This window comes from Bifidobacterium sp. N4G05 (assembly GCF_002742445.1).
Classification (GTDB): domain Bacteria; phylum Actinomycetota; class Actinomycetes; order Actinomycetales; family Bifidobacteriaceae; genus Bifidobacterium; species Bifidobacterium hominis.
In genome coordinates this window covers 1-95,710 of the sequence record NZ_NJNQ01000007.1, presented here as the reverse complement: position 1 = coordinate 95,710, position 95,710 = coordinate 1, and the positions used below count along the sequence as shown (strand labels likewise).

Genomic DNA, 95,710 nt, shown 5'->3' with positions numbered 1-95,710 from the left:
AAATTCAAGTTTATGGAGAGTCACCGCTATGATTAGAGAATTTAAAAGGGATGATATAAATAAAGTTGTAGATATATGGTTGGATACAAATATAAAGGCACATAATTTTATCCCCGCCGAATACTGGAAAAGCAATTTCAAATCAGTAAAAGAAGCGCTGTTACTAGCAGAGGTTTATGTGTATGAGTGTGATACAGAAATACAGGGTTTTATAGGGTTAAATGATGAATATGTTGAGGGCATTTTTGTTTCTGGTGAAATGCAATCGCAGGGTATAGGTAAAATTCTGCTGAATTATGCAAAGGATAAAAGGAATAAGTTGCACTTGAACGTATACCAAAAGAACGCACGGGCAATATCTTTTTATAAGAGAGAAGGATTTGAGATTCAGCATAGTGGCTTAGATGAGGCTACCGGAGAAAAAGATTATGTAATGACATGGCAACACAAATAGAAATTCCAGTTTATCGAACTAAAACATAAGACCGCTTACATCGTGTAGGCGGTCTTATGTCGTGGCAAGATTATTTGATTTTGAGCTTTCTTTTCTTGGCAGAAAGCACTTTGCAGAGAACATCATCGACGGCGTCGGTGTATCTGCCTTGTTCAATCAATTTGTTTTTTAGATTTATAAGGAAAGCAACAATTTCGTTTCTTTCTTTTGTACTTAAATATATATGGTATTTTTCTGTTTTTATACTATCCACCTCGCTGTTTTTATCTGATTTGATGATATATTAAAGAGAAAATTTTATCAAATATGCAAAAAAGGCTTCTGCCCAAAACAGGGCAAAAGCCTTAAAAAATATGCGATTTTTAGGTTTAATTGCAAGCCAAGGGGGGACTATTTTATCTGTTGCAAAAACGGTTACCCGAAAAGTACCAAGTCCCGAAACCCGCATAAATACTGGGTTTTTCGGCACATCTAAACCAAGGGGAACTACTCCCACTCGATGGTTGCCGGCGGCTTGGAAGTGCAGTCGAGCACCACACGGTTGATCTGACGGCATTCGTTGGTGATACGCGTCGAAATCGTGGCAAGCACATCGTACGGAATGCGAGACCAGTCCGCGGTCATGGCATCTTCGGAGGAAACCGGACGCAACACGATCGGCGAACCATACGTGCGCTCATCGCCCTGTACGCCCACGGAATGCACGTCGGCCAGCAGCACCACCGGGCACTGCCAGATATCGCGGTCAAGACCAGCCTTGGAAAGCTCCTCGCGAGCGATGGCATCGGCCTCACGAAGCAGATCCAGACGTTCCTTGGTGATCTCGCCGATGATGCGAATGCCGAGGCCCGGGCCAGGGAACGGCTGACGCCATACGATTTCGTCCGGCAATCCAAGCTCGGTACCGATGGCACGAACCTCATCCTTGAACAGGGTGCGCAGTGGCTCGACGAGCTGGAACTTGATGTCGTCAGGCAGACCGCCCACATTGTGGTGCGACTTGATGTTGGCCGCGCCGTCGCCGCCGCCGGATTCCACGACATCCGGGTAGAGGGTGCCCTGAACGAGGAACTTGACTTCCTTGCCGGAAGCGCCCGCCTCTTCGATGACCTGACGCTGGGCCTTCTCGAACGTGCGAATGAACTTTTCGCCGATGATCTTGCGCTTCTTCTCCGGTTCGCTCACACCCTTCAGAGCGGTGAGGAAGTCTTCGGAGGCGTCCACGGCGATGAGCTTGATGCCGGTCGCCTCAACGAAATCATGCTTGACCTGCTCGGCCTCGCCCTTGCGCAGCAGACCGTGGTCCACGAACACGCAGGTGAGCTGGTCGCCGATGGCCTTGTGCACGAGAGCTGCCGCTACTGCGGAATCAACGCCGCCGGACAGGCCGCAGATCACCTGTGCGTCACCGACCTTCTCGCGGATCTTCGCAACCTGATCCTCGATGATGCTGGAGGCATCCCAGTTGTTGCCAAGACCTGCACACTTGTGCAGGAACGTCTCGATAAGCTGCTGGCCCATCGGGGTGTGCTTGACTTCAGGATGCCACTGCACGCCATACAGCTTGCGGGATTCATCCTGCATGGCGGCAACGGGGGCGCCCTCGGTGTGTGCCAGCACTTCGAAGCCTTCCGGCGCGGTCTTAACGGCCACGCCATGGCTCATCCACGTGTTCTGATCGGCGGGGGAGCCTTCGAGCAGACCCTTCGACTCGTCGATGAAGGTCTCGGTCTTGCCGTACTCGCCAAGAGCGGCCTTGTCGACATCCGCACCCAAGGCATAGGCCATGGCCTGGAAGCCGTAGCAGATGCCCAACACGGGAACTCCGGCCTCGAACAGTTTCTTATCCACGCGCGGCGCGCCCGGTTCAAACACCGAAGCCGGACCACCGGAAAGGATGATGGCCTGCGGATCCTTGGCCAGCATCTCGTCGACCGGCATGGAATGCGGCACAAGCTCCGAATAAACATTGGCTTCACGCACGCGACGTGCGATCAGCTGGGCGTACTGGGCTCCGAAATCAACAACGAGCACAGGACCTGCGGCCATAACACTCTCCCTTTTGATATGAGGTATGAAGAAGCAACAATATTAACTGTTCTATTGTGGCGACGCTAGCAGACATTGGAAACGCTGTGAACAGGAAGTGAACAAACCTCACAATTGCTTACTACGCATGGTTCAACACGCCGCATGCAAGTATTGCAAAACGAACGTGAAAAAGGTGCGAGGATGGCTTGAAATCGTTGATATTGAGCCGTTTATCAATCTTTTTGATAGCATGTGAAGTATTCACAAATCTCCCGATAAAAGCTCTCATTTTCTAACAGAAACGACACACTTACGCACACAGTCGCAAAAAAACAGCAAAAAGTCGCACCTCGCTCGTAATATGCTCAAGTGATTGGGAATGAATCGTTCCGCGGAACCGCAAGGTTTTGCAAGATTCAGGACCGAATGAAAATAAACAATCGCACAACACAGTGCAGGAGTACAGGAGTACACATGACGAGTCCTGTTATTGGCACCCCTTGGAAGAAGCTGAACGCTCCGGTTTCCGAGGAAGCTATCGAAGGCGTGGATAAGTACTGGCGTGCAGCCAACTACCTCTCCATCGGCCAGATCTATCTGCGTAGCAACCCGCTGATGAAGGAGCCTTTCACCCGCGAAGACGTCAAGCACCGTCTGGTCGGTCACTGGGGCACCACCCCGGGCCTGAACTTCCTCATCGGCCACATCAACCGTCTCATCGCTGATCACAAGCAGAACACTGTGATCATCATGGGCCCGGGCCACGGCGGCCCGGCTGGTACCGCTCAGTCCTACTTGGACGGCACCTACACTGAGACCTTCCCGAAGATCACCAAGGACGAAGCTGGTCTGCAGAAGTTCTTCCGCCAGTTCTCCTACCCGGGCGGCATCCCGTCTCACTACGCTCCGGAGACTCCGGGCTCCATCCACGAAGGTGGTGAGCTGGGTTACGCCCTGTCCCACGCCTACGGCGCTGTGATGAACAACCCGAGCCTGTTCGTTCCGGCCATCGTCGGCGACGGCGAAGCTGAGACCGGCCCGCTGGCTACCGGCTGGCAGTCCAACAAGCTCATCAACCCGCGCACCGACGGTATCGTGCTGCCGATCCTGCACCTCAACGGCTACAAGATCGCCAACCCGACCATCCTGTCCCGCATCTCCGACGAAGAGCTCCACGAGTTCTTCCACGGCATGGGCTATGAGCCGTACGAGTTCGTCGCTGGCTTCGACAACGAGGATCACCTGTCGATCCATCGTCGTTTCGCCGAGCTGTTCGAGACCGTCTTCGACGAGATCTGCGACATCAAGGCCGCAGCTCAGACCGACGACATGACTCGTCCGTTCTACCCGATGATCATCTTCCGCACCCCGAAGGGCTGGACCTGCCCGAAGTTCATCGACGGCAAGAAGACCGAAGGCTCCTGGCGTTCTCACCAGGTCCCGCTGGCTTCCGCCCGCGATACCGAGGCTCACTTCGAAGTCCTCAAGAACTGGCTCGAGTCCTACAACCCGGAAGAGCTGTTCGACGAGAACGGTGCTGTGAAGCCGGAAGTCACCGCCTTCATGCCGACTGGCGAACTGCGCATCGGTGCTAACCCGAACGCTAACGGTGGTGTGATCCGCGAAGAGCTGAACCTGCCGGCCCTCGAAGACTACGAGGTCAAGGAAGTCGCCGAGTACGGCCACGGCTGGGGCCAGCTCGAGGCAACCCGTCGTCTGGGCGTCTACACCCGCGACATCATCAAGAACAACCCGGACTCCTTCCGCATCTTCGGACCGGACGAGACCGCTTCCAACCGTCTGCAGGCCGCTTACGACGTCACCAACAAGCAGTGGGATGCCGGCTACCTGTCCTCCCAGGTTGACGAGCACATGGCTGTCACCGGCCAGGTCACCGAGCAGCTCTCCGAGCACCAGATGGAAGGCTTCCTCGAGGCCTACCTGCTCACCGGCCGTCACGGCATCTGGAGCTCCTACGAGTCCTTCGTGCACGTGATCGACTCCATGCTGAACCAGCACGCCAAGTGGCTCGAGGCTACCGTCCGCGAGATCCCGTGGCGCAAGCCGATCTCCTCCATGAACCTGCTCGTCTCCTCCCACGTGTGGCGTCAGGATCACAACGGCTTCTCCCACCAGGATCCGGGTGTCACCTCCGTCCTGCTGAACAAGTGCTTCAACAACGATCACGTGATCGGCATCTACTTCCCGGTGGATTCCAACATGCTGCTCGCTGTGGCTGAGAAGTGCTACAAGTCCACCAACATGATCAACGCGATCATCGCTGGTAAGCAGCCGGCCGCTACCTGGCTGACTCTGGACGAAGCTCGCGCTGAGCTCGAAAAGGGTGCTGCTGAGTGGGAGTGGGCTTCCACCGCCAAGTCCAACGACGAAGCCCAGATCGTTCTCGCCTCCGCTGGCGACGTTCCGGCTCAGGAGATCATGGCTGCTGCCGACAAGCTCAACGAGCTCGGCATCAAGTTCAAGGTCGTCAACGTTGTGGATCTGGTCAAGCTGCAGTCCACCAAGGAGAACGATCAGGCTATCTCCGACGCTGACTTCGCTGACCTGTTCACCGAAGACAAGCCGGTCCTGTTCGCTTACCACTCCTACGCCCGCGACGTGCGTGGTCTGATCTACGATCGCCCGAACCACGACAACTTCAACGTCCACGGCTACGAGGAGCAGGGCTCCACCACCACCCCGTACGACATGGTTCGCGTGAACAACATCGACCGCTACGAGCTCGTTGCCGAAGCTCTGCGCATGATCGATGCTGACAAGTACGCCGACAAGATCAACGAGCTGGAAGCCTTCCGTCAGGAAGCCTTCCAGTTCGCAGTCGACAACGGCTACGATCACCCGGATTACACCGACTGGGTCTACTCCGGCGTCAACACCACCAAGCAGGGTGCTGTCTCCGCTACCGCCGCAACCGCTGGCGATAACGAGTGAGTCTAGCCTTTATAGGCTGATTGCTTGAAGAAAACCCCAGAGGATTCGTCCTCTGGGGTTTTTCTGTCTTCTCTTCACCGTCTGTCCGCAACACCGTTTCTGAAATGCGTGTCTGTTACTGCTTACGCATTAGAATTGCACGTGGTGCGAAACAACGCAGTCACACACCTGAACAACGAATAGGAGCAGACATCGTGAGTCTAACCAGCGTCACCATCATCAGCCCTGAAGCCGCAAACGGCCGCAACGTCGTGGCCCTTGGCGTCACCAAGGCATTCTCGGCTGTCAAGAAAACGGCCGTGTTCCGCCCGGCGGTTTGCCGAAAGGAAACCTTCACCGACGTTCTTCTTGAAGCAAGCAACGCGGGGCTGGGGCGTGAACAATCCGTAGGTGTTTGCCCGAAGCGCGCACGCACCGACAAGGAAGGTGCCCGGGCCGATATCGTGGCCGCCTACACAGAAGCCATCGAAACCGCCCAGCCCGAAGCCGTGGTTATTGTCGGAACGGACAAATCCGCCATCAACGACCCGTCCATCTTTGCGTTCAACGCTGACGTAGCTGCAGATCTTAAGTCCGTCGTGCTTCTTGCCGTATGCACCATCAACCGCACTCCGGAACAGGTCCTGGGCACCGTCGAGGCGTCGAAGGCCATCATTGAGAATGCAGGAAGCACGGTCGCCGGCGTGTTCGTCACCGGATGCAAAGATGAGCAGGTGGAACCCCTCAAGGAGGAGTTCGCAAGTTACGAGGTGCCGGTGTGGACACTACCCGCCGTTGATTTCGACGAGGAAGACGCCGTGGCCAAGGCCACGAAAGCATTCGAGGCGAATGTCAACGCAGAAGAGCTTACTTCCGCTGTCGAGGCTCCGTTCGAGGCTCCGACCACGCCATACGCATTCCAGTACAGCCTGCTGGGCAAGGCCAAGGCAGACAAGAGAACCATCGTGCTTCCGGAAGGAACCGAAGACCGCATCATCAAGGCAGCCGACTATCTGCTCGAGCGTGATATCGTCGATCTGATCATCGTCGGAGACAAGGAAAGCATTCTCGCCCGCGGTGAGGAGCTTGGACTCAAATCCCTTGAAAAGGCGCAGTTCCAGGCCAAGGACGACGAGGAAGTACTCGCTCCGATGGTCGCCAAACTGTGCGAGCTGCGTGCCAAGAAGGGCATGACCGAGGAACAGGCGCGCAAGCAGCTCACCGATGACAGCTACTTTGGCACCATGCTCGTGGTGCTCGGTAAAGCAGACGGTCTCGTTTCCGGATCCATCAACTCCACGGCCAACACCGTACGTCCGGCATTGCAGGTCATCAAGACCAAGCCGGGATCTTCCCTCGTGTCCGGCGCGTTCCTCATGTGCTTCAAGGATCATGTCGCCGTGTTCTCGGATTGCGCCATCAATCTGAACCCGTCCGCGGAACAGCTGGCGGAAATCGCCATCCAGTCCGCCGAAACGGCGAAGGCGTTCGGCCTCGATCCGAAGGTCGGCATGTTGTCGTATTCCACGCTGGGATCCGGCAAGGGACCGGATGTCGACCTCGTGGAAGCAGCAACCGCACTCGTGAAGGAGAAGGCTCCGGATCTCGCGGTTGTCGGCTCCATCCAGTTCGACGCGGCTTGGTCGCCGACCGTCGCAGCCACCAAGGCCAAGGGCAACGATGTGGCGGGCCACGTCAACGTGTTCGTGTTCCCGGATCTGTGCGCGGGCAACATCGGGTACAAGGCCGTCCAGCGTTCCTCCGGCGCAGTGGCCGTCGGACCGGTGCTGCAGGGCTTGAACCGACCGGTCAACGACCTGAGCCGTGGCGCGACCGTGCAAGACATCATCAACACTGTTGCCCTGACCGCCATCGAAGCCCAGTAAAACGCTATTTTGTAGCAAGCAAAGAGTAATCTAAAGTTTGGAAAGTCGCGCAAGCGGCACATCGATTAACACATGGAGGATGCACACAATGGCGAAAACCGTCCTTGTCATCAATTCCGGTTCCAGCTCTATCAAGTATCAGCTGGTTGATCTTGAAACCGGTGAAGGTATTGCTTCCGGTCTGGTCGAGAAGATCGGCGAGCCGGTTGACGGCCACTACAAGCATGAGTTCAACGGCGAAAAGCATGAGCTTGAAGAGCCGATTCACGACCACGAGCAGGGTCTGAAGCGCGTGCTCGGCTTCTTCAACGAGTTCGGCCCGAAGCTGGACGAAGCCGGCATCGTGGCAGTCGGCCACCGCGTGGTGCAGGGCGGTTCCATCTTCCCGAACCCGGCTCTGGTCACCGACAAGACCATCAACCAGGTCAAGGATCTCGCCGTGCTCGCCCCGCTGCACAACGGTCCGGAAGCCAAGGGCGCCGAAGTCATGCGTGCGCTCCTGTCGGATGTTCCGCAGATCTTCGTGTTCGATTCCTCCTTCTTCTTCCAGCTGCCGAAGGCCGCCAGCACCTACGCGCTGAACAAGGAAATCGCCGACCAGTACCACATCCGCCGTTACGGCGCCCACGGCACCTCCCACGAGTTCATCTCCTCCGTGGTGCCGAGCGTCATCGGCAAGCCGGCCGAAGGTCTCAAGCAGATCGTGCTGCACATCGGTAACGGCGCTTCCGCTTCCGCCGAGGTTTCCGGCAAGCCGGTCGAGACCTCCATGGGTCTGACCCCGCTCGAAGGCCTCATGATGGGTGGTCGTACCGGCGATATCGATCCGGCAGTCGTCTTCCACCTGATTCGCAACGCCCACATGAACGTGGACGAGCTCGACGCTCTGTTCAACAAGCGTTCCGGCATGATGGGCATGACCGGCTTCGGCGATCTCCGTGAGGTTCACCGTCTGGTCGCCGAAGGCAACGAGGACGCCAAGCTGGCTCTCGACGTCTACGTGCACCGTATCGTCGGCTACATCGGCAACTACACCGCTCAGATGGGTGGCGTAGACGTGATTACCTTCACCGCAGGTGTTGGCGAGAACGATGACGTGGTCCGCAAGATGGTTTGCGACAAGCTCGCACCGTTCGGCGTCAAGCTGGATGAAGAGAAGAACGCGACCCGTTCCAAGGAACCGCGCATCATCTCCACTCCGGACTCGAAGATCACCATCTGCGTCATTCCGACCAACGAGGAGCTGGCAATCGCCCGCAAGTCCGCGGCAATCGCAGAAGCAGGCGAAGACACCTACGGCAACGTCTTCTCCAAGTGATGCTGAGGTCTCGCAGTCATGCTGACTGACGGGACAGCGTAAAAGGGACCGCATGTCCATTGGTATCGGCATTGATACCGATGGACATGCGGTCTTTTTCGTCTGAATATTTCTTTCGCCGTTTTCCGAGGTTTCGTCGTCCATCAAACGGATTCCACTCATTCCAGACAACAGCGTTCCATGCCTGTTCATAATCCGCATAATGGGGGAGGGGCTGGTAGTACGATACGAGACGTTGTGACTATTACGCGCATACGTCGCATGTTAAGAGAAGCGGTTGGTTGTTGTGGTAAGACGTCGTTTTGTCGGTCTGAACGGTCTCAAAGGCATTGCCTTGATCGCAATAGTGTTGTATCACTGCGACCAGGGCGCATTGCGGGGCGGATTCCTAGGTGTTGACATATTCTTCACCATTTCCGGTTTCCTGATTTTCTCGTCGTTGCTGAACCATATTGATTCCGGTAAGGGAATAGGTTTCAAGGAATACTGCCTCAAGCGTCTGCGCAGAATATATCCGGCGTTGATTCTGATGGTTCCCGTCACCGTATCGTTGGCATGGTTCATCAACCAAGACATGTTGGTGGGCATTAAAAACCAGATAGTGACGGCCATGTTGGGCTGTTACAACTGGTATGCCATCGGCAGCGGCGACAGCTATTTCTCGCAGATGAATCCAGACATGTTCCGTCATCTGTGGTTCATGTCAGTGCTGATGCAGTTCTATCTGCTGGCTCCTCTGCTGATCTACCTGCTTCGGAAAATTCTGGTACGTTGGGTGCCGGTGGCGGTACTTGCTGGACTTGCCTTGTGCAGTGCGCTTTCCATGGGATTGCAGTATCACCTGGGAACAGATCCAACCAGAGTGTATTTCGGTTCGGATACGCATGCCATGGGACTTTGGCTAGGTGCCATGCTGGCATGGCTGCTGATGATCATACGGCGTAGCAACGGTCGTTCGGAAGAAACTGCGATCATGGAATGCGTTCGTCTGGTCTGGAGAAAGATTGGCCCTACGGCGGCTTTTGTGGCATTGCTGATTCTGTTATGGATGATGCAGCACGTTGAGCAGGGGCCTGTTGCCTTCCGTGGAGGGATTTTCGCGGCTTCGCTGCTTTCAGTGGTTCTGGTCGCCGGTTCCATTCCTTTCGGATCTTGGATGCAGGATCTGCTGGTGTTCAAACCATTTGATGTGGTCGGCCGGCATTCATACGGCATTTATCTGTGGCATTGGCCTTTGTGGTTGTTCACCAAGGCGATGTTTCCACAGTGGGGTGCGCGGCATTTGGGATGGATGCTGCTAATCACATTCGCCCTTACCGCATGTTGTACCGCCATGTCGTGGAAGTTGATGGAACAGCCTGTTGCGCGAGGCGGATTCATCGCCATGATTCGTCCTCTTCCGGAAAACGGCATGTGGGATGCTGCCAGATGCTGGATAACGATCATAGTGGTGCTGAGCACATGCACGATGTCTGGGTACGCTGTGGCTCATGCCCCGCAGCAGACCAGTGTGGAACGCGCATTGTCTGAAAACGCCCGAATACTGAAAGAACAGCAGAAACAGCAGAAACAGCAAGTGCGGCAGGAGAGCCATGCCGATATCAGCAGAAACGAGGCGCCCAAGCCCAGAAAGCCAATTCATACCATGCCTGATGGCGGGCAGATGGTCGCGTTCGGTGATTCGGTGATGTTGGCTTCCAGCCAAGGTCTGCAGTCGGTGTTTCCCGGAATCACCGTCGATGCGGAGACCTCACGTTCGATGGTCAAGGCTTTGGGCTTGGTGAATCAGGCCAAAACCCAGCGGGGTGGATTGCGCCAGTGGGTGCTGGTCGGTCTTGCCACAAACTCCACGGTGACCGATGAACAGCTGAATGATTTGCTGAACAGTGTGGGACCGAATCATGTGCTGGTGCTGGTTAACGCGCATGCACCGGTATCGTGGGTTCCGGGAACGAACGACGCGTTGCAAAGGTTTGCGGACGCTCATGCCGACAATGTGGTGCTGGTAGATTGGGATACGGTGATTTCCGCACATCCTGACGAACTTGCAGGTGACGGTATTCATCCGGGAATGACGAATACCCTATATGCACAGGCCGTCAAAGACGCTATCGCCAATTGGATCAAGCGGGGGCACTGAAAAAACAGTCCTTCCCGCAAGACATCGATTATGAAAAATCCCCCTGACTCGTTTGAGCAGGGGGATTTCTCATGTCACTTTAAGACTGAATAGTCTCAGTTTTCCTGATGCTGCGGAGCCGACAGGAAATGCTCTTCACTCGGCAGCAACGCATTCAACAGCACAGCCACAACGAACGACACAGCGATGCAGTTGGATGCGAAGATGGACTGGAACAGCGACGGGAAGTTGACGAAAATGTCACCGACCTGCGTGAAACCGATGCCGATGGTGAGGCTCAACGCTGCAATGGTGATGTTGCGCTGCGTGTAGCCGGCCTCGGAAATCATCTGGAAGCCAGACAGGATGATGTTACCGAACATCATGATGGTGCAACCGCCAAGCACGGCCTGCGGCAGGGAATTGAACACTTCCGCCACGGCAGGAACGAAGCTTGCGATCACCAGAATCAGACCACCGGAAAGAATCACCTTACGGTTGACGACCTTGGTCATGGCGACCAAGCCGATATTCTGTGCGAATGACGTCAACGGAAGACAGCCGAACAGACCAGAGACGGAGGAGATGAGACCGTCGCCTGCAATGGCGCCCGCAGTCTCCTTATCGGTAGGCTGACGGTCGAGACCAACCTTGGTGAGCGCTGCGGTATCGCCGAGCACCTCTACGGAAGACACGACGTACAGCAAGGCGAAGGAGATAATCGCACCCGGATCGAATTCAAGCTGGAAAGGCATGAAATGCGGCACGGACACGACCTGCAGATTCGAGAATCCAGAGAAATCAACCTTGCCCATGAAAATCGCGACAATATAGCCGACAACCAAGCCGAACAGCACGGAAAGCTGCTTGGCGGTACCCTTCATCAGCAGCTGGAAAGCCAGGCAGGCGACCAGCGAAATCAGACCGAGCGTGAGATTCTGCCAGCTGCCGAAATCCTTAGCGCCGGAACCGCCGCCGAAACTGGTGGCACCAACGGAAAGCAGCGAAAAACCAATCGACGTAACCACGATTGCGGATACGATCGGCGGCACGAAGCGACGCCAATACTTGGCGGTCAAACCAAGCACTACCTCCAACAGACCGCCAAGCACGACCGCGCCGGCAACAGCGCCATAGCCTTGATTCTGGGAGATCGACATGGCGGCGGCCACATATGTGAAGGAAATGCCCGTGACCATTGGCAGTCGGGAGCCGATCAGCCACACGCCGTACAGCTGCAGGCAGGTGCCCAGACCTGCCACCAGCAGACCGGCCTGAATGATCGTGGCAGACTGTTCGGCACTCATGTTGGCGGCGGAAGCCACTAGGAAAATCGGAGCCAGATTGGCCACGAACATCGCCATGACATGCTGCAGACCGAACGGGATGCCCTTCCAGAACGAAACAGGTGCGTCCAAGCTGCTTAGCGCTTCAAAGGAAACGCCCTTCTTTTCGTTTGTGTTGTCTTTCTTCTCTTCGCTCACAATGAATCCTCTCTTATTCATACTGTGATGAGCAACAGGTTGTAATGGTTTCTGATGTGCGTCCGTGAGATGCAACAATCAGGAGCGGAACTCGATGGTACCGGTTTCCGGATCCATCGACTCCACGATTGCCAAGGAATCAACGTCGTAGCCCGCTGCACGCAGCTCATCGCCGCCGCCCTGGAAACCCTTTTCCACCGCGATGCCGATGCCTTCGACCGTCGCTCCGGCATCATGGCACAGATCAATCAGGCCCTTCAGAGCCTTGCCGTTGGCCAGGAAGTCATCAAGCAGCAGCACATGGTCGCCTTCGTTGAGATACCTCTTGGACACGATGACGGGGAATTCTTTCTGCTTGGTGAAGGAGTAGACGGTGGTGGTGTACTGGTCGCCATCGAGATTGATGGACTGCGCCTTCTTGGCGAACACCACAGGTGCATTGCCGAAATGACGCGCGGCAACACAGGCGATACCAATGCCGGAAGCTTCAATGGTCAGGATCTTATTGATGGTCTTACCGGCAAAATGCTCCGCCCAAGCGGCACCCATGTGGTCGAACAATTCGACATCGCACTGATGGTTAAGGAAAGCGTCCACTTTCAGCACATTACCCGGCTTGACGGTACCCTGCAGGCGAATGCGCTCTTCGAGCTCCTTCATGAATCCCCTTAGATTGTTGGCCGCATAAGGCGGCGTTGATGTTGACATACGGCGAACCGCATATAAACGTTTAGCATACGCGCGTCAATTGACCATGCGAGTGTTGCGCTGACCTGCATGTGTGATAGACATGAACTTCGCAATAATCGACTTCGAATCTTCATGGAAAGAGGAACCGTTGGAGCAGAATATGGAGCCAGGCCTGTGCGATCCGCAAAATCTGATCAAGGACCTCAATCCGCAACAGATGGAAGCGGTGAAGTACTACGGCCAGGCCCTGCTCATCGGCGCCGGCGCCGGGTCCGGCAAGACCCGCGTACTCACCAGACGCATCGCATGGCTGCTGGCACACGGTTTTTGGGCGAGCAGCATTCTCGCCATCACCTTCACCAACAAGGCCGCAGCGGAAATGCGTGAACGCCTTACAGCCCTCGTAGGGCCCGAAGCCGAACATATGTGGATCTCCACCTTCCATTCCGCATGCGTGCGTATCCTCCGACGCGACGGCAAGGAAATCGGTCTTACCCCAGGATTCTCCATTTACGACACGGCTGATTGCGAACGTTTGATTAAGCTCATCAGCGGCGATCTGAACATCGATACGAAGCGGTATACGCCGCGCATGCTGCTCGGCAAAATCTCCGACTGCAAGAACTCATTGACTTCATGGCAAGACCAGTTGAAAAGCGTGAACTGCGACTACAAGCCAGGCCAGCGCGGATATCAGGTCTCAGCCGGCGACGTCGACGAGCTGGTCGCCGTGGTGTATGCGGAATACCAGCATCGTCTGGACATGGCGAATGCCGTGGATTTTGACGATCTGATCATGCGCACTGTCGAATTGTTCCAGCATTGCCCACAAGTAAGCGAATACTACCGGCATAAGTTCCGTTATATTTTCGTGGACGAGTATCAGGACACCAACCATGCGCAATATGTGCTCGTACGCGAGCTTTCCGGCATTGACTCGGGAGAAGAGCCCGATCAACATATGCGTGGCGCGGGCCGTGTCGGACCATCTTGGATTACGGTGGTAGGCGATTCCGACCAGTCGATTTACGCGTTCCGAGGTGCGGACATTCGCAATATTCAGGATTTCGAGCAAGATTTCCCTAACGCGAAAACCATCATGCTCGAACAGAATTATCGTTCGACACAGACCATTCTCGACGCCGCCAATGCGGTGATTGCAAGAAATGAAAATCGCAAGCCGAAAAAACTGTGGACGGCACTTGGCGAAGGCGACAAGATCGTCGGATACGCGGCCGACAACGCACAACAGGAAGCAGGATGGATCGCCAACGAAATCGCGCAAATCCACGAAGAGGAAGGCGTTGCATACCGCGACATCGCCATCATGTACCGTGCCAACGCGCAATCACGTTCGCTTGAAGAGGCCATGATCAACGCCAATCTTCCATATCAGCTGGTCGGTGGCACCAAATTCTACGAGCGTAGGGAAATCAAGGATGCGCTCGCATATCTGCAGGCCATTGTGAATCCCGCGGACAATGTGAACGTCCGCCGTATTCTCAACGTGCCGAAGCGTGGATTGGGCGTTCGTGCCGAAGGCCTCATTGCCTCGTATGCGGATGCTCACGACACTACGTTCTTTGGTGCGATTGAGCATATGGAGCAGATTGAAGGCATGTCCGCGCGTACGTCGAAGCCGTTGGGTGTGTTCCGCGACATGATGCATGGGCTTGCGGATTTCGCGAAGGAACATGATACGAAACCATCCGAAGTGGTTGCCGAAGTGCTTTCCAAGAGTGGGATTTTGGAGGAGTTGCAGCGTTCCGAGGACCCGCAGGACGCTTCCCGCGTCGACAATCTTTCCCAGCTGCAGTCGGTGGCTGCGGAATTCGAGCAGAACATGCCTGATGCCACGTTGGCGGGATTCTTGGAAACCACGGCTTTGGTGGCCGATTCCGACCAGTTGCCGGGGGAGAACGAGGACTCCGGCAAAGTGACGATGATGACCCTGCACACGGCTAAGGGTCTGGAATATCCGTACGTGTTCCTGACCGGCATGGAGCAGGGAACATTCCCGCACCAGCGGGCCATGGAGGATACCAGCGAGCTTGCAGAGGAGCGTCGCCTTGCCTATGTGGGAATCACCCGCGCGAAGCGTCGCCTGTATGTGACGCGTGCGGCCGTGCGCGCGCAATGGGGGCAAGCCAACGATATGATGCCCAGCCAGTTCCTTGACGAGATTCCCGACGAGCTGATTGATTGGAAAAGACGTGAGGCCGGAGTCGAACGCATGCGTGCCAGCTGGCGGAATGATGACGACGAGTTCGGCGGCTGGGACGATGACGACGATTTCGGATCAGTGACGTTCGGTGGTTCCTCATATGGAAAGACGAGTTACGGTGGTTCCCCATATGGTTCCAGCACGTATGGATCGCGGTCCTCGTACGGGTCGTCTTCGTACGGGTCGTCTTCGTATGGGTCGGGGCGTGCGCAATACGGTGGCTCGTCCACGCGCGGCGCATCATCCTCACACGGCTCCAGCTCGCGGCGTTCGTATGCAGGATCGGGATCGAGCTCCTCATACGGTTCTTCATACGGCTCATACGGCTCCGGCAAGTCCAGCGGAAAATCCGGCAAGGTCACTACTAGGCGTGTCAAGCCGAAAACCAAACCCGTGGATCTGACTAAATCCTCACAGGCAAGCCAAACCGACAATCGGAGCGGCCTGAGCATCTCGGACGTGCATGTCGGAGACAGGATCACGCATGACCATTTCGGCATGGGCACGGTCATCGAAACACAGGACAAAGGCGCGAATTCGGTCATTACCGTTGATTTCGGCAACGGTGAGGTCAAACGTCTGCTGCTGCGTATTGCACCCATTGAAATGCTGTGATGAAGCCGGAAAGCGGACGGAGCCTTTCCTCATAGCACGAAGTTGAAGAAAAAACAAGGCTTTCTTTTTCAAAAGGACCCTGCGATAATCGGCGATGTTGTCTTTTTTGAGAGGAAGATCATGAATAAGAAACTGTATGCCGGTATTTCGCAGATTCTGCTTGGTGCTTTGGTGGCCGTCGCGCCACAGACCTTCGCCCACGTGTGCGCGGTCAAAGAAATGCCGATGGCATGCCATTACACGGCTCAGGCTGCGCTCGGCATCGGCATTGTGATTGCGGTGCTTGGCATCGTAGGGCTGTTCGTTTCCGATCAGACCCGCGCTGGTCTTGACATTGCCAATGCCGTGCTTGGTGTGCTGACCATCACTGTGCCGACCGTGCTTATCGGCGTGTGCAAGGGCGCCATGATGCACTGCCATATGGTCACCTTGCCGACGTTGATCGTGCTTGGCGTGCTGTTGACCGTGCTCGCGGTAATCGCTGCGTATCTTGATCTCAAGCCGGCAAAGCGCGCCTGATCCTACGATGGCGAATCACATCACCCTCGCCGGTTTGCCGCTGGTCAACCTCAAGCGCAAACCGTTCCGCACGGCAGCGCTTGCCATCGTCGTCACCATGCTTACCGTGGCCTTTTATGGAGGTTCGCTGCTGTCCATGAACCTCGAAGCTGGTTTGAACAGCATGCAGGAACGTATGGGCGCCGATCTTATGGTCACGCCGCAAAACACCAAAAACGAGGCCGAGGCGTTGCTGACCAATGGATCAGCAAGCACGTTCTACTTCACCAAAGACATCGTCGATGCAGTGGCGAAAGCCGACGGCATCGACGAAATCACGGAACAAACCTATATCTCATCGCTGGCCGCCGCATGCTGCGACGAAAAAGTGCAGATCATCGGATTCAATCCCGATACCGACTTCGTGATCACCCCTTGGATCGCATCGCAGTTCGACGGCACGCTCCAGCGCGGTCAGATCGTTGCCGGAGCCAGCATCAGCGTGTCGGGCGATAACACGGTCAAACTGTACGGTCACGAATTCCCAGTGGCGGCGCAACTTGCCAACACGGGTACGTCACTCGACAATTCCGTATTCGTGAACATGCAGACCGTTCCCGACGTGGTCGGCTATTCCGCCAAGGTGGGTCATGCCGTCATTCCGGAAGAATACGCCGACAAAGCCGTTTCCGCGGTGCTCATCAAGGTCAAAGACGGTTATTCCGCTCAGCAGGTCGCTTCGAACATCACCAAAACGACCGGAATCAAAAGCCTCGGATACGTGTATCCGGGCGGTATTACGGCTACCACGAAATCCAATCTGAACGTGATTATTCGCTACGTGACCCTTTTCGTCGCGGTGTTCTGGATTATGGGTCTGATTGTGCTGCTTGCGGTGTTCTCGTCCGCCATGAACGAACGTAAGCGTGAATTCGCCGCGTATCGCATTCTTGGCGCTAATCGTTCCACTTTGGTCGGCATCATTGTGAAGGAATCGGCCATGATTGGAGCTTTGGGCGGAGTCGTTGGCATTGCGGTCGCATCGCTTGCGATTTTCCCGTTCAGCACGCTTATCGGACAGCAGTTGCAGTTGCCGTATCTGCAAACCAACATATGGAATGTGTTGGCATTGATCGCAGTGAGTTTCGTGTTCGCAGTGCTTACCGGACTACTCGCCTCCGCGGCGACGGCGGTGAAACTCTCCGCTCCCGAAACCTATCTGACTTTGAGAGAAGGTGAATGATGACGGAAAACACGGTTCTCGAAGTAAAAGAGCTCACTCGCGAGTTCACACGTCGCGGCAAACCGTTCGCGGCTGTGGATCATGTCGATTTCACCTTAAATCAAGGCGAATTTGTAGCGATCGTCGGACGTTCCGGTAATGGTAAAAGCACGTTGCTGAATCTTATAACCGGTCTGCTCAAACCCACGTCCGGATCCATCGATTTGGACGGTAACGACGTGACGCGGCTGAATGACAGGCAAATGTCGATCGTGCGCAATCGCACCATCGGTTTCGTCACGCAAAGCCAGACGCTGCTGCAGAATCTTACGGCACTTGACAATGTGATTCTTCCTTCCGTACTGCAGAACGGCAAAACAGAGCAGTGCGATACCCAGATGCTTGCAGATCCTCACTATTTACGAGCGACGGAAGAGAACGCTTCTGATTCGTCTTCCGAGCAGACGGTCGATGACGGACTCCCGGATGTCATTGCGGCAGTTCCGGCGGCAAAAGCGCAAAACAATCTCGTTCAGGATCATGCCGTGGAACGTGCGCACGCGTTGTTGCGCCGGCTACAGGTCGATGACTTGGCGGAATGCTATCCGAAAGAACTTTCCGGTGGCGAAATGAGACGTGTCAGCATAGCACGAGCTTTGATGAACGGTCCGAAATTACTGATTGCCGATGAGCCCACCGGCGATTTGGACGCCGAAAGCACCGCTATCGTTATGAGGCTACTGCAGGAAGTCGCCAAAGACGGTACGGCCGTACTCATGGTTACCCATGATCCGGACGCACTCGCATATGTGGATCGAACTTACCGCATGGACAGGGGCGTACTGGTTGAAGCATAGCGTTGAAATGGCGGTGTGACATGCCGAAGAGGGTGGAACGGCAATCTCGTCCCGCCCTCATGTGTATTATTAACGATTGGTGTGCGCCCGCAAGGGAACATGCCGTCTGGAGTCTTAGCCCATCAGTGGGTCGGCGGCCGATACGAGCTGTACTACGGCACGTGTTCAAGCCGTTCGTGTTCTGCACGAAGAAGCACTGGAGAGGCTGGCTCAGCGCATATCGGGAAACCGGTTTGCGTTCCGTTCAGACAACGACAGAACAAACAAAGGATTAAACCAATGACGAACGTTCAGCGTTCTCGCCGCCAGGTGCGTCTTTCCCGCGCCCTCGGCATCGCACTGACCCCTAAGGCTCAGCGCATTTTCGAAAAGCGTCCGTATGCTCCGGGTGAGCACGGTCGCACCCGCCGTCGCACTGAGTCCGATTACGCAGTGCGTCTGCGCGAAAAGCAGCGTCTTCGCGCTCAGTATGGCATCTCCGAGAAGCAGCTTCGCGCCGCTTACGAGAAGGGCACCCACACCGCCGGCCAGACCGGTAACGCCATGCTGACCGACCTCGAGACCCGTCTTGACGCTCTGGTTCTGCGTGCAGGCTTCGCCCGCACCACCGCCCAGGCCCGTCAGTTCGTGGTCCACCGCCACATCCTCGTTGACGGCAACATCGTCGACCGCCCGTCCTACCGCGTCAAGCCTGGCCAGACCATTCAGGTCAAGGCCAAGAGCCAGACCATGGTTCCGTTCCAGACCGCTGCCGAAGGCGTGCACCGCGATGTGCTGCCGGCGGTTCCGGGCTACCTGGACGTCAACCTGCCTTCTCTGAAGGCCACCCTGACTCGCAAGCCTGAAGCCGAGGAGATCCCGGTGCAGGTCAACATCCAGTACGTGGTCGAATTCTACGCCCGCTGATCTGGATCTACATACTGTAAGAACATACAGTATAAGGACATACAGCAAGAGCCTCGCAATCCTGACGATTGCGAGGCTCTTCGCTATCTAGTGAACGTAACTGTCAACACCTAGTCGATGATGCCGCCTACAATGCCACTGACAATCGTCATGACAAGAGAGCCGAGTACAGACCATACGAATCCGTCAATAGTGACGCCCACAGAGAAGAACGACAGCGCCAACCATGATGCGAGCTGCATGAACAGCCAGTTGATCACCAATGCGACCAATCCGAACGAAACGATCGACAACGGCAATGCGATGATATGGATGATCGGCTTGATGGAAGCGTTGATCAGCGCCATGAACAAAGCGAACGCAGCAATGCCAAGCACAGGAGGCTCTCCGATGGCATGCATGCCGGGGAGAACCGCGACCATAACGCCTGCCGCGACGGTAAGAATTAGCCAACGAGAAATAAAACGACCCATAACAACATCGTATAGCACGAATTTGCTCAAACCGTGAGGGTAACATGGAGCCTATGTTGCTTCATCTTCATCTCGTCCGACATGGGCAGACGTTTTTCAACCGATATAACAGGCTGCAGGGTTGGTCGAATTCTCCATTGACGAAATCCGGCATCGCCGACGCAGACAAAGCCGCAAACAAATTGAAGGATTTCGATTTTGCCGCGGCATATTGTTCCGACACCACGCGTGCGCAGATGACTGCCCAGCGTATTCTCGATGTGAACGAGGCATCTGGCCACGTTCGCCCTCAATTGATGAGCGACATGCATTTCCGTGAACAGTTCTACGGCTATTTCGAAGGGCAGGATATGGGCGTGGCGTGGACCGCCGCTGGAGGCCCTCACGGTGCGAAGAACTACAATGACATCGTTGAAAAGTACGGCCTTGGTGCGACGCGTGACTTCCTTAAAGAGGCTGATCCGTTCCACGACGCCGAATCCGATGCCGAGTATTGGGCGAGGGTCGAAGATGGTTTTGCTTTGATCGCCTCCAATCCCATGCTGAAGGACGGCAATGATGTGCTGCAGATTTCCCACGGCAATACGCTGCTGAGCCTTATGCACCGTTTTGCTCCGGAAGGATACGATTTGAGTGAACGTCCGGCCAATGGATCGGTGACCGTTCTTGACTTCGACACGACGAAACCCATCGAAGAAGCGGTAAGCGTCGTTTCATACAACCAGTGAACATAACTTGCCTTAGGTCGGGGCTTTTTACTACTGTTATGCGGGTATTGTGTTCGCGGGCAACCGTGGGACTGAAAAGAGGTTCAAGATGGGTGTTGGAGAAATAGCCGGTCTGATTGCGGCAATCGCTTTTGCGATTCTTGCCGGTTTCATGATCTACCCGTTGATTCGTCTCGGTAAGCTGTTCGACCAGATCGCCGAGACCGTCAAAGATACGGGGGATCATGCGATTCCTGCGCTTGACGAAAGTGTGACCACCGTCCAACAAGTCAACAAATCGTTGGAAGACGTCAACAAAATCTCCGCCGCGGCTTCCACGACGGCCAATAATGTCGGTGCGCTGACCGATCTGTATGGATCGTTCCTCGGCAAGCCGGTCATCAAGGTCGCTTCTGCGGTATATGCCCTGAAAACCACTGTGCAGTCCTTCGTGAACAAGAAGAACATCAACAGTGCAGCAAGCAACAAGGGGGAGTGATGTTCAAGCGTCTCTTCTGGATTTCCATCGGTGTGGGCATTGGTGCTGTGGCCGTGACCAAGGCACAGGCATACGTCAAGGCCAACACTCCTGACGCGGCCCGGCAGTTCCTCTTTGGGCCAGACCAAGATCATGTGGCCGTACGTACCCTTGAAGCCTTGTTCAATGAGTTCGACGAAGCACGACGAGCCCGCGAAACTGAACTTAACACCAAATATGCGAGCAAGATCAGCTGATTCTTCAGCGTGATACAAGTTCAGACAACAATCACGAATTCTTTGGAAGGCATTAGGCCTTCCAGCAAAAAAGGAGCTCAATCTCAAATGCGCACTTCTGAAATCGCGAAGCGCTATCTTGATTATTTCGAAAAGCACGGTCATCTTATCGTGCCTTCGGCGTCGCTGATCTCTCCGAACCCGACCACCCTGTTCACCATTGCAGGCATGGTCCCGTTCATTCCTTACCTCATGGGCGAGCAGACTCCGCCGAAGAGCCGCATGGCTTCCAATCAGAAGTGCGTGCGTACTTTGGATATCGACGAGGTCGGCAAAACCACCCGCCACGGTACCTTCTTCCAGATGCTGGGCAATTTCTCCTTTGGCGATTATTTCAAGGAAGAAGCCATCCACTATGCGTATGAGCTGCTGACCACCCCGCAAGACAAGGGCGGTTACGGTTTCGATCCGGAGAAACTGTGGATGACCACCTTCACCGACGATGAGGAAGCCCGCTCGATGTGGAAGAACGAGGGTGTTGACCCCGAACACATCCAGATCATGGGCATGGAAGACAACTTCTGGACGACCGGTGGCCCTGGCCCCGGCGGCCCGTGCTCCGAAATCTACGTGGACCGTGGACCGGAATACGGTGTGGAAGGCGGCCCGATCGCCGACGAGAACCGCTACATTGAAATTTGGGATCTCGTGTTCGAAAACTACGAGGTCGATAATGTCAAGTCCAAGACTGACCTGCATATCGTGGGCGAACTTGAGAACAAGAACATCGATACCGGCGCTGGTCTGGAACGTCTTGCCTATCTGATGCAGGGCAAGCAGAACATTTATGAGACCGACGAGGTCTTCCCGGTCATCGAAGCAGCCCAGAAGCTGTCTGGCCGTACGTATGGCGATGACGAAGCCATGGACGTGCGTTTCCGCATCGTGGCCGACCACGTGCGCTCCGCCTTGATGATCATGTCTGACGGCGTGCGCCCATCCAACAACGGTCGTGGCTATGTGCTGCGCCGACTGCTGCGCCGTACCGTCAAGGCCATGCGCGAACTCGGTGTGACCGGTCCGGTCATGCCGACCCTGCTGCCGACTTCCAAGGCGGCTATGGAGCCGAGCTATCCGGAACTCAATAACACTTTCCACGATGTGTCCGAGGCGGCTTACGGTGAGGAAGATGCTTTCCGCCGCACGTTGGAATCCGGTACCGAAATCTTTGATCTCGCTGTGGCAAAGGCCAAGGAATCCGGATCCGACGCCGTTTCCGGCGAAGATGCGTTCAAGCTGCACGACACCTATGGCTTCCCGATCGAGATCACCCTCGAAATGGCCGCAGATCAGGGCGTCAAGGTCGATGAGGCCAAGTTCCGCGAGCTTATGGCCGAGCAGAAGAGCCGCGCACGTGCCGATGCTCTTAAGAAGCGCCACAACGTGGATCTTTCCGTCTACGACGATTTCAAGAAGACGCTGGTTCAGCCCATCGACTTCCTCGGTTACACCGACATGTCCGCGCGCGCCAAGGTGCTGGGCATCATGCAGGAAGGCAAGGGCTCCGTTCCCGCAGTCACCGGTCCGGCCAATGTCGAAGTCATTCTCGACCGTACCCCGTTCTACGCGCAGGCCGGTGGCCAGCTCGCCGATCAGGGTGAGATTCTCTCCGATGATGGTGCTGTGCTCGAGGTCGACGACGTGCAGAAGCCGATCAAGGATCTCATCGTGCACCAGTGCCGTCTGACCGAAGGCACGCTGGTTGTCGGTGCCGAGGTCAACGCCAACATCGATCTTGATCGCCGTGGTGCCATCGCCCGCTCGCATACCGCCACCCACATGGTGCACAAGGCGCTGCGTGAAGAGCTTGGCCCTCAGGCCACTCAGCGCGGTTCCGAAGATGCGCCGAACCGTCTGCGCTTCGACTTCCAGTGGTCCAGCGCTCCGAGCAAGGATGCGATGAACTCCGTGGAAGCTCGTGTCAACGAGAAGCTGCGCGAAAACCTCGCCGTCACCACTCAGGAAATGAAGTTCGATGATGCCATCGCCCTGGGTGCCATGCATCTGTTCGGAGAGAAGTATGGCGACGTCGTGCGTGTGGTTTCCATTGGCGAAGACGGCTGGAGCCGTGAGCTCTGCGGCGGTACCCACGTTGATCATGTAGGTAAGATCGGCGCGGTCAACATCATGTCCGAAGCTTCCATCGGTTCCGGAGTGCGCCGTGTCGATGCGGTCGTGGGCGAAAGCGCTTACGAGTTCAACGCTCGCGAGCATGCGTTGGTATCACAGCTTTCCGACATGGTTAACGCCCGTCCGGATGAGCTGGCAGACCGCGTGAACGCGTTGCTCGCCAAGCTCAAGGAATCCGATCGTCGTCTTGCAGCTATGTATGAATCCCAGCTTTCGGCTTCCGTTCCGGCTCTGGTTGCTGAGGCCAAGACTTCTCAGGCTCCGGTCAAGGTGGCCGCGAAGAACGTCGAGCATTTCGGTTCCTTCGACGCGCTACGCAAGACCGTGCTTGACGTCCGTGGCCAGCTCGGTGAGGAAACCCCGGTCGTGGTGGCCCTCGCCGGCGTGAATGAGGAAGGCAAGCCTATGGTTGCCGTGGCCACCAATGAGGCCGCACGCAAGCAGGGTATCAAGGCGGGAGATCTCGTTCGAGGCGCATCCAAGATTCTCGGCGGCGGTGGCGGCGGCAAGCCGGACTTCGCTCAGGGTGGCGGCGCGGACGCCACCAAGATTGACGAGGCTCTCGAAGCTTTGGCCCACCAGGCCATGAAGGGCTGAGCCACCAAGCATGGTTTGGCTTGGCATTGATTTGGGTGATGCTAGGGTCGGACTCGCACTGTCTGACCCCGGCATCACCCTCGCACACCCTGCAGGCAACATTCAAGTCTACGGGGATTCATTTCGCGCATTGGATGAGGTCGTTGACGTCATCGAAGACGAATCAGTCGACCATGTGGTAGTCGGGTTGCCGTTGCTGCTAAGCGGAGAAGAAGGCAGAAGCGCGAAGAAGGCACGTCGGTGGACTGTTAACCTTGAGAGAAGACTGCGCGCCGCGGTGGAGGATGATGAATACTCGTTGACGCAAGTTCCAACCATCGAATTGGTTGACGAGCGACTGACCACGGTGACTGCGCATCATCAGCTGTTCGATGCGCAAATCGGTGGACGTGAGCATCGTCCGATGGTCGATCAACAGTCAGCGGTGGTGATACTGCAGACAGCAATCGACAGAAGAGAGAGGCAAGAGGAGAGAGACCTGTGACCGATAATCTCGATGATTTTTTCTCCGATAACGCGCAATGGGTGGATTCGTCGGATAGCACATCCTTCAACTCGGCAATGCCTCCGCAGCCGCCGAAATCGCGTAGAGACATGCGTCGTCGCAGAAAACAAAAGCGTCGTCGTCTGTACCTCACGATTATTGCCTCACTTGTGGTAGTTGTTCTGATCGGTGTCGGCGTATTCTTCGGAGTACGTGCATTGAAACATTGGAAGGCCGCGAACGAAGCGAATTCGCAGAGCCAAATCGAGGATTACACGGGATCAGGCGATAAGGAAGTGACCTTTACCGTAGAATCCGGCCAAGGCCCCGCCGAAATCGCTGAGAACCTTGTCAAAGCGAAGATCGTCAAGTCCGCTGCCGCGTTTACTTCTGCGGTAAGCGGGGCCTCGGCCACGTTGTATCCGGGATCGTACGCTTTGAAGACGCATATGAAGGCATCCGACGTGGTCAAGATTTTGTCTGACCAAAGCAAGGCCGGAGGCTTCGCCGAAGTCAAGGCCGGTGAGCGCGTGTCTGATGTCATCGCGAATGCGGCACAGGCATCGGGCATAGATGTTTCGGAATTCCAAGCCATCATAGATGGTGGGGGATCGGGAATCCTTCCTGAAGAAGCCGGTGGCAAATTCGAAGGCTGGCTTGAGCCTGGCGCCTACAATGCGCAGAACAAGTCCGCTAAGGATATTATCAAGAGCATGGTCGATGCGCGCATCGCCAAGTTGGATGATTTGGGTGTGCCAACCGGCAGCGAACGTGAAAGCATTTTGATCATCGCGTCCATTGCTGAATCTGAAGTGGGCAGTGACAGATACTACGGGCAGGTCGCAAGGGTTATTCTCAACCGTATCGACAGTGACATGGCACTCGGTATGGACACGACTGTCGCCTATGGTCTAGGCATTTCCGCGAGCCGTCTTACCGATGACCAGCTGAACGATGACAGCAATCCGTACAATACCCGCATTCACAAGGGGCTGACGCCTACGCCAATCAGCAATCCGGGAGACGACGCCATCAAGGCATCCATCAATCCTCCGGAAGGCAAGTGGATGTATTTCGTCACCACCAATCTGCAAACCGGCGAAACAAAATTCGTTGAAACGGAAGACGAGTTCTGGAAGATTCGCGACGAGTATAAGAACAACAACGAAAACGCGAACTGATCAGAACATAACGCCAACTGCAATGCCTATCGCCCCGGTCGCCACAATCGCCGGGGCGAATGGCGTTCTACCGGCGTAAGAAGTATGCTTTTGCGGATCAAAACGTGTCCATAGGGCAATCCAGCACAAGCCGACCACGCCGACGGCAAGCCACCAAGACACTACGGCGAACAGACCGAACATGCCGACGGCCAAACCCATAAGCAACGTGGTCGTGACGTCGCCAAATCCCAACGATCCGGGTTTCACTAAAGCAAGAGCGCATTGCAGCGCCGCCGACAGCGCGGCGAAGAGCAGTGCCTGCAGCGCCAAGAATAGTGCGTTGGCATAGAGCGCGTATATGAGGTTTACGATAATCTGCACTACGCATCCTGCGGCGACCCATGTGCGCGGGATGCGACGTGAACGGATGTCTTCAACGCTGACGGCTAGTCCACAGAGCAGACTCGGCAGGCAAATCATGTACCACATACCGTTAAGATAGTCCACTAGTTGCATTCGGAAGAAAAGGAGTTGGCATGTTGCGCTGGCAGACAGCAGGTGAATCGCACGGCGAGGCGCTTGTCGCCATGATCGAGGGGCTGCCTGCGGGCGTCCACGTCACTACGGAGGATATTGTCGGCGCGTTGGCGCGTCGTCGTCTTGGATATGGCCGTGGCGCACGTATGAAGTTCGAGCAGGACAAGGTTCGTATGCTTACCGGCGTGCGTTTCGGTGAGACCATCGGCTCTCCGGTGGCCATTGAGATCGCCAACACCGAGTGGCCGAAGTGGACCGAAGTGATGAGCGCCGATCCGCTTGATCATGAGATTGCTCGTGAGGGGCGCAATGCCCCGCTGTCCCGCCCGCGCCCGGGGCATGCTGACCTGACTGGCATGCGCAAATACGGTTTTGATGACGCTCGTCCGGTGCTGGAACGTTCTTCCGCACGCGAGACGGCTTCTCGTGTGGCGCTGGGCGAGGTTGCCAAGCAGTTCCTGGAGCAGACATTCGGCATCCGCACCGTTTCACATGTGCTCTCCATCGGCGGCGCGGGCATTACCGATCCGCAGCAGGCCACGCTTCCTAAGCCGGAGGACCTTGAAGCATTGGATGCCTCTCCGGTGCGTACGCTTGACAAGGAAGCGGAAAAGCAGATGATCGCCCGCATCGATGAGGCGAAAGAGAACGCTGACACGTTGGGCGGTGTGATTGAGGTCGTGGTGTACGGCGTTCCTGCGGGCGTCGGTACCTATGTCGAGTCGGATCGCCGTCTTGATGCGGCTTTGGCAAGCGCCTTGATGGGCATTCAGGCCATCAAGGGTGTGGAAATCGGTGACGGTTTCCTTGAAGCCATGCGTCCTGGTTCTCAGGCCCATGATGAGATGGTGGTGGGCGAGGACGGTCGTATCTCCCGTCTGAGCAACCGTGCCGGTGGTATCGAGGGTGGCATGTCGAACGGCCAGCCGATCGTGGTGCGTGCGGCCATGAAGCCAATTCCGTCCATTCCGAAGGCGTTGCGAACCGTTGATGTGACCACAGGCGAACCGGCGCAGGCCATCAACCAACGTTCCGACAGCACCGCGGTTCCGGCGGCCGCGGTTGTGGCCGAGGCAATGGTGCGTCTGACCATCGCGCAGTATGTGCTTGAGAAGTTCGGCGGCGACTGCGTTGCCGAGACTAAGCGTAATGCCGAACAGTACATTGCCTCCTGGCCTGAGCATATGAGGTGATTCGTTTCATGGCTGGTATGCGCAGGCCTGTCGCCGTGATCATCGGCATGATGGGCGCGGGCAAAACACGTGTCGGCAAGGAAGTGGCGCGGATGATGAATCTGCCGTTTGCCGATGCCGATAATGAGATCGAACATGATGTGGGAATGCGAATCCCCGAATATTTCGAAAAGTACGGCGAGCCGGAATTTCGTGAGCTGGAAAGCGATGTTGTGCTTGACATGCTTGAGGATTTCGATGGCATCTTTTCCTTGGGCGGGGGCGCGCCGATGACACCTTCCATCCAGGAGGGATTGGCGAGATACGTTGCGTCTGGTGGCAAGGTCGTGTATTTGATGGCTGATCCGGAAGAGGCCATGGAGCGCGCGAATCGTGGTGGAGGTCGTCCGATGCTCAACGGCGATGCCAATATGCGTTGGAAGAAACTTTATAAGGAACGTGACCCGGTGTTCAGGTGCGTGGCGAACGTGCATGTGGGCACACGCGGCCAGTCTCCGCAGGCGGCAGCGAGAAAGCTGATGGAAATGATTGATCAACGTATAGTACATGTCACCGGTTCCACCATCGAACCGTACGATGTTCGTATCGGCGAGGGTGTGATGGGACAGCTTCCACAGGTTTTGGGCAGCAAGCCCGTCAAGGTGGCGCTTATCCACACACAGCCGGTGCAGCGTCATTCGGATCGTGCGCGCACGCTGCTTCGGCAGGCGGGCTATGATGCGTACGACATTATCATTCCCGATGCGGAGGCTGGAAAGACCATCGAGGTAGCCAACGGTATTTGGCAGCGTTTGGGCGATGAGGGTTTCACCCGTTCCGATGCGATCGTCGGCCTTGGCGGTGGAGCGGCAACCGATTTGGCTGGTTTTGTGGCAGCCACATGGATGCGTGGCATTCGCTATGTGAACTGCCCGACATCGCTGCTTGCCATGGTTGACGCTTCGACCGGTGGCAAAACTGGCATCAATACGCCGCAGGGAAAGAATCTGGTCGGTTCGTTCTACACTCCGGCAGGAGTGCTCGCCGACCTAAAGTCGCTCACATCGTTGCCGAACGACATTTTCATCGAGGGCTTGGGTGAGGTCGTCAAGTCCGGTTTCATCATGGATCCGGAAATTCTGCAGATTCTTGAGGATTATGCCGATGAACTGCGTGCCTTCGACGGGTCGACGTTCCTGGATTCCGATTTGAAGGATGTGGTCGCAGAGCTGATCGAACATACCGTGAGCGTGAAGGCCTACCATGTGTCCGCCGATCTTAAGGAGGCGGGACTGCGCGAATTCCTGAACTATGGGCATACTCTCGGCCATGCCATCGAAAAGCTTGAGCATTTCCGTTGGCGTCATGGCAATGCGGTGGCGGTCGGATGCGTGTATGCGGCTGAACTGTCGCATCTTCTGGGATACATCGATCAGGATCTTGTGGACTACCATCGTTCGCTGCTGGGCTCGCTGGGCTTGCCCACGTCTTGGAACAACGGTACGTGGGACGATGTGCTCGCTTTAATGCATCGAGACAAGAAGGCCCGCGGCAACAAACTTCGTTTTGTGGTGCTTGACAGGATTGGGCATCCGATTCATCTTGAGGATCCACCCGCGGATGCCGTCGAAGAGGCGTTCCGCCGCATTCAGCAGTAATAACAGGGGAGTTTGAACATGACTAAAGTAGTAGTCGTCAATGGACCGAATCTCGGTCGTCTTGGCGTGCGACAGCCCGACGTGTACGGCAAGCAGGATCTTGAGACCCTGCGCGAGTTGTGCACGCAGTGGGGTGCGGAACTCGGGCTTGACGTGGAGGTCCGCCAGAGCGATGACGAGGCCGAGATGATCGGCTGGATGCATCAGGCCGCCGATGAGAAGACGCCCATCGTGATGAACCCCGCCGCATTCACCCATTACTCCTACGGTCTTGCGGACGCCGCCCACATGGTGATTGACGAGGGTCTGCCGCTGATGGAGGTGCATATATCCAATCCGTCCGCGCGCGACGAGTTCCGCAAACGCTCCGTGATTTCACCGGTCGCCACCGGCACTATCACTGGCATGGGCTTCTACGGATACAAGCTCGCTTTGGACGCCGTCGCGCACCTGCTGGAAGCTAAGTAACGTTTTTCGAGTTCTGATTGGGACTGCCAAGCAACGCAATACATGCCGGATGCTTTCCGGTAGGCATCCGGCATCCACCGGGGCCGCCGATCCGTCCGATCCTGATGCGAACCAGAAAGATGACGAGACACTACCGGATGATAGAAGCGTCACTATCTACTGCAAGCCTGCCGACTCCAGCTGGAAGAGCCCGAAGACAGGTTCCGCCATCACGTGATTCGTATTGGCCACGGTGACTTTTGACATAGCATTCGCATTCGCGACTTCCCACAGAAAGAAGAACTGAATCTGATTGACTGACTGTATTTCCTACTTTTGCTAGGCGGGATCATCGAAGAGACGATGGCCCCGCATTTTCGCATTGAAGAAACACGCCGCGTCTTATGCCGCTGATAGACTGGAGTTCCATGGTTAGAAGAACACATGGCAATTCTCAAGAGCACGTTACCAAGCATATTTTTGTCACCGGTGGCGTTGTTTCCTCTCTCGGCAAAGGCCTGACCGCCTCCTCCCTTGGTCGCCTACTTCGTAGCCGTGGCATCAAGGTTTTGCAGCAGAAGCTCGATCCGTACATCAACGTTGATCCGGGCACTATGAATCCGTTCCAGCATGGTGAAGTCTATGTCACCGAGGACGGCGCCGAAACCGATCTCGACATCGGCCACTATGAGCGTTTCCTTGACGTGTATCTGAGCCAAAAGGCGAACGTTACCACCGGTCAGATCTACCAGGAAGTGCTGCGCAAGGAACGCGCCGGCGAATACCTTGGACAGTGCGTGCAGGTCATCCCGCACATCACCAACGAAATCAAGTCCCGCATGCGTGCGCAGGCGTCCGATGACGTCGACGTGATCATCACCGAAATCGGTGGCACCGTCGGCGACATCGAATCCCAGCCGTTCTTGGAGGCCGCGCGTGAGGTCCGCCGCGATCTGGGCGCCGAAAACTGCATGTTCGTGCACGTCTCCTTGGTGCCGTACATTGCTGCCGCCCATGAGCTCAAGACCAAGCCGACCCAGCACTCCGTCATGATGCTGCGTCAGCTCGGCATCTCCCCGGATGCCCTGGTGTTGCGTTCCGACCGTCCGTTGAACCAGTCCATCAAGGACAAGATCTCCCTGATGTGCGACGTGGATTCCGAAGGCGTGGTCAACTGTGTGGACGCCCCGAGCATCTACGACGTGCCGAAGACCCTGTTCGACGAAGGCCTCGATGCCTATGTCGTGCGCGAACTCGGCCTGCCGTTCCACGATGTCGATTGGGACGAGTGGGAGGACCTGCTGGAGCGTGTGCACCACCCGAAGCATGAGGTGAACATCGCCATCGTCGGCAAGTACATCGATCTGCCGGATGCCTACCTGTCTGTCACCGAAGCCATCAAGGCCGGTGGTTTCGCCAACTATGCCAAGGTGAACGTCAAGTGGGTCGCCGCCGATAAGTGCGAGACCGAGGAGGGTGCGGCCGCCGCGCTCGACCAAGTCGACGGCATTGTCGTTCCCGGAGGCTTCGGTATCCGCGGCATCGACGGCAAGATCGGCGCCCTGAAGTTCGCCCGTGAGAACAAGCTGCCGGCTCTCGGCCTGTGCCTCGGCCTGCAGTCCATGGTCATCGAATACGCCCGCCACGTCCTCGGCTTGGAGGACGCGAACTCCACCGAGTTCGAGCCCGATTGTGCGACCCCGGTCATCGCAACCATGGAGGAGCAGAAAGACATCGTCGCTGGCAATGGTGACATGGGACACACCATGCGTCTTGGCTCCTATCCTGCTGAGCTTGAAGAAGGTTCCATCGTTGCGGAACTGTACGGCACCACGCATGTCACTGAGCGCCATCGTCACCGTTACGAAGTGAACGTGGCATATAAGGACCGTCTGCGTGAAGCGGGTCTGCGCATTTCCGGCCAGAGCCCGGACGGCGAACTCACCGAGTTCGTCGAACTTCCTCGCGAAGTGCACCCGTTCTATGTGGCCACTCAGGCTCATCCTGAGTTCAAGTCCCGCCCGACCAAGCCGCACCCGCTGTTCGCAGGTCTAGTCAAGGCTGCTCTGGACCACCAGCAGGAGCGCTAAATCGACGAATTGTGATTAACGTCGGATAACCCGATATGCAACATGGTCATGAGTCCAAAGGAGTTCATGACCATGTTGCATAATAGGGGCCTGGCCTTGAATTACCAACAAGACGTATTCGTAATGAAAAACCTTTACGAGGGAGCATGAGCTTGAACGATATGGATTCTCCGGAAAGCGGCAATGGTAAGTTCGCCTTCCCAAACATGGGCGATGACCCAAAAGTCATCTCGCAGGTGAGCTTGGATTCGTTTGCCGAAACGGCCGATCCCATTGATGATGGCGCAGCGTTGACTGTGAATGCCAGCAAGAAGCGCCACCTGTTGTGGCTGTGGATTGTTCTCGCGGTGATGCTTCTTCTCGGTGTCGTGTCCGGCGGCGGATACTGGTTCTTCCAGTCACATGCGTTGCCAGGTGTCACGCTCTGGGGCAAGTCCATGACAGGACAATCCCGAGATCATATCATCCAAGAGATTTCCGATACGGCGGAATCATTGACGGTTCCCGTTTCCTATGAGGGAACGAGTAAGAAAGTCACGTTGAAGGATCTTGGCGTCGCCATTGACGCGGAGTCCATCGCCGAAAATGTGATGAACGCGAAACGTAACGATTCCTTTTTCCAGAAGTATGCATTCTGGACCCGTGAGGATGTCGACGTCGAGTCTTTCGACGATTCTCGAGTCAGTGCCCAGACGGTAGGTGACATGTTGGGAGTGCAGTCCGTGTCCGCCACCAACCCGTCGCTACAGCTCAACGCGGATGGTACCGCCTTCGATGTGACGCCAGGCCAACAGGGGACTGGTATCGATGTGACGGATATCGTCAAAGAAGCCAAGAACGTGCTTGAGTCCTTCGGCAAGCAGACCGCTCAAATGGTGACTCTTAAAAATAAGGTTACTGATCCCGTCATCACGGATGACCAAGCCAACGAGGCCAAGGCTTCTGCTGACGCGTGGATAGCGAAGCCGGTGGCTATCAAAATCGGCGACCATAAAGTTGCGGAATTCGGCGCGCAGTCCATCGCATCGGCCATCACGCTTGGACCGGATAGTGAGAAGCTCGGCAATAATCAAACCCGAAATGGCTCTTTGATCATCGACGGGGACAAATTGCAGCAATACTATAATGATTCCATCAAATCGAATTTCCATGCGGATCGAGTTGATGGTGATGTCATCGTTAATAGTGTCGGTGATGTGCTGCAAACCAATGTAGCTGGGCATGATGGCATAACCGTTTCTGATGGTGGTGACACCAATGTTGGCCGTGATGCCGCTGAGGCGTTTGCCAAAGGCTCTGATTCAGTAAATATCCAAGGCACTTGCGACCCACAGAATGAGAAAAAAACCACACGTACCGTGGTGGTCAGCTTGTCTTCGCATACCGTTACAGCCATTGAAAATGGGCAGACCGTCCGTGTCATGCATATGTCTGCCGGTCAGGGCAACGATTATCAGACGGGCCAGTGCCAGCCGAGCGGCGACTTGTGTACGCCAACCTACTGCGATCCGAACTCCTACGACAACTGTACGCCTGACGGCGACTTCAAAGTGTGGCTCAAATACCAATCTCAGAACATGAGTGGCTCGCTTACCCTATCGAACGGAAGCACCGAGAAGTGGGATGTTAAGGATGTTGGATTCGTCAACTACTTCTCAAAGACCGGATGTGCGATTCACCGCATCGCTACCCAGAGCGCGTTCAACGACAGCAGCATTCAAGCTATGGGGAAGAACACATCCCATGGTTGCGTCGGCGTCGGCTGGGATCAGGCCGAATGGTTCTACAATTGGTGCCTAATGGGAACGACGGTTCACGTTCAGGCCTGATTCGCGGGCTATCGACAGAAAGACGCACAGGCGGAAGACTGATGTTCGGCTTCCGCCTTTGCGCTATGTAAGATAAATCACGACAAATCATTGCCGAATGGCGAAAGGGGTGCTAGTGTTTCACCCCACGTTCTGTTAGGTTGTCATAAGTACAAACGAGTGATTGGAGGCAGCGTACGGTGGCAGAGAACCAAGCGCCCAATGCCGCAGCTGACGTGGAGATGAGCCAATATGTGGCTGATCGCACGCGAGTGAACGAAGATAAAATCAAGCAGGATGACGAAATCATCCAGCAGTTCGGCGACTATACGTACGGATGGCATGACACGGATTTCGCCGGAGAAGCGGCAAAAAAAGGCATTGACGAGAACGTCGTGCGCGCCATTTCCGCAGATAAGAACGAGCCGGAATGGATGCTGGAAAAGCGATTGGAAGGCTATCGCGATTTCATCAACCGTCCGATGCCTCAATGGGGTGTCGATCTGAAGGATTTTGACGCCGACGATTTCAAGTATTACGTCAAGCCGATCGACAAGCAGGCCACGACCTGGGAGGAATTGCCTGATGAGATCCGCACGACGTATGACAAGCTTGGCATTCCGGAAGCGGAAAAAAGCCGTCTTGTCTCCGGCGTCGCGGCACAGTATGAATCCGAAGTCATCTACAACTCGATCCAGAAGGATCTCGAAGACCAAGGCGTGATTTTCGTCGACACCGACACTGCGGTGCAGAAATATCCGGAAATCGTCAAGAAGTATTTCGGCAAGTGCATTCCAAGCAACGACAACAAATTCTCGGCATTGAACACCGCCGCATGGTCCGGTGGATCGTTCGTCTACGTGCCGAAAGGTGTGCATGTCGATATTCCGCTGCAGGCATACTTCCGTATCAACACGCCGAACATGGGTCAGTTCGAACGCACGTTGATTATTGCCGATGAGGGATCGTACGTGCATTATGTGGAAGGCTGCACCGCGCCGATCTACTCGACCGATTCGCTGCATTCCGGCGTAGTGGAGATTTTCGTTGAGCCACATGCCCGCGTGCGCTACACCACCGTGCAGAACTGGTCGAACAACGTCTACAATCTGGTGACGCAGCGTGCCTACGTGCGTGAAGGCGGCACTATGGAATGGGTCGATGGCAACATTGGTTCTAAGGCAACCATGAAGTATCCGGCCTGCATTCTTGCCGAGCCGTATGCGAAGGCCAGCACCATGTCGCTTGGCTTCGCAGGTAAGGGCCAGTATCAGGATACCGGTGCGAAGATGATCCACCTTGCACCGCACACCAGCTCCACCATTGTGGCGAAGTCGATTTCCCGCGGCGGTGGACGTTCCGCGTATCGTGGTCTCGTCAAAATCGTCAAGGGTGCCGAAGGATCGTCCAACTCGACGGTATGCGATGCACTGCTTGTCGATGAGTTCAGTCGCTCCGACACCTACCCGCATGTGGACGTGCGCGAAGACGATGTTTCCATGGCACATGAGGCTACGGTTTCCAAGGTTTCCGAAGACCAGCTGTTCTACCTGATGAGCCGCGGTCTTTCCGAAGACGAGGCCATGGGCATGATCGTGCGAGGCTTCGTGGAGCCTATCAGCCGTGAGCTGCCGATGGAATACGCGCTTGAACTGAACCGACTGGTTGAACTGCAGATGGAAGGATCGGTGGGCTGATTACCATGGCACAAACTCAGGAAATCAACATTCCCGTCGCGGATCCGAACGATCCGTATGCGAATCCGGCGGCCATGCCATCTTCGGCGGATCGCTCGCCGCGTTCATTCGATGTGGACGCATTCGAAGTGCCCGACCGCAAGCAGGATGATTGGCGTTATACCCCTGTGGAACGCGTCGAAGAGTTCTTTGAACCGTTTACGCCGTCGAACGAAACCCAGATTGCCGTCACTATGATCGACGGCACGGCTCTCACTGAAGGCGTGACCTATAGCGAAGGCAAGCCGGGAGACGCCGATACAGGCATTGTTTCCAAGCCTTGCGATCGCGTGTCCGCGGTGCAATGGAATTCCACATCCCGTGCTGGAATTCTGCGCATTGAGGGTGAAATCGAGCAACCAGTACTTGTCAAGGTGCATGGTGCCGGAACCGACTTGGATGCTTTCCATTTGGTGATCATCGCAGCTGACCGCGCCCACGCTGATGTTGTTGTGGAGCATGACGGCGATGCACGTATCGCCGAAGGCGTGGAGATCCTCACAGGTAAGGACTCCCATGTGTCCACCACATTCATTCAGGAGTGGAACAAGGGATCCAAGCATGTGGGCAACCAGCGCATCCACATGGGAGAGGGCGCGTCCCTGCGTCATTCCGTGGTCACGCTTGGCGGCGACGTTGTTCGAATCCGTATGGATCAGGATTTCGGCGGCGGCCAAGGCGATCTCAATATGCTTGGTATCTACTTCGTGGATCCGGGCGAGCATATCGAACATCGCACCATGGTTGTGCACAACTATCCCGAATGTAAGAGTCGTGTGGTATATAAAGGCGCTCTTGACGGCAAGGACGCGCACTCCACATGGGTCGGCAACGCGCTGATCGCCCCGACCGCGCCGGGTACTGACTCGTATGAGCTCAACCGCAATCTGGTACTTACTCCGGGCGCGATCGCCGATTCCGAACCGAATCTGGAAATCGAAAACGGCAACATCATCGGAGCTGGACATGCCTCTTCCGTCGGTCGTTTCGACGATGAGGAGCTGTTCTATCTGCAGTCCCGTGGCATTCCGGAAACCGAAGCCCGCAAACTTGTGGTGCGAGGCTTCTTCGGCGAACTCGTCGAGGAAATCGGCATTCCCGCAATCAGCGAACATCTCATGAACGTTATCGATATGCGCCTGGCACGCGGCGAGAATGACGCAATCGCCCAGGTGTTGGAAGAGAAGTAGAACGTAGGAGCGAAAACCATGTCAACTCTTGAAATCAAAGATCTGTACGCCCACGTCGAAACCAAGGACGGCATCAAGCCGATCCTCAAAGGCGTGAACCTGACCGTCAACTCCGGCGAAACCCATGCCATCATGGGACCGAACGGATCCGGCAAATCCACGCTGGCATACACGCTGGCGGGCCATCCCAAGTACGTGGTCGATTCCGGACAGGTGCTGCTCGACGGCGAAGACATCCTCAAGATGACTCCGGACGAGCGAGCCAAGGCGGGTATCTTCTTGGCCATGCAGTATCCGGTCGAAGTGCCGGGTGTGTCGATGACCAACTTCCTGCGCACCGCAAAAACCGAAGTCGACGGCAAGGCTCCAGCCATCCGTACCTGGACCAAGGAACTGTCTGAAGCGATGAAACGCCTGAAGATGGATCCGAAGTTCGCCACCCGTTCCGTGAACGAGGGTTTCTCCGGCGGTGAAAAGAAGCGTGCCGAAGTGCTGCAGCTCGAGCTTCTCAAGCCGAAGTTCGCCATCCTTGACGAAACCGACTCCGGTCTGGATGTCGACGCGTTGCGTATCGTCTCCGAGGGTGTGAACCGCGCCAAGGAAGCCAGCCAGTTCGGCATCCTCATGGTCACGCATTACACCCGAATCCTCAAGTACATCAAGCCGGATATCGTGCATGTGTTTGCGGCCGGCCACTTCGTCAAGACTGGTGGTCCTGAACTGGCCGACGAGCTTGAGGAATCCGGCTATGACGCATACCTGCCGGAAGGTGCTGATTCCGAAAGCGCGCTGGCATGACCGGTTTCGCAGCGATCCGTAGGGAATTTCCGATTCTCAATCAGAAGATTCATGGCCATCAGCTCGTTTATTTGGATTCCGCGGCGACTTCTCAGAAGCCGCAATGCGTGATCGACGCCGAAAGCGATTTCTATCGCACCATCAACGCCGGTGTGCATCGTGGAGCGCATGAACTTGCCGCACGCAGCACCATGGCGTTCGAGGAGGCGCGTGCCAAGGTGGCGCGTCTTGTCGGAGCCAATGCGGTTGAAGGCGAGGAAGAAATCGTCGTCACTTCCGGCGCCACGGCAGGATTGAATCTGTTGGCGACCGCCTTCGGTAACGCATCCCAAGGGCGTGGGGGAGAAGTGGCACGACGTTTCGCTGTGAAGCCGGGAGACGAGATCGTCGTATCCAAAGCTGAACATCATTCTGTGTTGCTGCCATTCCAGGAACTTGCCGCACGTACCGGAGCGACATTGAAATGGTTTGATCTGGACGATGAAGGACGAATCCTTGCCAACACCGCAGATGAGGTAATCACCGAGCGTACGAAGATCGTGGCCGTCACCCATGTAGGCAACACCACTGGTGCCATCACCGATATTGCGCCGATTGTGAAGCGTGCGCACGAGGTGGGCGCAGTAGTTGTGCTTGACGCATGTCAGTCCGTGCCGCACCTGAAGATCGATTTTCACGCATTGGACGTGGATTTCGCCGCATGGAGCGCGCATAAGATGTACGGTCCAACGGGCGTCGGCTTCCTATATGGCAAGCGTGAGATGCTCGAAGCGTTGCCTCCGGCGAATTTCGGCGGATCCATGGTGGAACTTGCCTGGATGGATCAGGAAGCGCAATACATGGCACCCCCGGCACGTTTCGAGGCGGGCACACAGCCAGTTGCCCAAGTCGTCGCAGCAGGCGTTGCAGCCGAGTGGCTAATGAACATTGGCATGGAAAACCTTGAAGCCCACGAACGCGTTATCGCAGGAGAACTGCTCAAGATGGGGCAGATCGAGGGTGTACGCATTCTTGGACCGCATGCCAACGAGCAACGTATCGGCACGGTTGCTTTCGAAATCGAAGGCGTTCACCCGCATGACGTCGGCCAGTTCATCGATGCGCAAGGCATCGCCATCCGTGTCGGTCACCATTGTGCGCAGCCGGTGCACCGCCATTTCGGTGTATATGCGTCCAACCGTGCATCCAGTGGCATCTACAACTGCGTCGAAGACGCACAGGCGTTGGTTGAGGCGTTGAAGAAGGTCCGTCCGTTCTTTGGAGTTAAGTAGCACATATGAGTGATTTTGCATTGTCTGGCGACGATCTCGAGCAGATGTATCAGGAGGTCATTCTCGAAGCCTCAAAGAATCCGCATGGCAGGGAGCATTTCGCTCCGGATCTGGCTTCTGAACATGCTTCCCAATCGGGAAACGCTACGGTTCAGGCGGTTCACGAGTATTGCACTCCTGGCGAGTCCCATCAGTTCAATCCGACCTGTGGAGACGAGGCCACCGTGCACGTGGAGGTTTCCGACCAGGAGCCGCATGTTATCGAACGATTGGTGTGGGACGGTCATGGTTGTTCCATTTCACAAGCCAGCCTTTCGGTGATGGTCGACCTTGTGGAAGGCAAAACCGTGGATGAGGCCATGAACTTGGCTAATACCTTCCATAAGCTCATGGAATCACGTGGCAAGGGACTGGATGATGAATCCGCGGAAGAATCCCTTGAGGACGGCATCGTTTTCCAAGGAGTTTCTAAGTATCCGATGCGTATCAAATGCGCATTGCTTGGTTGGGAAGGCATGAAGGATTCCGTGGCTAAGGCGTTGTCTGCGAAGGCGTGACAAGCATCTTTCCGCAAGTGGACCGGTGTTTCGTGCATTGTGCCTACAGTGAACGAAACACCGTCGACAAACTCCAGCCAACACGATAGGCTACTCAACAGGATATACTCAAATCAAATATGGAGCGACAATGAGCGATACCTTGGTCCCAGAACCGCAGGCCTCGATTTTCGATTCCGTTGCCAAGGCATTGGGCAATGATGAAGCCGCTGCGCGTCGCGTCATGCTTAACCCTAATCTCGCCAAAGGATTCAAGGACGGCAAACCAGTGGAAATCGAACACGAGAACATCAAGCAGGATGCTTGTGGCTGTGGCAATCAGGCCGGAGCATGCGGCTGTTCCGAGGAGCAGGATGACGGCATCGCATTGAAGGCCGTCGATGATATCGGACATGCGACCGCCGCTGATGTGAAGGAAGCACTACATCAGGTCATTGATCCGGAACTCGGCATTGACGTGATTGATTTGGGCTTAGTATACGGCATTGAAATCGATGAGCTTGGCCGTGCCATCATTACGATGACGCTGACCACTCCGGCATGCCCGCTGACCGATTTGATTGAAGACGAGTGCGCAAGCACCCTTGCAGGCCTCGTTGAGGAATTCCGTATCGATTGGACATGGCAGCCGCGTTGGAGCATGGAAAAGATCACTCCGGAAGGACGCGAACAGTTGGCTGCACTTGGCTTCAACTTCGATAATCTTCCGAAATACTGACAGTATAGCGACATAAAAACGACATAAAAAAGCGTGCTCCCGACGCTGGGAAGCACGCTTTTGTTCTGTGTGCGGCAGAACGTCAGTCGTCGACCACAGTACCCTTCGGCACCACAGTGATGCCTTCCGGCGTGACGGTGAAGCCACGAGCCAGATCATGTTCGGTATCAATACCGACGGTCGAATTCTCGGTAAGCACAACATTCTTGTCGAGAATCGCCTTGTAGACGCGTGCTCGACGATTGATGGTCACGCCGTCGAACAGAATCGAATCGACGACCTGCGACCACGAGTGGATACGTACGTTCGGTGAAAGCACGGAATGGTGCACTTCGCCACCCGACACGATGACGCCGGGGGAGACGATCGAATCGGTGGCGTGTCCAAGACGGTCACGCCCGGCATGCACGAACTTTGCAGGCGGCAGATTGCCGGACAGCGTGTAGATCGGCCATTCGGTATTGTACAGGTTGAACTCCGGCACATAGGAGATCAGATCCATATGTGCATCGTAGAACTGCTTCAGAGTACCCACGTCGCGCCAGTAGGCATGATCGGTTGGCGTCGCTCCCGGAATCTCGTTGGAATTGAAGTCGTAGACGCCGGCCTCATTGCGAGCCGCGAAGTACGGAGCGATGTCGCCACCCATATCATGCTTGGTGTCTTCGGCCTTTTCATCGAGCGCCAGAGCCTCAAACAGAGCGTCCGTGTTGGCAACGTAATTACCCATGGAAGCGAGGATGGAGTTCGGATCATCCGGCAGACCAGTCGTGGTCTGCGGCTTCTCCTGGAAGCTTTTGATCATGCTCGGGTGTTCCGGATCAACCTCGATCACGCCAAACTGGTTGGACTGGCTGATCGGCTGGCGAATACCCGCCACCGTGAACTCCGCGCCGGATTCGATGTGCTGCTGCACCATCTGCTGGAAGTCCATACGGTAAACGTGGTCGGCGCCGACGATCACCACAATATCCGGCTGCACGTCTTCGATGATGTTGATGGTCTGATAGACGGCGTCGGCGGAACCGAGATACCAGTGCTTGCCGAGACGCTGCTGGGCGGGAACAGGGGAGACATAGTTGCCGAGCAACGGCGAGAAACGCCACACTGTGGAAATATGGCGATCAAGCGAATGGGACTTGTACTGGGTGAGCACCACGGTCTGCATGTAGCCGGAATTGACCAGATTGCTCAACGGGAAGTCAATCAGTCGGAACACGCCGCCGAATGGAACAGCCGGCTTTGCTCGGTCCCTAGTCAAAGGCATCAGACGGGTGCCTTCACCACCTGCAAGCACGATGGAAAGAATTTTCGGATTCTTCGCCATGAGAACTCCTCTCCTAGAGCGTCGTTATGACACCGCACACATTGGTGGTCTGCATCATCGCAAACCGCTTACGCACTCAATAATTGCATATTTTTTGCAACATGCAAGGAGTTTGCACCGCGAGTCTTGAAAATTTGCGGATTGTTTTAGCGAACAGCAGTTGAATAGAAGGCTACGGCGCTCGAAGCGGCAACGTTAAGACTGTCCACTCCGTGGCTCATGGGAATCTTCACCGTCAGGTCGGCACGGGAGATGGTGTGATGCGACAGGCCATCGCCTTCAGTGCCGAAAATCAGCGCCAACTTATCGATATGGTCTTTTTCGTCGTCGGCATTGTTCAAGCGGCGAACGAGTTCTTCCAACGAAATGGAGTCGTCCTCAAGAGCCATCGCAACGGTCGTGAATCCAAGATCGCGCAATTCCTGCATGCCGGCGAACGGCCAGTAATGCTTATCATCTCCGCCGATGCGTGTCCACGGAATCTGAAACACCGTGCCCATCGACACGCGGGCGGCGCGCCGATACAGCGGATCGCCGCAAGAAGGCGTTACCAACACGGCATCGACATCCAACGCGGCCGCGGAGCGCATAAGCGCGCCGACATTGGTGTGGTCAACGATATTCTCCATGACCGCGACGCGGCGTGCCCCTTGGCAAACTTCTTCGACGCTGGGCAAAGGCCAACGTTTCATCGCAGCCAACGCGCCTCGGTGCAGACGATAGCCGGTCAGCTGCTTGAGCTGTTCGGGGGAGGCCACGTACACGGGAATGTCGGTGCCCCATCGGTTGTCGATGAGCGCGAAGGTTCCGGCCATGCCTTCAATCCACGGTTCTTCGACCAGCAGCGATATCGGCTCTCGGTTGGCGGCAAGCGCCCTGTCGATGACTTTCGGCGATTCCGCGATGAACAGGCCTTTGTTGGGTTCAAGCTTGTTGCGAAGCTGGATTTCCGTGAGATTTGTGTATGCCGCCACGCGCTCGTCGTCAATGGAATCAAGATGGATGAACTGCATGTGACCGATCTTTCGCCGAATAGCTTTTCAGATACAAGAAAACCCCTTGTTTCCAAGGGGTTTTGCTGGTGTCCGGAGCGGGACTTGAACCCGCACGCCTGTATAAATAGGCACTAGCACCTCAAGCTAGCGCGTCTACCATTCCGCCACCCGGACAGGTGCGTTGCTCAGCGGCAACGAAAGAAAACTATAGCAGATGCTTGGCGTGATGCAAGTCTCGGCGTGTCGCGCGGAGTTCCGCCATTGGTATCCGAGGTGCTGGTAGTCTCTGAAACTATGACTGATGCCCTTTTCCTGCTTGATACGGAACATGATGATGTGCCTGTGAACAGCGATGAGCTGAACGCCGGATGGAAATTGACGTTGCCTCAATCGGTGCGTCGCCACGCCATTCAGGCCATGCGCCTGAAAGACGGTGATGAGCTGCAACTTTCCGATGGTAGGGGATTGCGCATCCATGCAGTGCTGTGCGACGCGCAGCAGGGAATCGCGCAAGTGTCGAGCTTCGGCAAGGAACCGCAGCCCATCACCAAACTCGCTTTGATTCAGGCGTTGGCCAAAACAGGGCATGATGAACAGGCCATCGACACGGCAACGCAGATCGGTGTGGACGAGGTAATTCCATGGCAGGCCGATCGTTCCATCGCCAAATGGAAGGTGGGGCGTACCGACAAGAAGTGGAGGCAAGTGCTTGAGGCGGCCACCGAACAATCGCGACGTTCCTGGACGCCTGAATTGGGTGAGTGCGTGACCAGCAAGCAGCTGGTCGCAATATGCAAACGTGCCTGTGTGCACGGCGATATGGTAATCGTGCTGCACCAGGATGCCACCAAAACCTGGAGCCAGTTGGAGGAGTCGATCGCGGCGCTTTCCGACAAGTGTCTGCAAGACGGGCGCCAGCGTACCGTGTACGTGGTGGTCGGGCCGGAAGGCGGTATCGGCGATGCGGAAATCGAGTCTTTCACCAACGCCGGAGTCGAAGTATGCGTGCTCGGAAGCAACATTCTGCGGGCGTCCACGGCCGGTCCGGTCGCATTATCGTTGCTCGCACGGGCGTTGGGACGTTTCGTTTGATGCCACACGTCGGTGATTTGCCGTGGATTATCCCGGTTGCGCAATAGCATGGTCATGGAGGTTTCCCAGCATTAAGGAGCATTATGAGCGACAAGGATTGCCTGTTCTGCAAGATCATCACAGGAGAGATTCCAAGCGAAAAGGTGTATGAGGACGATACCACCTACGCGTTCAAGGACATCAATCCGAAGGCCAAAGTCCACGTGCTTGTGGTGCCTCGCGAGCATTATGCGAACGTGGCCGAGCTTGCGGCGGCCGATCCGCAGCAGCTTGCCCACATGGCTCAAGTTGCGCAGAACATCGCCGATAAGGAATTCCATGGCGCCTTCCGGCTGATCTTCAACACCGGGATTGATGCGGGGCAAACCGTATTCCATGTGCATGCTCATGTGCTGACCGGTGAAAAACTCGACGAGTAACTTTCTTTTCCCCATATATCAACGTTAGAAGAGGTTTTGTGGCCACCACTACACGTACCATCGCGATTCCCCAACAGCTTGATCCGGTAACCGTGCTTGGGCCGGTCGACGAGGTTCTCCGGGAAGTGGAACGAGCGTTCCCTGACCTGACCATCATCGTCAGAGGCAACCGTATCGCGATCATGTCACATTCCAACAAATCCGAATCCCAAGCCGCGCAGGCCGAACATGTGATTGAAAACATCATTCAAGCCGCATATACGGCTCCGATGGATGCCGACACGGTGCGACGCATGCTCGACCAGAATGTGTTGAAAAACCCCGTTCGCGCCGCGCGCCCGGGGCATGGGCGTGTAGTGGAGGGACTACGTTTGGCTGATAGGCAGCAGGGGCGTGCCGCACAACGTGAGCATGCCGCAGACCGCCGCAAGCCGCATGTGCCGGGAGTGATCACCTTTGCGCTTGGCAAGCCGGTCCGCGCGAAAACCGCTGGTCAGGTCGCCTATGTCAATGCCATCGAGTCACATACCATCACGTTTGCCATCGGTCCCGCCGGTACAGGCAAGACGTATCTTGCAGTAGCCAAGGCGGTTCGCGCCTTCCAAGATCGGCAGGTGCGCCGCATCATTCTGACCAGACCTGCAGTGGAGGCCGGAGAGAACCTCGGTTTCCTGCCGGGCACACTGAACGAAAAAGTCGATCCGTATCTTCGCCCGCTGTACGATGCGCTTTCCGACATGCTCGGAGCGGACCAGCTCAAACGTTACATGGACGACGGCACCATTGAAGTCGCGCCGCTCGCGTACATGCGTGGACGCACGCTCAACGACGCGTTCGTGATTCTCGACGAAGCGCAGAATACCACCGAACAGCAGATGAAGATGTTCCTGACGCGACTGGGTTTCAACACGAAAATGATCATCACGGGTGACGTGACGCAGGTCGATCTGACAGTGCCGAAATCCGGCCTTGCCACCATCGAACGCATCCTTGACGGCATCGACGACATAGCATTCGCCCACCTCAAGCCGGAAGACGTGGTGCGACACGCGCTGGTCGGCAAAATCGTCGCGGCCTATGATCGACACGCGGCCATCGCCGGCGACCATAGCCGGCGCGTCGCAAGCAGAATCACATCCAGGAAAACGGACGAGCAAATCGAAAGGAACGCTGAATGAGCGTCGAGGTAACCAACGAAACCGTCTGGCAGATCGACGGCAAGGTGTTCTCCGATCTCGGCATATGGGTGATGGACCAGATGCGCGTCAGCACGCAATCCGACCTGACCATCATGTTTGTCGACCCCGATCCGATCGCCCAATTGCACATGCGTTGGATGAATCTTGAAGGACCGACTGACGTAATGAGCTTCCCCATGGACGAGTTACGCCCAGGAGACGGCAGAACCGTGATGGAAGGCGTGCTTGGGGACATCGTGATCTGCCCATGGGTGGCCGCCCAGCAGGCGCTTGCGGCCGGACACAGCACCATGGAGGAAATGATGCTTCTGACAATCCACGGCATTCTCCACCTGCTTGGATACGATCATGCGACACCGGAACAGGAGCGCCAGATGTTCGGTCTGCAGCGTCAACTGCTGCTCACTTTCTTTGCTCTCCGCCAAGGATCGGGAGCGCAGGCGATTCTTCCGTCAGGAGCGCCGGATGCGCTTGCCGAATGGGATCGGGAGCATGGTACCGGGCGACAGATCGCCAAATAGTGATTACGTTGCCGGCAACATATCGTCCGGCATGATGGGGGCTGAATTATGGTGCAGGAGACAATGATTGCGGTGGTCGCGGTACTTGCCGTGGTAGCGTTGCTGCTGGTCTGGCTGTCTCTTTCGATGGCTGCCACCGAAGGCGCTGTGGGACGTGTGACCCGGGCGAGCCTGAACAACCTGATTCTTGAAGTTCAGACGGATGCGGAACTTTCGCAGTTCATTCGCGACAAGAAGATCAAGCGTATCCATAAGGTCCAGCGGCTGGTGGCCGACCGGTATGCCACCGCAGGATCGTGCGCGTTCTTCCGTATTTGCTGCAATGTGCTTGACGGTGTGCTTGTAACTGTGATCGCAGGCATGCTGGACGCTCCACTATGGGCCGAATTGCTTGCCGGATTTGTTTTTGCCATCGTCGTGGCGGTGATTTCGCTGCTGGTGCGTCCGCGTAGTGCTGGAGCATCCAAGCCCGTCGACATCATGCTGCAGCATGCGGATACCGTCTCCATTGCGGTGCTGTTGACCCCATTCGCGAAAATCGGCGGACAAAAGGGCACGAAGCGTCGTGGCAACGATCTTTCCGACGACGAGGAACTCGAGAAGATCCAGATCGAGCAGGGGCGCGCGACCATCGACCGTTTGGTTGAGGCCAACGATTTCGACCCCGAAGTTTCCGAAATGCTACGAAATGTACTCACGCTTTCCGAAACACTGACCCGTGAGATCATGGTGCCGCGCACCGACATGATCTGCATCGAGCGAGGCGAGACGTTGGAAAACATGTTGAAGCTTTGCTCCCGTTCCGGATTCTCGCGTGTGCCGGTCATTGGCGACGATGTGGACGATCTGGTCGGCGTGGCCTATCTGAAGGACGCCGTGCGCGCGACGGCTTTCAACCATGCGGCGATGACGCGCGAAGTCGAATCGATAGTCCGTGATCCGATGCTGGTACCCGAATCCAAACCGGTTGACGACCTGTTCCATCAAATGCAACGCACACGCCAACATGTCGCCATCGTCGTGGACGAATACGGCGGCATCGCAGGCATGGTCACCATTGAAGACGCCATAGAACAAATCGTGGGCGAGCTGGAAGACGAACATGATCGCACGCAACATGCCGATCCAGAACAAATCGGCGACAAAAAATGGAGCATGCCAGCCCGCACGCCGATCGCCGATCTGGAAGAGATTTTCGAAATCGACATTGACGAGGATGACGTCGACACCGTTTACGGATTGTTGACCAAATTGTTGGGACGCGTGCCGATCGTCGGTTCTTCCGCAGTCACCCGAGGATTGCGTATGACCGCAGTCGATTCCGCGGGACGACGCAAGAAGGTGTCGACCATTGTGGTGGAACCGGTCCACGTCGAGGGCGTGGACGAAACTGAAACACGTAACGAAGAACATGCGGATGATACCGAAGAGGCATCCGACAACGATAAGGATTCCAAAGACGAGCATGACTGACGCAGCAATGACTGAGACGCCCTCCAACCATTCCGATTCCACCACGCCCGTTCCATATCGTTCCGGTTTCGTTGCCGTGGTAGGACGTCCGAACGTAGGCAAGTCGACGTTGATCAACGCGTTGATCGGCACGCAGATCGCCATCGCATCATCTCGACCGGAAACCACACGTAAGGCCATTCGTGGCATACTTACCACAGATAATGCGCAGATCGTTTTGGTTGACACGCCCGGTATCCATCGCCCGCGCACATTGTTGGGGCAGCGCCTGAATGATGTTGTGGATGAGTCTCTTGCCGACGTGGACGCCATTGCTTTCCTGCTGCCCGGTGATCAGGAGATCGGTCCAGGCGACAAGCGCATTTTGAGTCGTCTGCGTTCCGATTTCGCAGTGAAGCGCGATGACGGCACGTTCAAATGGAAAGTGCCGCTGATTGCCATCGTCACTAAAATCGACGAATTGAGCCGTGAAGGACTGATCAGCAAGCTTATCGAAATCAACGAGTTCGCCGATTTCACCGATATCGTGCCAGTCAGCGCACTCAAGCACGACAATCTTGCCGAGGTCAAGAACGTGCTTATCGAAAACATGCCTGAAGGTCCGCAAATGTATCCGGCCGAACAGATCACCGAAGAACGTCCGGAAGAAACCATTGCGGAACTGGTACGCGGTGCCTTCCTGGAAGAGTTGGATGATGAGCTGCCGCACTCGCTGGCCGTGGTCGTGGACTCCATTGAATATCCAGAAGACAACGATAGCGGAGAATCATACGATGGCAAAGCTCAAGTGATTGTATCGATTTATGTGGAGCGAGATTCCCAAAAGCCGATCATCATCGGCAGGGGAGCGGAACATCTTGTGCGCGTCAAAAAGAAGCTGCGCACGCCGGTCAACCGCATCGTCGGTCAGAAAGCGAAACTCGATTTGCATGTCAAGGTTGCCAAGGGATGGCAGTCGGATCCTAAACAGCTCGAGAAGCTAGGCTTCTGATCTGCTTAGGATCCGCTTCGCAGCGGGTTTATTACAATGAAATGAGGTCTGACTCCTGTGGGAGTCAGACCTCATTTCATTGCTGTTCGAAGGTTACTTCTTCTTGGTGTACATCTGTGTGTTCAGCAAAGTGGCATAACGCTGAATGACCTTCGGACGAATCACCTTCATGGAGGAGGTCATTAAACCATTCTCCTGGGTGAACTCCTCCGGCAGAATGATGAACTTGCGTACGGATTCCGCACGGGAAACGCCTTCGTTGGCCTGATCGACCCACTTCTGCACTTCGGCGCGGACCGCTGCATTATTGGCGGCATCCTCCATTGGCATATCGCGGTCAAGTCCCTTGCTTTCCAACCATGGACGCAAGGATTCCTCATCAAGCGTGACCAGAGCGGAAATGAACGGTCGCTTGTCGCCGAGCACCAGCGCCTGGGAAACGAATTCGCAGCGTTTGATAACCTCTTCAATCGGGCCGGGAGAAACGTTCTTGCCGCCCGCGGTGATGATCAGATCCTTCTTACGTCCGATAATGTACAGGAAGCCATCATCATCGATACGTCCCAAATCGCCGGTACGATACCAGCCATCCTCGGTGAACGAATCTTCAGTAGCCTCTTCGTTCTTGTGATACTTCGGGAACACCGCCGTACCCTTGACCTGAATCTCCTCGTCCTCGGCAATACGAAGCTCGAAACCGGGGAAGGCGACACCAACGGAACCTTGATGATATGGCACACCAAGCGGGTTGAACGCGCACGGAGCGGTGGTTTCGGTCAAACCATAGCCCTCATACACGGGCACGCCGGCGCCACGGAAGAACGCCATCAGTTCCGGATCGAGAGGAGCGCCGCCCGCCACAATCCACTGGGCACGTCCGCCGAGTACCTCACGCAGCGAAGCGTAGACCATCGGATCGAACGCCATACGGCGAGCCTTGGCCAGAGCGCTAGCCTTGCCCTTTGCGCTGATTTCCTTCATATAATTCTGAGCTGCCACAACCGCCGCGGCGAAAGCCATGCCCTTGGCGCCATGTCCGGCCTTTTGCGAAGCCGCGTTGTATACCTTCTCGAGCACACGCGGAACAACGATCATAACGGACGGTTTGGCGACCTGCAGATCGGCGATCAGCGTCTTGATGCCTTGCGCGATGTAAATATGCAGCTCGCTGGCCACGCAGATGTAGTTGATGGCGCGCGCGAAGGAGTGAGCCTGAGGAAGGAACAACAGCACGCTGTTCTTCTTCTCGTGCAGCAGCTGCGGCATGTATGCCGGAAGATTCAACGCGGTGGTGCAGTAATGCTCATGAGTCATCTCCACGCCCTTCGGTGCGGCGGTGGAACCGGACGTGTATACGATGGAGCACGGGTCGGTTTTCTTGATGGAATCAATGCGTGCGTCGAGCTCTTCGTCGCTCACGCCCGAACCATAGGCCATGATTTCGTCAAGACCGCCGTTTTCGAAGCAAATGATATGTTCCAGCGTCGGGCATTCCTTTTCGGCGCCGTCGGCCTTGGTGCGCATATCGGTGGTTTCGACCACCAGCAGACGCGAATCGGAATTATTGACGATGTTGCGAATCTGTTCCGCAGAATCCGTGTCATAGATCGTGGCAAGCACGCCGCCGCACGCCATAACGGCCGCGTCGAACACATCCCACTCGTAAGAGGTGCGGCACATGAACGCCACGCCATCGCCCTTCTTCAGGCCGTAATGCATCAGGCCCTTGGCGATCTGGCGAATATCGGCAAGCACCTCATTGCCGGTTTTGGTTACCCATTCGCTATCCGATTTATAGGTGTAGAGCGGTTCGTCACCCATACGTTCGGCACGATTGGCGTAGATGTCGTAAATTGTGGTGCCCTCGTCCAGCGGCGGCTGTCCCTCGGTTTTGGTGGTCAGTAAACCGGTTTCCGGGTCAAGGAACGTGGTGGATGGGAATCCTTCGCCCCACTCGACGGTGTGCGGAAGATCGATATGACCGTCGGGGGAGATGATGTTGTTCGGATCGTTGTAGTCCGGATTGTTACCGGAATCGTCGCTGACGGGGTGAACGAAGTCACCGCCCAGACGCAGTGCCTTCTGCGCGAGATTTGCAGCTCGCTTGTTCAAAGAGGTGATGACGGACACGTGACTCTCCTACACATCTAAATCCAATATCTGTAGGAATGATAGACCCTTGAACGCGACACGTCACCTTACGGTAGCGTAGGGAAAGCGCACGCCTGATGGAGCGTTGCATGAAGAAATCGTCATGCAACGCCATTCGATAGGTGAACTTTTCTTCATGCAAAGGTGTGACCTACGTTACACTGGTGCGCTGTATCTGTTCATTTTGATTTCTTTAACGAGGAAGAAAGGGCACCTATGGCTGACAAAGCTGAAGCCACCGTGGTCTTCGGGGTTCTCAATGAGACTTCCGAACATGAGTCTCGCGTTGCTCTGACACCGGACATCGTAACGAGGTTGCGTAAATCGGGTGTTAACTGCCTGATTGAATCCGGTGCGGGAGTCGCGTCGCATTATGTTGATGAGGATTATATTAAGGCCGGGGCGCAGGTCGTCTCCGCTGATGAAGTGATTGCGCGTGCTGACGCGCTTGGTTTTGTCGATCGTCCGAGCGATGCGCTGCTCGCTCGTGTCAAGCAGGGCACTTGGATTATCGGTATGCTTGGCTCGTTCACCGATGCCGATTATGTCGCTACGATTGAGCAGGCCGGCTTGGTCGGTGTTGCCATGGAAAAGCTGCCACGTCAGTTGAGCTCCGCTCAGTCCATGGATGAGATGACCTCCCAGAACTCCGTGATGGGCTACAAGGCCGCCATTGTGGCAGCCGACGCTTATGGTTCGTTCCTGCCGATGATGACCACCGCCGCCGGCACGATCCGCCCGGCCAAGGTGCTCATTCTTGGCGCCGGCATCGCCGGCCTGCAGGCCATCGGTACCGCCAAGCGTCTCGGTGCGGTTGTCACCGCATACGACGTGCGCCCGGCTTCCAAGGGTGAAGTCGAATCCTTGGGCGCCAAGTTCCTGGATTTGGGTCTTGACTTCTCCAAAGGTCAGGGCGAGGGCGGCTATGCCCGCGCGCTGAGCGCCGAAGAACAGGCCCAGCAACAGGCTGCCGTCGACCAGAAGGCCGCCGGTTTCGACATCGTCATCACCACCGCCAAGGTTCCCGGCCGCAAGCCTCCGGTTCTGCTGACCAAGGCTGGCGTGGCCGGACTGCACCGTGGCGCTGTGATCGTCGACTGCGCGGCAAGCGACCTCGGCGGCAACGTCGAAGGTTCCACCGTCGGTACTCAGGTTACCGAGAACGGTGTGACCATCATTGGCGCTCCGTACCTGTCAAGCGGCGTTTCCACTACCGCATCCAACCTGCTGAGCCGCAATGTGGCTGACGTGCTCGCGCATTTCGTGCGTGACGGCAAGCTGGCCATCGATCTGAACGAAGAGCTTGACAACGCCATGGTCGTGGCCGGCCGCGGCGAGGAAGCCAAGAAGGAAGGGGAGTAAGCAATGGATATCGTTGTTGCGATCACTCTGTTCGTCCTCGCGCTGCTCATCGGCGTTGAGGTTATCGGCAAGGTGCCGGCCACCTTGCACACTCCGTTGATGTCGGGCGCGAACTCGATCCACGGCATCGTCATCGCCGGTGTCGTCATCGTCGCCGCGCATGCCACCAGCCCGCTCGCCTGGGTGTTCATCTTCCTGGCCGCAGTGCTGGGCACGATGAACGTGGTCGGCGGTTACGTTGTCACCGACCGCATGCTGGAAATGTTCAAGTCCGACAAGGGCAAGAAGAAGGAAGAGGAGGCCAAGTAAATGGGTACCATGGCTGAAATGCTGAGCACGCCGCTCGGCGTCATCGAATGGTTCGTCTATCTGCTGGCCGCCGTGATGTTCGTTATCGGCCTGCACTTGATGAACTCTCCGAAGACCGCCCGCAAGGGCAATATGGTCTCCGCTGTCGGCATGATTCTCGCCGTGGTCATGGCGTTCATCGTGCTGTTCGCAGGTGAGATCTCCAACGGATTCCAGCATGGCGTTGCCGTTGTGCTGCTGATCGCCGGCATCATCATCGGTGCCATCGCCGGTGTGGTTTCCGCCAAGAAGGTCAAGATGACCGACATGCCGCAGCTCGTTTCCGTATTCAACACCGTGGGTGGCGGCGCCGCCGCGCTTGTGGCTTTGAACGACATTCTGACCTCCGAAGGCACTCCGTCCATCGTGGTGCTGATCACCGCTGGTTTGGGCATCATGATCGGTTCCGTCACGTTCTCCGGCTCTCTGATCGCAGCCGGCAAGCTGCAGGGCATCAAGTGGGTGAAGAAGCTGAACTTGCCGGGCAAGGGCTTCTGGAACATTCTGTTCGCCGTACTGACCGTCGCATCCTTTATCATGCTGTGCGTGCAGCCGGGCCAGCGTCTGCTGTGGTCCGTACTCACCACCGTGTTCGCGCTGTGCTACGGTCTCGTGTTCGTCATCCCGATCGGCGGCGCCGATATGCCGGTAGTCATTTCCGTACTCAACGCCTGCACTGGCACTGCAGTGGCCATGTCTGGCTTGGCCATCAACAACATCGCTCTGATCGTGGCCGGCGCACTGGTTGGTGCAGCCGGTGTGACCCTGTCCATCGCCATGTCCAAGGCCATGAACCGTCCGCTGCTGTCCGTGCTCGCAGGCGGTTTCGGTGGTGCCAATGCCGCCGCTGGCGCCGGTGAAGGTCCGGAAGGCACAATGAAGGAAACTTCCGCAGACGATTTGGCCGTGCAGCTCGTGTATGCCGAGAAGGTCATCTTTGTACCGGGCTTCGGCTTGGCCCAGGCCCAGGCCCAGCGCGAGCTCGCCGATCTTGGTGTGCTTCTTAAGGACCATGGCGTCGAAGTCTCCTACGCCATCCACCCGGTGGCAGGCCGTATGCCTGGCCACATGAACGTGCTGCTCGCCGAAGCCAACGTGCCGTACGAGGAGCTCGTCGACCTGGACGACATCAACCCGCAGTTCCCGCAGGCCAACGTGGCTCTTGTAGTCGGCGCCAACGACGTGACCAACCCGGCCGCACGCAAGCCGGGCACCCCGGTCTCCGGCATGCCGATCCTCGACGTCGACAAGGCCCAGAACGTGGTGGTCATGAAGCGCGGTCGCGGTACCGGTTATGCCGGTATCCAGAACGAACTATACTTCGAAGACAACACGCAGATGCTTTTCGGCGACGCCAAGGCAAGCCTGCAGGCCGTTATCGCGGCAGTCAAGGAGCTCATCAACTAACAGCTGAAACGTTGCGTTGATGTGTTCTGAAAGGTCCCTTCCAGTGATGGAAGGGACCTTTTTGCATATGGTGATTTTCGTAAGATCAGGTCTGTTGCATGCGAATTGTGAGTTATCCACAGTCGTTATTCGCCTGTGGATATGGGCGGAGTTTTCCACATATCCACAGATTTTCAAGGTCCGGTGGCGCAGGATGATTTGAATATGAGACAGTAGGTGCACCCTACAACAAAGGAGTTGCACATGGCGGAAATAATCACTGGCCCGTTCCATATGGATGAACAGGGATTTTTGGCAACGATCGAAGAACTTATCGAGCGGTTTGATGGATACAGTTCTGGCAAATATCTTGCGGAATTGGGAAAAATCCACGATGAATACGGTGAGATCGGATCTCTTTCGCTTTTTGACGAAAAAGTCTGTGAACTGGGAAAGGAATTATTCTGCAGCACATCATGGGTGGCGAATCTGGCGTGGGCCATGATTTCGTTCGATTATGATCTGGTTGAGCATGATGCGAATTTTCTTGATGGATGCCGTAACATCGTGCGTAAGTACGGTATGAGCGTTTGGCTCTATGAAATGATCAATGACGCTTCGATAGCGGTGGCTTTGCAAAGGCCCAGCAGCAGAATGCCATTCCAGATTGGATTGACCTACACCAAGGATGTGTTTCGGAGAAGCAAGAAAAAGGGTGGAAAATACGCTACCGGCAAAAAGAAGAGACTGGCCTGCATGGCTGAATATTTGCAGGAAGTATATTGGCTGGCCGCGTACAGTCTGCTGCGTTGGGGCGAGGAAGAGCCGCGTGCGGCCGATGTTGCGTTGATGGTGCTTGGATATGGCGGTATCGGCATGTGCATGCTGAGGGACGATCCGAAAGTGGTGGATTCCGGATGCGATGAAGACTTCTCTTATCGCAATCTGTGCGACCATCTGCGCGATCTTAGAATTCAAGCCGATCTGGACTATGCCTGCAATGCCGACCTGGCCGAATCCATGTTGCTTGAATATCCCGCGTGTATGGATGCGCGATATCTGTACGATGCCGAGAAAATCGTGGAAGCGTATCGTGCTTTGTGGAACAAGCAGACTGAGTCAGCTTCGCAAATCATGGAACGCGTTTACCAGAAGGGCGCATATCAGGTGGCGAGCATTTGGGAGGATCCGCTGTACCTGCATGATCTTGCCCTGTCGTTATTGGGGGCGGTGGGCTCGCGGCCACTTACTGAAGGGTTCCGGACCCGAGATGACAAGATGTTCCAGCAGGGAATGGAAAGTCTGAAACGAACGACTGAATCCGTTAAAGGGATGGGGTTGGTGATGACATTGGGAGGGTATATCTGCTTCCCGGAGCCGGAAAGTAGGGATGATGCGCTTTTCGCACCGCGAAAGGAGAAGAAACAATTAATGGACACTTGTAACGGGCTTAGGGATCTGTCGACAATGGTTGCGCTGTACCGTTTTCCAAGAGATATCGAATCCCTACGTGCCACGCGTGCGCTTCTCGCTCATGACGCGAAGGAATATATCGATCTGATGGGTCCATACATGGGAAGCGTGGATGAGACGGGAGGCAACGAGGGGAGGCCGGTTTCAGTCGGCGACTGATCGACCTCTTAGATCGCGAACGTCTAAGCGTGTGTATCGTGGTTGTGCCGAGATTGAATGGCGGAACGTTCAGATGAACTCTGTCTCTTCGATCTCGGTGCATGCTATGCCTCGTTGCTCCAACAATTCGCGAAATGCTTTTACGTATCTATCTGTGGTGAACTTCTGCGTGAATGTCAGACAGAAGTTCTCGTTTACGCAATTCACTTCCACCAGCGTGGACGTCCAATCCGCATAGGCGCAACAATTTTGGACATGCCGTGCCAAAGAACCCCGATCGAACATTCCTATATAACTGATGTCAGCCGTTGAACGTCACATGCTGATAACTTGTCTGTACATCTGTTTCTGGGCTTCCAGATTCGGCAGGCTCTCAAGATAGTGATTCAGCCAAGTGGTTCCGGCTAGCTTGGGAATCAGTGTTTCAATATCGCACTCGTCTACCTGTTCATGGGGTATCTTCAGCTTGGTCCGGCAGATGCGGCTCTTGGCGCAATCCCTGCACAGGCCATCAGTGTGATCGTCGCGCTGGTGATGATTCGTTGTAAGCGGAAAGACATTCGTTTAAGAAAAGCTGATTTCAAGCCGAATCGCAATATGTTGGGCGACATTCTCAGCATACGGACATTCGTATATTGGCTTCATTCCCCTGCCTTACTTGGAAATCGTATCGTCAAGGTGCATAAACAGTGGGTGAGCCAGCCATGCCAAGGGCAGTGATGCCAGTGCTGAAATCAGCAGAATAAGCCAAACCGTGCAATGTGCGTGCAGCCATCCGTAAAGCATTTGCCCGAGTGGCTGGGCGCATATCGTCAACGATGAAATAATGGCCATGACCTTGCCTGTAATCGCGGTTGGCGTCCTCATCTGAATAGATGGCACGAGAATGAGGTTCAAGAAATCAACGGCGATTATGACTACCGCAGTGCAGAGCACCAGCATGATGAGCTTGGTTTGCGTTGAACATGGAAGCAGGAAGGCGATGGTCGGCGGAAGCAGCATAAGACTTTCCACAAACAACAACGAAGGGGCGTTTCGTGATTTCAAACAGTTGGCGAAACACCCAGCGATGAATGTTCCCGCTATGCCGGCAATGCCGATAATGCCATCGCATAGACCATATGTCGCCGCATCGTAGCCTAACGTAGTTCGAATAATGTAAGGAAAGCTTACTGAACTGAATCCAGTCAGTATCAGATTAATCCATGTGCAAACACCGGCTAATCGTGCTACGGTCGGCTCCTTGCGAAGCAGGAAAGCGGTCGCCGAATGCATATCGCCGATAATGACGCCGAGTAGGCAGATGCCGGCATCATCTTGATTCGATAGGGGCTTCGCGAGTCTGATGAAGCATTCAACCATGGCTGCCGACATAAGACATGCTGCGGTGATGAGCATCATCAGTCGAATGCCAATCAGCCCGTACATCACGCCACCTAGGAAACTCGGGAGTAATTGGCTGAGCTGCTGCACTTGGTTGATGATGGCCGTGCCTCGGCGAAGGTCAGTGGAGGACTCTCTTCCGATGATTTGTGGCAGTGCGGATTGTACGACGGGAGTTTCCATGGCATCGAGTACTGCCAATACTACCTGCATGATGGCGATGGCGAGAATGTTGAATCCGGATAGTGCGAAAAACACAGTCGCAAGCAGTGTGACGATTCCTGAGATGATATCGAGCGCCACCATCATGGCACGTTTGCTTACTCGGTCGGCCATAACACCTCCGAATGGGCTGATAAGTATGGTCGGAATGACGGATATGGCCAGCACGGTGGCGAAGATCGTGGATGATGCGGTTTCGTCCAGTACCCACATGGACATGGCAAATCGGAGCATGGTATTGCCGAACAAGGAAATGCCTTGACCGAGTACAAGAAGGATGAAGTTTGCGGAGCGCAAGCTGGATTGGAGCGTCGGTTCTGACGAGTTTTTTATGACTATTCCTTTCGATACCGACTGACGGTATGTAAAAAAGGTACAAATAAAAATAGATTGACATTGCCGAGCTTTTATTGCGGATTGCTGGCGAGTAGGAAGAAGCCTTCCGCAAGCCGATCTTCCATATCACTGTCGTGATCGATAAGTGGAACTCCGAGCGAGTCCATAATCAATCCAAGGCAGTGGATGCGATGCTTGAATTCACGAAGGGTAGTGATGGGGTAGAAGTTTGGGGCTAGCCAGTAATTGAACAGCAGTGAAAAAAGTTCCGCGGCTTCTTGAGGGTATTCGGTTGTGATCGAACCGTCCTTTAACCCCTCCTGGATGAAGTCGTATGCGATTTTGGTGCTGTCGGTTCGCCAGATGCGAAGATTTTCGGCGAGGATTTTCGGGTCGTTCAGCAGGGGAAATGCATCGCGCATGAGGGTCATATGTTCAGTGTCGGTAATCTGCATCATGAGCGAATTGCGTAGTTTTTGCAATCCGTTTCGCGAGCCATCCTCTTGATTTGCTTGGGGAAGAAGTCGTTCGTTGTCGGAATCTACCAGCGCATGCAGCATCGCTTCTTTGTTTTTGAAATGATGGTAGATAGCGCCTTTGCTGAGGTCTTCGAGCTCGTCGAGAATATCTTGAATCGTGGTGTGCTCATACCTCTTTTGCGCGAACAGCTTTTTCGCGGCGTCAAGGATTCGCTGTCGCGTCACCTCAGGGTGTGCATTGCGCGCCATATGCCTCTCCTTCAAAGGTGGAGTCGAATACACCAACATTATACATACCGTTGGTCGGTATGGTATGTCGGATGCCTCCCAGCTCGGTCGAAAAGTGTACCGAAAGAATCTCTGCAGATTTCTGCAAAGAAACCTGAATCCGCGTTGCCGGGGGTGCGGGATGTCTGTCTTTTCTGCGGTTAGTGCATGATTGGGCGTCCAAGGTCAACTTGAGTGAGTGACGGCTGGGTTCCCGAAGGGGAATAAGACCCTGGCTCCTATATGCCTTTTATGGCATGGGGCTTTCGGCGAAGAACGATTGCATCCGATGTGAAAAATCCCACAAATCCGGTCCACGTCCTGCTTGAGGACTCCGAAACTGTTGCCAATGCTGGAAACACGCCGTATATAGTGTTTGAGAAGACAGCGAGACACTGTATGTTGTGGTCTTGATTTTTATTTTCGTTCGGATAATGTGTGCCACGTACCAACGACGTACGGTCGTGAAAGGACGTGGAACATGAACATTACGTTATACACCAAAGCAAACTGCCCGCAATGCACGGCGACGAAACGCCAATTGGACAAACGAGGCCTTCCATATACGACTGTCGACATTACGGCCAACGCACGTATTTCCGACAGATTGCGGAACGAAGGATGGCGGCAGATGCCAGTCATCATCGCAGACGACGAATCCTGGTCCGGGTATCGTCCCGACAAAATCCACGAGCTGGAGGCTCGCTGCAGGTGAGCGCGCTGGTGTACTTCTCGTCGGCATCGGGCAATACGACACGCTTCGTTGAGGGATGCCGATTGGATGAATTCGGCATCCATGCAATGCGCATCCCGCTGCGGCCAGACGAGCCTGAACTGCATGTGAATGAGCCCTACGTCTTGCTGACACCTACATACGGCGGAGGAACAATCGACAAAGCAGTGCCCGTGCAAGTCAAACGATTCCTCAATGATGAACGCAACCGCAGTGGCATCATCGGAGTCATCGCATCGGGTAACACCAACTTCGGCGAAGCCTACGGCATCGCAGGCGACATCATCGCGGCTAAATGCCACGTACCGCTACTCTACCGGTTCGAACTGATGGGCACTCCAGAAGACACCGAGACCGTGCGCGAAGGACTGCGCAGATTTTTCGACGAATATACACAACAGGAACAACGATAACCATGCCAGAAGATTCAACGACACCACACGCAGCAACCGACGTCATAGCCTCCTACGATCGCGTCCATGACTGGCACTCGCTCAACGCGATGCTGAATCTCTACGACAAGCAGGGGCGCATCCAATTTGATAAAGACATCCAAGCCGTACGTGAGTACGTCGAAAAGCACGTGCTGCCGAACACCGTCCGCTTCAACTCCACGCAAGACAGACTCAGCCGGCTCATCGCAGACGGCTATTACGACGAATCCGTATTTGCCCAATATGATGCCGAATTCCTTGACAGGTTCTACCGCAACGTGGATGACTGCGGATTCGAATTCGATACATTCCTCGGAGCATTCAAGTTCTACCGCTCATACGCATTGAAAACCTTCGACGGCAAACAATACCTGGAGAACTTCCCTCAACGCGCGGCCGCCGTTGCGCTCGCGCTTGCCGCCGGCGACCATGCGGCCGCCGAATCGTATTTTGAAGAACTTATATCAGGGCGTTTCCAACCGGCGACGCCCACTTTCCTCAACCTCGGCAAAGCGCAGCGCGGAGAGGCAGTCAGCTGTTTTCTCATACGTATCGAAGACAACATGGAGTCCATATCGCGTGGCATCAACGCCGCATTGCAGTTGAGCAAACGAGGTGGAGGCGTCGCGCTGTTGCTTAGCAATCTGCGCGAGGCCGGCGCGCCCATCAAGCGCATCAAACACCAGTCCAGCGGCGTTGTGCCTGTGATGAAACTGCTTGAGGACTCTTTCAGCTATGCCAACCAGTTGGGCGCTAGACAGGGTGCCGGTGCGGTGTACCTCAACGCTCATCATCCGGACATCATGCATTTCCTCGATACCAAACGCGAGAATGCGGATGAGAAGATTCGCATCAAATCTTTGGCTCTTGGAGTAGTGATCCCCGATATCACATTCGAGCTGGCGAAGAGACACGAACCTATGGCCCTGTTCAGCCCATATGACGTCGAACGCGTCATGGGCAGGCCCTTTGCCGATGTTTCCATCAGCGAAAACTACCGGAATATGGTGGACGATGAACGCATCGGGAAAACCTACATCGACGCACGAGAGTTCTTCATGACTTTGGCCGAATTGCAATTCGAATCCGGATACCCGTACATGGTGTTCGAAGATACTGTGAACCGAGCCAACCCGATCGACGGACGAATCGCCATGAGCAACCTGTGCTCGGAGATCCTCCAAGTGCAGGAGCCAAGCACCTATCATGAGGATCTGTCCTACGATCACGTGGGACGTGACGTGTCCTGCAATCTTGGATCGCTCAACATCGCCAAAGCGATGGACGGTGATTTGGGACGAACTGTGGAACGTGCGATTCGCGCACTGACCTCGGTGTCGGAACATACGGACATCGCATGTGTGCCATCCATCCGACGCGCCAACGACGAAGGCCATGCCATCGGATTGGGACAGATGAACCTCCATGGATTCCTTGCCAGAGAATCGATCATGTACGGTTCGCCGGAAGCCCTCGACTTCACCGACATGTACTTCATGACCGTTGCCTACCATGCCTACCGTGCCTCGCATGATCTCGCAGTCGAACGCGGGACACGGTTTAGAGGCTTCGAACGGTCTGCCTATGCGAAGCCTGCCGGCGCGGGCAACTATTTCGACAAATACACGGACGGCGAGCGATCGCTGGTGCCGAAGACCGGAAAAGTCGCGTCGCTGTTCGCACAACGTGGCATCCATATCCCCGACGAGGATGATTGGCGGCGTCTGCGTGACGACATCATGCGTGACGGTATCTTCAACCAATATCTACAGGCCGTGCCGCCCACGGGGTCAATTTCGTACATCAATCATTCCACGAGTTCCATCCATCCTATCGCCTCGAAGATTGAGATTCGTAAGGAAGGCAAGATTGGACGGATCTACTATCCGGCTCCCTATATGACCAACGACAATCTCCAGTATTTCGCGGATGCGTACGAAATCGGATGGAAGGCCATTGTCGATACGTATGCCGAGGCAACACGGCATGTCGATCAGGGTCTGTCGTTGACCTTGTTCTTTCCCGATACGGCGACTACCCGAGATTTGAACAAGGCGCAGATTTATGCGTGGCGCAAAGGCATCAAAACGCTGTATTACATCCGCATTCGTCAGCAGGCGTTGTCTGGCACCGAAGTGCAAGGCTGCGTCAGCTGCATGTTGTGAAACTCTTGGCTTGAAAGGAAAAGGCATGTCTCGTTTGGTTTACCGCGCGATGCTTCGTCTGACGGCTCCGGACGAATACAGGCGGCTATACGGCCGCGACAATAAGACGACGATCAGAAAGGACGACCATCATGGCACCGATATCCGTACCTCGGCAGAGAATTAAGCTCATTGACCGCGTGAGCGCCATTAACTGGAACAAACTCGAGGATGATAAGGACCTTGAAGTATGGGACAGGCTGACCGGCAATTTTTGGCTGCCGGAGAAAGTGCCAGTCTCCAATGATCTGCCCGTTTGGCGCGGAATGAGCGAGGCTGAACATACGTTGACCATGCGCGTATTCACCGGCCTCACCTTGCTTGACACTATCCAGGGAACCGTTGGCGCGGTCAGCCTCATACCTGATGCGCTTACCCCGCATGAGGAAGCCGTTTATACGAACATCGCGTTCATGGAATCAGTGCACGCCAAAAGCTATTCCTCGATTTTTTCCACCTTGTGTTCCACCCGACAGATCGACGAAGCGTTCTCTTGGAGCGAAGAGAACGAGTATCTGCAAAGAAAAGCGCGCATCGTGCTCGACTATTACGAGGGGGACAGTCCACTCAAACGCAAAGTGGCCTCCACGCTGCTGGAATCGTTCCTGTTCTACTCAGGCTTCTATCTACCGATGTATTTCTCCGCGCACGCCAAACTCACCAACACCGCCGACGTGATCCGTTTGATCATCCGCGATGAAGCCGTGCATGGTTATTACATCGGATACAAATATCAAAAAGGGCTCGAGCGGGTCGGCGAGGACAAACGCAGTGAACTGCGCGACTACACCTACGACCTGCTCAACGAGTTGTATGATAACGAGGTGGAGTATACGCGCAGCCTCTACGAGCCTGTCGGATTGACGCAGGATGTCGAAAAGTTCCTGCGATACAACGGCAACAAGGCGTTGATGAATCTCGGATATCCAGCGCTTTTTCCACAAGAGATCTGCGACGTGAACCCGTCGATCCTTGCCGCGTTAAGTCCGAACGCCGATGAGAACCATGACTTCTTCTCCGGTTCGGGAAGCTCGTACGTAATGGGCAAATCAGTCGAGACCGACGACGATGACTGGGATTTCTGACTGTATCCCAGACAACCCCGAGGAAAGCAGCTACGGGAAACCGTCACGGGCGAGTTCGCGTCGGATCATCCACGCAGATATCTGCCCGTGACGCTGTCAGGACAGGCACGGACCGTTTCCGGTGTTCCCTCGCATACGATGCGACCGCCGGCCATGCCTCCGCCCGGACCCATGTCGATGAGATAATCCGCATTCGCGATTACATCAAGATCATGTTCGATTACTACAACTGTCGCCCCAGAAGCCACCAGCGAGTCGAACACGCGTAGTAATACCAGCACATCCAACGGGTGTAGCCCGATCGTCGGCTCGTCGAACACGAATACCGAACCGGACTGTCCGCGTCCCATTTCGCTGGCCAGCTTCAGCCGTTGCGCTTCGCCGCCTGATAACGCAGGAGTCGGCTCGCCAAGTGTCAGATACCCCAGGCCAAGCTCATGCAGTGTGGCCAGTTTCGATCGAACGGGGCGTAGGAAATCCAATAGAGGCATCATCTCGTCGACGCTTAGCAGCATCAATTCCGGCAGTGAACGGGCGACGCTGTCCGCGCAAACCAATCGGATGTCATCGGCGGTCTGTGCATACCGTGTCCCATGGCAATCGGGACACGTGACGTCAACATCGGGCAGGAACTGCACGTCCAACGAAATGGTACCGGTTCCATCGCAAGTGGAGCAGCGCAACTTGCCCGTATTGTATGAGAATGCGCCAGGTTTGAGATTCTTCTTATGGGCGTCGGAAGTCTTCGCAAACGCACGACGCAGATCATCGTGAACACCGCAATATGTCGCCACGGTCGAACGGATGTTTGCTCCAATGGGCGTGGCATCGATCAGTTCCACTTTCGAAATGTCATCCGCGTCAATCAGACGAATCGAGCTCGGGAAAACGGTACCATCAGCGGCCGAGCGCAACGCAGGGACCAGTGCCTCCAACACCATCGTCGTCTTACCGGAACCCGACACGCCAGACACCACAGTGAGACGTCCTCGCGGAATGTCCACCAATAACGGATGCACCGTATGCACGGTATTCGTCTCCAAATGAATCCGACCCTTGGCGAACATCGCATCTAAGTCAATCTGCGGCCGCGACCGCTCATGTATTTTGCCACCATCACGCAGAAAAGACGCTATCTGAGAACCAGATGCCGTCATGACATCCGCCACCGCACCCTGAGCGATCACATGACCACCTTCGGCACCGGCCGTTGGACCCATCTCCACCAAATGATCCATCGCGGCAAGCACACGGGTATCATGATCGACCACAACCACCGAATTGCCGTCAGCCACCAAATCGCGCATCACGCCCAACAGTCCATCCACATTCGCCGGATGCAATCCGATAGAAGGTTCATCCAGCACATACAGCACGCCTGTAGTGCGGTTACGCACCGAACGGGCCAACTGCACACGTTGGCGCTCGCCGGTGGACAGTGTCGCACCTGCGCGGTCAAGCGACAAATAGCATAATCCGAGTTCCACGAGCCGCTCGGCCGTATCCTCGAACGATTCGCAGATGGCTGTGGCCATCGCACGCATCTCCTGCGGCAATGACTTAGGTACTGAACGCACCCAACGTATCGTTTCGTCAAGTGTCATCGCCGTGGCTTGTGCCAGATCAATACCGAGAATCTGCGGTTGACGAGCCTGCTGTGAAAGCCTCGTACCGAAACAATCCGGACATGGTTGCTCGCTGAGGAATCTCGACACGCGTTTGATACCCTTCTCATCCTTGGCTTTGGCGAGCGCGTTCTCCACGGTATACACGGCGTTGAAGTACGTGAAGTCAAGTTCGGCGAAATCATTGCCTTTCTTCGGTTTGTATAGAATATGCTTCTTGACGGCCGGGCCGTTGAACACGATGTCCCGCTCGGCGTCGGTCAGCTGGTTGAATGGAATGTTCGTGCGCACTCCCATCGCGCCGCACACCTGCTTCATCAGATCCCACATCAACGATCCCCATGGTAATACTGCGCCGTCGTCGATGCTTTTGGTCTCGTCTGGCACCAGGGAAGCACGGTCGACGATTCGCACGATGCCTGTTCCGGAGCAGGTCGGGCATGCGCCGGCGGAATTGAACGACAGCTGTTCGGCGGATGGTGGGTGCATGAGTTGGTTGCAGGATGCGCATCGTATAGGTAACTCGGCCGCCACGTTCATTGTGGGATGGTTGCGTACGCCACAATGCTCGCAGACATGCGAGGCGCAACGGGAGAACAACAGACGCAGACTGTTGAGTAACTCCGTCATCGTACCGAACGTGGATCGCACGCCGGGCACTGAAGGTCTTTGATGGAGGGCGAGAGCCGCGGGCACATGACGTATGTCGACTACCTGCGCTCGACTCGCTTGGGTGAGACGTCGCCTGGTATACGTCGACAAAGCCTCCAGATAACGTCGGGATCCTTCAGCGTATAGCACACCTAAAGCGAGAGAGCTCTTTCCGGACCCGGAGATACCGGCGATGCCGACTAATTTGTTCAACGGAATGTCGACGTCGACGTTCTTGAGATTATGTACGCAGGCACCGCGCACTTCGATGCGGGACGGCGGGAAAGCTCCAGATGATTGTTCCATACCCACTACAGTACCTGTGTGGCGGAAAACACGCGGGCAGGGGAACCTTGTTCGTCATGGTATTGCTGCAATTGTGGTATCTGATCCATATATTCGACCGCAACGGAGGGGATGCCATTGTTTTTCACGGCTACCGTCAGCGTACATGAATCGGAGGGCGATGCGGTGGAATACGGGGAAATGGATTGGAAAAGGAAGGAATCATATACATATCAATGGGAAGAAGTTCGCCGGGGAACAGGACCGAAGTCTGTTCCCCGGCGCAGGGCGGCTAACAAGCGAATGCTCAGAACATCCGCATAAGGCGTTGATGGGCTCATCCGCCGTGTCAGCGTGTTGAACGATGTATCATGTCGCTCAACACGCTGATAAGGCGTTGGCGCTCTTGCCTTTCGTGGCGAGCGTCACGGCGATGATGGACGCGAGAGCGACGGCGTACAGTACGGTGATGATCGGAATCAGCGCGCTGTATCGGTGGGCCGCATCCGCCGTATGAGAGACAACGAAGGACGCCAGCTGGTTGCCGGACAATCCGGCGAACGCCCACGCGCTCAAAGCCAGTCCGTGCACGGTGGACACCGACTTCATGCCGAAGTGCTGCTCAAGCAGCACCGGCAGCGTGGAGAAGCCGCCGCCATAGCCGGCGTTGACGAGGAACAGCATCGCCACAATCAGCCATAGGGTGCCGTTGTCAATCGAATGCGTGAAGATCTGCAACGCGCACACCGCGATGGACATGATGAAAATCACCAGATATGCGGTCTCACGGCGCTTGCAGTGGTCGGACAGCGTGGAGAACCCGATACGTCCGGCAGCATTGAACACGGCATCGACGGCTAGGACGACGCTGATGCTTCCCGCGATGGCCGTGGCCAGCTGGGCCGCGTTCAGCGACGCGTACTTTGGAAGAATGGACAGCGCATCATGCAGGATGTCCTTCTCCTGGGAGATCAGTGCCAGACCGCAGGTGATGTTGAGGTAGAAGGCCAGCCAGATCGCCCAGAACACCGGCTTCTTCATGATGTCGCGACGACGGATGCGGGTCTCAGCGGAGTACACGTATCCGGCGGGGCGCTTGATCAGCGCGAATCCCAGCAGCATCATCAACGCATAGACGGCTGCGAGGATGTAGAACATGGGCGCCAGTCCGACGGTGGAGATCAGCCACTGCATGACCGGGCTTGCGATGGCCTTGGCCAGACCGAATCCCGCGACGGCGATGCCGGTGGCGAGACCCTTGTTGTCGGCGAACCACAGCATCAGGTTCTTCACCGGCGTCAGATAGCCGACGCCCAACCCGATACCCATGATTACGCCATAGAAGATGAACACGCCGGGGAGCCATCCCGCCGCGATACTGGCTCCAGTACCGGCGAACCCACAGACGAAGCAGACCGTCGAGATCAAAGCCGATTTCTTGATGTCCTTTTCGACGAAGGGTCCAAGGAAGGCGGCTGACATGCCAAGGAAGAAGATGGCAAGCGAGAAGCCCCATTCCACAATGCCTGGGGCCACATGCATCTGATCGGCGATCAGCTGTTTGAACACGCTCCAGCAGTACACGGTGCCGATTGAGATATGAATGAGCAACGCCGGAATGACGGCGCGCACCCAACGGTTTTCCCCATGTTGTTGATTGGCCATGTAATATTCGTTCCTCTCTGTTGTTTGTTCGCTCTGCGACGAACAAACAACAAGATAATGGTGGAGTATTCCATGGCCTTGAGCGTGCCGGGAGGTGACAGGAGTGGGTAAGCCGTTGATTTCATTGGATTTTCCAACAAGTGAACATTGCGTATGTTCACTTTGGGAATAAACATGAGGAAAATCTCATGTGAGTCTTGACACAGTTTTCATGGTTCACAATTCGAATGTGCGTTTGATGAAGGTGTTGACGGTGTTCCAATACAGTTCGGGATCCACGACGGATGCTTCCATATGGCGTGCGTCGGGAACCATGAGCTTTTCCCGATCGATGCTCGAGCACGCTTCGTAATTGATCTTGAGGAAACGTGAGCTCACGATGTCGTCCTGTTCGCCATGGATGAACAGCACCGGAATGACGGTATGTCTGAGCGACTGCAGACAGGTGGCTTCCGAAAAATCGTACCCTGCATAATGTTTGCAGAACAATCCCGTGGCATCCACGCATGCCGCGGCAAGCGGTTTCGGCAGATGCGACGAATGCCGAAGGTTGTCGATGAACACCATGCGTGCAGACGTGTAGCCGCTATCGACGATCGCGGACACCACATTGCGCGGCAGACGCGGGTCTCCCGTCGTCATCATTACCGTTGCCGCGCCCATCGAACCGCCATACAGCAGGATACGGGCGTCGGCGTCACTCGACACGATAAGGTCGATCCAATTCAGTAGATCATTGCGTTCAAGCCAGCCCATGCCGACGTATCGTCCCTCGCTCAGGTCTTGGGCGCGCTGCGACGGAACCAATACGGTGAATCCCATGCGGGCGTAACGATGTGCCCATTTCGCGGTTTCCTCCGGCACGCCGGTATAGCCATGCATGCAGATCGCGTACAGGTGTGGTTTCGGCGCAGTGCAATCCGGATCGAACAGCCATCCGTGCAGTCGAAGTCCATCATCGCTGGTAATCGTCACCGGCTGTTTGGCTTGCGAGAACCATTCTCCTGCTTCCTTTGCCTCACCCTGCTGAAGTTTTTCGATACGTTCCGGAGCAATCAGCGATTGATGGAAAACGGAACGTTTCCATTGCGTATCGATGCAGAAATGGAACAGATATTTCGCAGTCGCGGACAACGATGCGATACAGGCAGCCGCCACGGCTCCCGTGGCGATGCAAATATCACGAACGATCGGGTCATTGTTATGCTTCATTGCTGTCTCGATTCCTTGCGATTGACGGATTGTTCACAATTACTATCGATTGTACGTGCGTACGGCGTTTTCGTGGGCTTTGACGGATTTTTCCATTTTTGATTTGTGACGTTTTCCGATGATGTCCGTCCCTGCCGTATACTGGTTGAATGTTGTCTTGGCGAGGGAAGCGTATGGCTTCCGTTATCGACTCGGCGTGTGATTCACAACTCCTTGCAGGAGCTCTTTCCACGGCTCGTTGATGCGCCGAAACAGAATGAACGAATACAACAAGGAGAAATAGCCCATGGCTACCACCATTACCCTCGAAGGTGCTGCCCGTACCGAGTTCGGCAAGGGCGCTGCCCGCCGCATGCGCGTTGCTAACCTCATTCCGGCCACTGTGTACGCAGGCGGCGAAGAGCCGGTCTTCGTGCAGCTGCCGATGAAGGAGACCACCCTGTCCCTGCGCCACACCAACGCTCTGTTCACCATCAAGTACGGTGAAGAGACCAAGATGGCCGTCGTCAAGGACGTTCAGCGCAACCCGGTGAAGCGCATCGTCGAGCACGTTGACTTCTATGAGGTCAAGGCCGGCGAGAAGATCGACGTCGAGGTGCCGGTGTTCGTTGAGGGCACCCCGAAGGGCGCTGCCGTCGCATTCGTCGACATTCAGGAGCTCAAGGTTCGCGCTGATGTCGCTAACCTGCCGGAGAAGATCGTGGTCAACGTTGACGGCCTGACCGACGGTTCCAAGGTCTTCGCCAAGGACGTCGTGCTGCCGGAAGGCGTTGTGCTCGACGTTGAGGATCCGGAAGAGTCCGTCGTCACCGTCGAGGTGCCGGAAGACGCTGCCGGTGAGGCTGCTCCGGTCGAAGCCGCTCCGGCTGCCGACGCTGAGTGAGCTCAGCTAGCTTAAGGAAGCAAACTTCCATCTTACGGTTTTGAAAAACCGTAAAAGATGATGAAAAGCCCATGTGCTCAGACGCACATGGGCTTTTTCGTACCCCGGCAACATCCGTTCTATGAGCTGGAAGGCATACGAAACTGACGGCGAATCCTGCATTTCTTACGCAATATTGGTACAACGGGTGGATACGGGCTATACTCGCCTATACGTTCAGTGAACCCGTATGGCACTGTCGGGTGCGAGGGGAACGTTTGCGTACTGCCGGAGACGGACTGCGTGACGATCCGTTTTCCCGGCAGCCATCCTGATGCCGCACATTAATGGACTATATCGAGAATCATCATTTGACGGTGGTAGGCTTCCCACGTGAGATCACACTGATCGACAATGGTCTGACGCAGGATTCCGGCAAATACGTGACGTGCATCAGCATTCCAATCGAATAACGACTAGTATGACTGACGGTGCACGGAAACAATGCACGAGAGAGAAAGTGAGACGGTGCGGAAGAGAGAAACATTTGAATAAGCGTATTATTCGGCTTGATGTGGTGATGGTGGTATTCCTTGGCGGATGCGTCGGCACGGGACTGCGGTATGCGAGCTCGTTCATTGCGGACGTGGGCAGCTTTCACGTCGGCACATTCGCAGCCAATATGGTGGCCTGCTTCGTATATGCGGCGCTTTCCGCATGGCTGGGATCTTCCAGTCTGTTGAAAGGCTGTGCAAAAGAATACGTGAATCGTGGATTCGGCATGGGCATGTGCGGAGGCCTTTCCACCATGTCCACGCTCGCATTGGAAGAATTCATGATGATTGACGATCACGCGATTCCCAGCGTCCTCACCTATTGCTGCGCAACGTTCATTGTCGGTTTTGCGCTCGCCGACACCGGTGCCTTATGCGGTTCGTGGATGGCGGAACGAAACAAAGACGAACATGCTGACAAGGAGGCGATCCGATGAGCGCAATGCTTGCGATCGGCGTATGCGCATGCGGTGGCGCCGGCGCGGCCGCACGCTATATCTGCGATTCGTATATCAAGGCATTGTGGCGCAAAACGTTCCCGCTTTCGACGTTTGCCATCAATGTTGTGGCCGGTCTGCTTGCCGGCTTGGTGGCGGGATTGTTCGCGGCGAACATCATAAGCCCCGACTGCCGCCTACTGCTTGCAACAGGATTTCTCGGCGGTTTCTCAACGTTCTCAACTATGATGAACGAGACGGTTACGCTCCTGCGCAATGGGAAAATCGCTTGTTTCATCGGTTATGCTCTGGCTTCGATCGTCGTGCCTGTCATGGCCGTTGCGTGCGGTTACTGGCTGGCCTGAGCCAACGTAAACGTGATTCCAAAATCATGTCCCAATGCAGAGACTGGCTTAAGTCCGCGCGTAACATGCAGCTACGCTCGGGGCTATGGAAATCACGTATACCGATGAAAAGGGGTTCGCCAAAGAGCAGGTGCAGCAACTGTTCCGATCCGTCGGATGGGTGTCGGGTGAATATCCGGAACGTCTGCACAGGGCTCTGATGGGATCGTCCACCGTGTTCAGCGCATGGGACGGCGACCGCTTGGTGGGCTTGGTGCGCGTGCTTGATGACACTGAGATGGTGGCTTACACGCATTACGTGCTGGTCGATCCGGAGTATCAGGGTCATGGCATCGCAGGCCATCTGGTGGGCATGGTCAAAGAGAAATACTGCGACTACCTTTTTATATTGAAGTCATGCCGGAAGAAAGCAAGAACGCCACCTTCTATCAGAAGCACGGCTTCTCAATCATGGAAGACGGCGTGGCCATGCAGATCCGCAATCCGGGAGAACGCCGTTGAAATAGGCAACGTGCCGCCGCTTGCCGAAATTTCGATTGCCTCAAATAATTTTTCGAGATTCTTATTCTGCTTCTTGTCCAGCGTCAGATTTTTCTTAAACTGGCTGGTGCACTTTACGTCGTGTCTCTCTCATACTTCGAGGACGGATCTGAGGGTGTCTATGCTGGAATAGCTGGGAGAGGAGCGAGCGGGCTGTATCTCGCTTATATATGGCAGGTCGTGCCATTGTGCTGTTTCCGGAGTAAAGGAAGTTGATGTACCATGGCAGTTAACAGCAGTTCCCTAGGCCTCCTGACAGTGTCCAACCCTGGGAGCTCTTTTAGTCGAACGAAGCTGTGGCGGGTGCCGACAGTCGTGAGGGCAGCAACTTTTTCGCAGGATGTTTCTTCCTATCTCATATCGCGAACGCTTGTAATCGAAAGAGATTATGATGTGGGAGAGTTACTAACCAGAACCGGTGCCACAAGCGCTGGAATACCAACAACCGCGGGCCGCTTTCGGGCGGCTGCAACAAGAAGAAGTAAAGAATGACTGAACAGAATCATCACGATCCGGCAGAGCTCGACAAGCTCACCGAGAAGTTCACTGTGCTCCCGAACGAAAACCCGGCCTCCGACGCCAAGCGTGCCGAACTCATCGACAAGCCGGCATTCGGTCAGGTCTTCTCCGACAATATGGCCCACATGACTTGGACCAAGGGCGAAGGCTGGGGAGACCGTCGCATCGAGCCGTATGCGCCGCTGAAGATGGACCCGGGCGCATCCGTTCTGCACTACGCTCAGGAATGCTTCGAAGGCCTGAAGGCCTACCGTCATGCCGACGGCTCCACTTGGCTGTTCCGCCCGGATGCGAACGCCGAGCGTTTCCAGAACTCCGCCAAGCGTCTGTACCTGCCGGAACTGCCGATCGACGATTTCATCGGTTCCGTGGCCGCCCTCGTCAAGCGTGACGTGAACTGGGTTCCGACCCGCCGCGAGTACACCCTGTACATGCGTCCGTTCATGTTCGCTTCCGAGCCGTTCCTCGGCGTGCGTGCTCCGCAGGAAGTGGACTACTGCGTGATCGCATCCCCGTCCGGCCCGTACTTCCCGGGCGGCGTGAAGCCGGTCAGCATCTGGGTTGAAGACAAGTGGTTCCGCACTGGTCCTGGCGGTACTGGCTTCGCCAAGTGCGGTGGCAACTATGCCGCATCTCTGCTGGGCGAATACACCGGCATCGACCACGGCTGCGAGCAGGTCTGCTTCGTCGACGCCGCCACCAAGACCTACCTTGAGGAGCTTGGCGGCATGAACATGATGGTCGTGCACAAGGACGGCCACGTGGAGACCCCGTCTCTGACCGGCAACATTCTGCCGGGCGTGACCCGTCGCTCCCTGATTCAGCTCATCCAGGACAACGGCCACGACGTGGTCGAAACCATGATCGCTCTGGACCAGTTGCTCGAAGACATCAAGTCCGGCGAAGTCACCGAGGTGTTCGCTTGCGGTACCGCAGCCATCATCACCCCGATCGGTCGTTTCAAGTCCGAGAAGTTCGACGTGACCGTTGCCGACGGCAACTCCGGCGAATTCACCGTGAACCTGCGCAACCAGCTGCTGGGCATCCAGCTTGGCGAGATCGAGGATCCGCACAACTGGATGTGGAAGGTCTGCTGATTTTTAGCGACTGACTTATAGTTCAAAGTCCGCCGAGGGGCGGGAAACATGGTGTTCGACACACTCAAGGCCGTTCGGCCAAACCTACGGTCGAACACCATGTTTCCCGCCCCTCGGCTTATTGTGTACGATGGGAAGTCGCGAAATCCGAGAGTGAGGGAAGGGAAAAGGATGGGAAAGCATGTCGGTGGCGTTGGAGAGTAATGCCTTCTTTTGGGGGATTGAATATTTGGCGACGTTCTGCTGCGGCATGTGCGGCGGAATTGCCGCCGTGCGCAAAGGCTACGATATCTTCGCGATTCTCGTCACCACATGGCTCACCGCATTGGGCGGAGGAATCATCCGTGACGTGCTGCTGGGCATCGCGCCACCGGTAGGCGTGTCGGATAAAGGACTGGTGGTCGTTGCTCTGCTGGCTTCGGTGGCCGTCGCGGTGTGCCATCCCGAAATCAACGAGCTCAAATGGTCCATGCTGTCGTTGGACGCTCTGGCATTGGGATTGTATGCGGTCAACGGTACCAGCAAAGCCATGATGTACCACACGTCAGGCATGACCGCGGTTTTTCTCGGCATGTTCACCGCGCTTGGAGGTGGCCTGATTCGAGACATGCTCATCAACGAAGTGCCGATGGTGATTCGTGACAAACATTGGTATGCGGTTCCATCTGCCGTGGGGTGCGTACTGACGGTGCTTGTCTGCAAAGGCGTGGACGCTGGAATCGTCAGTTTTCCAGCCGAAGTGGTGCTTGATCTGCTGATCGTCGCATTGATGGTCAGCATGCGATTGGTATCGGTGATTTTCGACATTCAGCTTCCGGGAGCGTTGGTGCGTCATAATACATATCTGCCAAGTGAAGCGAAATATTTGAAACGACCGGTCATTCATTCTGATAAGGATTCCGACAAACGCAAGTGTGACAAGCGTAGGTAGCGACAGTGAGATGGTAATTAAACGGAAGACATTTGCGTAACAAAAAATCCCGCAGGAAAAACCTGCGGGATTTTCGTTAGCTGTGAGCTTCTAAAACTCAGAGAGCGTTGATGGCCACGGCAAGACCGGACTTGCGGTTAGCAGCCTGGTTCTTGTGGATCACGCCAGCGCCAGCAGCCTTGTCGAGCTTCTGAGCTGCGACCTTGTAGGCGGCTTCTGCTGCGGACTTATCGCCGGCGGCGATAGCTTCACGGGTGGCGCGAACGGCAGTCTTCAGGCTGGACTTCACGGCCACGTTGCGCTTGTGGGCCTTCTCGTTGGTGAGAACGCGCTTCTTCTGCGACTTAATGTTTGCCACTATTTCTCCAAACGACGTTTTCTATAAGGACATACAAACGATGATGATAACATGGCGCGCGGATAAATTGCCAACGGGCTTAGGAGTGTCGCGACTCACCATGCCGATACTAGCAGTTAGAATCGTTTGCGTCGAATATTTCAAGAGGAGGATGGCGTGGGCCAGCAGCATAACCAGCCCGGTTTCACCGATCAGTCGTTGATTCGCAATTTCTGCATCATCGCGCATATCGATCACGGCAAGTCCACGGTGGCAGACCGTATTCTGCAGCTCAGCGGCATCGTGCCCGAACGTGAGATGCGTGATCGTTTCCTGGATCGTATGGATATTGAGCAGGAGCGTGGCATCACCATCAAATCGCAGGCTGTGCGCGTGCCGTGGACGTTCGACGGCACCGAATATACCCTCGGCATGATCGACACTCCAGGCCACGTCGATTTCACTTATGAGGTTTCCCGCGCTCTCGCCGCATGCGAAGGCGCAGTGCTGCTTGTCGACGCGACGCAGGGCATCGAAGCGCAGACCCTGTCGAACCTGTATATGGCCATTGACCATGATCTGGCCATCATTCCTGTACTGAACAAAATCGATCTTCCCAGCGCGGAACCAGACAAACATGCCGAGGAAATCGCAGGCCTGATCGGCTGCGATCCTTCCGAAGTGCTGCGCGTGTCCGGTAAAACCGGTGAAGGCGTGACCGAACTGCTCGACCGCATTGTTGCCGACGTTCCTGCACCAACCGGCGATCCGGAAGCTCCCGCGCGTGCGCTGATCTTCGACTCCGTCTACGACTCCTATCGCGGCATCGTCACCTACATTCGTATGGTCGATGGCGAGTTGCGTTCCCGTGAGAAACTGCACATGATGGGTATTGGCATGACCCATGATCCGATTGAAATCGGCGTGATCAGCCCAGACATGATGCCTACAAAGGCGCTTGGTGCGGGTGAGGTCGGTTATGTTATCACCGGCGCGAAAGACGTCAGTCAGTCCAAGGTGGGCGACACCATCACTTCCGCGCTCAAGCCTGCGGCCGATCCGCTCGAAGGCTATCGTGACCCGCAGCCCATGGTCTACGCTGGCCTGTTCCCAATCGACAACGCGCAGTATCCGGAACTTCGTGAGGCGCTCGATAAGCTCAAGCTCAACGACGCGGCTTTGATCTACGAGCCGGAAACGTCCGTGGCGTTGGGCTTCGGTTTCCGCTGCGGCTTCCTTGGCCTGCTGCATATGGAAATCGTGACTGAACGACTGAGCCGCGAATTCGATCTCGACTTGATCTCCACCGCACCGAACGTGCCATACGAGGTCACCGCGGAAGACAATTCCGTGCATCGTGTGACCAATCCGAGCGAATTCCCCGACGGCAAGATCAAGCAGATCGTCGAACCGATGGTTGCCGCCGACATCATCACGCCGAAGGAATTCATCGGCGCTGTCATGGACCTGTGCCAGGACCATCGTGGCCAAATGGGCACCATGGAATACATTTCCGCCGACCGTGTGGAAATGCATTATCGAATTCCGCTGGCCGAAATCGTATTCGACTTCTTCGACCAGTTGAAGAGCCGCACCAAGGGTTACGCGTCGCTGGACTACCATGAGGACGGCGAACAGTCCGCCGATCTGGTGAAGGTTGACATTCTCATCCAGGGCGAGAAGGTCGATGCGTTCAGCGCCATCGTGCATAAGGATAAGGCGTATTCCTACGGTGTGATGATGACGAAGAAGCTGCGTGAGCTCATCCCTCGCCAGCAGTTCGAAATCCCGATTCAGGCCGCCATCGGCTCCCGCATCATCGCGCGCGAGAACATTCGCGCCTTGCGTAAGGACGTGCTTGCCAAGTGCTATGGCGGCGACATTTCCCGTAAGCGCAAGCTGCTCGAAAAGCAGAAGGCCGGCAAGAAACGCATGAAGATGCTCGGCCATGTCGAGGTGCCGCAGGAGGCGTTCATCGCCGCATTGTCGACCGGAGATGCCGGCAATGACCGTGATACCAAAGACAAGATTCGTGCAGCCCAGAAGACCGAAGGCTGATGTTCGAAGTCTACATTCACGTACCGTTCTGCATGCGTCGCTGTGGGTACTGTGATTTCAACACGTATACCGCCGTCGATATGGGAGCGGGCGCATCGCGCGGCAACTACGCCAACATGGTGATTCGAGAAATGTCGATCGTTCGCGATTGGCAGAGCTCGCACGGCATTGACGAACCGGAAGCGGCCACCGTCTTCTTCGGCGGTGGCACGCCCACGATTCTGAAAGCCTCGGATCTGGTGGCTATGTTGAATGCAGTGCGCGATACGTGGAGCATTGCCGAGAATGCGGAAATCACCACCGAAGCGAATCCGGACACGGTGAACGCCGATTATGTGAAGGAACTCGCGGACGGCGGCTTCAACCGTATTTCCTTCGGTATGCAGTCGGCCGTGCCAAGCGTGCTGAAAACTTTGGACCGTACCCATACCCCAGCCAATGTTGCGGCAGGGGTTGCGGCCGCGAATGCCGCAGGCATGCGATCCAGCGTCGATTTGATCTACGGCGCACCGGGGGAGAGCCTTGACGATTGGAGGACTTCCGTACGCACGGCGATTGATTTAGGCGTCAACCATATTTCGGCATATGCGTTGACAGTTGCTCCGAATACGAAAATGGGCCGTCAGATCGCTGCGGGAACATTGCCCACACCCGATGACGACGATGAGGCAACCAAATATGAGATCGCCGACGATCTGTTGGGCGCGGCCGGTCTTGAATGGTACGAGATCAGCAATTGGGCACGCCCCGGCTATGAATCGCAACATAATCTTGGCTACTGGCGCAATGTCGACTGGGCCGGACTCGGACCGGGTGCGCACAGCCATTATGGCAATGTGCTGGGTGCCGAACAGTCTGCGCCGGAGGAAAAAACCGAAACAGTCAAAACTTCGGATTTGCGCAGCTGGGATATCGCACATCCACGCATGTGGGGGCAGGCTATCAACGCCGGCGATGTGCCATGGTCGGGAAGTGAACGAATCTCCAAAGAGGAGAACCTCGAAGAAATCATCATGCTTGGTCTGCGCATGCGTGAAGGCCTTGATTTGAGCCGCCTTGGAAACACGGCTGATATGGCTCGCATCCAACCCATGGAAGACGAAGGTCTTATCGTGATCCGTGACGGACGTGTGATTCCAACCCGAACCGGACGCCTGCTCAACGACACCATCATCGAGCGTTTCTTCGACGCCTGCTCGTTGTAATGCCGATAATCCTCTGACGAATTGGTTTTAGATGGCCCATCTTGGTATGGGCGGATACAGTGTGCAGATTGAAACGGGCCTCGGATGCAGGTTGTTGCATTCGAGGCCCGATGGCATAGCGCCTCGAACGAGACTGTCGCCGGATGTTCACAATCAGCGCATCGTGAGTCCGCCATCGACATGCAATGTCTGTCCGGTGATGAAACGCGCATCCTCACCCACCAGCATCGCTACGCCCCCTGCGATGTCGTCGGCGGTGGCGAGCCGTCCCAAAGGCGTCTGTTCGATGATATGTTCGCGAATATCTTCAGTAGTGGCGCGGCTTGAATCCGTGCCTACGGTCAGACCTGCGGCGATGGCATTCACCGTGATGCCCCACGCGCCGGCTTCCTGCGCCAGCGAGCGTGTGAGCCCGATGAGTGCGCCTTTGGCGGCTATGTAGTCGTGGTAGGGGACGATGGGGCTGTCGACGAGGTTGCTGGAGATGTTGACGATACGTCCCCATGATTGGCGTCGCATGTATGGCAGTGTGGCTGTGCAGGTGTTGTAGGTGCCTTTGAGGCATCCTTCGAGTTGGATTGCATAGTCGTTCCAGTCGGTGTTGTCGAAGGTACTGCGGTTGCGCGGGTCGAACGAGTAGTGACTGAGTGCGTTGTTGATGAGGATGTCGATGCTGCCGAAAGTGTTGGCTGTGGTTTGCGTGAGTTCGTTGACTTGGTCTAGGTCGGTCACGTCTGCCTTGCATACGATGATGCGTCCTAGCGCTGTGGCGTCGTGTTCGATATGTTGCGCGGTCTGTTGCGCGCGTCCGTTGTTGCTTAGGTAGTCGATGGTCACGTTGGCGCCGAGTTGCGCGAGTCTTAGTGCGATTGCGGCGCCGATGCCTCGGCTTGCTCCGGTGACGATGGCTGTTTTGCCGGTGAGCGGTCGACTTGTGGGTTGCTGGTTCATGGGGTTTCCTTGGGATTATTCGTAGTCGATGTCGAAGGTGTCGGAATAACGGTCGGTGTTGCGTTCGATATCGACGGCTCTGACAAGATCGAGGATGTTGAATCCGCCATCGTGGTGCCATCCGGATTTCGCACGGTTCATTTCGCCGATGGGACAGATGCGATCGATGCCGTATTCGCCCACGTGCTGCGCAAGCGTGAACAGTCTGGATGAGCTGGCGGCGATCGCGCAGGTCTGCAGCCAAACGCGATATGGTTTCAACGTTGGCAGCGCGTTTTCGAGCTGGTCCACGGCGACGAGGTTGATGGTGCGGTTGAGTGGGGTCGCCAATGAGGTGAGACTGTCGGTATTGGGGAAGTAGAGTACGGTCCAGTTGGTGCCTTGCGGCGATTCGATGACGAACGGCGCCTGTAGGTTGCTTTGGGCCACGGAACCGTCTGATGCCGGTGCCGCCATGAACAGCGCCTTCATTTCGGTTTCTGAACGCGCTCTGCGTATGGCGAGCGATTCTTCATCGGAGGGGGTGGATCTTGGATATTTGTGCTGCTGCGAGTCGAGTTCGCGGGCAAGCAGTTCGGCGGTTTGCGCGGGGGAGATGGCTCCGCCTCGTTCCACGAAGATGGTTTGCGGCGCCAAACAGCTTTGTTGGTCGTAGGTGGCCACGTCCACGGCCATGCGGTGCACGGTCTGCACATGCGTGTCCGCGCGCAATGCTTCGCGGCCAATCAGTGAGAAGCCAATGCGAGCACCATAGCTGAGGAACGGTTTGCCGGCGCCGACACGTGGACGGATGGCTTCGGTGGTGTGCGAAGAACCGTAGGCGATCACGGCGTTCGCTTCGCCGATCGCCATGTCTTCAAGTTCCACAGTGCCGCCGCGCCATGGCACCACGGCCAAAGCGTCAGCAAGATCCGGATCGATTTGCGCCAAGGAGCGCGCGAAGAGCACGGGCATCAGCGGCTCGTCGAACGAGGATTTGCCGATGATCGCGCTTTTCGTCAGCAAACTCATGGTCATGCTCCACACAGGAATGCCGGGAACATTGCTGGAGAACACGTGGAACGTCAGATCCGGTCCGTACAGACGTGTGTATCCGCCGGACTTGTTCGGACGGTATTCATCCAGCATGCGCGGGCTCGACAGCTCATCGTCGAGAAAACGCAACAGCTCGCGTCTACGGAACATGCGCATGTAACGTTTCAACTCGATGCGCGTCATCGTCGGATCATAGCCGGTAATGGAGGGAATCAACGATTCGGCAAGGAGACGTCCCTCATAATCGGGATCCGTCCACAATGCCACGGCCTTACCGATAACATCCACAATGCGTTCGACGGAATATGCCGACAGTGCCTGCAGCCGATTACGACGTATCGTCCCGCACAAATCACGGATTATCTCCGCAGTGAGCACCGGATATCGTAACGTGACCTCACCATGATCGGTGATGATGTCGCGCGTTTCGAAATCCTGAAACACGAAACCGCGCGGCGCATGGAAAACATCGATGACGCTCATGCGTTCGCCGCCATCACCTCATCGACGGCGATGGAGCAGCCACGTGCCTCCGCACCCTTCGCACGACCATTGAGTTCGTAACCGGAAGCGGTGCGCACGCCAAGATCCTCCGTCAAAATCGCCAGGCAGGAATTCCAATTCGCCAAATCGTAATGCGCGATCACACCCTGCTTGCCGTTGGGAACAGGCATGAGGGTCGCCGGATCGAGAAACACGGAACGAACCCACGACGGCGTGGCCTTCAAATAATTCGACGAGCCATCCGTATAGTACGACAGCAGATTCTGATCGTAAATCTGTGAACTCAACTCCGTCATACCATACATGTTCACACAGTGCGTGCGCGCGACGCCGAACACTTCAGAAAACCTCGCATACAGGTCATCGACCGTCATATCGGTTTTTGTGCTCTTGAATCCACCGGTATCGAACACACGCGAATCCTTCGCCAACGCATAGGTCTTGCCCTGCTTGGCAAGATAGTCAAGCAGATACAGGTATGCGGACGAGGCACCCATCAGCATCACCGGCTCGCCATCGGCCACCGCCTGATTGAGGAATCTCTCCACGCCCGCGAAGTCCAAGCCATCCTCATGGAAGAAGAAGCCGCTGCCCTCACTACCGCACCGCTCCACCGCACGCGTCAGATAACGGGCCAACGAACCATTATGATTCATCTCCCAAGCGGGGGAGAGCACTGCGATGCGTATACGCTCGCGGTCCGGCATGATGAAATGACGGAACGGTCCGATCATCGAAGCGTCCCACACCTCAAGATCAGGATGATAGTTGCGTCCACGCTGGCCAGGATGCGTGGTGCCGCTGGTCATAAACACGGCCTCGCACTCCGTCTCGGGAACCGAAGTGAGCGTCAGCATCTTGAACCCATCCACCGGCATCGGTGGAATATCCATCCAGCTGGACAACGTCTGCGGAGTCACCCTGCGAGACATGCAATACGCGCGATACTGCATGTTATGAGCGTACTGAAAAGCGAAAATCTGTTGTGCGAGTGCGTCGAACGCCTCATCCGGCGCGGTTTCGCATCCGTATTTTTCGATGAACTCAAGCACATCTGCCTTGACCTGCTGCGCTTCAGTGTTTATCGGCATCGATGTCATGATGCAATGTTCCTTTCCTGTGTTGAATTTCGGTAACGGTTGGCATGAATCAAGCTTGTGCCTGATCCCCGTTGTTGCCCACGCCTGTTTTGCGACGATTGATTAGATTCGGCAAATCGATCAGCAACGCTTTGAGAATCACTACGCAGAACGCGCCGACCAGAATCGAATTGGAGAAGAACACGTGAGCGCCGCCCGCAAGATCGCTCAATGCGTTCGGCAACGCGATACCCAACAGCAGTGACAAGCCGATGACTACTTGGGATCGGTCGTCCGGTTCTGCCTTGCGCAGTGTATTGAAGCCCGTACTGATCAGGCTCGCCGCAGCCGGAAGGAAAATGCCGCCGATTACAGGGGAGGGAATCAGCGACAACATCGCGCCGGCTTTCGGCACGAAACCAAGTGCCACAAACATCACACCGGCGATGATCACCGGCACGCGGGTGTGGGACTTGCCCTCATCCGTAACCTTCAGTAAAGCGACATTCTGTGGATATGCGGTAGTGGTGAAGCCACCGATCAGCGAAGAAATAGCGGAACCAGCCGCTTCGCCGGACAAACCATAACGAACCTGGCGATCCTCAAGCTTGACGCCTTGAATCTCGCTGGCCGCCTGATACACGCCAAGCGCTTCCATAATCGCAACCATATATGCGATGAAGAACGGTACAAAAACCGCAGCATCAAAATCAAAACCGCCATATGGCATGATCTGAGGAAGACCGAACCAAGGCTTGGACGCAACCCCGGAAAAATCCGCCATGCCAAACACTATGGAGAGCGAAGTGCCGACAACCAGCGCAATCAAATAGGAAAGCGCCCTGACCATGCCTTTGCCGAACTGGGAAAGCACCACCACCAACACGCAAGTCACCACAGACACGGCCAGCGTCTTCGGATCAGCGAACCCGTCATCGCCGGGAGCGCCGCCAAGAAACTCACTCAATGTGAAACTCGACAGCGAAACGCCCACCAGAAAAATAATCACGCCGGAAACCATCGGCGCAAATAGAAAACGCATCTTCTCAATCACACGAGTCAGACACAACACCAGAAAAATCAGCGAACTAACAAAAATCGACGTGCCAGCCGCAGCCAACGAACCGGCGGTACCAGCGGCAATCATCAACGCGTCAAACGCGGCAGACGGACCTTGTACAATCGGCAGACGCACCAACTTCGTGGCCTGAATCAACGTGACCAAACCGGACACGATGAAAATGGCGTTCACCATATTCGAAGACAAGGCCAGCGGCAACCCAATGGCACCGGCTACAAATACCGGATCAAGCCACACATTAGACACCAACACATGCTGCAAGCCCAGCAAAACGTTCTTTGGAGTGAGCTTCTTCGAATCGGATCCGCTCTGAACGGACGGTTGCGACATGGCAGACATGCCAATTCCCTCTCTTCCTTAATGGGGGCGACCAGTCTATGATCGCCGACACAGGGGAACGCATGTGCGCACTGTTCGTGACATTCCTACGCAGGCATTACCCTGATCAGGTATGAGGGTCCAGGCAAAGCCCGTCTCAGCCACATATCGGCTCCCCCTGTGCTATTCGGACAGGCAACCAGCATAACGGCATGCGTCGATACTTGGATGAGTTGGCATGAGAGCCCAGTGCGTTGTGAATTCTCCACATTTCCTCAAGAAAATGTACCTTGACTTTTCTGGGTATTCGTTATATGGACACGGAAATATCCACGACACAAAGGCGCGCTATTCTAAACCGCGCATTAAAGAACCGCAAGACTTTTCTTGCCCAAAAACATTGAAGGTGGTTTCGGTGACTTTCCACACCCCGTTAGATCTCACGATCCATGATTCCCAAGGTATGTACGATCCCGGCGCCGAGCATGACGCCTGCGGCGTGGGTATGGTCACCACCCTCAACAAGCGCCCCGAACGCAAAATCGTCGACGACGCCATTGAAGTGCTCGTCAACCTCAACCACCGTGGCGCGGTCGGCGCCGAAGAAAACACCGGCGACGGCGCGGGCATCCTCATGAGCATGCCCGACGAATTCATGCGCGCCACCGCAGGCGTCGAACTACCCGAAGAAGGCCACTACGCCGCCGGCATCGCGTTCCTCGACCGAGACATCGCCACCTCCGGCCAACAAGAACAGGCCATCGCCAAAATCGTGTGCGAAGAAGGCCTCGAAGTACTCGCATGGCGCGTCGTACCCACCAACCCGGACGGACTCGGACTGCAGGCGCTCGCCAGCATGCCCGCGTTCAAGACGCTGGTCGTGGCCGACCCCGAAGGGCAGCTCACCGGCATCGAACTGGACCGCAAGACGTTCCGCATCCGCAAGCGCGTGGAACACGAGGTGGGCATCTACTTCGCGTCCCTTTCCGCACGCACCATCACCTACAAGGGCATGCTCACCACCATGCAGCTCAAGCCCTTCTTCCTGGACCTTTCTGATGAGCGCATGAAGGCGAAGATCGCCATCGTGCACTCCCGTTTCTCCACCAACACGTTCCCGAGCTGGCCGCTCGCACAGCCGTTCCGCCAGCTGGCTCACAACGGCGAGATCAACACCATCCAGGGTAACCGTAACTGGCTGTCCGCGCGAGAAGGTCGACTGAGCTCCGAACTGCTTGGCGAATTCAAGCCGTTGCTGCCGATCGCGACCCCGGGCTACTCCGACTCCGGCACGTTCGACGAATGCCTCGAACTGCTGCACCTGTCCGGACGTTCCATGCCGCATGCCATCTCCATGATGCTGCCGCCGGCATGGGAGAAGAACGACCAGCTCGAGCCCGACGTTAGGGCGTTCTACGAATACAACAACACACTGATCGAACCGTGGGACGGCCCCGCGCACATCATCTTCACCGACGGCACTCAGGTCGGCGCGTTGCTCGACCGCAACGGCTTCCGCCCCGGCCGCTGGCAGCTCACCGACGACGGTTACATCGTGCTCGCCTCCGAAACCGGCGTGCTTCCGGAGAACGCCGAGGAGCACATCGTGTCCAAGGGCCGCTTGGAGCCGGGCAAGATGTTCCTCGTCGACACCGATGAAGGCCGCATCATCCCCGACGAAGAAATCAAGAAGAACCTCGCTGCCCAGCATCCGTACCGCCAGTGGGTCGAAGGCAACACCGTCGAGATGAGCCAGCTGCCCAAGCGCGAGCACGTCAACCACTCCGGCCAGTCCGTGCAGCGCCGTCAGCGCGCCTTCGGCTACACCGAAGAGGATCTGAAGCTGCTGCTCGCCCCGATGGCCAACACCGGTAAGGAACCGCTCGGATCCATGGGCAACGACGCGCCTATGGCCGCGCTCTCTTCCCGCAGCCGCATGCTGTTCGACTACTTCACCCAGAAGTTCGCGCAGGTTACCAACCCGCCGCTCGACTGGGAACGTGAAAAGATCGTGACCTGTCTCGAATCCGCCATCGGTCCCGAGCCGAACCTGCTGGCCGATTCCGAACTGCACGCCAAGAAGATCCTCATTCCGTTGCCGGTGCTCAACTCCGACGAAATGGCGCAGCTCAAGCGCCTCGACCGCGCCAAGATCCTCGGCGGCTACTACAAGCCGTTCGTCGTCAAGGGTCTTTATCAGGTCGCAGGCGGCGGCAAGGCACTGAAGGAACGTCTTGAGGAAATCTTCCAGGAAGTCGATGAGGCCATCGCAAACGGGTCCAACTTCCTTGTGCTCTCCGACCGTGAATCCAACTACACGTGGGGACCGATTCCATCACTGCTGCTCACTTCCGCGGTGCAGCACCACCTGCTGCGCAGACACACGCGTACCCAGATCTCCATGGTCGTGGAGGCCGGCGATGTGCGCGAAATCCACCATGTCGCTCTGCTGATCGCCTACGGCGCGGCAGCAGTCAACCCGTATCTGGCGTTCGAATCCGTCGAAGACCTGTCCCGCAATGGCTATCTCAACGTCGATGCCGAAACCGCAGTGAAGAACCTGACCAACGCGCTGTCCACCGGCGTGCTCAAGATCATGGCCAAGATGGGCGTCTCCACCATCATGAGCTACCGCGGCGCGCAGTTGTTCGAAGCCATCGGCCTGAACAAGGACGTCATCGACAAATACTTCACCGGCACCACCTCCCGCGTCGGCGGCGTCGGACTCGACGAACTGGCCGAAGAGGTTGCCATTCGTCACCGTGTGGCCTACCCGTCGCAGTGGACCGCCCGTCCGCACCGCAACCTGCGCACCGGCGGCGAGTACAAGTGGCGCCGCACCGGCGAGGATCACCTCAATGATCCTGAGGCCATCTTCCTACTGCAGCAGTCCACCCAGCGCGGCGATTACGACATGTTCAAGAAGTATTCGGCGCACATCAACGACACCTCCAACCGTCTGATGACGCTGCGCGGACTGATGAAGTTCAAGTCCGACCGCAAGCCGATCGACATCAGCGAGGTCGAGCCGGCCAGCGAGATCGTCAAGCGTTTCTCCACCGGCGCCATGAGCTACGGATCCATCTCCCAGGAAGCGCATGAGACCCTCGCTATCGCGATGAACACCATCGGTGCACGTTCTAACTCCGGCGAAGGTGGCGAATCCGAGGATCGTATCAACGATCCGCTGCGCTACAGCAAGATTAAGCAGATCGCATCGGCGCGTTTTGGCGTGACCAGCGATTACCTCGTGCACGCCACTGATTTGCAGATCAAGCTCGCCCAAGGCGCCAAGCCGGGTGAGGGTGGCCACCTTCCGGGAGCCAAGGTCCCGCCGTGGATCGCCAAGGTGCGTCACGCGACCCCGGGCGTAGAGCTCATCTCCCCGCCGCCGCACCACGACATCTATTCCATCGAGGATCTGAAGCAGCTGATCAACGATGCGAAGATGGCGAATCCGAAGGCTCGCGTGCACGTCAAGCTTGTCTCCGAATTCGGCGTCGGCACCATCGCCGCCGGCGTGGCCAAGTGCCATGCCGACGTGGTGCTGATCTCCGGCTACGACGGCGGCACCGGCGCGGCTCCGCTCAACGCCATCAAGCACGCCGGCACCCCATGGGAGATCGGCCTGTCCGAAACCCAGCAGACGCTCGTGCTCAACGGCCTGCGTTCGCGCATCACCGTGCAGTGCGACGGCGAGCTCAAGACCGGACGCGACGTGGTGATCGCAGCCCTGCTTGGCGCCGAGGAATTCGGCTTCGCCACCGCCGCATTGATCGTCGAAGGCTGCGTCATGATGCGCGCCTGCCAGAAGAACACCTGCCCGCAGGGCATCGCCACCCAGGATCCCGAACTGCGCGCACGCTTCAAGGGCAAGCCGGAGCACGTTATCAACTTCTTCATGTTCATTGCTGAGGAAGTGCGCGAACTGCTCGCACAGCTTGGCTTCCGCACCTTGGAGGAGGCTGTCGGCCATGTCGAATGCCTCGATCAGAACGAAGCGATCAAGCGTTGGAAGTCCGACGGCATCGATTTGAGCAACGTGCTGATGCAGCCGGGACCGGTTCCGGGAACCATCTTGCATCAGACCATCGAGCAGAACCACGAGCTCGACAAGGCGCTCGACAACAAGCTCATCGAGCTTGCGCAGCCAGCCCTTGAGAAGAAGGAGCCGGTGCGCATCGAGATGCCAATCCGCAACGTGTACCGTACGCTTGGCACCATGGTCGGCTACGAGATCACCAAGCGCTACGGTGAGGAAGGTCTGCCGGACGACACCATCGACATGACCTTCCACGGTGCGGGCGGCCAGTCCATCGGCGCGTTCATCCCACGCGGCGAAACCATCCGCATATACGGCGAAGTCAACGACTACGCAGGCAAGGGCTTGTCCGGCGGCCGTATGGTCGTGCGTCCGGAAGCGGGCATCACCTTTGATCCGCATGAGAACGTGATTGCAGGCAATGTCACCGGTTTCGGCGCCACCTCTGGACAGATGTTCGTGGCGGGACGCGCTGGCGAACGTTTTGGCGTACGCAACGGCGGCGCCACCTTCGTGGTGGAAGGCGTCGGTGACCACGGATGCGAATACATGACTGGCGGCACCGTCGTGATTCTCGGTCCCACAGGCCGCAACCTCGGCGCAGGCTTCTCCGGCGGCCACGTGTACGTGCTCGATCTCGATATGAAGCAGGTCAACCCGGCAGCCGCCACCAACGGCGCACTGCTGTTCGAACCGCTCGACAGTGAGTCGGACGAAATCGTGCACGGCCTGGTCAAGCAGCACGCGGAAGAGACCGGCTCCGCATTCGCGGCCGGACTGCTCGCCGACTGGAAGAATGTATCCAAGCGATTCACGCACATCGTGCCGAAGCACTTCCTCGCCATGCAGAAGGCGATGAAGAACGCCGAAGAGAACAATATCGATTTCAATACGCCCGGCGTCTGGGAACAGGTGTACGAGCAGGTTATGGAAGGAGCGCGCTGACATGGGAGATCCACGTGGATTCCTGAAGGTCCGTACCCGTCGCGAACTGGCCGAACGCCCCGTCGAGGAGCGAATCAAGGATTGGTTCGACGTCCACGCCGAATCCGGCCTGCAACCTTGGACCACCGAACAGGCGGCCCGATGCATGGATTGCGGCACGCCGTTCTGCATGAACGGCTGCCCACTGGGCAACATCATTCCAGAATTCAACGATCTGGTCCGCCAGGAGAAGTGGGAGGATGCGTACAACCGCCTGTCCGAGACGAACAACTTCCCTGAGGTCACCGGCCGCATCTGCCCCGCGCTGTGCGAGGCCGCCTGCGTGCTGGGCATCCACCAGCCGCCGACCATGATTAAGAACGACGAATGCACGATCATCGATCAGGCATGGGATCTCGACTATGTCAAGCCGTTGCCTCCGCAGCGTCTGACCGACCAGACCGTCGCAGTGGTCGGTTCCGGCCCATCCGGTCTGGCATGCGCCCAGCAGCTCACCCGCGCCGGCCACACCGTGGTCGTATACGAGCGTGATGACGCCATCGGCGGTCTGATGCGCTACGGCATTCCGAACTTCAAACTCGACAAGCGGCTCATTGACCGCCGTGTGGAACAGATGGAGGCCGAAGGCACTGTGTTCCGCACCGGCGTGGAGATCGGCAAAGACATCTCTTGGGACGATTTGCGCTCCCGCTACGATGCCGTGGTCGTCGCCATCGGTTCCACCGTGCCGCGCGATATGAAGATTCCGGGCCGTGAACTCAAGGGCATCCACTTCGCCATGGAGTTCCTGCCTGATGCAACCCGCCGCGTCTACGGCGTCAAGCCAGTCAATGACATCACCGCCGAAGGCAAGCATGTCGTGATCATCGGCGGCGGCGATACCGGATCCGACTGCTTGGGCACGTCCATTCGCCAAGGCGCCAAAGACGTCACCGTGCTGCAGATCATGCCGCAGGAACCAAGCGAACGCCCGGCCAACCAACCGTGGCCGACTTTCGCACGCCTGTACCAGAAGACCTCCTCCATGGAGGAAGGTTTTGAAACTCAGCGTGCCGAATACGTGTACAGCACGGATTCCGTGAACTTCGTCGGCATCGAAGAGGAACAGGCCAAGGTGAAGGTGGAGCACTCCACCGCCACCGAAGGCTTCGTGGCCGACGAGAACGGACATGTGACCGGTCTCAAGGTCGTGAACGTGGCACCCGGCGAAAACGGTCCATTCACCCGCCAGCCGGGCACCGAACGCGTGATTCCGGCCGATCTGGTGCTCATCTCCGTCGGCTTCCTGCATCCGGACACCACCACGCTCGTGGATCAGCTGCCCGTCGACCTCGACGGACGCGGCAATGTGGCTCGCAACGATAAGTTCGCCACCAGCCAGGATGGCGTATTCGCCTGCGGCGACGCCGGCCGCGGCCAGAGCCTCGTGGTATGGGCCATTTCTGAAGGCCGCTCCTGCGCGGCTGCCGTGGATGAATACCTCACCGGTGCCACTGAACTTCCGGCGCCTATCGTGGCTTCCAAAAGGCCGATGATGCTGCCGCGCTGATTCGACGACGACACCAGGATCCAAGTGGTCTTCATCCGCATCCAGCGGCATGCGGATGAAGACCACTTTTCCTATAGGCAACGTTTTCCTTGAATTGATATGACTGAAGCGTGGAAAACAGCCGGCGTACAGGTCCGGCATGCGCTAAAGTGGCATGCAGCAACAAGTAACAAAGGAGTGCACCAATGCCAAATCGCGCCGAACGACGTGCCCAAACCAAGCAGAACCGCAGGGGAGTGCCCCAACAGTACGACCAGACCAGAGGCCGTGGTCGTTCCGGTATGCTTGACGAATACCAGCTTCAGGAGAAGTCCCGTCGCCTGCAGGACGGCACCGACGGTCCATGGAAACCGACCGGCGGCAGCGTCGTGGAAAACGAAAGCCTGCTGACCACCAATCCGGATTACACAAATCCCAAGATGTTCAAGGCGCCGCATTCCGTGCGCCAGTGGTTCCGCGTGGCCAGCTGGGCGCTGATCGCATTGTCCGCAATCGCATTCCTTGTAGTCATGTGGCTGCCATCGCATCCGATGTGGCTCATCGCAACTGTTTCCACTGTCTTTGCCGTCGGTGTGCTTAGCCTGTTCTTCACGGCGGGTAACCCGAAGCATAATCCGAACCTCGATCAGAATGGTACGGCCGTCTGATGGTAAGGCGATGAACGCAGAGCGGGGCTGCATCCGATGGAAGGATACAGCCCCGCTTTCGCATGCGAGTCACGAATGACGACACTATTCGTTCCTGGTTTATTGACCTCCTTGCCTGCATTTTTAGGAAAGATGCAAAACTTTGTGACACGAATGAAACAATCAGGCGTTTCCTTGGAAATTTGCCTTACAGTAGTGGTGGAACAACTGCCTGACTCGAAGAGGAGAGCACAGATATGAAGGTTGAGATTCTTTCCCGTGAATATCCGCCCAAAGTGTACGGCGGCGCAGGCGTGCACGCGGAGGAGCTTTCCAAAGTTCTGGCGGAACGCGTGGATGTGACGGTCCGTGCGTTTGATGGACCGCGTGCCGAGGATGAGATCCCCAAGATTCCGGGTGATGATCCTAAAGGGTCGCTTAAGGTCATCGGGTACGACGTTCCCAAGGAACTCCAAGAGGCGAATGGCGCGTTGAAAACATTCGGCGTCGACTTGCAGATCGCCAACGACGTGGACGCCGACATCATCCACGCCCACACATGGTACGTGTGCCTAGCCGGCTACCTCGCCAAGATGCTGCACGGAACGCCGCTGGTCATCACCGCGCATTCCCTCGAACCGTTCCGCCCATGGAAGCGTGAGCAGTTGGGCGGCGGCTACGACCTGAGCTCGTGGGCTGAACGTGACGCATACGAGCACGCCGACCGCGTCATCGCCGTATCCGCCGGCATGCGCGAGGACATCCTGTCCGCATATCCGAATCTTGATCCCGACAAGGTGGTCGTGGTGCACAACGGCATCACCATGAGCCAGTTCGAAACCCCGGCTGACGACGATCCGGGCTGGAAGGTGTTCGAACGTTACAACATCGACCGTAATAAGCCCACACTCCTGTTCGTCGGCCGCATCACCAGACAGAAGGGTTTGCCGTACCTGCTGCAGGCGTTGCATTTCGTCGATCCGGGCATCCAGGTCGTGCTGTGCGCCGGCGCACCCGACACTCCGGAAATCATGAACGAGGTCAAAACCGCGTTCGCCAAGCTTGATGAGGAGCGCGGCAACATCATCTGGATCGAAGAGATGCTGCCGAAGCCGGAACTTAACGCGCTCGAACACGGTTGCGACGCGTTCATCTGCCCGTCCATTTACGAGCCACTCGGCATCGTGAACCTTGAAGCCATGGCCTGTGGTCTGCCCGTGGTGGCCTCCGCGACTGGCGGTATTCCCGAAGTCGTCGTCGACGGCGAAACCGGTTACCTCGTGCCCATCGACCAGTTGCACGACGGCACTGGTACCCCGACCAATCCAGACAAGTTCGTGCACGATATGGCCGACGCCATCAACCGCATCATGGCCGACCCTGAAAAAGCGAAGCAGATGGGACAGGCTGGATACGAACGAGCACGCGACAACTTCAGCTGGGAGTCGATCGCCGACAAGACCGTCAAGGTCTACGAGGACGTGCTTGCCGAGCAGGGCAAAGCCGCCGAATAGCCCGTTCGCCACGTAGATGATACGTGAGCGCCTTTCGCCGGACGCATTATTCTGGCGGAAGGCGTTTTCATGACTGCAATCTGCACAATGGCAGGGGAGGAAGAATGTCGGAAAAGAACATCGCGCTGAAACTTACTGACGTGGAATTCCGTCGTCGTAAGCGTGTGATTCTCACCAAGGTCAATTTGGAAATCAACAAAGGTGAGAAATGGGTGTTGTTCGGTCCTAACGGTATCGGCAAATCAAGCTTGGTTCAAATGATGAGCACCAGAGGCTTCCCGTCGGAAGGTACCGTCGACATTCTTGGCAACCGTCTCGGTAAAGTGGACGTGTTCTCCTACCGTAACCGCATCGGTTTGAGCTCCGCGGAACTGAGCCGTGCATTCCCGTCTCAGGAAGATCCGCTCGACGCCATCGTGACCGCATTGACCGCGACCACCGGCCGTTGGCGCGACACTTACACCGACGAAGATTATGCCAAGGCGCGCTCCCTGATGCGCGAATTCGGCATCGAATACCTCGAAGGCAAGATGATGTTCAAGCTTTCGGAAGGCGAACGTACGCGCGTGCTGATCTGCCGTGCGCTGATGGCCGATCCGGATTTGCTGATTCTGGACGAACCGACCACAGGACTCGACCTGGGTGGTCGTGAGATCGCGCTTCGTGCGTTGAGCAGGGTCGGTGCCGAACAATCAGACCGTGCTGTGGTATTGGTGACGCATCGTCTTGAGGAGATTCCGCAGGGATTCGACCATGTGGCGATCATGGGTAGAATCACCGGCAACGAAGCCGATGCTTATGCCGACAATGTGGCAGGCAACGATCCGGCCCCCGGAACCATCGTGTACACGGGTGACTTGGAACATGGCTTCACGTCCGCGCGCTTAAGCGAGGTGTTCGGCCTGAAGCTCGAGGTGACACACATGAACGGGCGCTGGAACGCGTACGCGCTGTAACTGGCGCTTTGCATGGCGGAACATGCTGTAGCATGAATAGCGCCAGACAGGCGGGTCTTGACCGTGCTGTCGCAATGATGGAATCCATGTTTGCAATGAAGGAGCGATTGATGCGTCGAGGACCGTTGACGACGGGCGAGAAAGTGCAGTTCACGGATCGCAGATCCAATAAGATCACCGACCAGCTGGTGCCTGGTGGCGTGACGCAGACCTCGCATGGCATCATTCTGCACGACGACGTGATTGGGCAGCTGGAGGGATCCGTGGTGGTTACGGTGAGTGCCAAACGCGAGACCCAGATCAACCAGGACCATCCGGAACGCGACGCCAACAAGCCTTGGAAGGGCACGCGCGCCATCGGTGGATGGCAGTTCGCGGTAATGCGTCCGAGGCTGGCCGACTATGTGCTGTCGATGCCTCGAGGCGCGCAGATCATGTATCCGAAGGACATTGCCCAGGTAATTCAGTTGGGCGACATCCGTTCCGGCATGAACGTGCTGGAATCCGGAGCCGGATCTGGCGCCATGAGCATCAACCTGCTGGACGCGGTGAGTGAGTCCGGCCGGCTGACCACCATCGAGATGCGGTCGGAATTCGCCCGCGTGGCCGAAGCGAACGCCACGGTCTATTTCGGAGGCCGCCCTGCTTGGTGGGATTTGAAAACTGGAGATTTCGACTCGGTGGCGGCCACGTTGCCGGAGCATTCCTTCGACCGCATCATGCTTGACATGCTCGACCCTTGGAACCGGCTTGAACAGGCGTATCGAGTGATCGCCCCCGGAGGCGTGCTCGTGGCGTATGTGACCACCACCACGCAGCTGAGTCGTATGGCGGAGGCGTTGCGCGAAGCCGGCTGCTGGACGGAACCGGACATCCAGGAAACGCTGGAACGTGACTGGAAGGCGCAGGGTTTGGCAATCCGCCCCGACCATCAGATGATCGGGCACACCGGTTTCCTTATGGTATCCCGTGCGATGGCTCCGGGATTCCAGGCGTTGCGCAAACGCGACCGTGCCACGAAAGACACGACCACGGATGTCGATTCCCTGAGCGCCGAAGAACGTGCCGAACAGCTCGAAGACCTTGAACTGCGTGACATTTCCGACCGTAAGCTGCGCAAAGTGCTGCGCGATCTCGACGCGCAGGTCGAGGCTATCGGCGATTGATACGGTGATTCTTGCAAGTGTTCTGAGACAATAGTCGTGTGTGTTGCGTTGACGCGCATCGGATCGTTAAGGATTGGAGCATTCGTCCATGGGAACGAGCCTTAAGAAGGTTGCGAAGAAAGCCAAGGATTACAAATACGTGCTGCTGGTGATGCGCCACGCCAAGACCGAACCGTTCGGTGACGGCGGCGACGCCGGGCGCGAACTGACCGACAAGGGACGCAAGCAGGCGAAGGCCGTCGCCAAAGGCTTGGTCACGCACAAAATGGCGCCGACGCGTATCGCGTGCTCCAGCGCCACCAGAGCAAGACAGACATGCGACCGCATGCTCAAGGTGTTCGGCGACGACCCGAAGGTCGACTATCGCCAGAGCCTGTATGAGGGTGGGGTGCAGTCCGTGTTCGACGAGCTTGCCCAGACCAAGGAAAAGCATCGCGAATTGTTGGTGCTCGGCCATGAGCCCACCGTGTCGATCGCATGCCAGTGGCTGGCGAGCTCCGAATCGGATGCGACGCTGCTCGACCTGCTGAACCTGGGCATGTCGCCGGCTTCACTCGCCGTGTTCGGATCGAACGAGCCGTTCAATCAATGGCAGTTGCACAGCGGCGAACTCATCGCATTGCTGACGGCCAAGGATTTTGAATAATTCCTTTGCGATCGTCATGATGTTGAGAGGCGTGAAACGCTATCGTACCAACTGATATAAACCGTGCTTATAACGACACTCAAATTTTCTTAATGACTTATATCAAGGCGATTTGTGATAGCTTGAGCGGGTTGCATTGTTCATATCAGATGGAGGATTCATGTCCGTTCTCACTTCCGTCTCCGGTTTCCCTCGCATCGGCCAGAACCGCGAGCTGAAGAAGATTATCGAAGCTTATTGGAAGGGTGCCGCAACGCTCGACGACGTGCGCGCCACCGCCAAGGAGCTGCGCGCCAAGCATTGGAAGCTGCAGCAGGAAGCCGGAATCGATTTGATTCCGAGCAACGACTTCAGCTATTACGACCAAATGCTCGACACTGCCATCCTGCTGAACGTCATTCCGCAGCGCTACCAGCGCCTCGCCTTCGACAATCCCGAAGAGACGCTGTTCGCCATGGGCCGCGGCTACCAGGGAGACAAGGGCGACGTCACCGCGCTGCCGATGAAGAAGTGGTTCACCACCAACTACCACTATCTGGTGCCGGAAGTCGACGAAGCCACCGACATCAAGCTCAACAGCACCAAGCCGTTCGACGAATTCAACGAGGCGAAGGCGCTCGGCATCACCACCAAGCCGGTGCTCATCGGCCCGTACACCTTCCTCAAGCTCGCCCGCAATCCGCAGGCCGAAGAACTCGAATATGACAAGGGCCTGGTCAACGCGGTCGCCGCCGTCTACGCCGAGGTCGTGGCCAAGTTCGCCGAGCTGGGCGCCGAATGGATCCAGATCGACGAACCGTACCTCGTGCTCGACAAGGAGCCGGGCGACGTCGAACTGTTCAAGAGCCTGTACACCAAGATCCTGCCCGCACGCGACGGCAAGATTAAGGTGCTGCTCAACACCTACTTCGGCCACATCGCCGACGTGTATGAGACAGTCAACCTGCTCGCCTTCGACGGCATCGGACTCGACCTCAACGAAGGCAGGGACGAGAATCTCGCCGCCGTTGAAAAGTTCGGCGTCGCAGAGAGCACCACCATCTTCGTCGGCGTGGTCAACGGCCGCAACATCTGGCGCAACGATTACGCCGTTAGCCTCGGCCTCGTCGACGCGCTGAAGAAGGTCACCGACAACGTAGCCGTCTCCACTGCAAGCTCCCTGCTGCACGTGCCGTTCAGCACCGAAGGTGAGGACGGTCTCGCCGACGACGTGCGCAAACATTTCGCCTTCGCCGTTGAAAAGCTCGGCGAACTGCACGACATCGCGGTCCTTGCCGACGCCAGCGAAGAAGCCAAGAAGGCATCCGAAGCGTTGGCCGCCAACCAGGCACTGTTCGACGGTACCCGCGTCGCCGCCGACAAGAACGTGGCGGAACGTCTCGCAGCCCTGACCGACGCGGACTTCGTACGCCAGCCGGCACGCGCCGAACGTCAGAAGGCACAGCGTGAGTCGTTGAACCTGCCATTGCTGCCGACCACCACCATCGGATCCTTCCCGCAAACCAAGGAAGTGCGCGCCGAACGCGCTAGGCTGCGCAAGGGTGAGATCACCAAGGCAGAATACGACGAATACATGAAGGCGCAGATTGACGCCTGCATCAAGCATCAGGAGCAGATCGGCCTCGACGTGCTTGTGCATGGCGAATTCGAACGTAACGACATGGTCGAATACTTCGGCCAGAACCTCAACGGTTTCCTGTTCACCAAGAACGCTTGGGTGCAGTCCTACGGCACCCGCTGTGTGAAGCCCCCGATCGTATGGGGCGACGTGTCCCGCGCCAACCCGATCACCGTGGAATGGAGCGCCTACGCTCAGTCCCGCACCAGCCATGTGATGAAGGGCATGCTCACCGGCCCGGTCACCATTCTCAACTGGTCCTGGCCGCGCGAGGACATCACCCACGAGCAGCAGACCCAGCAGCTGGCTCTCGCCATCCGCGACGAAGTGCTTGACCTCGAAGCCGCTGGCATTAAGGTCATCCAGATCGACGAGGCCGCCCTGCGTGAAAAGCTGCCGCTCAGGAAGACCGACTGGCACAAGAAGTACCTCGACTGGGCCATTCCGGCATTCCGACTGGTGCACTCCGCGGTCAAGCCGACCACGCAGATCCACACCCATATGTGCTACTCGGAGTTCAACGACATCATCACCGACATCGACGCTATGGACGCCGACGTGATCTCCTTCGAAGCCTCCCGCGGTGATCTTGTGGTGCTCGACGCCATTCACGACGCCAACTTCGAAACCGAAGCTGGCCCGGGCGTCTACGACATCCACTCGCCGCGCATCCCGTCCGAAGCGGAAATCGAGGAACGCATCTACGAAATCCTCAATAAGATGGACATCGAAAAGGTGTGGATCAACCCTGACTGCGGTTTGAAGACACGCGGCAACGCCGAAACCTGGCCAAGCCTCGAAAACCTCGTGGCCGCAGCCCAGGCTGTGCGTGCCAAGCTGGCCAAGTAAGGCGAAACGTTAGGAACAAGACAACAGCCATGCATTCGCCAATGTTCTCGCTCGAGGTGTTCCCTCCAAAGCGAACCTCCCCTGTGGGTACCATCTACGACACATTGGATGGCCTGCAGGGGTTGGACCCCGATTTCATTTCCGTCACCTACGGCACCGGCAAATCATCCGACCGTACGCTGACAGCGCGCATCGCTCACACCGTGAGTGAATACGGCATCCCCAGTGTGGCCCATCTGACCGCGCAATATCTGAACAAGGATGACGTCGATCAGGCGCTCGACATGTTCGAACAGGCCAAAGTCTCCGGCGTACTCGCCTTGCGTGGCGACCGCATCGACGGTGCCGAACCGGCAGGAGTATTCGAACATGCCAGCGATCTGTCCGTGTATATCCGCCAGCAGCGTCCGGGCATGAAGATCTACGGCGCCTGCTATCCGGAAAAGCATCCGCAGGCGGCAACACTGGAAGAAGACATCGACAATCTCAAAAAGAAAGTCGACGCCGGCGTGACACACCTGATCTCGCAACTGTTCTACGATAACGAGGATTTCCTGAGATTCCTCGACAAAGCGAGGACTGCAGGCATCGACGTGCCGATCGAAGCGGGCATCATGCCAGTCATGAACGTGAAATCGGTGTTGAACATGTCGAGCAAATGTCAGTCGAAGATTCCCGAAAAACTCGGCATCATGCTCGATAAATGGGGAAGCGACAAGGCTTTGCTTAAAGAGGCGGGTATCGCTTACGCATCCGAGCAGATCTGCGATTTGGTAGCGCGGGGTGTCGACGGTGTGCACCTGTATACGATGAACCATCCATGCGTCAGCCGACGTATTTGGTCCAACGTCAAACCATTCTTCGTCTGATTTCAGGCGATGCAACAAACATCAGGGGCGGTTTC

General features: G+C 56.3%; 79 protein-coding genes, 1 tRNA gene, 1 pseudogene and 1 riboswitch. Of the genes and pseudogenes, 62 read left to right on the top strand and 19 right to left on the bottom strand.

What is annotated here, in order from left to right; translation table 11 throughout:
• Nucleotides 1-454 (top strand): N-acetyltransferase (locus CE153_RS07900; protein WP_236824511.1); only part of this gene is annotated, 454 nt, incomplete at its 5' end.
• Nucleotides 455-940: 486 nt separating this feature from the next.
• On the opposite strand, the gene guaA is transcribed toward CE153_RS07900, so the two are convergent.
• Nucleotides 941-2,503, bottom strand: coding sequence for a glutamine-hydrolyzing GMP synthase (gene guaA, locus CE153_RS07890; RefSeq protein WP_033501228.1), 1,563 nt, complete (start codon nt 2,501-2,503; stop codon nt 941-943).
• A 456-nt stretch (nt 2,504-2,959) separates the two neighbouring features.
• On the opposite strand from guaA, the gene CE153_RS07880 reads away from it, so the two are divergent.
• From CE153_RS07880 to CE153_RS07865, 4 genes are all read left to right on the top strand, one after another.
• The gene (locus CE153_RS07880) at nt 2,960-5,437 is read left to right on the top strand and encodes a phosphoketolase (RefSeq protein WP_099570668.1); all 2,478 of its coding nucleotides are present in this window, start codon (nt 2,960-2,962) and stop codon (nt 5,435-5,437) included.
• A 194-nt stretch (nt 5,438-5,631) separates the two neighbouring features.
• Nucleotides 5,632-7,302, top strand: a complete 1,671-nt coding sequence (gene pta, locus CE153_RS07875; protein ID WP_099595795.1) for a phosphate acetyltransferase — start codon at nt 5,632-5,634, stop codon at nt 7,300-7,302.
• An 88-nt stretch (nt 7,303-7,390) separates the two neighbouring features.
• A complete protein-coding gene (locus tag CE153_RS07870) occupies nt 7,391-8,620 on the top strand; it encodes an acetate/propionate family kinase (RefSeq protein WP_099570666.1) in 1,230 nt (409 codons plus the stop codon).
• Nucleotides 8,621-8,897: 277 nt separating this feature from the next.
• Nucleotides 8,898-10,760 (top strand): acyltransferase family protein, encoded by a 1,863-nt coding sequence (locus CE153_RS07865; protein ID WP_099595794.1) that lies wholly within the window; start codon nt 8,898-8,900, stop codon nt 10,758-10,760.
• Between the two features lie 95 nt (nt 10,761-10,855).
• Here the strand turns inward: CE153_RS07865 and CE153_RS07860 are convergent, their stop codons facing one another.
• Nucleotides 10,856-12,244, bottom strand: coding sequence for a nucleobase:cation symporter-2 family protein (locus tag CE153_RS07860; RefSeq protein ID WP_236824509.1), 1,389 nt, complete (start codon nt 12,242-12,244; stop codon nt 10,856-10,858).
• A gap of 57 nt (nt 12,245-12,301) precedes the next feature.
• On the bottom strand, nt 12,302-12,883 hold the full coding sequence (locus CE153_RS07855; RefSeq protein WP_099570664.1) for a xanthine phosphoribosyltransferase: 582 nt from the start codon (nt 12,881-12,883) through the stop codon (nt 12,302-12,304).
• 190 nt (nt 12,884-13,073) lie between these two features.
• Between CE153_RS07855 and CE153_RS07850 the strand changes: the two genes are divergently transcribed.
• The 5 genes from CE153_RS07850 to rpsD all read left to right on the top strand — a co-directional run bounded on the left by CE153_RS07850 (nt 13,074) and on the right by rpsD (nt 19,235).
• Nucleotides 13,074-15,752 carry an ATP-dependent helicase gene (locus CE153_RS07850; protein ID WP_180753457.1) on the top strand — a complete coding sequence of 893 codons (2,679 nt, stop codon included), beginning with the start codon at nt 13,074-13,076 and terminating at the stop codon, nt 15,750-15,752.
• Between the two features lie 120 nt (nt 15,753-15,872).
• On the top strand, nt 15,873-16,271 hold the full coding sequence (locus tag CE153_RS07845; RefSeq protein WP_099595792.1) for a DUF4418 family protein: 399 nt from the start codon (nt 15,873-15,875) through the stop codon (nt 16,269-16,271).
• Between the two features lie 7 nt (nt 16,272-16,278).
• Nucleotides 16,279-17,493 carry an ABC transporter permease gene (locus tag CE153_RS07840; protein WP_099595791.1) on the top strand — a complete coding sequence of 405 codons (1,215 nt, stop codon included), beginning with the start codon at nt 16,279-16,281 and terminating at the stop codon, nt 17,491-17,493.
• On the top strand, nt 17,490-18,329 hold the full coding sequence (locus CE153_RS07835) for an ABC transporter ATP-binding protein (RefSeq protein WP_099595790.1): 840 nt from the start codon (nt 17,490-17,492) through the stop codon (nt 18,327-18,329). The genes CE153_RS07840 and CE153_RS07835 overlap by 4 nt, the downstream gene beginning before the upstream one ends.
• A 279-nt stretch (nt 18,330-18,608) precedes the next feature.
• Nucleotides 18,609-19,235: a 30S ribosomal protein S4 gene (rpsD, locus tag CE153_RS07830; protein ID WP_099570659.1), complete on the top strand. Its 627-nt coding sequence runs from the start codon at nt 18,609-18,611 to the stop codon at nt 19,233-19,235.
• A gap of 110 nt (nt 19,236-19,345) precedes the next feature.
• Here the strand turns inward: rpsD and CE153_RS07825 are convergent, their stop codons facing one another.
• Nucleotides 19,346-19,708 carry a phage holin family protein gene (locus CE153_RS07825; RefSeq protein WP_099595789.1) on the bottom strand — a complete coding sequence of 121 codons (363 nt, stop codon included), beginning with the start codon at nt 19,706-19,708 and terminating at the stop codon, nt 19,346-19,348.
• Nucleotides 19,709-19,761: 53 nt separating this feature from the next.
• Between CE153_RS07825 and CE153_RS07820 the strand changes: the two genes are divergently transcribed.
• The 6 genes from CE153_RS07820 (at nt 19,762) to mltG (ending at nt 25,581) form a co-directional block, all read left to right on the top strand.
• Complete coding sequence (locus tag CE153_RS07820; RefSeq protein ID WP_099595788.1) at nt 19,762-20,436, top strand: histidine phosphatase family protein; 675 nt, start codon at nt 19,762-19,764, stop codon at nt 20,434-20,436.
• Between the two features lie 88 nt (nt 20,437-20,524).
• Nucleotides 20,525-20,914 carry a DUF948 domain-containing protein gene (locus tag CE153_RS07815; protein ID WP_099595787.1) on the top strand — a complete coding sequence of 130 codons (390 nt, stop codon included), beginning with the start codon at nt 20,525-20,527 and terminating at the stop codon, nt 20,912-20,914.
• On the top strand, nt 20,914-21,150 hold the full coding sequence (locus CE153_RS07810; RefSeq protein ID WP_099595786.1) for a hypothetical protein: 237 nt from the start codon (nt 20,914-20,916) through the stop codon (nt 21,148-21,150). Before CE153_RS07815 ends, CE153_RS07810 begins: the two co-directional genes overlap by 1 nt.
• Nucleotides 21,151-21,237: 87 nt before the next feature.
• The gene (gene alaS, locus CE153_RS07805; protein WP_099595785.1) at nt 21,238-23,916 is read left to right on the top strand and encodes an alanine--tRNA ligase; all 2,679 of its coding nucleotides are present in this window, start codon (nt 21,238-21,240) and stop codon (nt 23,914-23,916) included.
• Nucleotides 23,917-23,926: 10 nt separating this feature from the next.
• Nucleotides 23,927-24,400, top strand: coding sequence for a Holliday junction resolvase RuvX (gene ruvX / locus CE153_RS07800; protein ID WP_099595784.1), 474 nt, complete (start codon nt 23,927-23,929; stop codon nt 24,398-24,400).
• Nucleotides 24,397-25,581, top strand: coding sequence for an endolytic transglycosylase MltG (gene mltG / locus CE153_RS07795; protein WP_099570653.1), 1,185 nt, complete (start codon nt 24,397-24,399; stop codon nt 25,579-25,581). The genes ruvX and mltG overlap by 4 nt, the downstream gene beginning before the upstream one ends.
• On the opposite strand, the gene CE153_RS07790 is transcribed toward mltG, so the two are convergent.
• Nucleotides 25,582-26,052: a prepilin peptidase gene (locus CE153_RS07790; RefSeq protein WP_180753453.1), complete on the bottom strand. Its 471-nt coding sequence runs from the start codon at nt 26,050-26,052 to the stop codon at nt 25,582-25,584. It abuts the gene before it with no gap.
• 47 nt (nt 26,053-26,099) lie between these two features.
• Between CE153_RS07790 and aroC the strand changes: the two genes are divergently transcribed.
• The 12 genes from aroC to CE153_RS07735 all read left to right on the top strand — a co-directional run bounded on the left by aroC (nt 26,100) and on the right by CE153_RS07735 (nt 39,545).
• Complete coding sequence (gene aroC, locus CE153_RS07785) at nt 26,100-27,293, top strand: chorismate synthase (protein ID WP_099595783.1); 1,194 nt, start codon at nt 26,100-26,102, stop codon at nt 27,291-27,293.
• Between the two features lie 17 nt (nt 27,294-27,310).
• Nucleotides 27,311-28,930: a bifunctional shikimate kinase/3-dehydroquinate synthase gene (locus CE153_RS07780; protein ID WP_099595799.1), complete on the top strand. Its 1,620-nt coding sequence runs from the start codon at nt 27,311-27,313 to the stop codon at nt 28,928-28,930.
• A gap of 18 nt (nt 28,931-28,948) precedes the next feature.
• Nucleotides 28,949-29,398, top strand: a complete 450-nt coding sequence (locus tag CE153_RS07775) for a type II 3-dehydroquinate dehydratase (protein WP_099595782.1) — start codon at nt 28,949-28,951, stop codon at nt 29,396-29,398.
• Between the two features lie 49 nt (nt 29,399-29,447).
• Entirely contained in the window at nt 29,448-29,615 is a 168-nt protein-coding gene (locus CE153_RS08890) for a hypothetical protein (RefSeq protein ID WP_180753452.1), read from the top strand.
• A 190-nt stretch (nt 29,616-29,805) separates the two neighbouring features.
• On the top strand, nt 29,806-31,467 hold the full coding sequence (locus CE153_RS07770; protein ID WP_099570649.1) for a CTP synthase: 1,662 nt from the start codon (nt 29,806-29,808) through the stop codon (nt 31,465-31,467).
• A 146-nt stretch (nt 31,468-31,613) separates the two neighbouring features.
• Complete coding sequence (locus CE153_RS07765) at nt 31,614-33,296, top strand: L,D-transpeptidase family protein (RefSeq protein WP_099595781.1); 1,683 nt, start codon at nt 31,614-31,616, stop codon at nt 33,294-33,296.
• Between the two features lie 221 nt (nt 33,297-33,517).
• The gene (gene sufB / locus CE153_RS07760) at nt 33,518-34,972 is read left to right on the top strand and encodes a Fe-S cluster assembly protein SufB (RefSeq protein WP_099571143.1); all 1,455 of its coding nucleotides are present in this window, start codon (nt 33,518-33,520) and stop codon (nt 34,970-34,972) included.
• Between the two features lie 5 nt (nt 34,973-34,977).
• A complete protein-coding gene (gene sufD / locus CE153_RS07755) occupies nt 34,978-36,201 on the top strand; it encodes a Fe-S cluster assembly protein SufD (protein WP_099570647.1) in 1,224 nt (407 codons plus the stop codon).
• A gap of 18 nt (nt 36,202-36,219) precedes the next feature.
• A complete protein-coding gene (gene sufC, locus CE153_RS07750; RefSeq protein ID WP_099595780.1) occupies nt 36,220-36,999 on the top strand; it encodes a Fe-S cluster assembly ATPase SufC in 780 nt (259 codons plus the stop codon).
• Nucleotides 36,996-38,270 (top strand): SufS family cysteine desulfurase, encoded by a 1,275-nt coding sequence (locus CE153_RS07745; RefSeq protein WP_099595779.1) that lies wholly within the window; start codon nt 36,996-36,998, stop codon nt 38,268-38,270. The genes sufC and CE153_RS07745 overlap by 4 nt, the downstream gene beginning before the upstream one ends.
• 5 nt (nt 38,271-38,275) lie before the next feature.
• Nucleotides 38,276-38,827 carry a Fe-S cluster assembly sulfur transfer protein SufU gene (sufU, locus tag CE153_RS07740; RefSeq protein WP_099570644.1) on the top strand — a complete coding sequence of 184 codons (552 nt, stop codon included), beginning with the start codon at nt 38,276-38,278 and terminating at the stop codon, nt 38,825-38,827.
• A gap of 130 nt (nt 38,828-38,957) precedes the next feature.
• Nucleotides 38,958-39,545: a metal-sulfur cluster assembly factor gene (locus tag CE153_RS07735; protein ID WP_099595778.1), complete on the top strand. Its 588-nt coding sequence runs from the start codon at nt 38,958-38,960 to the stop codon at nt 39,543-39,545.
• An 82-nt stretch (nt 39,546-39,627) separates the two neighbouring features.
• Here CE153_RS07735 and glgC read toward each other — a convergent pair whose 3' ends face one another.
• The 3 genes from glgC to CE153_RS07720 form a co-directional block, all read right to left on the bottom strand.
• Nucleotides 39,628-40,872, bottom strand: coding sequence for a glucose-1-phosphate adenylyltransferase (gene glgC, locus CE153_RS07730; RefSeq protein ID WP_033501205.1), 1,245 nt, complete (start codon nt 40,870-40,872; stop codon nt 39,628-39,630).
• Between the two features lie 146 nt (nt 40,873-41,018).
• The gene (locus CE153_RS07725) at nt 41,019-41,885 is read right to left on the bottom strand and encodes a TrmH family RNA methyltransferase (protein ID WP_099595777.1); all 867 of its coding nucleotides are present in this window, start codon (nt 41,883-41,885) and stop codon (nt 41,019-41,021) included.
• A 66-nt stretch (nt 41,886-41,951) separates the two neighbouring features.
• Nucleotides 41,952-42,041 (bottom strand) — tRNA-Leu (locus tag CE153_RS07720).
• A gap of 120 nt (nt 42,042-42,161) precedes the next feature.
• On the opposite strand from CE153_RS07720, the gene CE153_RS07715 reads away from it, so the two are divergent.
• The 6 genes from CE153_RS07715 to era all read left to right on the top strand — a co-directional run bounded on the left by CE153_RS07715 (nt 42,162) and on the right by era (nt 47,562).
• A complete protein-coding gene (locus CE153_RS07715) occupies nt 42,162-42,959 on the top strand; it encodes a 16S rRNA (uracil(1498)-N(3))-methyltransferase (RefSeq protein WP_099595776.1) in 798 nt (265 codons plus the stop codon).
• Between the two features lie 83 nt (nt 42,960-43,042).
• Nucleotides 43,043-43,378: a histidine triad nucleotide-binding protein gene (locus tag CE153_RS07710; protein WP_099595775.1), complete on the top strand. Its 336-nt coding sequence runs from the start codon at nt 43,043-43,045 to the stop codon at nt 43,376-43,378.
• Nucleotides 43,379-43,416: 38 nt separating this feature from the next.
• Complete coding sequence (locus CE153_RS07705) at nt 43,417-44,556, top strand: PhoH family protein (protein WP_099570639.1); 1,140 nt, start codon at nt 43,417-43,419, stop codon at nt 44,554-44,556.
• Complete coding sequence (gene ybeY / locus CE153_RS07700; protein ID WP_003835085.1) at nt 44,553-45,098, top strand: rRNA maturation RNase YbeY; 546 nt, start codon at nt 44,553-44,555, stop codon at nt 45,096-45,098. The genes CE153_RS07705 and ybeY overlap by 4 nt, the downstream gene beginning before the upstream one ends.
• A gap of 48 nt (nt 45,099-45,146) precedes the next feature.
• Nucleotides 45,147-46,571 carry a hemolysin family protein gene (locus tag CE153_RS07695; RefSeq protein ID WP_099570638.1) on the top strand — a complete coding sequence of 475 codons (1,425 nt, stop codon included), beginning with the start codon at nt 45,147-45,149 and terminating at the stop codon, nt 46,569-46,571.
• Nucleotides 46,564-47,562, top strand: coding sequence for a GTPase Era (gene era, locus CE153_RS07690; RefSeq protein WP_099570637.1), 999 nt, complete (start codon nt 46,564-46,566; stop codon nt 47,560-47,562). Before CE153_RS07695 ends, era begins: the two co-directional genes overlap by 8 nt.
• 93 nt (nt 47,563-47,655) lie before the next feature.
• Here the strand turns inward: era and CE153_RS07685 are convergent, their stop codons facing one another.
• The gene (locus CE153_RS07685; protein WP_099595774.1) at nt 47,656-49,692 is read right to left on the bottom strand and encodes an AMP-dependent synthetase/ligase; all 2,037 of its coding nucleotides are present in this window, start codon (nt 49,690-49,692) and stop codon (nt 47,656-47,658) included.
• Nucleotides 49,693-49,929: 237 nt separating this feature from the next.
• On the opposite strand from CE153_RS07685, the gene CE153_RS07680 reads away from it, so the two are divergent.
• The 4 genes from CE153_RS07680 (at nt 49,930) to CE153_RS07660 (ending at nt 54,441) form a co-directional block, all read left to right on the top strand.
• A complete protein-coding gene (locus CE153_RS07680) occupies nt 49,930-51,075 on the top strand; it encodes an NAD(P) transhydrogenase subunit alpha (RefSeq protein WP_099595773.1) in 1,146 nt (381 codons plus the stop codon).
• Between the two features lie 3 nt (nt 51,076-51,078).
• Nucleotides 51,079-51,384, top strand: a complete 306-nt coding sequence (locus CE153_RS07675; RefSeq protein ID WP_003809446.1) for an NAD(P) transhydrogenase subunit alpha — start codon at nt 51,079-51,081, stop codon at nt 51,382-51,384.
• The gene (locus CE153_RS07670) at nt 51,385-52,830 is read left to right on the top strand and encodes an NAD(P)(+) transhydrogenase (Re/Si-specific) subunit beta (protein WP_099570634.1); all 1,446 of its coding nucleotides are present in this window, start codon (nt 51,385-51,387) and stop codon (nt 52,828-52,830) included. It abuts the gene before it with no gap.
• Between the two features lie 243 nt (nt 52,831-53,073).
• Entirely contained in the window at nt 53,074-54,441 is a 1,368-nt protein-coding gene (locus tag CE153_RS07660) for a riboflavin deaminase (protein ID WP_099595771.1), read from the top strand.
• 654 nt (nt 54,442-55,095) lie between these two features.
• Here the strand turns inward: CE153_RS07660 and CE153_RS07655 are convergent.
• Both CE153_RS07655 and CE153_RS07650 read right to left on the bottom strand, forming a co-directional pair.
• Nucleotides 55,096-56,379 carry an MFS transporter gene (locus CE153_RS07655; RefSeq protein ID WP_099595770.1) on the bottom strand — a complete coding sequence of 428 codons (1,284 nt, stop codon included), beginning with the start codon at nt 56,377-56,379 and terminating at the stop codon, nt 55,096-55,098.
• A gap of 74 nt (nt 56,380-56,453) precedes the next feature.
• A complete protein-coding gene (locus CE153_RS07650; RefSeq protein WP_099595769.1) occupies nt 56,454-57,110 on the bottom strand; it encodes a TetR/AcrR family transcriptional regulator in 657 nt (218 codons plus the stop codon).
• Between the two features lie 499 nt (nt 57,111-57,609).
• On the opposite strand from CE153_RS07650, the gene nrdH reads away from it, so the two are divergent.
• Genes nrdH through nrdF form a run of 5 tightly spaced genes read left to right on the top strand, consistent with a single transcriptional unit; the run spans nt 57,610 to nt 61,584 of the window.
• The gene (gene nrdH / locus CE153_RS07645; RefSeq protein ID WP_003835061.1) at nt 57,610-57,843 is read left to right on the top strand and encodes a glutaredoxin-like protein NrdH; all 234 of its coding nucleotides are present in this window, start codon (nt 57,610-57,612) and stop codon (nt 57,841-57,843) included.
• Entirely contained in the window at nt 57,840-58,274 is a 435-nt protein-coding gene (gene nrdI, locus CE153_RS07640; RefSeq protein ID WP_099595768.1) for a class Ib ribonucleoside-diphosphate reductase assembly flavoprotein NrdI, read from the top strand. Before nrdH ends, nrdI begins: the two co-directional genes overlap by 4 nt.
• Nucleotides 58,275-58,276: 2 nt before the next feature.
• Nucleotides 58,277-60,460, top strand: a complete 2,184-nt coding sequence (gene nrdE, locus CE153_RS07635) for a class 1b ribonucleoside-diphosphate reductase subunit alpha (RefSeq protein WP_099595767.1) — start codon at nt 58,277-58,279, stop codon at nt 60,458-60,460.
• A 25-nt stretch (nt 60,461-60,485) separates the two neighbouring features.
• The gene (locus CE153_RS08885) at nt 60,486-60,626 is read left to right on the top strand and encodes a hypothetical protein (RefSeq protein ID WP_158332981.1); all 141 of its coding nucleotides are present in this window, start codon (nt 60,486-60,488) and stop codon (nt 60,624-60,626) included.
• Complete coding sequence (nrdF, locus tag CE153_RS07630) at nt 60,592-61,584, top strand: class 1b ribonucleoside-diphosphate reductase subunit beta (protein WP_039197969.1); 993 nt, start codon at nt 60,592-60,594, stop codon at nt 61,582-61,584. Before CE153_RS08885 ends, nrdF begins: the two co-directional genes overlap by 35 nt.
• Before the next feature lie 65 nt (nt 61,585-61,649).
• On the opposite strand, the gene CE153_RS07625 is transcribed toward nrdF, so the two are convergent.
• Nucleotides 61,650-63,698: an excinuclease ABC subunit A gene (locus tag CE153_RS07625; protein ID WP_236824507.1), complete on the bottom strand. Its 2,049-nt coding sequence runs from the start codon at nt 63,696-63,698 to the stop codon at nt 61,650-61,652.
• On the opposite strand from CE153_RS07625, the gene CE153_RS09050 reads away from it, so the two are divergent.
• Nucleotides 63,697-63,882 (top strand): hypothetical protein, encoded by a 186-nt coding sequence (locus CE153_RS09050; RefSeq protein WP_236824506.1) that lies wholly within the window; start codon nt 63,697-63,699, stop codon nt 63,880-63,882. The genes CE153_RS07625 and CE153_RS09050 overlap by 2 nt on opposite strands.
• Before the next feature lie 641 nt (nt 63,883-64,523).
• On the opposite strand, the gene CE153_RS07620 is transcribed toward CE153_RS09050, so the two are convergent.
• Nucleotides 64,524-65,810, bottom strand: a complete 1,287-nt coding sequence (locus CE153_RS07620; RefSeq protein ID WP_099595765.1) for an OFA family MFS transporter — start codon at nt 65,808-65,810, stop codon at nt 64,524-64,526.
• Nucleotides 65,811-66,026: 216 nt separating this feature from the next.
• Nucleotides 66,027-67,022, bottom strand: coding sequence for an alpha/beta hydrolase (locus tag CE153_RS07615; RefSeq protein WP_099595764.1), 996 nt, complete (start codon nt 67,020-67,022; stop codon nt 66,027-66,029).
• A 286-nt stretch (nt 67,023-67,308) separates the two neighbouring features.
• On the opposite strand from CE153_RS07615, the gene CE153_RS07610 reads away from it, so the two are divergent.
• From CE153_RS07610 to CE153_RS07585, 7 genes and pseudogenes are all read left to right on the top strand, one after another.
• Entirely contained in the window at nt 67,309-67,905 is a 597-nt protein-coding gene (locus tag CE153_RS07610) for a 50S ribosomal protein L25/general stress protein Ctc (RefSeq protein WP_099570623.1), read from the top strand.
• Between the two features lie 326 nt (nt 67,906-68,231).
• A complete protein-coding gene (locus tag CE153_RS09120; protein WP_260805437.1) occupies nt 68,232-68,357 on the top strand; it encodes a hypothetical protein in 126 nt (41 codons plus the stop codon).
• A gap of 8 nt (nt 68,358-68,365) precedes the next feature.
• On the top strand, nt 68,366-68,875 hold the full coding sequence (locus CE153_RS07605; RefSeq protein WP_180753451.1) for a FluC/FEX family fluoride channel: 510 nt from the start codon (nt 68,366-68,368) through the stop codon (nt 68,873-68,875).
• Complete coding sequence (gene crcB / locus CE153_RS07600; RefSeq protein WP_099595763.1) at nt 68,872-69,240, top strand: fluoride efflux transporter CrcB; 369 nt, start codon at nt 68,872-68,874, stop codon at nt 69,238-69,240. The genes CE153_RS07605 and crcB overlap by 4 nt, the downstream gene beginning before the upstream one ends.
• An 85-nt stretch (nt 69,241-69,325) precedes the next feature.
• A pseudogene (locus CE153_RS07595) lies at nt 69,326-69,741 on the top strand (GNAT family N-acetyltransferase).
• Between the two features lie 527 nt (nt 69,742-70,268).
• Entirely contained in the window at nt 70,269-71,396 is a 1,128-nt protein-coding gene (locus CE153_RS07590) for a branched-chain amino acid aminotransferase (RefSeq protein ID WP_003835037.1), read from the top strand.
• A gap of 181 nt (nt 71,397-71,577) precedes the next feature.
• On the top strand, nt 71,578-72,327 hold the full coding sequence (locus CE153_RS07585; protein WP_099595762.1) for a trimeric intracellular cation channel family protein: 750 nt from the start codon (nt 71,578-71,580) through the stop codon (nt 72,325-72,327).
• A gap of 97 nt (nt 72,328-72,424) precedes the next feature.
• Here the strand turns inward: CE153_RS07585 and rpsT are convergent, their stop codons facing one another.
• The gene (rpsT, locus tag CE153_RS07580; RefSeq protein WP_003835031.1) at nt 72,425-72,685 is read right to left on the bottom strand and encodes a 30S ribosomal protein S20; all 261 of its coding nucleotides are present in this window, start codon (nt 72,683-72,685) and stop codon (nt 72,425-72,427) included.
• Between the two features lie 156 nt (nt 72,686-72,841).
• On the opposite strand from rpsT, the gene lepA reads away from it, so the two are divergent.
• Together lepA and hemW are read left to right on the top strand one after the other, a co-directional pair.
• A complete protein-coding gene (gene lepA / locus CE153_RS07575) occupies nt 72,842-74,722 on the top strand; it encodes a translation elongation factor 4 (RefSeq protein WP_099595761.1) in 1,881 nt (626 codons plus the stop codon).
• The gene (gene hemW / locus CE153_RS07570; protein ID WP_099595760.1) at nt 74,722-75,927 is read left to right on the top strand and encodes a radical SAM family heme chaperone HemW; all 1,206 of its coding nucleotides are present in this window, start codon (nt 74,722-74,724) and stop codon (nt 75,925-75,927) included. Before lepA ends, hemW begins: the two co-directional genes overlap by 1 nt.
• Nucleotides 75,928-76,080: 153 nt before the next feature.
• Here the strand turns inward: hemW and CE153_RS07565 are convergent, their stop codons facing one another.
• The 4 genes from CE153_RS07565 to CE153_RS07550 are packed head-to-tail and all read right to left on the bottom strand — an operon-like array spanning nt 76,081 to nt 80,916.
• Complete coding sequence (locus CE153_RS07565; protein WP_099595759.1) at nt 76,081-76,878, bottom strand: SDR family oxidoreductase; 798 nt, start codon at nt 76,876-76,878, stop codon at nt 76,081-76,083.
• 15 nt (nt 76,879-76,893) lie between these two features.
• Nucleotides 76,894-78,396 carry an acyl-CoA reductase gene (locus CE153_RS07560; RefSeq protein ID WP_099595758.1) on the bottom strand — a complete coding sequence of 501 codons (1,503 nt, stop codon included), beginning with the start codon at nt 78,394-78,396 and terminating at the stop codon, nt 76,894-76,896.
• Complete coding sequence (locus tag CE153_RS07555; RefSeq protein WP_099595757.1) at nt 78,393-79,517, bottom strand: LuxE/PaaK family acyltransferase; 1,125 nt, start codon at nt 79,515-79,517, stop codon at nt 78,393-78,395. Before CE153_RS07555 ends, CE153_RS07560 begins: the two co-directional genes overlap by 4 nt.
• Before the next feature lie 49 nt (nt 79,518-79,566).
• Nucleotides 79,567-80,916, bottom strand: a complete 1,350-nt coding sequence (locus CE153_RS07550; RefSeq protein WP_099595756.1) for a solute carrier family 23 protein — start codon at nt 80,914-80,916, stop codon at nt 79,567-79,569.
• Between the two features lie 66 nt (nt 80,917-80,982).
• Nucleotides 80,983-81,084: riboswitch (TPP riboswitch) on the bottom strand.
• A gap of 226 nt (nt 81,085-81,310) precedes the next feature.
• Between CE153_RS07550 and gltB the strand changes: the two genes are divergently transcribed.
• From gltB to metF, 9 genes are all read left to right on the top strand, one after another.
• Nucleotides 81,311-85,882, top strand: coding sequence for a glutamate synthase large subunit (gltB, locus tag CE153_RS07545; RefSeq protein WP_099595755.1), 4,572 nt, complete (start codon nt 81,311-81,313; stop codon nt 85,880-85,882).
• A 1-nt stretch (nt 85,883) separates the two neighbouring features.
• Nucleotides 85,884-87,431, top strand: coding sequence for a glutamate synthase subunit beta (locus CE153_RS07540; RefSeq protein WP_099570611.1), 1,548 nt, complete (start codon nt 85,884-85,886; stop codon nt 87,429-87,431).
• A 185-nt stretch (nt 87,432-87,616) separates the two neighbouring features.
• Nucleotides 87,617-88,078 carry a Yip1 family protein gene (locus tag CE153_RS07535; protein ID WP_099595754.1) on the top strand — a complete coding sequence of 154 codons (462 nt, stop codon included), beginning with the start codon at nt 87,617-87,619 and terminating at the stop codon, nt 88,076-88,078.
• Between the two features lie 236 nt (nt 88,079-88,314).
• Nucleotides 88,315-89,571 (top strand): glycogen synthase, encoded by a 1,257-nt coding sequence (glgA, locus tag CE153_RS07530; protein ID WP_099595753.1) that lies wholly within the window; start codon nt 88,315-88,317, stop codon nt 89,569-89,571.
• A gap of 104 nt (nt 89,572-89,675) precedes the next feature.
• Entirely contained in the window at nt 89,676-90,527 is an 852-nt protein-coding gene (locus tag CE153_RS07525) for an ABC transporter ATP-binding protein (RefSeq protein WP_048349510.1), read from the top strand.
• 110 nt (nt 90,528-90,637) lie between these two features.
• Complete coding sequence (locus tag CE153_RS07520) at nt 90,638-91,693, top strand: tRNA (adenine-N1)-methyltransferase (RefSeq protein WP_099595752.1); 1,056 nt, start codon at nt 90,638-90,640, stop codon at nt 91,691-91,693.
• Between the two features lie 88 nt (nt 91,694-91,781).
• Nucleotides 91,782-92,339: a SixA phosphatase family protein gene (locus CE153_RS07515; RefSeq protein ID WP_039198009.1), complete on the top strand. Its 558-nt coding sequence runs from the start codon at nt 91,782-91,784 to the stop codon at nt 92,337-92,339.
• Between the two features lie 160 nt (nt 92,340-92,499).
• A complete protein-coding gene (metE, locus tag CE153_RS07510) occupies nt 92,500-94,806 on the top strand; it encodes a 5-methyltetrahydropteroyltriglutamate--homocysteine S-methyltransferase (protein ID WP_099595751.1) in 2,307 nt (768 codons plus the stop codon).
• Nucleotides 94,807-94,835: 29 nt separating this feature from the next.
• On the top strand, nt 94,836-95,675 hold the full coding sequence (gene metF / locus CE153_RS07505) for a methylenetetrahydrofolate reductase [NAD(P)H] (RefSeq protein WP_099595750.1): 840 nt from the start codon (nt 94,836-94,838) through the stop codon (nt 95,673-95,675).
• Nucleotides 95,676-95,710 lie beyond the last annotated feature (35 nt).

What these genes read in the sequence shown, in the direction of transcription:
- guaA (WP_033501228.1), bottom strand. Translation starts at nt 2,503, where the DNA reads ATGGCCGCAGGTCCTGTGCTCGTTGTTGATTTCGGAGCCCAGTACGCC.
- CE153_RS07880 (WP_099570668.1), top strand. Translation starts at nt 2,960, where the DNA reads ATGACGAGTCCTGTTATTGGCACCCCTTGGAAGAAGCTGAACGCTCCG.
- CE153_RS07870 (WP_099570666.1), top strand. Translation starts at nt 7,391, where the DNA reads ATGGCGAAAACCGTCCTTGTCATCAATTCCGGTTCCAGCTCTATCAAG.
- CE153_RS07860 (WP_236824509.1), bottom strand. Translation starts at nt 12,244, where the DNA reads ATGAATAAGAGAGGATTCATTGTGAGCGAAGAGAAGAAAGACAACACA.
- CE153_RS07855 (WP_099570664.1), bottom strand. Translation starts at nt 12,883, where the DNA reads ATGAAGGAGCTCGAAGAGCGCATTCGCCTGCAGGGTACCGTCAAGCCG.
- CE153_RS07850 (WP_180753457.1), top strand. Translation starts at nt 13,074, where the DNA reads ATGGAGCCAGGCCTGTGCGATCCGCAAAATCTGATCAAGGACCTCAAT.
- CE153_RS07845 (WP_099595792.1), top strand. Translation starts at nt 15,873, where the DNA reads ATGAATAAGAAACTGTATGCCGGTATTTCGCAGATTCTGCTTGGTGCT.
- CE153_RS07840 (WP_099595791.1), top strand. Translation starts at nt 16,279, where the DNA reads ATGGCGAATCACATCACCCTCGCCGGTTTGCCGCTGGTCAACCTCAAG.
- CE153_RS07835 (WP_099595790.1), top strand. Translation starts at nt 17,490, where the DNA reads ATGATGACGGAAAACACGGTTCTCGAAGTAAAAGAGCTCACTCGCGAG.
- rpsD (WP_099570659.1), top strand. Translation starts at nt 18,609, where the DNA reads ATGACGAACGTTCAGCGTTCTCGCCGCCAGGTGCGTCTTTCCCGCGCC.
- CE153_RS07825 (WP_099595789.1), bottom strand. Translation starts at nt 19,708, where the DNA reads ATGGGTCGTTTTATTTCTCGTTGGCTAATTCTTACCGTCGCGGCAGGC.
- CE153_RS07820 (WP_099595788.1), top strand. Translation starts at nt 19,762, where the DNA reads ATGTTGCTTCATCTTCATCTCGTCCGACATGGGCAGACGTTTTTCAAC.
- CE153_RS07815 (WP_099595787.1), top strand. Translation starts at nt 20,525, where the DNA reads ATGGGTGTTGGAGAAATAGCCGGTCTGATTGCGGCAATCGCTTTTGCG.
- CE153_RS07810 (WP_099595786.1), top strand. Translation starts at nt 20,914, where the DNA reads ATGTTCAAGCGTCTCTTCTGGATTTCCATCGGTGTGGGCATTGGTGCT.
- alaS (WP_099595785.1), top strand. Translation starts at nt 21,238, where the DNA reads ATGCGCACTTCTGAAATCGCGAAGCGCTATCTTGATTATTTCGAAAAG.
- ruvX (WP_099595784.1), top strand. Translation starts at nt 23,927, where the DNA reads ATGGTTTGGCTTGGCATTGATTTGGGTGATGCTAGGGTCGGACTCGCA.
- CE153_RS07790 (WP_180753453.1), bottom strand. Translation starts at nt 26,052, where the DNA reads ATGTGGTACATGATTTGCCTGCCGAGTCTGCTCTGTGGACTAGCCGTC.
- aroC (WP_099595783.1), top strand. Translation starts at nt 26,100, where the DNA reads ATGTTGCGCTGGCAGACAGCAGGTGAATCGCACGGCGAGGCGCTTGTC.
- CE153_RS07780 (WP_099595799.1), top strand. Translation starts at nt 27,311, where the DNA reads ATGCGCAGGCCTGTCGCCGTGATCATCGGCATGATGGGCGCGGGCAAA.
- CE153_RS07775 (WP_099595782.1), top strand. Translation starts at nt 28,949, where the DNA reads ATGACTAAAGTAGTAGTCGTCAATGGACCGAATCTCGGTCGTCTTGGC.
- CE153_RS08890 (WP_180753452.1), top strand. Translation starts at nt 29,448, where the DNA reads ATGCTTTCCGGTAGGCATCCGGCATCCACCGGGGCCGCCGATCCGTCC.
- CE153_RS07770 (WP_099570649.1), top strand. Translation starts at nt 29,806, where the DNA reads ATGGTTAGAAGAACACATGGCAATTCTCAAGAGCACGTTACCAAGCAT.
- CE153_RS07765 (WP_099595781.1), top strand. Translation starts at nt 31,614, where the DNA reads ATGAGCTTGAACGATATGGATTCTCCGGAAAGCGGCAATGGTAAGTTC.
- sufB (WP_099571143.1), top strand. Translation starts at nt 33,518, where the DNA reads ATGAGCCAATATGTGGCTGATCGCACGCGAGTGAACGAAGATAAAATC.
- sufD (WP_099570647.1), top strand. Translation starts at nt 34,978, where the DNA reads ATGGCACAAACTCAGGAAATCAACATTCCCGTCGCGGATCCGAACGAT.
- sufC (WP_099595780.1), top strand. Translation starts at nt 36,220, where the DNA reads ATGTCAACTCTTGAAATCAAAGATCTGTACGCCCACGTCGAAACCAAG.
- CE153_RS07745 (WP_099595779.1), top strand. Translation starts at nt 36,996, where the DNA reads ATGACCGGTTTCGCAGCGATCCGTAGGGAATTTCCGATTCTCAATCAG.
- sufU (WP_099570644.1), top strand. Translation starts at nt 38,276, where the DNA reads ATGAGTGATTTTGCATTGTCTGGCGACGATCTCGAGCAGATGTATCAG.
- CE153_RS07735 (WP_099595778.1), top strand. Translation starts at nt 38,958, where the DNA reads ATGAGCGATACCTTGGTCCCAGAACCGCAGGCCTCGATTTTCGATTCC.
- glgC (WP_033501205.1), bottom strand. Translation starts at nt 40,872, where the DNA reads ATGGCGAAGAATCCGAAAATTCTTTCCATCGTGCTTGCAGGTGGTGAA.
- CE153_RS07725 (WP_099595777.1), bottom strand. Translation starts at nt 41,885, where the DNA reads ATGCAGTTCATCCATCTTGATTCCATTGACGACGAGCGCGTGGCGGCA.
- CE153_RS07715 (WP_099595776.1), top strand. Translation starts at nt 42,162, where the DNA reads ATGACTGATGCCCTTTTCCTGCTTGATACGGAACATGATGATGTGCCT.
- CE153_RS07710 (WP_099595775.1), top strand. Translation starts at nt 43,043, where the DNA reads ATGAGCGACAAGGATTGCCTGTTCTGCAAGATCATCACAGGAGAGATT.
- ybeY (WP_003835085.1), top strand. Translation starts at nt 44,553, where the DNA reads ATGAGCGTCGAGGTAACCAACGAAACCGTCTGGCAGATCGACGGCAAG.
- CE153_RS07695 (WP_099570638.1), top strand. Translation starts at nt 45,147, where the DNA reads ATGGTGCAGGAGACAATGATTGCGGTGGTCGCGGTACTTGCCGTGGTA.
- era (WP_099570637.1), top strand. Translation starts at nt 46,564, where the DNA reads ATGACTGACGCAGCAATGACTGAGACGCCCTCCAACCATTCCGATTCC.
- CE153_RS07680 (WP_099595773.1), top strand. Translation starts at nt 49,930, where the DNA reads ATGGCTGACAAAGCTGAAGCCACCGTGGTCTTCGGGGTTCTCAATGAG.
- CE153_RS07675 (WP_003809446.1), top strand. Translation starts at nt 51,079, where the DNA reads ATGGATATCGTTGTTGCGATCACTCTGTTCGTCCTCGCGCTGCTCATC.
- CE153_RS07670 (WP_099570634.1), top strand. Translation starts at nt 51,385, where the DNA reads ATGGGTACCATGGCTGAAATGCTGAGCACGCCGCTCGGCGTCATCGAA.
- CE153_RS07660 (WP_099595771.1), top strand. Translation starts at nt 53,074, where the DNA reads ATGGCGGAAATAATCACTGGCCCGTTCCATATGGATGAACAGGGATTT.
- CE153_RS07650 (WP_099595769.1), bottom strand. Translation starts at nt 57,110, where the DNA reads ATGGCGCGCAATGCACACCCTGAGGTGACGCGACAGCGAATCCTTGAC.
- nrdH (WP_003835061.1), top strand. Translation starts at nt 57,610, where the DNA reads ATGAACATTACGTTATACACCAAAGCAAACTGCCCGCAATGCACGGCG.
- nrdE (WP_099595767.1), top strand. Translation starts at nt 58,277, where the DNA reads ATGCCAGAAGATTCAACGACACCACACGCAGCAACCGACGTCATAGCC.
- CE153_RS08885 (WP_158332981.1), top strand. Translation starts at nt 60,486, where the DNA reads ATGTCTCGTTTGGTTTACCGCGCGATGCTTCGTCTGACGGCTCCGGAC.
- nrdF (WP_039197969.1), top strand. Translation starts at nt 60,592, where the DNA reads ATGGCACCGATATCCGTACCTCGGCAGAGAATTAAGCTCATTGACCGC.
- CE153_RS09050 (WP_236824506.1), top strand. Translation starts at nt 63,697, where the DNA reads ATGAGTTGGTTGCAGGATGCGCATCGTATAGGTAACTCGGCCGCCACG.
- CE153_RS07625 (WP_236824507.1), bottom strand. Translation starts at nt 63,698, where the DNA reads ATGCACCCACCATCCGCCGAACAGCTGTCGTTCAATTCCGCCGGCGCA.
- CE153_RS07620 (WP_099595765.1), bottom strand. Translation starts at nt 65,810, where the DNA reads ATGGCCAATCAACAACATGGGGAAAACCGTTGGGTGCGCGCCGTCATT.
- CE153_RS07615 (WP_099595764.1), bottom strand. Translation starts at nt 67,022, where the DNA reads ATGAAGCATAACAATGACCCGATCGTTCGTGATATTTGCATCGCCACG.
- CE153_RS07610 (WP_099570623.1), top strand. Translation starts at nt 67,309, where the DNA reads ATGGCTACCACCATTACCCTCGAAGGTGCTGCCCGTACCGAGTTCGGC.
- CE153_RS09120 (WP_260805437.1), top strand. Translation starts at nt 68,232, where the DNA reads ATGGACTATATCGAGAATCATCATTTGACGGTGGTAGGCTTCCCACGT.
- CE153_RS07605 (WP_180753451.1), top strand. Translation starts at nt 68,366, where the DNA reads ATGACTGACGGTGCACGGAAACAATGCACGAGAGAGAAAGTGAGACGG.
- crcB (WP_099595763.1), top strand. Translation starts at nt 68,872, where the DNA reads ATGAGCGCAATGCTTGCGATCGGCGTATGCGCATGCGGTGGCGCCGGC.
- CE153_RS07590 (WP_003835037.1), top strand. Translation starts at nt 70,269, where the DNA reads ATGACTGAACAGAATCATCACGATCCGGCAGAGCTCGACAAGCTCACC.
- CE153_RS07585 (WP_099595762.1), top strand. Translation starts at nt 71,578, where the DNA reads ATGTCGGTGGCGTTGGAGAGTAATGCCTTCTTTTGGGGGATTGAATAT.
- hemW (WP_099595760.1), top strand. Translation starts at nt 74,722, where the DNA reads ATGTTCGAAGTCTACATTCACGTACCGTTCTGCATGCGTCGCTGTGGG.
- CE153_RS07565 (WP_099595759.1), bottom strand. Translation starts at nt 76,878, where the DNA reads ATGAACCAGCAACCCACAAGTCGACCGCTCACCGGCAAAACAGCCATC.
- CE153_RS07560 (WP_099595758.1), bottom strand. Translation starts at nt 78,396, where the DNA reads ATGAGCGTCATCGATGTTTTCCATGCGCCGCGCGGTTTCGTGTTTCAG.
- CE153_RS07555 (WP_099595757.1), bottom strand. Translation starts at nt 79,517, where the DNA reads ATGACATCGATGCCGATAAACACTGAAGCGCAGCAGGTCAAGGCAGAT.
- CE153_RS07550 (WP_099595756.1), bottom strand. Translation starts at nt 80,916, where the DNA reads ATGTCTGCCATGTCGCAACCGTCCGTTCAGAGCGGATCCGATTCGAAG.
- CE153_RS07540 (WP_099570611.1), top strand. Translation starts at nt 85,884, where the DNA reads ATGGGAGATCCACGTGGATTCCTGAAGGTCCGTACCCGTCGCGAACTG.
- CE153_RS07535 (WP_099595754.1), top strand. Translation starts at nt 87,617, where the DNA reads ATGCCAAATCGCGCCGAACGACGTGCCCAAACCAAGCAGAACCGCAGG.
- glgA (WP_099595753.1), top strand. Translation starts at nt 88,315, where the DNA reads ATGAAGGTTGAGATTCTTTCCCGTGAATATCCGCCCAAAGTGTACGGC.
- CE153_RS07525 (WP_048349510.1), top strand. Translation starts at nt 89,676, where the DNA reads ATGTCGGAAAAGAACATCGCGCTGAAACTTACTGACGTGGAATTCCGT.
- CE153_RS07520 (WP_099595752.1), top strand. Translation starts at nt 90,638, where the DNA reads ATGCGTCGAGGACCGTTGACGACGGGCGAGAAAGTGCAGTTCACGGAT.
- CE153_RS07515 (WP_039198009.1), top strand. Translation starts at nt 91,782, where the DNA reads ATGGGAACGAGCCTTAAGAAGGTTGCGAAGAAAGCCAAGGATTACAAA.
- metE (WP_099595751.1), top strand. Translation starts at nt 92,500, where the DNA reads ATGTCCGTTCTCACTTCCGTCTCCGGTTTCCCTCGCATCGGCCAGAAC.
- metF (WP_099595750.1), top strand. Translation starts at nt 94,836, where the DNA reads ATGCATTCGCCAATGTTCTCGCTCGAGGTGTTCCCTCCAAAGCGAACC.